This is a genomic window from Acinetobacter sp. ANC_7654, from assembly GCF_056779855.1.
Window position 1 is genome coordinate 57,672 of the sequence record NZ_JBWYIR010000009.1, and the last position, 100,013, is coordinate 157,684.

General features: G+C 38.9%; 85 protein-coding genes, 1 tRNA gene and 1 riboswitch (1 of these 87 only partly in view). Of the genes, 39 read left to right on the top strand and 47 right to left on the bottom strand.

All coding sequences use genetic code 11. The features are described from left to right. A protein-coding gene (locus AC1M86_RS10635; protein WP_481587197.1) for an NADH:flavin oxidoreductase/NADH oxidase crosses the window boundary here: on the bottom strand, positions 1–1,063 show its 5' portion. It extends 56 nt beyond the left edge of the window; the window shows 1,063 of its 1,119 coding nt (coding positions 1–1,063); its start codon is at positions 1,061–1,063; its stop codon lies beyond the left edge, outside the window. A gap of 247 nt (positions 1,064–1,310) precedes the next feature. Here AC1M86_RS10635 and mutM point away from each other — a divergent pair, with 247 nt between their 5' ends. Both mutM and AC1M86_RS10645 read left to right on the top strand, forming a co-directional pair. Then, on the top strand, positions 1,311–2,165 hold the full coding sequence (gene mutM / locus AC1M86_RS10640) for a bifunctional DNA-formamidopyrimidine glycosylase/DNA-(apurinic or apyrimidinic site) lyase (RefSeq protein WP_481587196.1): 855 nt from the start codon (positions 1,311–1,313) through the stop codon (positions 2,163–2,165). Then, positions 2,162–2,446, top strand: a complete 285-nt coding sequence (locus AC1M86_RS10645; protein ID WP_481587195.1) for a peptidylprolyl isomerase — start codon at positions 2,162–2,164, stop codon at positions 2,444–2,446. Before mutM ends, AC1M86_RS10645 begins: the two co-directional genes overlap by 4 nt. A gap of 162 nt (positions 2,447–2,608) precedes the next feature. Here AC1M86_RS10645 and mscL read toward each other — a convergent pair whose 3' ends face one another. Both mscL and typA read right to left on the bottom strand, forming a co-directional pair. Beyond that, a complete protein-coding gene (mscL, locus tag AC1M86_RS10650) occupies positions 2,609–3,043 on the bottom strand; it encodes a large conductance mechanosensitive channel protein MscL (RefSeq protein WP_035270698.1) in 435 nt (144 codons plus the stop codon). Positions 3,044–3,276: 233 nt separating this feature from the next. Then, positions 3,277–5,109 (bottom strand): translational GTPase TypA, encoded by a 1,833-nt coding sequence (gene typA / locus AC1M86_RS10655; RefSeq protein ID WP_035270590.1) that lies wholly within the window; start codon positions 5,107–5,109, stop codon positions 3,277–3,279. A gap of 178 nt (positions 5,110–5,287) precedes the next feature. On the opposite strand from typA, the gene AC1M86_RS10660 reads away from it, so the two are divergent. The 3 genes from AC1M86_RS10660 (at position 5,288) to AC1M86_RS10670 (ending at position 9,204) form a co-directional block, all read left to right on the top strand. Beyond that, positions 5,288–6,652, top strand: a complete 1,365-nt coding sequence (locus tag AC1M86_RS10660) for a uracil-xanthine permease family protein (protein WP_035270592.1) — start codon at positions 5,288–5,290, stop codon at positions 6,650–6,652. Between the two features lie 61 nt (positions 6,653–6,713). Beyond that, positions 6,714–7,739, top strand: a complete 1,026-nt coding sequence (locus AC1M86_RS10665) for a methyltransferase (protein ID WP_481607919.1) — start codon at positions 6,714–6,716, stop codon at positions 7,737–7,739. A 10-nt stretch (positions 7,740–7,749) separates the two neighbouring features. Then, the gene (locus tag AC1M86_RS10670) at positions 7,750–9,204 is read left to right on the top strand and encodes an amino acid permease (protein WP_092767523.1); all 1,455 of its coding nucleotides are present in this window, start codon (positions 7,750–7,752) and stop codon (positions 9,202–9,204) included. 54 nt (positions 9,205–9,258) lie between these two features. On the opposite strand, the gene AC1M86_RS10675 is transcribed toward AC1M86_RS10670, so the two are convergent. Together AC1M86_RS10675 and omp38 are read right to left on the bottom strand one after the other, a co-directional pair. Next, the gene (locus tag AC1M86_RS10675; protein WP_481607920.1) at positions 9,259–9,717 is read right to left on the bottom strand and encodes an OmpA family protein; all 459 of its coding nucleotides are present in this window, start codon (positions 9,715–9,717) and stop codon (positions 9,259–9,261) included. Positions 9,718–9,826: 109 nt separating this feature from the next. Further along, complete coding sequence (gene omp38, locus AC1M86_RS10680; RefSeq protein ID WP_481596050.1) at positions 9,827–10,876, bottom strand: outer membrane protein Omp38; 1,050 nt, start codon at positions 10,874–10,876, stop codon at positions 9,827–9,829. A 372-nt stretch (positions 10,877–11,248) separates the two neighbouring features. On the opposite strand from omp38, the gene AC1M86_RS10685 reads away from it, so the two are divergent. Next, complete coding sequence (locus AC1M86_RS10685) at positions 11,249–11,779, top strand: GspH/FimT family pseudopilin (protein ID WP_481607921.1); 531 nt, start codon at positions 11,249–11,251, stop codon at positions 11,777–11,779. A gap of 101 nt (positions 11,780–11,880) precedes the next feature. Next, positions 11,881–13,056: a thiolase family protein gene (locus AC1M86_RS10690; RefSeq protein ID WP_481596048.1), complete on the top strand. Its 1,176-nt coding sequence runs from the start codon at positions 11,881–11,883 to the stop codon at positions 13,054–13,056. 164 nt (positions 13,057–13,220) lie between these two features. On the opposite strand, the gene AC1M86_RS10695 is transcribed toward AC1M86_RS10690, so the two are convergent. From AC1M86_RS10695 to AC1M86_RS10720, 6 genes are all read right to left on the bottom strand, one after another. Beyond that, the gene (locus AC1M86_RS10695) at positions 13,221–14,207 is read right to left on the bottom strand and encodes a diaminopimelate dehydrogenase (RefSeq protein ID WP_481607922.1); all 987 of its coding nucleotides are present in this window, start codon (positions 14,205–14,207) and stop codon (positions 13,221–13,223) included. Positions 14,208–14,608: 401 nt separating this feature from the next. Continuing rightward, positions 14,609–15,094 carry a DUF934 domain-containing protein gene (locus tag AC1M86_RS10700; RefSeq protein ID WP_481607923.1) on the bottom strand — a complete coding sequence of 162 codons (486 nt, stop codon included), beginning with the start codon at positions 15,092–15,094 and terminating at the stop codon, positions 14,609–14,611. Then, positions 15,087–16,730, bottom strand: a complete 1,644-nt coding sequence (locus AC1M86_RS10705) for a nitrite/sulfite reductase (RefSeq protein ID WP_481607924.1) — start codon at positions 16,728–16,730, stop codon at positions 15,087–15,089. Before AC1M86_RS10705 ends, AC1M86_RS10700 begins: the two co-directional genes overlap by 8 nt. 230 nt (positions 16,731–16,960) lie before the next feature. Beyond that, entirely contained in the window at positions 16,961–17,473 is a 513-nt protein-coding gene (locus AC1M86_RS10710; protein ID WP_481607925.1) for a DUF1543 domain-containing protein, read from the bottom strand. Positions 17,474–18,024: 551 nt separating this feature from the next. After that, a complete protein-coding gene (trpB, locus tag AC1M86_RS10715; protein WP_092767544.1) occupies positions 18,025–19,269 on the bottom strand; it encodes a tryptophan synthase subunit beta in 1,245 nt (414 codons plus the stop codon). Then, positions 19,250–19,894 (bottom strand): phosphoribosylanthranilate isomerase, encoded by a 645-nt coding sequence (locus AC1M86_RS10720; protein WP_035265546.1) that lies wholly within the window; start codon positions 19,892–19,894, stop codon positions 19,250–19,252. The genes trpB and AC1M86_RS10720 overlap by 20 nt, the downstream gene beginning before the upstream one ends. A gap of 142 nt (positions 19,895–20,036) precedes the next feature. Continuing rightward, positions 20,037–20,252: riboswitch (cobalamin riboswitch) on the top strand. A 37-nt stretch (positions 20,253–20,289) separates the two neighbouring features. Here AC1M86_RS10720 and AC1M86_RS10725 point away from each other — a divergent pair. The 8 genes from AC1M86_RS10725 to AC1M86_RS10760 all read left to right on the top strand — a co-directional run bounded on the left by AC1M86_RS10725 (position 20,290) and on the right by AC1M86_RS10760 (position 27,906). Beyond that, positions 20,290–22,137, top strand: coding sequence for a TonB-dependent receptor plug domain-containing protein (locus AC1M86_RS10725; RefSeq protein ID WP_481596045.1), 1,848 nt, complete (start codon positions 20,290–20,292; stop codon positions 22,135–22,137). Between the two features lie 96 nt (positions 22,138–22,233). Further along, positions 22,234–22,818, top strand: a complete 585-nt coding sequence (locus AC1M86_RS10730; protein WP_035265549.1) for a cob(I)yrinic acid a,c-diamide adenosyltransferase — start codon at positions 22,234–22,236, stop codon at positions 22,816–22,818. A 138-nt stretch (positions 22,819–22,956) separates the two neighbouring features. Continuing rightward, positions 22,957–23,670: a glycerophosphodiester phosphodiesterase gene (locus tag AC1M86_RS10735; RefSeq protein WP_180028285.1), complete on the top strand. Its 714-nt coding sequence runs from the start codon at positions 22,957–22,959 to the stop codon at positions 23,668–23,670. A gap of 230 nt (positions 23,671–23,900) precedes the next feature. Beyond that, positions 23,901–25,067: an acyl-CoA desaturase gene (locus tag AC1M86_RS10740; RefSeq protein ID WP_035265557.1), complete on the top strand. Its 1,167-nt coding sequence runs from the start codon at positions 23,901–23,903 to the stop codon at positions 25,065–25,067. Positions 25,068–25,215: 148 nt separating this feature from the next. Then, complete coding sequence (locus AC1M86_RS10745) at positions 25,216–26,661, top strand: protein adenylyltransferase SelO (protein WP_481607926.1); 1,446 nt, start codon at positions 25,216–25,218, stop codon at positions 26,659–26,661. 69 nt (positions 26,662–26,730) lie between these two features. Continuing rightward, complete coding sequence (locus AC1M86_RS10750) at positions 26,731–27,099, top strand: MmcQ/YjbR family DNA-binding protein (RefSeq protein WP_481587177.1); 369 nt, start codon at positions 26,731–26,733, stop codon at positions 27,097–27,099. A 122-nt stretch (positions 27,100–27,221) separates the two neighbouring features. Then, entirely contained in the window at positions 27,222–27,626 is a 405-nt protein-coding gene (locus AC1M86_RS10755) for a DUF6988 family protein (protein WP_481587176.1), read from the top strand. A 16-nt stretch (positions 27,627–27,642) separates the two neighbouring features. After that, positions 27,643–27,906 carry a hypothetical protein gene (locus AC1M86_RS10760; protein WP_481607927.1) on the top strand — a complete coding sequence of 88 codons (264 nt, stop codon included), beginning with the start codon at positions 27,643–27,645 and terminating at the stop codon, positions 27,904–27,906. Positions 27,907–28,054: 148 nt separating this feature from the next. On the opposite strand, the gene AC1M86_RS10765 is transcribed toward AC1M86_RS10760, so the two are convergent. Together AC1M86_RS10765 and baeS are read right to left on the bottom strand one after the other, a co-directional pair. Continuing rightward, complete coding sequence (locus AC1M86_RS10765; RefSeq protein ID WP_092767563.1) at positions 28,055–28,741, bottom strand: response regulator; 687 nt, start codon at positions 28,739–28,741, stop codon at positions 28,055–28,057. An 18-nt stretch (positions 28,742–28,759) separates the two neighbouring features. Beyond that, positions 28,760–30,421: a sensor histidine kinase efflux regulator BaeS gene (gene baeS / locus AC1M86_RS10770; RefSeq protein WP_035265564.1), complete on the bottom strand. Its 1,662-nt coding sequence runs from the start codon at positions 30,419–30,421 to the stop codon at positions 28,760–28,762. A 133-nt stretch (positions 30,422–30,554) separates the two neighbouring features. Between baeS and AC1M86_RS10775 the strand changes: the two genes are divergently transcribed. From AC1M86_RS10775 to AC1M86_RS10790, 4 genes are all read left to right on the top strand, one after another. Beyond that, positions 30,555–31,181, top strand: coding sequence for a hypothetical protein (locus AC1M86_RS10775; RefSeq protein WP_481607928.1), 627 nt, complete (start codon positions 30,555–30,557; stop codon positions 31,179–31,181). A gap of 310 nt (positions 31,182–31,491) precedes the next feature. Continuing rightward, positions 31,492–33,294 (top strand): acyl-CoA dehydrogenase C-terminal domain-containing protein, encoded by a 1,803-nt coding sequence (locus tag AC1M86_RS10780; protein WP_180028280.1) that lies wholly within the window; start codon positions 31,492–31,494, stop codon positions 33,292–33,294. 170 nt (positions 33,295–33,464) lie between these two features. Further along, positions 33,465–35,246, top strand: coding sequence for an acyl-CoA dehydrogenase C-terminal domain-containing protein (locus tag AC1M86_RS10785; protein WP_092767569.1), 1,782 nt, complete (start codon positions 33,465–33,467; stop codon positions 35,244–35,246). A 160-nt stretch (positions 35,247–35,406) separates the two neighbouring features. Beyond that, positions 35,407–35,904, top strand: coding sequence for a phosphate-starvation-inducible protein PsiE (locus AC1M86_RS10790; protein WP_481607929.1), 498 nt, complete (start codon positions 35,407–35,409; stop codon positions 35,902–35,904). 33 nt (positions 35,905–35,937) lie between these two features. On the opposite strand, the gene AC1M86_RS10795 is transcribed toward AC1M86_RS10790, so the two are convergent. Beyond that, on the bottom strand, positions 35,938–36,405 hold the full coding sequence (locus AC1M86_RS10795; RefSeq protein ID WP_481589245.1) for an RcnB family protein: 468 nt from the start codon (positions 36,403–36,405) through the stop codon (positions 35,938–35,940). Positions 36,406–36,604: 199 nt separating this feature from the next. On the opposite strand from AC1M86_RS10795, the gene AC1M86_RS10800 reads away from it, so the two are divergent. After that, on the top strand, positions 36,605–37,051 hold the full coding sequence (locus AC1M86_RS10800; RefSeq protein WP_092767573.1) for a hypothetical protein: 447 nt from the start codon (positions 36,605–36,607) through the stop codon (positions 37,049–37,051). Between the two features lie 30 nt (positions 37,052–37,081). Here AC1M86_RS10800 and AC1M86_RS10805 read toward each other — a convergent pair whose 3' ends face one another. Both AC1M86_RS10805 and znuD read right to left on the bottom strand, forming a co-directional pair. Beyond that, entirely contained in the window at positions 37,082–38,545 is a 1,464-nt protein-coding gene (locus AC1M86_RS10805) for a phospholipase D family protein (RefSeq protein ID WP_481607930.1), read from the bottom strand. Positions 38,546–38,632: 87 nt separating this feature from the next. Continuing rightward, positions 38,633–40,780: a zinc piracy TonB-dependent receptor ZnuD gene (gene znuD / locus AC1M86_RS10810; protein ID WP_481607931.1), complete on the bottom strand. Its 2,148-nt coding sequence runs from the start codon at positions 40,778–40,780 to the stop codon at positions 38,633–38,635. A 180-nt stretch (positions 40,781–40,960) separates the two neighbouring features. On the opposite strand from znuD, the gene AC1M86_RS10815 reads away from it, so the two are divergent. From AC1M86_RS10815 to AC1M86_RS10825, 3 genes are all read left to right on the top strand, one after another. Next, complete coding sequence (locus tag AC1M86_RS10815; RefSeq protein WP_481607932.1) at positions 40,961–41,731, top strand: DUF4184 family protein; 771 nt, start codon at positions 40,961–40,963, stop codon at positions 41,729–41,731. Between the two features lie 147 nt (positions 41,732–41,878). Beyond that, a complete protein-coding gene (aspS, locus tag AC1M86_RS10820; RefSeq protein ID WP_035265578.1) occupies positions 41,879–43,663 on the top strand; it encodes an aspartate--tRNA ligase in 1,785 nt (594 codons plus the stop codon). A gap of 107 nt (positions 43,664–43,770) precedes the next feature. After that, positions 43,771–43,986 (top strand): hypothetical protein, encoded by a 216-nt coding sequence (locus tag AC1M86_RS10825; RefSeq protein ID WP_035265580.1) that lies wholly within the window; start codon positions 43,771–43,773, stop codon positions 43,984–43,986. A gap of 114 nt (positions 43,987–44,100) precedes the next feature. Here AC1M86_RS10825 and AC1M86_RS10830 read toward each other — a convergent pair whose 3' ends face one another. From AC1M86_RS10830 to AC1M86_RS10855, 6 genes are all read right to left on the bottom strand, one after another. After that, positions 44,101–45,012, bottom strand: a complete 912-nt coding sequence (locus AC1M86_RS10830) for a hypothetical protein (RefSeq protein WP_481607933.1) — start codon at positions 45,010–45,012, stop codon at positions 44,101–44,103. An 11-nt stretch (positions 45,013–45,023) separates the two neighbouring features. Then, complete coding sequence (locus tag AC1M86_RS10835; RefSeq protein ID WP_481607934.1) at positions 45,024–45,815, bottom strand: glycosyltransferase family 25 protein; 792 nt, start codon at positions 45,813–45,815, stop codon at positions 45,024–45,026. 7 nt (positions 45,816–45,822) lie between these two features. Next, entirely contained in the window at positions 45,823–46,587 is a 765-nt protein-coding gene (locus AC1M86_RS10840; RefSeq protein WP_481607935.1) for a glycosyltransferase family 25 protein, read from the bottom strand. 235 nt (positions 46,588–46,822) lie between these two features. Further along, positions 46,823–47,797: a glycosyltransferase gene (locus tag AC1M86_RS10845; RefSeq protein WP_481587165.1), complete on the bottom strand. Its 975-nt coding sequence runs from the start codon at positions 47,795–47,797 to the stop codon at positions 46,823–46,825. Beyond that, the gene (locus AC1M86_RS10850; RefSeq protein WP_481607952.1) at positions 47,794–49,404 is read right to left on the bottom strand and encodes a glycosyltransferase family 2 protein; all 1,611 of its coding nucleotides are present in this window, start codon (positions 49,402–49,404) and stop codon (positions 47,794–47,796) included. Before AC1M86_RS10850 ends, AC1M86_RS10845 begins: the two co-directional genes overlap by 4 nt. A gap of 11 nt (positions 49,405–49,415) precedes the next feature. Beyond that, the gene (locus AC1M86_RS10855) at positions 49,416–50,186 is read right to left on the bottom strand and encodes a glycosyltransferase (protein ID WP_481607936.1); all 771 of its coding nucleotides are present in this window, start codon (positions 50,184–50,186) and stop codon (positions 49,416–49,418) included. Positions 50,187–50,354: 168 nt separating this feature from the next. On the opposite strand from AC1M86_RS10855, the gene AC1M86_RS10860 reads away from it, so the two are divergent. Then, positions 50,355–51,524 (top strand): nucleotide sugar dehydrogenase, encoded by a 1,170-nt coding sequence (locus tag AC1M86_RS10860; RefSeq protein WP_035265588.1) that lies wholly within the window; start codon positions 50,355–50,357, stop codon positions 51,522–51,524. A 37-nt stretch (positions 51,525–51,561) separates the two neighbouring features. Here the strand turns inward: AC1M86_RS10860 and AC1M86_RS10865 are convergent, their stop codons facing one another. The 4 genes from AC1M86_RS10865 to AC1M86_RS10880 all read right to left on the bottom strand — a co-directional run bounded on the left by AC1M86_RS10865 (position 51,562) and on the right by AC1M86_RS10880 (position 57,055). Beyond that, a complete protein-coding gene (locus AC1M86_RS10865; protein WP_035265589.1) occupies positions 51,562–52,488 on the bottom strand; it encodes a branched-chain amino acid transaminase in 927 nt (308 codons plus the stop codon). A gap of 34 nt (positions 52,489–52,522) precedes the next feature. Further along, positions 52,523–55,264: a bifunctional [glutamate--ammonia ligase]-adenylyl-L-tyrosine phosphorylase/[glutamate--ammonia-ligase] adenylyltransferase gene (glnE, locus tag AC1M86_RS10870; RefSeq protein ID WP_481607937.1), complete on the bottom strand. Its 2,742-nt coding sequence runs from the start codon at positions 55,262–55,264 to the stop codon at positions 52,523–52,525. A 65-nt stretch (positions 55,265–55,329) separates the two neighbouring features. After that, complete coding sequence (locus AC1M86_RS10875) at positions 55,330–56,610, bottom strand: sensor histidine kinase (RefSeq protein ID WP_180028869.1); 1,281 nt, start codon at positions 56,608–56,610, stop codon at positions 55,330–55,332. 358 nt (positions 56,611–56,968) lie between these two features. Further along, a tRNA-Leu gene (locus AC1M86_RS10880) sits at positions 56,969–57,055 on the bottom strand. Positions 57,056–57,237: 182 nt separating this feature from the next. Between AC1M86_RS10880 and queA the strand changes: the two genes are divergently transcribed. The 7 genes from queA to secF all read left to right on the top strand — a co-directional run bounded on the left by queA (position 57,238) and on the right by secF (position 64,697). Continuing rightward, positions 57,238–58,275, top strand: a complete 1,038-nt coding sequence (gene queA, locus AC1M86_RS10885) for a tRNA preQ1(34) S-adenosylmethionine ribosyltransferase-isomerase QueA (protein WP_180028870.1) — start codon at positions 57,238–57,240, stop codon at positions 58,273–58,275. 10 nt (positions 58,276–58,285) lie between these two features. After that, positions 58,286–59,320 carry a hypothetical protein gene (locus AC1M86_RS10890; RefSeq protein WP_481607938.1) on the top strand — a complete coding sequence of 345 codons (1,035 nt, stop codon included), beginning with the start codon at positions 58,286–58,288 and terminating at the stop codon, positions 59,318–59,320. 24 nt (positions 59,321–59,344) lie between these two features. After that, positions 59,345–59,914 carry a LemA family protein gene (locus AC1M86_RS10895; RefSeq protein WP_481607939.1) on the top strand — a complete coding sequence of 190 codons (570 nt, stop codon included), beginning with the start codon at positions 59,345–59,347 and terminating at the stop codon, positions 59,912–59,914. A 285-nt stretch (positions 59,915–60,199) separates the two neighbouring features. Then, on the top strand, positions 60,200–61,330 hold the full coding sequence (gene tgt / locus AC1M86_RS10900) for a tRNA guanosine(34) transglycosylase Tgt (protein ID WP_035265598.1): 1,131 nt from the start codon (positions 60,200–60,202) through the stop codon (positions 61,328–61,330). Between the two features lie 97 nt (positions 61,331–61,427). Then, a complete protein-coding gene (yajC, locus tag AC1M86_RS10905) occupies positions 61,428–61,757 on the top strand; it encodes a preprotein translocase subunit YajC (protein ID WP_035265599.1) in 330 nt (109 codons plus the stop codon). A 53-nt stretch (positions 61,758–61,810) separates the two neighbouring features. After that, the gene (secD, locus tag AC1M86_RS10910) at positions 61,811–63,712 is read left to right on the top strand and encodes a protein translocase subunit SecD (protein ID WP_035265600.1); all 1,902 of its coding nucleotides are present in this window, start codon (positions 61,811–61,813) and stop codon (positions 63,710–63,712) included. A gap of 7 nt (positions 63,713–63,719) precedes the next feature. Further along, positions 63,720–64,697 carry a protein translocase subunit SecF gene (gene secF, locus AC1M86_RS10915; RefSeq protein WP_481607953.1) on the top strand — a complete coding sequence of 326 codons (978 nt, stop codon included), beginning with the start codon at positions 63,720–63,722 and terminating at the stop codon, positions 64,695–64,697. A 38-nt stretch (positions 64,698–64,735) separates the two neighbouring features. On the opposite strand, the gene AC1M86_RS10920 is transcribed toward secF, so the two are convergent. The 19 genes from AC1M86_RS10920 to AC1M86_RS11010 form a co-directional block, all read right to left on the bottom strand. Further along, on the bottom strand, positions 64,736–65,380 hold the full coding sequence (locus tag AC1M86_RS10920) for a 4'-phosphopantetheinyl transferase family protein (RefSeq protein ID WP_481607940.1): 645 nt from the start codon (positions 65,378–65,380) through the stop codon (positions 64,736–64,738). 99 nt (positions 65,381–65,479) lie between these two features. Continuing rightward, the gene (gene der / locus AC1M86_RS10925) at positions 65,480–66,892 is read right to left on the bottom strand and encodes a ribosome biogenesis GTPase Der (protein ID WP_035265604.1); all 1,413 of its coding nucleotides are present in this window, start codon (positions 66,890–66,892) and stop codon (positions 65,480–65,482) included. 170 nt (positions 66,893–67,062) lie between these two features. Then, a complete protein-coding gene (gene bamB, locus AC1M86_RS10930; protein ID WP_481589256.1) occupies positions 67,063–68,211 on the bottom strand; it encodes an outer membrane protein assembly factor BamB in 1,149 nt (382 codons plus the stop codon). After that, positions 68,211–68,912: a YfgM family protein gene (locus AC1M86_RS10935; protein ID WP_481607941.1), complete on the bottom strand. Its 702-nt coding sequence runs from the start codon at positions 68,910–68,912 to the stop codon at positions 68,211–68,213. The genes bamB and AC1M86_RS10935 overlap by 1 nt, the downstream gene beginning before the upstream one ends. Before the next feature lie 29 nt (positions 68,913–68,941). Continuing rightward, entirely contained in the window at positions 68,942–70,237 is a 1,296-nt protein-coding gene (hisS, locus tag AC1M86_RS10940; protein ID WP_481607942.1) for a histidine--tRNA ligase, read from the bottom strand. A gap of 3 nt (positions 70,238–70,240) precedes the next feature. Then, complete coding sequence (gene ispG / locus AC1M86_RS10945; RefSeq protein ID WP_092767631.1) at positions 70,241–71,362, bottom strand: flavodoxin-dependent (E)-4-hydroxy-3-methylbut-2-enyl-diphosphate synthase; 1,122 nt, start codon at positions 71,360–71,362, stop codon at positions 70,241–70,243. Positions 71,363–71,380: 18 nt separating this feature from the next. Next, a complete protein-coding gene (locus tag AC1M86_RS10950; RefSeq protein WP_035265612.1) occupies positions 71,381–72,181 on the bottom strand; it encodes a helix-turn-helix domain-containing protein in 801 nt (266 codons plus the stop codon). Next, on the bottom strand, positions 72,172–72,972 hold the full coding sequence (pilW, locus tag AC1M86_RS10955; RefSeq protein ID WP_179998933.1) for a type IV pilus biogenesis/stability protein PilW: 801 nt from the start codon (positions 72,970–72,972) through the stop codon (positions 72,172–72,174). The genes AC1M86_RS10950 and pilW overlap by 10 nt, the downstream gene beginning before the upstream one ends. A 56-nt stretch (positions 72,973–73,028) precedes the next feature. Continuing rightward, complete coding sequence (gene rlmN / locus AC1M86_RS10960) at positions 73,029–74,264, bottom strand: dual-specificity RNA methyltransferase RlmN (RefSeq protein ID WP_481607943.1); 1,236 nt, start codon at positions 74,262–74,264, stop codon at positions 73,029–73,031. Positions 74,265–74,386: 122 nt separating this feature from the next. Next, a complete protein-coding gene (gene ndk, locus AC1M86_RS10965) occupies positions 74,387–74,818 on the bottom strand; it encodes a nucleoside-diphosphate kinase (RefSeq protein ID WP_035265623.1) in 432 nt (143 codons plus the stop codon). A 109-nt stretch (positions 74,819–74,927) separates the two neighbouring features. Next, on the bottom strand, positions 74,928–75,128 hold the full coding sequence (iscX, locus tag AC1M86_RS10970; protein WP_035265625.1) for a Fe-S cluster assembly protein IscX: 201 nt from the start codon (positions 75,126–75,128) through the stop codon (positions 74,928–74,930). A 111-nt stretch (positions 75,129–75,239) separates the two neighbouring features. Next, positions 75,240–75,791 carry a phosphatase PAP2 family protein gene (locus AC1M86_RS10975; RefSeq protein ID WP_481607944.1) on the bottom strand — a complete coding sequence of 184 codons (552 nt, stop codon included), beginning with the start codon at positions 75,789–75,791 and terminating at the stop codon, positions 75,240–75,242. Positions 75,792–75,810: 19 nt separating this feature from the next. Further along, entirely contained in the window at positions 75,811–77,082 is a 1,272-nt protein-coding gene (locus AC1M86_RS10980) for a glycosyltransferase family 4 protein (protein WP_481587149.1), read from the bottom strand. A 156-nt stretch (positions 77,083–77,238) separates the two neighbouring features. Further along, entirely contained in the window at positions 77,239–78,516 is a 1,278-nt protein-coding gene (locus AC1M86_RS10985; protein ID WP_481607945.1) for a glycosyltransferase family 4 protein, read from the bottom strand. 109 nt (positions 78,517–78,625) lie between these two features. Then, positions 78,626–79,582 carry an XAC2610-related protein gene (locus AC1M86_RS10990; RefSeq protein WP_481607946.1) on the bottom strand — a complete coding sequence of 319 codons (957 nt, stop codon included), beginning with the start codon at positions 79,580–79,582 and terminating at the stop codon, positions 78,626–78,628. A 381-nt stretch (positions 79,583–79,963) separates the two neighbouring features. Next, on the bottom strand, positions 79,964–81,319 hold the full coding sequence (locus AC1M86_RS10995; protein WP_481607947.1) for a putative phage abortive infection protein: 1,356 nt from the start codon (positions 81,317–81,319) through the stop codon (positions 79,964–79,966). Positions 81,320–81,376: 57 nt separating this feature from the next. After that, complete coding sequence (ilvC, locus tag AC1M86_RS11000; protein WP_035265630.1) at positions 81,377–82,393, bottom strand: ketol-acid reductoisomerase; 1,017 nt, start codon at positions 82,391–82,393, stop codon at positions 81,377–81,379. A 104-nt stretch (positions 82,394–82,497) separates the two neighbouring features. Next, positions 82,498–82,989: an acetolactate synthase small subunit gene (gene ilvN, locus AC1M86_RS11005; RefSeq protein ID WP_035265631.1), complete on the bottom strand. Its 492-nt coding sequence runs from the start codon at positions 82,987–82,989 to the stop codon at positions 82,498–82,500. Beyond that, positions 82,986–84,713 (bottom strand): acetolactate synthase 3 large subunit, encoded by a 1,728-nt coding sequence (locus AC1M86_RS11010; RefSeq protein WP_035265632.1) that lies wholly within the window; start codon positions 84,711–84,713, stop codon positions 82,986–82,988. Before AC1M86_RS11010 ends, ilvN begins: the two co-directional genes overlap by 4 nt. A 554-nt stretch (positions 84,714–85,267) precedes the next feature. Between AC1M86_RS11010 and AC1M86_RS11015 the strand changes: the two genes are divergently transcribed. From AC1M86_RS11015 to AC1M86_RS11050, 8 genes are all read left to right on the top strand, one after another. Then, on the top strand, positions 85,268–85,627 hold the full coding sequence (locus AC1M86_RS11015) for a DUF4124 domain-containing protein (RefSeq protein ID WP_481597929.1): 360 nt from the start codon (positions 85,268–85,270) through the stop codon (positions 85,625–85,627). A gap of 122 nt (positions 85,628–85,749) precedes the next feature. Next, a complete protein-coding gene (gene leuS / locus AC1M86_RS11020; protein ID WP_481607948.1) occupies positions 85,750–88,371 on the top strand; it encodes a leucine--tRNA ligase in 2,622 nt (873 codons plus the stop codon). A gap of 243 nt (positions 88,372–88,614) precedes the next feature. After that, positions 88,615–89,178: an LPS-assembly lipoprotein LptE gene (locus AC1M86_RS11025; RefSeq protein ID WP_035270158.1), complete on the top strand. Its 564-nt coding sequence runs from the start codon at positions 88,615–88,617 to the stop codon at positions 89,176–89,178. Positions 89,179–89,184: 6 nt separating this feature from the next. After that, positions 89,185–90,171 (top strand): DNA polymerase III subunit delta, encoded by a 987-nt coding sequence (gene holA, locus AC1M86_RS11030; RefSeq protein ID WP_035270157.1) that lies wholly within the window; start codon positions 89,185–89,187, stop codon positions 90,169–90,171. A gap of 123 nt (positions 90,172–90,294) precedes the next feature. Next, positions 90,295–91,647 carry a MacA family efflux pump subunit gene (locus AC1M86_RS11035; protein WP_035270155.1) on the top strand — a complete coding sequence of 451 codons (1,353 nt, stop codon included), beginning with the start codon at positions 90,295–90,297 and terminating at the stop codon, positions 91,645–91,647. Positions 91,648–91,649: 2 nt separating this feature from the next. Further along, entirely contained in the window at positions 91,650–93,626 is a 1,977-nt protein-coding gene (locus AC1M86_RS11040) for a MacB family efflux pump subunit (protein ID WP_035270153.1), read from the top strand. Positions 93,627–93,638: 12 nt separating this feature from the next. Next, positions 93,639–95,054, top strand: a complete 1,416-nt coding sequence (locus tag AC1M86_RS11045) for an efflux transporter outer membrane subunit (RefSeq protein ID WP_481587143.1) — start codon at positions 93,639–93,641, stop codon at positions 95,052–95,054. A 175-nt stretch (positions 95,055–95,229) separates the two neighbouring features. Next, entirely contained in the window at positions 95,230–96,261 is a 1,032-nt protein-coding gene (locus AC1M86_RS11050; protein ID WP_481587142.1) for a formylglycine-generating enzyme family protein, read from the top strand. A gap of 50 nt (positions 96,262–96,311) precedes the next feature. On the opposite strand, the gene AC1M86_RS11055 is transcribed toward AC1M86_RS11050, so the two are convergent. Next, positions 96,312–99,278 carry a hypothetical protein gene (locus tag AC1M86_RS11055; RefSeq protein WP_481587141.1) on the bottom strand — a complete coding sequence of 989 codons (2,967 nt, stop codon included), beginning with the start codon at positions 99,276–99,278 and terminating at the stop codon, positions 96,312–96,314. Beyond that, on the bottom strand, positions 99,271–100,013 hold a 743-nt coding region (locus tag AC1M86_RS11060), incomplete at its 5' end, for a DUF2345 domain-containing protein (protein ID WP_481607949.1). The genes AC1M86_RS11060 and AC1M86_RS11055, both read right to left, overlap by 8 nt.

Below are 100,013 nucleotides of genomic sequence, written 5' to 3' on the forward strand. Positions count from 1 at the left end.
AATATTGCGGACTAATTTCAACCTCTGCTTTTAATTGAGCAGCAGCATGCCATGGCCACCTTGGATTAAATAGTATTGCCCTTGCGAGCCCGATTGCATCAGCTTTGCCTTGTTGTAAAACATCTTCCGCCTGTTGAGGTTCAGTGATCAGCCCAACAGCAATCACTGGAATGTCTACGTGTTTCTTGATTGCTTCCGCAAATGGAACTTGGTAATTAGGACCAATCTGAATATTTTGATCGACATGTAATCCACCAGATGATGCATGGATATAAACTGCACCAAGTTTTTCTAATGCCTTTGATAACCCAATTGAGTCATCAATATCCCATCCCTTTTCTTGCTCCATCCAGTCTGTTGCAGACAAACGAACACCGATTGGATAGTTGTCTGGAACAGCATTTTTGATCGCCTGAAAAACCTCTAAAGTTAGACGAATGCGATTCTCAAAACTTCCACCATATTCATCTGTTCTTCGATTAGATAAAGGGGACATAAATTGATGTAATAGATAACCATGAGCCGCGTGGACTTCGATGAGATCAAAACCTGCATCTACAGATCTGACTGCTGCAGTTGCAAAGTTATCGATAATTTTTTTGATTTCCTCGATACTTAATTCATGAGGAGCCTGATCATCTGGATTAAATGGTAAATCACTTGCAGATACCGTTTGCCAGCCATGTTCATGATTCGATGAGAATTGACCACGTCCCAACCATGGTTTATCAGTTGAAGCTTTACGTCCCGCGTGCGCTAACTGAATGGCGATTGGCGTTGGAGCAATCGCTTTTACCTTATCAATCAATGCTTTTAATTGTGCACGTTGTAAATCATTCCACAACCCTAAATCTGCAAAGCTGATACGACCTACAGCTTGTACCGCAGTTGCTTCAATAATATATAATCCAGCACCCGACAATGCATAACTCGCCCATTGTTGTTCGTGCCAAAAACTATGCTCCCCTGCTTCATTCGCAGAATACTGACACATGGGAGCAATAATAATTCTATTTTTGAGTGATAAATTTCCGAATTGAATTGGCTCAAATAATTTTGCCACACTGAATCTCCCTGATTTTAAATTGATTTATTTGTAACAGTGTACAACGCATTTACGTGATAAATCATCTAAGTTCATTTCATCATTGAATGCTTTAAAAAACATTTTAAAACTTAACCATGAAGGCACTAGATGGATTGTGTATCATATTCTGTTCAAGCGTAATATCTTGTAGTTCACTCGATGCTGCTTGCAATATCCTCATATAACCCAATATTTTTCTACTCGCCCATTTAACAGAGTTTCCATGCCTGAATTACCTGAAGTTGAAACCACTAAAACCAGCTTGCTCCCTTTGCTGAATCAAAAAGTACTTTCTGTTCAAGTCAATAATTCAAGTCTGAGATGGCCTATACCAAATGATGTAAATCAATTGGTCGGTCAACGACTGATAGGGCTAACACGTCGATCCAAATATATTTTGGCACAATTTGAAAATGCGACCATGTTATGGCACTTGGGAATGTCAGGAAGCTTTCGTTTAAGCGATTCACGTGATGCGCTGAGAAAACATGATCATTTCATCATACAATTCGATGATATCCAATTACGCTACCACGATCCTCGTCGTTTTGGTTGCATTTTATGGCTAGATGATCATGCTCAAACCAAACTTTTAGATACGCTTGGACCTGAACCTTTAAGTGAATCTTTCAATGCTGACTATCTAGAGCAGAAATTTAAAAATAAGAGCGTTGCAGTCAAAGTTGCAATTATGGATAACCACATTGTTGTGGGTGTTGGAAATATTTACGCAACTGAAAGTCTGTTTAATTTGGGCATTCATCCTGCACAACCCGCCTCTAGTCTTACACGGCCACAAATTGAAAAATTTGTCATTGAAATCAAACGAATCCTTAAGCAAGCAATTGATTTAGGCGGATCTACTTTACGTGATTACACCAATGCCATGGGCGAAAATGGCTACTTTCAACAAACGCTATTGGCTTATGGGCGCGCTGGTGAAATGTGCATCAACTGTGAAACAACTTTAGAAAATATTAAACTCGGGCAACGTGCTTCTGTTTTTTGCCCTGAGTGTCAACCGCTTAAGCGACCTCAAGCCTCAAAGAATCCTGTATCAAAGGTAAAATCCAAATGAAATCAGCAATTGTTCGGCATATTTTAGTCAAAGATAAAGACCTGTGTATCCAACTTAAACAAAAGCTTAAAGAAGGTGCTGATTTTACTAAAATTGCTAAGCAACACTCAACTTGTCCCTCAGGAAAAAAAGGAGGGGAATTAGGTGAGGTTAAGAAAGGACAATTGGTTGGTCCTATCGATAAGGCAGTTTTTAGTTTGGCTGAACGTGAATTACATGGACCAATTAAGAGTCAATTCGGCTGGCATTTACTCGAAATTAAATTTCGTATGGATTTTTAAACTTCTTGGATTTCCCTCTCCTTTTAGGAGATGAGAAGCATCGCTTCGCAAGGGAGAGCTAAGAATCAATACCTCCCAGCCTCCCTTTGACAAAGGGGGATTTAAAAAAAATGATGAGATATAAAAAACGGCGCATTTAGCGCCGTTTTCATTGTAAAAGCATTAACCTTTACGTTTTAATTCGTCACGAATTTCACGAAGTAATTCAATATCTTCTGGAGTAGCTTCAGGTGCTGGAGCTTCCTCCTCTTGCTTACGACGCATTTTATTCATCAATTTCACTAACCAGAATACCACCCATGCAAGCAGGATAAAGTTGATGAGAATCGTCAAGAAATTACCGTAAGCCAAAACATTTAAACCCGCTTCTTGAGCGGCAGCAAGCGTTGTAAGGTTATTTGGATTATCGCCTAATACAACAAACCAGTTTGAATAATCAACATCACCGCCTAAGATCCAACTGATAATTGGCATGATGACATCTTTCACCATTGAATCGATGATTTTACCAAACGCCCCACCAATGATCACACCGACCGCCAGATCCATTACATTGCCTTTCACGGCAAATTCTTTAAACTCTTTAATAATGCTCATTTTTTCTCCAAAATTTTTCTATGCATTAATGTGACATAATATACATTATTCTTAATGATATTTCCGTCCAAACTCGTTGGTTTTCCACCAAAATCATAAGTATCTCTGTTTAAATAAACAAGATCTTGACCGAATCAACTACAACAATTCAACAACTTTTATTTCATCTATTGAATGATGGAGTCAAGATATAAAAAAACCGCTCAAAAGAGCGGTTTTTTTATTTAAATCAATTAAGATTTATTACGTTTACGTTCGTTTTCAGTCAACCAACGCTTACGAATACGAATTGATTTAGGTGTAACTTCAACAAGCTCATCATCTTGAATAAATTCAAGTGCTTGTTCTAACGTATATTCAATCGCAGGAACAAGTGTTAATGCATCATCAGTACCTGATGCACGAACGTTTGTTAATTGTTTCGCTTTAGTTGGGTTTACAACCATATCGTCTGAACGAGAGTTGATACCAATGATCATACCTTCGTAAACTTCTAACTGAGGTTTAGCGAATAGACGACCACGGTCTTGTAAACTGAACAATGCATAGCCCAAGCATGTACCTTGAACCATAGAAATCAACACACCGTTTTGACGTTTTGCAACAGAACCTTGTTTCATTGGTCCATAGTGCGAGAAACTTGAGGTCATGATCCCAGTACCTGAAGTCATGGTCATGAATTCTGAACGGAAACCAATCAAGCCACGTGAAGGTACAGTTGCTTCAATACGAATACGACCTTTACCGTCGACTTCCATATTGGTCATTTCACCTTTACGGTTACCCATTTGTTCCATTACAGCACCTTGATGCTGTTCTTCTACGTCAAATGTTACGTTTTCGTATGGCTCTTGCATTTCGCCGTCAATCTCTTTCAAGATTACTTGCGGACGAGATACACCCATCTCGAAGCCTTCACGACGCATGTTTTCGATCAATACCGAAAGGTGAAGTTCACCACGGCCCGACACTTTAAAACGGTCAGGACTGTCAGTATCTTCTACACGAAGTGCTACGTTGTGAATTAATTCGCGATCAAGACGTTCACGGATGTTACGTGAGGTCACAAACTTACCTTCTTTACCGGCGAATGGTGAGTTGTTAACTTGGAATGTCATCGATACTGTAGGCTCATCTACAGAAAGCGGTGGCAATGCTTCAACATGTTTAGGATCACAAATCGTGTCAGAGATATGAAGTTCGTCCATACCTGTTACACATACGATGTCACCTGCAGAAGCAGATTCAACGTCAATACGCTCCAAACCATGGTAACCCATGATTTTTAAGATACGACCGTTACGTGTTTTACCATCTTTGTCGATTACCGTTACAGGTGTGTTCAATTTCACTGAACCACGTTGGATACGACCCACACCAATAACACCAACGAAGCTGTTATAGTCAAGTGAAGACACTTGCATTTGGAATGGACCATCAACATCCACTGCTGGCGGCTCAACGATGTCTACGATTGTTTGGAACAACGGAGTCATGTCTTCAGCCAATTCTTCTGGTGAAGGACCTGCTACACCACGAAGACCAGAAGCATAAACCACAGGGAAGTCTAACTGTTCGTCAGTACCACCAAGGTTATCAAATAAATCGAATACTTGATCGATTACCCAGTCAGGACGCGCATTAGGCTTGTCAACTTTGTTGATAATTACGATTGGTTTCAAACCACGTGCGAACGCTTTTTGCGTTACGAAACGAGTTTGTGGCATTGGACCTTCTTGTGAGTCTACCAAAAGAAGTACACAGTCAACCATCGACATTACACGTTCAACTTCACCACCGAAGTCGGCGTGTCCCGGGGTATCCACGATATTGATACGGTATTCAGTATCAGTACGTTTATCTAACCATTTGATTGCAGTGTTTTTTGCAAGAATGGTAATACCACGTTCACTTTCAATAGCGCCTGAATCCATGACACGCTCGATCTCACCCGCGCGTTCACCCAAAGCACCTGATTGTTGTAAAAGTTTGTCGACAAGAGTCGTTTTACCATGGTCGACGTGTGCGATGATGGCAATATTACGGAGAGTTTTAATATCTGACATGTAAATTCGATACGCTTTAAATTTGAGGGCAAATTATACAGAAAAATCCTAAACTTTTATAGTGACTGTTTCTTTACAATTTCATTTTTTTTTGACGAATGGTTATGTTTCGGTTTTGTAAACGCATGTAACTCGATTAGAATGTCGGCACTTTCGCTTAATCTAGATGGTATAGACCATGTCTGCTCCCGACCAATCTCAAGAACCGAAACTCGATCTTGTTTATGGTTTAGACGATAAACCAAAACCGTTCATCGCTTTTCTCGCTGCCATTCAGCATTTACTTGCCATTATTGTTCCGATTGTTACTCCTGGTCTATTGATCTGTTTGGCTTTAGGTGTTTCTAAAGAAGATACAAACATGATCCTCTCCATGTCATTGGTGATTTCAGGTATTGCGACATTCTTACAAAGTAAAAAGGTTGGTCCTTTCGGTGCAGGCTTACTAATTGTTCAAGGTACAAGTTTTAACTTTATCGGTCCTATTATTGGGATTGGCTCAGCAATGGTTGCCGCGGGAACTCCAGTTGAAACTGTTATGGGTTCAATTTTTGGTGTCGTGATTGCAGGCTCATTCATTGAAATGGGAGTTTCACGCATATTACCATGGGTGAAAAAACTCATTACTCCACTTGTGACTGGTATTGTTGTACTTCTCATTGGCTTAACGTTGATTAAAGAAGGTTTAATCTCAATGGGTGGTGGTTACCAAGCGATGGGGAATAACACTTTTGCCAATACAGACAATCTCATTATGTCTTGTACTGTTTTGGCATTAATCATTCTCTTAAACCGCTTAAATGTTACATGGGTTAAGAGTAGTGCGATATTAATTGCACTGATCGTAGGTTATGCGCTAGCAGGCTTCATGGGCCATTTAGATTTTTCTGGCTTAGAAAATGCACCTTTGGTTCAAATCCCTACACCAATGCACTTTGGCTTAGACTTCTCTTGGAGTTTATTTATACCAATGGCATTTATTTATCTGGTTACTTCATTAGAGGCGATTGGTGATATCACCGCGACCTCTAAGTTGTCTAATCAGCCTGTTGATGGTCCGAAATGGATGGAGCGCATTAAAGGTGGTGTACTCGTCAACGGTGCAAACTCCTTACTCGCAGGCTTATTTAATACTTTCCCGAGTTCTGTTTTTGCTCAAAACAACGGAGTAATCCAATTAACTGGTGTCGCTAGTCGCCACGTGGGTATATGGATCGCTGCTCTATTAGTTATTTTGGGTTTACTACCAGCAGTGGCTGCCATCATCCAAGCTGTTCCTCAAGCTGTACTGGGGGGCGCTGTCATGGTGATGTTTGGGGCTGTTGCAGCATCAGGGATTAATATCCTTTCTGGTATTCAGCTTGACCGCCGTGCATTGCTTATTATTGCAATTTCACTTGCTCTTGGTTTAGGTGTTGCTCAAGTTCCACAGATTCTTGAACATATGCCTGAACTCATTCGTAATATATTTAGCTCTGGTGTAGCAACTGGCGGCATTGCAGCCTTGATCTTGAACTTCGTTCTACCTGAAGCAAAGAAATAATTTAGATTGAATCAAAGACTGCCCAGCATTGTCTGGGCTCTTTTATTCTGTGGAGAAATATATGGTTCCTCAAAGTGAAGTTGTTATTCGTCAACATAACTTTCTGAAAGGTCGAATATTATTAGTCAATGCACCAACTGATGACTTAAGCACTCAGCTCGATAAAAATATTCAGGCTTCAGTATGGACATGGAATTATAACGACTTTCTATTTTTCCAAAATCAAAATATTCCTGTTCATTTTGGGACGGATATCCCTGAAGCAGAATATGATCAAGTTATTGTTTTTGTGCCTAAAGCCAAAGAGCTTTTGAATTACTTACTACACAGTGTGGTATTAAAACTCGGTCTTGGTGGATCAATTTTTCTTGTGGGTGAAAAAAAAGGTGGCGTTGAACGAGCAGCAAAACAACTCGCTCCATTTGGCAAATGTGTCAAACTAGACAGCGCTCGTCATTGTCAAATGTGGCAATTAATTATCGATCAGACTCCTACGCCTCGAGCTTTAGAAAATTGGGCTCAACAATATACAATTCAAACACCGAATGGCGAATTACAGATTTATGCTTTACCTGGTGTATTTAGTCAAAATAAACTTGATATTGGTACAGCTGTATTTCTCCCCTACCTCAATCGAGTGAGTTCAGGTAAAATCGCTGACTTCGGTTGTGGTGCTGGCATTATCAGTGCATATTTAGCCAAATTGAATCCCAAAAATCGTATTTTTGCGCTTGATGTGGATGCTTTTGCGCTCGCCTCCACCCGCCTAACATTTGAAAAAAATAATTTGTCACCAGAACAGCTCGAAATCAAAGCTGTGACTGGCATTGAAGATGCGCCACTATTTTTACATGCCATCGTCAGTAACCCTCCTTTCCACCAGGGTATATACACTGATTACAATGCGAGTGAGAATCTTTGTAAGACATCACGTCGCCATCTAAAATCTGGTGGTGAACTTTGGATCGTGGCAAATCGTTTTTTAAACTACCCAACTCTCATTGAGCAAAATTTTGGTCAATGTGAAACTTTGACTGATCAACAAGGCTTTAAAGTACTGTTTGCAAGTACTCAAAAGAAATCATAAGGAACTTTCGATGAGCGAAACCGGTCAACTTAAGCGAAAGCTTGGAGCACGCCATCTTAATATGATCGCCATTGGTGGTTCTATCGGTACAGGACTATTCCTAGCTTCGGGTGCAACAATTGCCAATGCGGGCCCTGGTGGTGCATTACTTGCCTATTGTTTAATTGGCGTAATGATTTACTTCCTCATGACCAGCTTAGGCGAACTCGCAACACACAATCCAACATCAGGTGCTTTCTTCACCTATGGCACCAAATATGTCGAAGGTGGGTTTGGATTCGCACTAGGCTGGAACTATTGGTACAACTGGGCGATAACCGTCGCATTTGAACTTGTTGCAGTTCAATTCATCATGAAATTTTGGTTTCCTGATATCCCAGGTTTCTATTGGAGTGCCATTTTCCTTGCTATCGTTTTTGGTATTAACGCCTTAACAGTCAAAGGTTTTGGTGAGTCTGAGTTCTTTTTCTCACTCATTAAAGTTCTTGCCATCATTGCATTTATCATCATTGGTATTTTCATGATTGCCAAAATCATGATGACACCCAATGTTGCAACTTTCGCAAATTGGTCAAAGGGTGAAGCGCCATTTGTAGGTGGTTTGTCAGCATTAATTGGTGTCGCGATGATCGCAGGATTCTCATTTCAAGGTACTGAAATGGTTGGTGTTGCCGCTGGTGAGTCGAAAGATCCGAAGAAAACCATTCCTATTGCGATTAAACAGATCTTCTGGCGGATTCTCTTATTCTATATCGTTTGTATTTTTATTATCGGTACATTGATTGCGTATGATGATCCTCGTCTAATGCAAGCTGCTTCAGATGAGAATATTGCATTATCACCTTTTACTTTACTCTATGAACAAGCAGGCTTTGCTTTCGCTGCAAGTGTCATGAATGCAGTCATTCTTACGGCTATCCTTTCTGCCGGAAATTCAGGAATGTACTCTTCCACACGAATGCTGTTTGATATGGCAAAAAATGGAAGTGCACCCAAAGTTTTCTCCAAACTTGATGGCCGCGGTGTACCAATGAATGCACTTTATGCTACGACAGCAATCGCAGCACTATGCTTCTTGACGACATTTATTGGTGAAGAGGAAGTATTTAATTGGCTTCTGAATATGTCTGGTATGTGTGGCTTTATCGTATGGCTCGGTATCGCAATCTCTCATTACCGATTCAGGAAAGGCTATTTGGCTCAAGGATATAAGTTAGAAGATTTAGCATATCGTGCAAAATTTTTCCCTTTTGCACCGTGGTTCGCTTTTATTTTGTGTGCAATCGTGGTGTTAGGTCAAAATTATCAAGCCGTACTTGATGGGGAGTGGATCGCAGTAGTCTCCACATATATTGGGATCTTCTTATTCTTAGCAATATGGCTAGTGTATAAGTTCAAGTACAAAACCAAGTTGATTCAATATCAAGATATGGATGTAAAACCAATTCAAGTCGATCAAGACTAATAAAATAAAAAAACAGCTCAAATTGAGCTGTTTTTTTATTGTTAGATTATGATCTTATTGTATTTTTAAGGTTAAATTCACTCGACGATTCAATGCTCGACCCTCTTCTGTCGTGTTATCCGCAATTGGCTGATTTGGGCCATAGCCTTGTGTCGAAATCTGTTTAGGATCAACATTATATTGCATCACCAATTCATTACGCACAGCATTTGCTCGCTCAAGAGATACTTTTTGATTCGCTGATACTGACCCTCGATTATCTGTATGTCCATCCACTTGAAGTATAAAACTTTTATTCTGCGCCAAAACTTTTGAAGCTGCTGTTAAATAAGGTTGATACCGAACATCAATTTGACGGGAATTGTGATTAAAGTAGAGCGGTAAACCTTGTTTTAATTCATTTAATATCTTTTGATCCAAGTCTTGTACACCAGTAGTTGATTGCATCTTTGTCGTTGTGCAAGCCGTCAAAGTTAAAGCAATGCATAAGCTTGCTATTAAACTATATTTCATCTTTATTCTCATTGTGTTGTTCATTATATTTTGTGAAATATATCACATTATTTAAAAAAGAGTTAAAAAAAACAGCTCCGAAGAGCTGTTCTTAATAATCAATTAAAGATTATTGTGCTGCTTGAGGTTGAGCAACTACTGTACGGCTACCAGAAATCGTAGCGAATACACGACGGTTCATCGCACGACCTTCTTTAGTTGCGTTATCAGCAATTGGTTGATCCCAAGCGAAACCTTGAGTCGCTAAACGAGAAGCGTCAATGTTGTATTCGCTTACAAGAGCAGATTTCACAGAGTTAGCACGAGCTAAAGATAAACGTTCGTTCAACGCACGTGGACCAGTATTATCAGTGTGACCTTCAATACGAGCAGTTGCATTTGGATATTCGTTTAATTTTTCAGCTACTTTAGCAATTTCAGGCTTGTACTGATCTTTGATGTTAGACTTGTTCGTATCGAAGAATACGCGAAGTTCCATGTTAAGATCTTCAGTCAACTCTTGTGGAGCTGGTTGAACTGGAGCTGGAGCTGGTTGAACTGGAGCAACTTCTACTACTTCAGCAGCAGGCTTCAAGTGACCGCCTAAAACTACGTTAAGACCAGCAAGTGCTGTGTAGTTCCAGAAATCTTCGTCGATGTTATAAGTTGCACGAGCTTCTGTACGAAGAGATAGAGCATCATTTAAGCGCCAGAAAGCACCTACACCTGCATTACCTAAAGTACCTTCGTCATCTTTAAGATTTACACCATCGTATTCATATTTGTAGTGACCAGCACCCAAAAGAACGTATGGCTTAATTTTGCTGTCATAGTTCTTAGTGATTAAATCAGAAGTAACATAGAAGTTACCATTGATTTGAGTTTGCTTGTACTCGCCAACATCATTACCAGTAATTGTGCCTTCGATATCACCTTTTACTTGGTTATATTCAGCTTCAAAACCCAACCATGGAGTAAGTTCAATACCTAACGCAGCACCAACGAATAAATCGTCTTGTAATTCGATAATGCTGTCAGATAAGTGATCAGCAGCACCGTTGTTGTGTTGAGTGTCTTGGAATGTGTAACCCACTAATAGTGGAGTAACAGTTACACCAGCATTAGCAGCAGCGAATGGAGCAGCAACAAGCATAGCAAGTGCGATACGACTCAATTTCATGGATATCCTCCAGAGATAACAATTGTTTTTCAAGCTCAGCCTAAAATAATTATGGCTTCCTGAGATAGGCTTTTTTATACCCCAGTATTTTTTTTAAGCTACTCATGTTGAATCATACAAACACTTAAAGTGAATTCCAAGTGTTTGATTACTTTAATCAAGTAAATTATTGACAAAATTACTTACAATTTCCGTTGTAATTCGGTAATTTTTTACTCAATTTATCCGCATGAATAACTTATCTTTTCATTTTTGGTATATTAACAGCATTCAAAGGTGATAGTAATCATTTTTTAGCACTTCAGCTTATAATATAACTTCACCAAGATTATCTATAAATTCAAATAATTAACAAATACTAGAAGCTTTAAAATGTATTCCTATTGTAAATCTCTTGCTTTTACCCTTTTAGAACTCATTTTCACGATCGTCATTATTAGTATTCTTGTGATGATAGCACTCCCTCATTATCATGAATTTCGTGAAAATCAAGAAAGGGCGCAAATTCTTAGCACGGTACGGCAAGCCATCAGCCAAGCTAAAGCCAATGCTGTAAGTTACCGAAGCCCTGTGATGATCTGTGCTTCTCAAGATTTAAAATCGTGTAAGAACAGTCAATGGCATAAAGGGTTTATCATCTTTCTAGATCAGAATCACAATCAACAATTCGATCCTCACGAAAAGCTTATTCAAGCAACTTCGACAGATTACCAATATGGTGATTTCAGTTGGAAAGGTGGTGTTACCAGCAAGAATACGATCACCTTCCAACCAGACTCTGGTTTACCACGTGGATCAATGGGACATTTTAAATACTGTGCACATTCAAATAAATCAAATCTAATCGTTAGACTTTCAATGATGGGACAGACTCGTCTTGAAGAAACTAAGACATGTGAATGACAACTTATCAGTCACATTTTACACACTATAGCCAATATTAATTGGCCTGATATTACATATACTCAAGCTGTAAAACAAAGCTAAATAAATTGGAGAGAATAATGACTGATATCGTCATCCTTAATGGTGCACGTACGGCAATGGGCGGCTTTCAGGGAAGTTTATCAAGTGTGACTGCACCAGAACTGGGTGCAGTGACCATTAAAGAGGCTATCTCACGCTCGGGTTTGCAGCCAGCAGACATTGAAGAAGTCATTATGGGTTGCGTTTTGCCTGCAGGTTTAAAACAAGGCCCTGCTCGCCAAGCCATGCGCAAAGCTGGACTACCTGACTCGACAGGTGCAGTGACAATCAATAAATTATGTGGGTCAGGCATGAAAGCTGTGATGCAAGCAGCTGATATGATTAAAGCTGGTTCAGCAAATTTTGTGGTTGCAGGCGGTATGGAGTCTATGACCAACGCTCCTTACGTCTTACCTAAAGCACGTGGTGGTTACCGCATGGGTCACGGTGAAATCAAAGATCATATGTTCTTCGATGGTTTAGAAGATGCTGAAACTGGTCGTTTGATGGGCTCATTTGCTCAAGATATGGCCAACACTAAAGGCTATACCCGTGAGCAAATGGATGACTTTGCAATACGTTCATTAAAGCGTGCTCAAACTGCGATTACTGAAGGCTACTTCAACGATGAAATCGTCCCTGTTACTGTGTCAACTCGTAAAGGAGATGTCGTTGTAGATAAAGATGAGCAACCTTTTAACGCAAACATCGATAAAATACCAACACTTCGCCCAGCTTTTGCTAAAGATGGTACGATCACTGCTGCCAATGCCAGCTCGATCTCTGATGGTGCTTCAGCCTTGGTTATCAGTTCATCTGAACAAGCACATACAAAGGGTTTAAATCCTTTAGCCAAAATTGTGGCATATGCCTCTAATTCACAACATCCCTCTGAGTTTACGATTGCACCAGTCGGTGCAATCCAAAAGGTTCTCGATAAAACAGGTTGGAATGTCGCAGAAGTCGACCTTTGGGAAATCAACGAAGCTTTTGCAATGGTCACAATGTGTCCTATTGATGAGTTCAAACTCGACCCTGAAAAAGTAAATATCAACGGCGGAGCATGTGCTTTAGGACATCCAGTAGGATCTACAGGTTCACGGATTATTTTAACGTTAATCCATGCACTTAAACGCACAGGTGGTCAACGTGGTATTGCTGCGCTTTGTATCGGTGGTGGCGAAGCAACTGCAGTGGCGATTGAGTTAATCTAAAGCGTCTAAAGCCCCTATTTTTCAAAGAGGGGCTTGAGGGAGATTTAAATGATCAATCCTCCCCTAAACCCTTCTTGACTAAAGGAGGGTAAATAAAAAAGCCTCTACTTAGCTAGAGGCTTTTTTATAATCTCAATTCAAAGCATAGCTTTGAATTATTAGACTTAAAGAATTTCTTTACGTAGTTGCTCTGGAGATTTCATTGACAATAAGCCTGGTGCAACGTCAAATGCAGTTTTCGCGCCATATTGACCCATTTGATTCATGCGGTAGCATGCACGTGCATAAGCCACAAGTACACTTGCAGTAAACTCAGGATTGCTATCTAATTTCAACGAAAACTCCATTACTTGAGTCTGCTCTGCACTACTATTACCACTGCGAATGACAAATCCACCGTGGGGCATACGATTATGCTCGTTACGAAGCGTTTCTTCATCAATGAAGTTCACAGTCGTGTTGTACTCTGCAAAATAGTCTGGCATGGTCACAATCGCCTGCTTTACAGCTTCAGCGTCAGCACCATTTTCAAGCACAACATAACATTCACGAGTATGTTTTTCTTTAGTGGTTAATATAGGACGTGAACCACTACGAACTTTATCAATCGCATCTTGTGATGGAATAGTATATTGAACACCTGCTTTAACACCCGCCACACGGCGAATCGCATCTGAGTGACCTTGACTCAAACCCTTACCCCAGAAAGTATAGGTTTCACCATCTGGTAATAATGCCTCACCAAATAAACGATTAATTGAGAACATGCCTGGATCCCATCCAATCGAAATCATTGCCGTTTTTTTGTTAGCAAGTGCAGGCTCATTCACTGCTTCAAAAAACTCAGGAATACGTGCATGCGTATCAAAACTATCTACTGTGTTGAATTTACTTGCCAATTCTGGTGTTTGTTTTGGAAGATCATCTTTAGATCCACCACATAAGATCAACACATCAATTTTGTCTTGAAGGTCATTTAAGTCATCCATATGAAAAACTTTCGTGTCACTAAAGCAAGGAGACACTGATTCAGGTACACGGCGTGTAAAAATTCCCACAAGCTCTAAATCTGGGTTCTTTTGAATTGACGTTTCAACGCCACGACCGAGGTTGCCATAACCGACAATACCAATACGAATCAAATTTTGCATAACAACTGCTTCACTATTTAAATGATGGTAAGATCACTAGACTGAGTACTAAACATATACAGCAAAACAGTCTGATTGAATGGAGAAAAACCCGCACCAAAAATGATCAAATGAATACTAACATACTACAATAAACTGCACTTTTTTGGAGCAAATTTATCATTTAAATCAGTGTTAATCGATCAATTGAATCATATAAAAAACCGCTGCACTAAAGGCTTTGTCGCTATATATTTCTGAATGAATTAAAAAATTCTGCTCTAAATAGACTTAGGATTAAACTTTGACCTTCTATGTGTCATTTTGAATAGCGCTTAGGCTGAACTATGAATACCTAAATCCTGTTTCCATAAAATAAAAAAGCTGAACCCAAGTTCAGCTTTTTTTATCACTTAATAAAATTAAGCACCCGTTTGATAATTTGGTTTTGGTACAGCAGTCGACGCTTGGTAAGGTTGAGTAAAGTCGTTTAAACCTGCCGCTGCTTCTGCAATGTCTTTACCTTCTTTAATCACGAAAGTATCGAAACCAGCACGCTTCATGTAGTTCAACACGTCTTTGAATACATCACCTGTTGCACGAAGTTCGCCTTGGAAGCCTTGGCGACGTAACAATGCGGCAAATGAATACCCACGACCATCATTAAAACCTGCAAACTCAATAAAAATTGCATCAAGCTGATCAAGTGGGAATTCATTGTTTTCAGGTGAGGCATCTACGGTTAGGTAAAGTGCTTTTTTACCTGAAACATTGGCAAGCTGGTCTAACTGCTCCACCGTTAAAACCACATCACCTTGTGGCAATACGCAATCTTCACCAATCAGTTGATAAGTATTGTCTGCAATCGTGCCATCCTTAGAGAGCACTTGTAGTGCGGTATTAAGCATATGCACGCTCCTTAAATGGTTGAATGCCGACACGGCGATAAGTATCAATGAACTCTTCACCTTCTTGACGTAAATCAAGATAAGTGTTCAAAATTTCTTCCACCACATCTGGTACTTTTTCAGCAGCAAATGATGGTCCTAAGATGTCACCGATTGAGGCATCATGGTCTGCATTACCACCCAATGTAATTTGGTAGAATTCTGCGCCTTTCTTATCGACACCTAAAATACCAATATTACCCACATGGTGATGACCACAGGCATTCATACAACCTGAGATGTTCAAGTCTAATTTACCTAAGTTGTAAATCGTATCTAGATCATCAAAACGGCGTGAAATCGCTTCAGAAATCGGAATAGATTTCGCATTTGCCAACGAACAGAAATCACCACCTGGACAGCAGATAATGTCGGTTAAAAAACCAATGTGCGCGCGAGCCAAGTTATTCTTTTCAAGAATCGTCCAAAGCTCAAATAAATCTTTTTGCGGTACATCGACAAGGGCAATGTTTTGCTCATGCGTGGTACGCAATTCACCAAAAGTGTACTTATCTGCAAGATCAGCAATCAAGTTCATTTCTTCAGTGGTCACGTCACCTGGTGCGACGCCTGCACGTTTCAATGAAATTGTTACGATGCGGTAACCTTTCACTTTGTGTGCATTGGTATTGATGTTAAACCACTGTTTGAATTTCGGATGTGCAGCAAACAGTTCTGAGAAATCTTCATCTGCATAATCTTGGTACACAAATGGTGTAAAGTTCTGGTCCATTTTCGCCAGAGTATCTGCATCAACTTTTAAAGTTTTAATTGTATGTGCAAATTCAGCTTCAACTTTTTCAGCAAAAACTTCAGGTGTTAAAGCTTTTACCAAGATTTTGATACGAGCTTTATATTTGTTATCACGACGACCGTGTAAGTTATACACACGAAGTACTGCTTCTAAGTAAGCAATAAGGTCTTCACGTGGTAACCACTCTTTGATCACAGCACCAATGATCGGTGTACGACCTAAACCACCGCCAACCATGATTTTGTAGCCCATTTCTCCCGCTTCATTGCGAACGATATACACTCCGATATCATGAAATGCCGTTGCAGCACGGTCGATTTCAGCAAGTGCAGAAACTGCGATCTTGAACTTACGTGGCAAGAATGCAAATTCTGGATGGAAAGTTGACCACTGACGAATCAACTCACATGTCGGTCTTGGATCTTCAATTTCACCAGCAACGACACCTGCATATTGGTCTGTTGTTGTATTACGAATACAGTTACCAGATGTTTGAATCGCATGCATTTGAACTGATGCCAACTCTTGCAACATGTCTGGCACATTTTCTAATGCTGGCCAGTTAAATTGAAAGTTTTGACGAGTAGAAACGTGTGCATAACCACGGTCATACGCTTTAGCGAGTTCAGCAATTTTACGAAGCTGTTTAGAGTTCATCAAACCATAAGGTACAGCGACGCGAAGCATCGGCGCATAACGCTGAACATATAATCCATTTTGTAAACGTAATGGACGATATTCATCTTCAGTAAGCTTTCCAGCTAAATAACGTTCCGTTTGATCACGGAATTGTGCAACACGTTCATTGATCAGTTGCTGATCGAAATCAGTATATAAATACATGGCGTACAGCTAGTAGTTTAATTTTAACGAAGCACAGCATAGCTTTTATTCATCTATCAATAAAATGCGTTTTTTACATATTTAATAGCGGTTTTATTGATATGTAATCACTCGAATCACTGATATATAGACAAGCTCTGGATTTCAGCACTTATTCCACATAAAGATTTTATTTAGCCATTCTTAGCACATAAATTCATATAGATAGTAAATTTGTTCTTTATTAAAAATTATACGATCGTGATGTATGTATTTTCCCAGTACCCTTCTTTAAATTGACCCTCAATCAATTGCACATAACGACCATGCACATGATCAATGGCAATACAATCATCAACGTCCAAAACCCGATCTGTATGCTGTTTTTGCCAATCTTTTCCAAAGAATGATTTTCCACGCTCTTTAGCCGATGCAGTATTTAAAGCGGGTACTAATACATAACGATGTAGCTCTCCGAACTCATTAACGTGGTACCCACCCAAATTAATCAACCAGAGTTTCATTTCGTTTTCATTAGGAGCTGCATCTGTAAAATGGATTTGGAATTGCTGCTCATTATATTCCACTCCATTTACCTTCGCCCAAGCATCAATATGTAAGCCTTTCTGCTCACCAAACCAAGCATTTTTGAGTTGAGGATAGACTTCTTCTAGTGAATCCCCAACAGCCAAAACCACATCATGCACTTCAGTATTGGCACGTGCATGACGACCACCGAGCATTACAAGAAATAGGCTTGGCATGGTTGATTTCCTTTGGCTTTGACAAGACCATTAATCATACCTGAATTTGGATTTGCCACTACTGAAAAGAATGGATTGGCTGTGTTACTGATTTTTATACAGGGTTTAAAGATTAACCTGACCAATTCAACGATAATGGATACGTGGTGGCGACATGGATGTCCCCCGTTGAGCAGTATTACAAGAATGTAATATCTGCTCAACAGAAAGCCTTCGGTTACTTTGGGCTTTTCCAAAGTAACGTAAAAGTAAGTCCATGAAATAGCTCTTCAAATCTGAATCTCAAATAGATTCACACTCCAAACTGCCTTACTTTTTTCGGTAAAAGTAACAAAATCATTTTGTATTTCTGATGTTACTTGCCTGTATCACAGAAATACAGACGACATCCATGTCACCGATCCAAAAATCAAATTTTAGGAAAATAGTTTAGCTTTTCTAGAGCGCATAAAAAAATCGCATCCAATGGCTTAAATGCGATTTTCTAAATAGCACCTCTCCCCTTACGAAGCAGTGCTTCTCATTCCAAAGGGAGAGGCTTAAAGGGTGAATTACATCTCTACCATTTCCACGCCATCAATGCGTGCAACTGTCATTAAGTCTTTATCACCACGACCTGAAACCGTCGCAATAATAATTTGATCTTTAGACATCGTTGGAGCCAACTTAGTCACATATGCCATCGCATGCGAACTTTCAAGTGCAGGAATAATACCTTCAATCTTAGTTAAGTCACGGAAGCCTTGTAATGCTTCATTGTCATTAATTGGAACATACTCAACACGCTTCATATCTTTTAAGAAGCTATGCTCTGGGCCTACACCAGGATAATCCAAACCTGCTGAAATTGAGTGTGTTTCAATAATCTGACCTTGCGCATCTGACATCAGATAAGTACGGTTACCATGCAGCACACCAACATGACCAGCATTTAATGGAGCAGAGTGTTTGCCAGTTTCAATACCGTAACCAGCAGCTTCAACACCGTACATTTTCACCTCTTGATCATTCAGGAATGGATAGAACAAGCCCATCGCATTTGAACCACCGCCGACACAAGCAACCAATGCATCCGGTAGACGACCTGCTTGCTCTTGAATTTGACGGCGTGCTTCACGACCAATGATCGATTGGAAATCACGTACCAATTGAGGATATGGATGTGGACCTGCAACTGTACCAATCACGTAATAGGTAGAATCGACATTTGTTACCCAATCACGCATGGCTTCATTCATGGCATCTTTTAATGTTTTAGAACCACTTTCGACAGGAACAACAGTCGCGCCCAATAAACGCATACGATATACATTCATCGCTTGGCGTTTCACATCATCTGCACCCATGTATACAACACATTCAAGCCCTAAACGCGCTGCGATGGTCGCTGTTGCCACACCATGTTGACCTGCACCAGTCTCAGCAATAATACGTTTTTTGCCTGATAACTTCGCCAGTAAAGCCTGACCAATCGTGTTATTTACTTTATGGGAGCCAGTATGGTTCAAGTCTTCTCGTTTTAAATAGATTTGTGCACCACCCAACTCCTTTGACCATCGCTCAGCATAATAAAGCGGACTTGGACGACCTACATAAAAAGCGAGGTCACGGTCGAATTCTGCCAAAAACTGTTCGTCATTTTTCATTCGGAAATACAGTTGCTCTAGATCTTCTAGTGCAGCCATTAGAGTTTCTGACACAAAACGTCCGCCATGGATACCGAAATGCCCTTTTGCATCAGGGTATTGGGTATAGTCAATCACTTGATCTTGTTGATTAACGGTTTGCTGATCCACGATGGACTCCTTGCATAAAGCGTTCTACGAGTTGTTGGTCTTTTATACCTTTTGCGGACTCTACACCGCCGCTCACATCCACAGCATATGCTTGTGTTGTAAGAATTGCTTGCTCGATATTGTCAGGGTTTAGTCCTCCTGCCAAGATCAATGGAATATTTAATTTTGGAAATGTTGTCCAATCAAAGCTGTGGCCTGTTCCGCCCTTTAAATCTGGATGCCATGCATCCAACAACACAGCACTCGCACCAAACTTTTGATATTTATTGATTTCTTCAACGATATCTAGTTCTGGTTTTACTTGAATTGCTTTATACCAGCGGCGACCCACTGCTTGAGCAATTTGTTTGCACTGTTCTGGACTTTCATCGCCATGAAACTGCAAAATATCTAAAGGGACTTTTTTAAGTATGTTTTGGATCTCTTCGGCTGAACTATTAACAAATAATCCAACTGATTGCACATAAGCAGGAATCGCTTGAACCAACAGTGATGCTTGCTCAACATCTACGTGTCTTGGACTTGGTGGAAAAAACACAAATCCTATGGCATCCGCACCAGCTTGCACAACAGCTTGGACATCTTCTAATCGGGTAATTCCGCATATTTTTGCACGAGTTCGCATCTATTCTAGCTCTAATCCACCCTCATCATAGCCGATCTATCATTTTTGGGCGCTTCATTGTAAAGCAATTTTTTCATCTTGCGTAAAGTTCACTCAGAATATTCGGTGTGAAGATTGTTTAAATGAGAAGCGCTCTTTATACTGCGCTCAAATTGCAACAAGTCAAAGCAATCGCTTTAGGGAAGTTGGTGAAAATCCAACACTGCCCCCGCAACGGTAAAAAATGAAAAGCATTTCTCAATAGATTTCTGATTTTTAGAGATCTACACCACTGCATGTCATATGTGGGAAGGTGGAAATGTAAGTAATCCAGTTACTACATTTGAGTCCGGATACCTGCTTGTTGTGTTCTTTCACTCAATCATTCACGGGGAAGTGAATGTATGGAGCACGTTATGTCTATTCAATGTCAACCAACAGCTTTGGTTGGTGCAATCGCTATTGCGATGGGTTTTTCAACGTCTGTAACAGCAACGACTGAAGCTCAAACTTCTGCAAAATCTTCTTTAAGTACGATTGTGGTTACAGCTTCTCGTAGTGAACAAAATATTGAAAATGTGCCTGCGCGGATTTCAATTATTGAGCCTAAAGTTTTAGATCAATCCCCTATTGTATCTTTACCTCACTTATTAATTAATGATGCATCAATCAATATGGTTCAGACTGGCGGATATGGACAGCAAGCTTCTATTTTTTTACGTGGAACTGAGTCTGACCATACTTTAGTCATGCGTGATGGTGTTCGTTTAAATACACCCTCTCAGGGTTCAGCATCAATTCAATTTATTGACACAACAGACCTGAAGCAAATTGAAGTTCTTAAAGGACCGGCATCTGTACTTTATGGTACTGATGCTATTGGTGGTGTCATACAACTTGTATCTAAAACACCGGTAAAAACAGGTGCATTTGTTACAGGCGAAATTGGTGAAAACAAAACTTATAAATCAATTGTAGGTGCCGACTTTGCTGAAAATGGTTTGTATGCACAAATTCGCGGTCAACGTTTAGAATCTGATGGCACTGAAGTATTAAGCAACAGTAATCAAAAATATGCATATGATCAAAAAGGATACAGCGCAAAATTTGGTGTCGACAAAGAAGCTTTTTCTGCATCTTTAGATTACACCCAAAATGAAGGAAATGGTGCTTACAACTTAAACGGCAATTTAGTTTCCCAAGATTTTCAAAATGAAATTGTGAACTTAAAGGGTAAGGTTAAAATCACATCAGATCTTGAATTAAATGCCCGTTTATCACAGTTTAAAGATGATTTAGACCAAATGGACAAGCCTGACTTTGTTCACAATACCTCTAAAGAAGCTGAAGTTTATGGAAAATGGCAATTCACACCTTCTCAAAATATTCTAATGGGGGTAACTCATAAAAATATTGAAGCAGATATTTTATCTAAAAGTGATTGGGATCCTATGTACGATGTTGAATATAGTCGTAAAAACAACAGCACAGGCTATTTTGCTCAACATCAATACCAAGCAAATAATATCGATGCGCAATTTGGCATTCGCTTAGAAGATGATGAACGTTTCGGCTCACATACCGTTGGTCAAGGGGCTGTAAGATATCACTTTAGCCCATCTATAAGTATCTATACCAATATTGGTAGCTCATTTAGAGCACCAAGTATGAATGATTTATATGCAAAAAATTGGGGTGGCAACCCAAACCTAAAACCTGAAGAAGGCTTTTCATATGAAGTTGGTTTAGATCATAAAGTTACAGAAAACTCCTTAATTTCTTTATCTGTATATCGTAATGAAGTAGACAATCTGATTACTTCAAAAAATAGCACCCTCATAAATGTAAATAAGTCTAAATTTACAGGTGGTGAAGTTTCTTATAAATGGAATACAGATGATTTATTCTTAAATGCTTCATACGCTTATGTGCAAGCAAAAAATGTAGAAACAGATGAAGATTTGCAAAAGCGCCCTCGTAAAAAAGCAACACTATCAGCAGGCTTACAAAATGAGGTTTACGGAATTAGCACTTCTATAGTTGGTAGCTCTAAGTCTAAAAGTTACAGCACTCAATACAATAATCCTGGTTATGCAACCATCGATGTAAATGCTTACTGGAATATAAACCCCAATATTAAACTATTCACTAATATTGAAAACATTGGTGATGTTCAATATGAAACTGAATACTCTAGTGGGAATGGTATTTATTACATCAATGGTGGTCGCCAAGCTTCCGTTGGTGTTACGTTCAAGTACTAATTTCATCAACCTATAGCTAAATACTTTTTGAGGATAATGTCACAGCTGTAGCATTATCCTTTTTAAATTGCGATATCTGAATATTAAGGAAATAACATGGGTCACCGTTTAAGTAAAATTTATACCCGCACGGGAGATACGGGCACTACCGGACTAGGCGATGGTTCACGTGTACCTAAAGATGATTTACGTATCGATGCGTTAGGTGATGTCGATGAACTCAATGCGACCATTGGTGTATTACGTTCGCACATTGCTTTAAGTAGCATTGAAGACAAAGCTCAATGGGATAAATCACTCAGTCTGATTCAACATTGGTTATTTGATTTAGGCGGCGAAGTCTGCATTCCTGGATTTAACTTGGTTCAACCAGTATGTATTGAATTTTTAGAAAATGATATTGATCGTATGAACGAAGCATTACCCATGCTAAAAGACTTTATTTTGCCAGCCGGTACATTAGTCTGCAGTTTTGCTCATCAAGCACGTGCTGTCTGCCGTAGAGCTGAACGTAGCGTGATGTCTGTTCATCAACGTGATCAAAATATCCAAGCCACATCATTGCAACTTTTGAACCGCTTATCTGATTGGTTATTCGTCGCATCTCGTACCTTACAACGTGCTGAAGGTGGCTCAGAAGTGCTTTGGCAAAAGAATATCAATGAGACGATTGAGGCCTGACCTTAAAAGTGTAAAAAGGTCTGCATGTTGATTGCCCCATCCACTTAAAATGCTTTTTTAATCAAAATTTTGATTAAAAATCGTCATATTTCATTCATGATTTAGCACTAAAATCACCCTGAAATTTCAGGGTATTTTATGAAAATAATTGGTCATCGTGGTGCGCGTGGGGAAGCACCTGAAAACACCCTCGGTGGATTTCAATATATTCAAGATATTGGTATCCGCGCTGTAGAATTTGACGTTCGTCAACTCAAAGATAATGCTCTGATCGTGATGCATGATGATGACTTTATTCGTACTACAGGCCAAGCTAAACATTTATACGAATGTGATGAGCAAGATTTAGCGCAGTATAATCATGCCGTAACGTGGTCTGAATGGAATAAAGTCGAAGCTACGCCTCTACTCGATCAAACCCTCAAAATTATTCATAATTTTAATCATATTGAAGTTGAGGTCAAAGCTGTTGAATCGATGAAGGCCGCAGAAAAGATTGTCGAAGCCTTAGATCAACAATTAATAGGCTTTGAAGATTCCGCCATTATCACCAGTTTCGATCCTAAAATTCATCAAGCCCTTCAACAGCAAAAATCAAGGTTTAAGCGTGGATTACTGGTTGAAACCGATATAAAGCATGCAGCCATTGATCAAGCTTTGAAATTTGAATGTTGTCAAATTGGTTGGATGAACGAACTTGCTACAAATGAGATCATTGCCTCCACACTTTCCGCAAATTTAAATATTAGTATTTGGACAGTCAATCATATAGATCGTGCTAAACAGCTTAAGGATTTAGGAGTTCAAGGCTTAATTACTGATTATCCCAAGTTAATGATGTCTCACCTATAATATTTTCAAATTCAAAAACTTATTTGATTATTTTTTCTAATTTATTTTTTGGAATTCGTCCAAAGTCGAATTTATACAATGATGTATTCTGTTACGGTTTAAACAATACAACTGTACAATAATGCTAGTGAACACATGTTCGCCCATGTTAGTATTAACGAGTCTAACCTCACAAATTTGTGAGTGGATTTAGTTTTAACCTATTAAAGGTTCTAGGAGTGCTGTTGGAGATGAATGCTCCCCTACCCAAAGCCCCAATCAACTGGATTGCAGTATTTGCATTGGTGTTTTTACCTATTGTCGCCGTTATTGCGATTCCACTTTATGCTTATCATCATGATTTCTCGCTTGCTGCGTGGATCAGTATGTTTGCGCTGTTGGGTCTGAGCAGTCTTGGCATTACCGCAGGTTATCACCGCTTATGGGCACATCGTGCTTATGAAGCGACTGTACCACTCAAAATCATTTTAATGATTATGGGAACCTTTGCTGTACAAAACAGCATTTTGTATTGGGCCTCAGGTCACCGTACCCATCATCGTCATGTTGATGATGTAGAAAAAGATCCCTACTCAATTAACAATGGCTTCTGGTACGCGCACATCGGTTGGATGCTACGCAACTATCCAGCAGCTGAAGCAAATTACAAAAACGCCCCTGATTTATTGGCTGACAAAATTGTCATGTTCCAAGATAAATATTACATCCCTCTCGTGATTGTCGTTCATGCCGCTATTCTTCTTCCTATTGGATGGGCAGTTGGTGATGTCTGGGGAGTATTATTGTTGGGTGGTTTAATGCGCTTAATTTTAAGCCATCATGTGACTTTCTTTATCAACTCGCTATGCCATATGTGGGGCAAACGTCCGTACACAGATGAAAATACTGCACGTGACAACTTTGTTCTTGCTATTGCGACTTGGGGTGAGGGTTATCATAACTACCATCATATCTTCCAATACGACTATCGCAATGGCGTAAAATGGTGGCAGTACGACCCAACTAAATGGTTGATCTGGACGTGTTCAAAACTAGGGCTCGCAAAAAACTTACGACGTATTCCAAGTTTTAATATTAAAAAAGCTGAGCTTGCAATGAAGTTTAAATATGCCCAACAAGATCTCGCTGTTTACGGCCATAACGTGAATGATGATATCGTGACAGTTAAAACAAAAATTGCTCAAGAATATGAAGCATTTACGCAAACTTTAAATGATTGGGCGAAGCTTAAAGAGCAAGAAATTAATGCCAAAAAAGCAGCTGTTGCTGAAAAAATTCACCTAATGGATAGTAAACTGAAAGTTGAATTCCAATTGGTTGAACAACGTTTATCTCATCATAGAGAGACATTGAACTTATTGGTTCGTAATTTAAAGAAATCACCAGTATCTGAATAACTCATTCAAGAGACTCTTCAGTTACTCCAAAGCTCCGTTGATCGGGGCTTTTTTTATTTTTTCGATACCATTTCCAATGTAGCAGTCACAGTTTTATGTATCGAATTTTGCTATAGTCAAAGTTGTTCATCACATTTTGAAAAATTATATGCAGTTCAATTCTCGCTATAACACACTACCCGCTCGACTGTATCATCATCAACAACCTCTTCCGCTAAAAGGGGCTAAACCTGGTCATTTTAATGAAGCACTTGCAGATGAGTTACTGTGGACTCAAGAAGATAAGATGAACTGGGTAGAAATCTGTAGCGGGCAAAAAACTTTTGCTGAGTTTGAACCTTTGGCGATGGTATACGCGGGTCACCAATTTGGACAATGGGCTGGACAGCTTGGTGACGGTCGCGGTTTACTCATTGCTCAAATCCTGGATCAAAATAACAACACGGTCGATTTACATCTTAAAGGTGCTGGCTCTACCCCCTATTCTCGGAGAGGCGATGGTCGTGCAGTGTTACGTTCCGTTATTCGTGAATATTTGGCTGGACACGCCCTCAATGCCCTAGGTGTTCAATCCAGTAATGCGATTGGTTTTGTATCATCAGATCAAGGTGTACAACGAGAAAAACTTGAACGTGGCGCGATGATGTTGCGTACGTGTGATACACATATTCGCTTAGGTCACTTTGAGTGGATTAATCAATTTCAGCCAGATCTACTGCAAGAATTTACACAAAAGTGCATTGAATGGCACTACCCTGAATGTTTGGAGACAGAACAACCTGTTCTTTCTTTTGCAACTCAAGTCATTCAACGTACTGCGATCATGATCGCCAAGTGGCAACTGATTGGTTTTGCGCACGGGGTCATGAATACTGACAACCTGAATATTACCGGCTCAACTTTAGATTTCGGACCTTATGGTTTTATGGAGCTTTTCCGTCCTAATTGGATCAACAATCATTCTGATTACCAAGGACGCTATACGTATCAGAACCAACCGAGTATCGGGCACTGGAATTTATGGACTTGGTTAAATAGTCTCATTCATCTTTGTCCAGAAAATTATGATCGAGAGCAATGGAAACAAGACTTGTCTTACTGTTTAGAACACTATGAACCAACGTTCCTGGAACACTATAAACTTGGTTTAAGTCAAAAAATGGGATTACCAAGTTTTCATAAAGATAGCTTTGATTGTGGTATGGCTTTTCTACATATTTTACAAACAGAACAACTTGATTACACCCAAAGTTTTATTCGTTTACAGAATAAAGCGTATGAACAAATCAAAGATGATTGCCTTGATCGTATCGCATTTGAGCGGTTTCTTCACCAATATCTCTCAATACGAGAAAATCAAGACACTGACGATCTCGATCAAGCGATGTTAACAGCCAATCCACACTACGTTCTACGAAACCATATGGCACAGAAAGCAATTGAACTTGCTGAACGTGATGATTTCTCTGAAGTTGATCGCTTGTTCAAACTTCTTCAAACACCATACACCAAACAAGAACGTCTTGAACAACCAGAAGACTTAGGCCCTTTAGCTAGTGATGTCCCTGAAATTCAAGTCAGTTGTTCATCATAAGTTATTCACAAACCTCTCTCATTCTGTGGATAATTTAATCATTATCCACAATAACCATTCGTTTTGACTATGCATTTACATCAATTGGCAGCATCACAAGCTTTAAAATTTCCTGAAGTCACTGTCAGTCAACCGTTTGGTGAGGGATGTGATGTTTATAAAATTATGGATAAAGTCTTTTTGCTCGCATTTCATTTAAAAGGCAAAGCTGCGATTAATTTAAAAGTCGAACCAGATCATGGACATATGTTAAAAGATATTTATCCTTATATTCGATCTGGATGGCACATGAATAAACGACACTGGGTTTCCATCTATGATGAATCTGAATTGGATGAAGAGCTTATCAAAGATTTGATCTCCAATTCCTATAATCTTGTGGTATCGAAGCTTAAAAAAGCCGAACAAAAGCATATCGCTTTACTCAGAGTCATTTGAATAAAGTTAAAAATTGCTTTTCTATAACAATAATTACGCTAAATTAATAAATAGTAGTAATACGAAAAACTCATTCTATATTTGGGTTATATCATTACAACTCTATGAGTACGATATTCATTATGGATATAGAACAACTTTTTGGATTATCAACTCAGATGATCTTAGAGCTAAAACAAGAAATTATTAATAGTGACATTATCGATTGTGGGCCGCGTTTGGACTTAGTTGAACAATGTATTTACATCTCATTTGAGCATGGGCTTGGAGTAAGTGGTTTATTATCTTCAAATCTACCAACACAAGCTATGATTTTACTTAGATCACAATTTGAAGCTGTAGTCAGAGCATATTGGTTATTATTTCTTGCAAGTAATCATCAAATATCAAAATTGCAATTTAGTTACACATTTGAAGAGCAATTTGAATCCGACACATGTCCAATGATTTCTGAAATGCTTGATAAGCTTGGTGCTGCAAACTTACCTGCTCAGCCAATAATTTTGGTGGCTATTCACCCTTTGTGATTTCAAAAAATATCATTTGAAGCAACTTAACTCCATAGTACATACTGTAAAACAGTCATTTACTAGAGATGTTATGGGATATGAAGATGAGATGCTGATCACCTTGACACGCCAATCAAATAACTTAATAACCGTAGCTGCACAGATAATCTTAAAGCACACAGTTCCTGATAAACAAAAATATATTAGTGTTTTGATCGAAAAATATAGATATTGTTTTTATATGGTTGATGATGTTGATCCTATAGTAAAAGCTAGAGTCGAAGCTTACTTTAAATAAAAATACGATAGCCACCTTTAATAAGCTTATATCCTAACAAAGTTACATGAAAGTTGCATATGAAATGGCCAATTGTAGAGACCCTAACCAAAACCAACGCACCAAAAAAAAGCGAACTTCTAGATTCGCTTTTTTTTATCACAAAGAATCAATCTTCAGGATATTCGAAACGATATCCCACCCCATAAACAGCTTGAACCCATTCATGGCGATTACCTGTTTCCGCGGCATCCGAGATTTTACGGCGCAAGTTTTTGATATGGCTATCAATCACACGATCTGCCACTTCAAAACTGTCTGGGTTGATATGATCCAATAATTGCGCACGAGAGTACACCTGACCTACGTGTTCTAAAAATAATTCAAGAAGTCGAAATTCTGTAGGTGTCAAATTTAAAGATTTGTTTTGATACCAAATTCGTTGTTGACCTTTGTCCATACGGAATAAATTATTTTCTTCAGGTTCTGCTTTACGATCTAAACGTCGCAACACTGCTTGAACACGAGCAACTAACTCTTTAGGGCTAAATGGTTTACAAACATAATCATCCGCCCCCATATTCAAACCAAGTACACGATCAATCTCTTCCGTTCGTGCTGTCACCATGATAATAGGCAAATCAGACTGCTCACGGACTTTACGGGTGATCGTGAGACCATCCATACGAGGTACCATCAAATCTAAAACCATTAGACTTGGTTTACGTTGTAAAAAGCTATCATAAGCCTCTTGACCATCGTGAAACATACTGACTTCAAAGCCAGCTGCTTCAAGATAATCTCGCACCAATTGAGCAAGTTCTACTTCATCTTCAACCAGCATCACATGTTTCATATGTCACCCTTCTTCAATTTAAAACGATTTCTTTGGAAATGTGAGGATGCAGCGCAATCCACCCAATGGTGAGTGGTCAAACTTCAAGGAGCCCTTCATGCCTTGTGCAATTTTGCACGATAATGCTAGACCTAATCCAGTTCCGCCAGTACTACGTGTTCTAGAATCATCCGCTCGATAGAAACGCTCACCTAAATGAGCCAATTGCTCATCAGTAAGACCTAATGGGCTATCGTCAACAATCACCGACCAAGTCTTATCGTTTTCGATCGTATGCACATGAATTCTTCCACCGGCTTCCGTATAGCGAATAGTATTACCGAGTAAGTTGACCATAATTTGTTTAAAACGATCTACATCTAATTGTAATTTCGTTCCATGCCCCTCTGCGCTAATCGTGAGATCGGCTTGTTCAAATTTAGGTTTGAAATTTTCAATCTCATTTAACACGACACTCCAAGGGTCAATTTCATTGAAATCAAAATTGAGTTGTTGTGCTTCAGCTTGTGCTAACGCAGCCAAATCTTGTGTTAATTTTTTCAGACTCGAAACTTGTGCCAACATTGAAGCAAAATGTTCAGGCGTTGGTTTACGTATTCCATCTTGCATTGCTTCAATTTGTGCTTGCAAAACAGCCAGCGGCGTTTTTAACTCATGCGAAGTGTCTGCAACCCACTGCTTTCTAGAGTTTTCATGCTGATCTAGAATCACAGCTAACTGATTAATTTCAGTCGAAAGATCGCCAAGCTCATCGTTACGATTTACTTTCACCTGATGCTGAAAATTTCCTTTGGTTAATTCTCGTGTTGCATTTAATAAGCGTTGAATTGGCTTTCTAAAATAAGTTGCTAATAATAAGGCAGCAACCAAACTCGAAATAAATGTCAGAATATATATTAAAAATAAATAACGCTTTTGATTGCTAAAGAAATTAATACTTAAAGCATCATCTTGATCTAAAACAGGTCTTAGCCCGAGATACCCCACAATATTGCCATCAACTGTGATCGGTCGATACGACACCATATTCTCTGATGGTTCCCCCAAGATAAACTGTTGTTTTGCATCATATAAGGAAAGTCTAGAACTTAAACCCAAGTGATCAGACATAGATATAAATAGTTTCTTGCCCTGCTGGTATTCAGAAGTTCTCAAACTAGAAAGCTTATTTTCATGTGATTTATCAGAACTGTTCGTCGTTCTTGTCTGATTCTGATTTGAACTTAATGGGAAACGCAATCCTTCAAATGGCTGAAATGCAGAAGGTAAATTTTCTTCTAAGACTTTCAGCTCTTCAGGGCTAATAGTTTGCGTTCTTTGTGACTCAATTTCGCTAATTAATGTATGCTCTTTGAAATAACGCTGTTGCAATGCAATATCATATTGGCGACGTAACCACCAACGTGATAGTCGATCATAATCATCGGGTGCAGCTTCACCTTCAATTTGTAAAATCTGAGCTTGAACGGCATTTCCCCAATCCTGATAAACAGAGAATACGCCCGCTAAATTATCGATCAGATGATCAAGCTTTTGCATTTCTACATCAGCTACATATTTGGTGAAGTTTTTTTGCATCGTCCAATGCAGCACACTTAAGCTAACCGTCGTAATGAGCAATGTCGTTAACAGTACTGTAAAAAATAAGCGTAGTGCGATTGGTACGCGACGTATATTCAAATTTAACTCACATTATTTCTTCGTTTTTCAGTATTGTATCTAACACTGATTCAAAAAACTCTCCATTGTTTCTTCATCTTTATTATTTAATCTTTACCTATACCGAATCCAAACAACTTTGGGGATAAACATAATGAAAGCGATGAACAAAATTGTATTGGTGACCACTGGTTTAATCAGTATGGGCGCACTTACTGCATGTCAAACAACAACTCAAGCACCTCAAGAAGTTAAAAAGGGTCACTTTGATAAAAAACATCATCATAAAGAACGTTTAACACCTGAACAACGCGAGCAATTCAAACAAGCGCGTGCTGACCGTAAAGCGATGATGCAGCAAATTCGTCAAGCATGCGACGGCAAAGTTGTAGGTCAAACTGTTCAACTCAAAACTGATAAACAAAATATTGATGGTACTTGTCATATCCGTTTCATAGCGGATCGTGCTGATATGAAAAAAATGCATGAGCAAGCACGTGCCCAATTTAAAGCTGGAAAGCCAACTTCGGCCCAAGCTAACCGTTCACAAAAAGGTGAACCGCTCACAGATGCCAAACGTGCTGAGCTTGTTCAAAAATTTGATCAACGTTTGATGCAACAGCAAGTTAGTCAAAATGCAAAACTTCAAGCATGCAATGGACAAACTGACGGTAAAAAAGTTCAAATCAAAGTGGGTGAACAGACTATCAACGGTGTATGTAAAGTTTATTTCAAACCAAATCAACCACTCGTTAAACCAGACTTAAAAAAATCCGCATAATTCAATTCAACTCACTACTAAGTGATTGAATATTAAAAAGGCGCATGTTGCGCCTTTTTTTATGTCATAACTTATTACGTTTTTGACTATTCTGTTCACATATAATTCACGAAAAAACTTTATACTCTAAACACTTAGCCAAAATTAATATTTTTTCTTTGACTTTACAGTCACACAGAATATGGCTATAAAACTTGTACCAAGCAATAACTTATTGCACGATGTAATAGAACAAAATAGGTGTCGTAGATGACACGACATTTTTTATTAGGATTATAAATCTGGTTTAACCAGTATTGAGGAACCCGATATGCCACAATACAAAGCGCCCTTACGTGATATGCAATTCGTTTTGCATGAATTATTAAATGCTGAAGAACACTTTTCAAAACTCCCTGCATTCCAAGAAAACGTAAGCCGTGAGTTGGTTGATCAATATTTAGAAGCTGCTGCAGATTTCTGTGAAAACGAATTATCTCCACTCAACCAAGTAGGTGACCGCGAAGGTTGTACTTGGAATGATGGTGTAGTTACTACTCCAACAGGCTTCAAAGAAGCATATAAAAAATATGTAGAATTAGGATTCCCATCTTTAGCTGCTGAAGAACAATATGGTGGTCAAGGTTTACCAAACTCTTTAGGCATTATCATTTCTGAAATGATCGGCTCTTCGAACTGGGCATGGGGTATGTACCCAGGTCTATCTCATGGTGCAGTTCGTACAATTGAGCACCATGGTACGGAAGAGCAAAAAAATACTTACTTACCAAAACTAATTTCAGGTGAGTGGACAGGTACCATGTGTTTAACAGAATCTCATGCGGGTTCTGACCTTGGTATTATCCGCACAAAAGCTGAACCTAATGCAGATGGTAGTTTTGCGATTTCAGGTGAGAAAATCTTTATTTCCGCTGGTGAGCATGACATGGCGGACAACATTGTTCACATCGTTCTTGCGCGTTTACCAGGTGCTCCTAAAGGAACGAAAGGGATCTCATTATTCATCGTACCTAAGTTTAACTTAACTGCTGATGGTGAAGTTGGCGAGCGCAACGCTGTTCGTTGTGGTTCGATTGAACATAAAATGGGTATCCATGGTAACGCAACATGTGTGATCAATTTTGATCGTGCAACAGGTTACTTGATTGGCCCTGAAAACCGCGGTCTGAATGCAATGTTCACCTTCATGAACACTGCACGTATTGGTACAGCTGTACAAGGTTTGTCTGCTGCTGAATCATCTTTCCAAGGTGCTTTGGCATATGCGAAAGATCGTTTAGCAATGCGTTCACTTTCTGGTCCTAAAGCACCTGAAAAAGAAGCAGATCCAATTATTGTGCATCCAGCAGTTCGCAACTTAATCTTAACGCAAAAAGCATTTGCTGAAGGTGGTCGAGCTCTAGTGTACTACCTTGCTCACTATGCTGATATCGTTGAGAAAGGCGCGACTGAAGAAGAACGTAAATTTGCAGATAATATTCTGTCATTATTAACGCCAATTGCTAAAGCATTCTTAACTGAAGTTGGTTATGAAGCTGCAAACAAAGGCGTACAAGTATTTGGTGGTCACGGCTTCATTTCAGAGCATGGTATGGAGCAAATTGTTCGTGATACACGTATTGCTTGCTTATATGAAGGTACCACTGAAATTCAGGCACTTGATTTGTTAGGTCGTAAAGTACTGCAAACTCAAGGTGCGATGTTGAAAGATTTCACCAAAATCATTCACAAATTCGCTGAAGCAAACAAAGATAATGCAGACTTGAAAGAGTTTGTTGAACCTTTGGCTGCACTCAACAAAGAATGGGGCGATTTAACCATGCAGATCGGTATGCGCGCGATGCAAAACCCTGATGAAGTCGGTGCTGCTGCAGTAGATTACCTATACTTCTCTGGTTATGTAACGCTAGCATTCTTATGGGCTCGCATGGCTCAAGTTGCTCAACAACAACTTGCAGCAGGTTCAACTGAAGTTGACTTCTACAATGCGAAAATCACAACAGCTCGCTTCTACTTCAAGAAGATCCTTCCACGCGTTCGCTCACATGTTGACGTAATTGCAGGTGGATTAGAACCATTAATGACTTTGGATGCTGAACATTTTGCATTCTAATGATCCATATTAAATATGTGTAAAAGAAAAAGGACAGTCATAGATTTGGCCGTCCTTTTTCTTTATAAATAAATTCGAGATATTAACCTTTAGTCGTCTAACAAGTCCTAATATGCTTCGATAGACTGCTAAGAACTAAAGATATTTAAACAAAAAAAAGGTGAACGAAAATGCCAATCTATAATGCGCCTCTTACAGATATGAAGTTCATTTTGAATGATGTATTTCAAGCTGAACAATTTTGGCAATCAAATGAGAATTTAGCTCATATTGATGCTGCGACAGCTGAAGCTATTTTAGAAGAGATGGCTAAATTCGCTCAAAACGTAACCCTTCCCCTAAATCGCACAGGTGATGAAGAAGGCGCAACTTATAATAATGGATCTGTTACCACACCAGCGGGCTTTAAAGAAGCGTTCCAACAATATGCAGAAGGTGGTTGGATTGGCTTAGGTGCTGACGAAGAATGGGGCGGTCAAGGCATGCCAAAAATGCTGACTGTGCTTGCAGATGAAATGCTTTTTGCAACCAACCCATCATTTATGCTTTACCCACTTCTTTCTGTGGGTGCGGGTATGGCATTAAATAGCTATGCTTCTCAAGAACAAAAAGAAACCTATCTTCCTAAAATCTATTCAGGTGAATGGTCAGGTACGATGTGTCTCACAGAGCCTCACGCAGGTACTGATTTAGGCATTATTAAAACTAAGGCTGAACGTAATGAAGATGGTACTTACAACATCACAGGTACTAAAATTTTTATTACCGGTGGTGACCATGATTTAGCTGAAAATATTATTCACCTTGTATTAGCAAAAACGCCTGATGCTCCTGCTGGTTCACGCGGTATTTCTCTGTTCATTGTACCTAAATTCTTAGTGAATGAAGATGGTACCTTGGGTGATCGTAACCCTGTAGGCCCTGGTTCTATTGAACACAAAATGGGGATCAAAGCCTCTGCAACATGTGTGATGAACTTTGACGGTGCAAAAGGCTATTTAGTCGGTAAAGAAAACGAAGGTCTTGCTGCAATGTTCGTGATGATGAACTATGAACGTTTGTCCATGGGTATCCAAGGTTTAGGCGCTTCAGAATTTGCTTATCAAAATGCTGCTCAATACGCCACTGATCGTTTACAAGGTCGTAGTGCAACAGGTGTGAAATCTCCGAATAAACCTGCTGATAGTATTCTTGTACACGGTGATGTACGTCGTATGCTCTTAAATGCGCGTGCGAACAATGAAGCATCACGTGCATTTGCAGTATATGTAGGTCAACAACTGGATATTACAAAGTTCTCGACGGATCCAGAAGCAGTTGCAAAAGCAAATAATCGTGTTGCTTTGCTCACACCAATCGCAAAAGCATATTTAACAGACACTGCTTTCAATGCGACACTAGATGCCCAAATGGTCTTTGGTGGTCACGGCTATATTCGTGAATGGGGTATGGAACAATGTATCCGTGATCTTCGTATCTCACAAATTTATGAAGGCACGAACGGCGTTCAATCACAAGATTTGATTGGTCGTAAAACGATTAAATGTAATGGTCAATTCATCGCAGAATATATCGAAGAAATTCGTGACTTTGCAAATGCATTAGATGCGGACTTAAATTACATCAAAGATGCCACTCTTGATGCTGCAACTGAACTTGAATCGATTACACAAGTTGTTCTTGAACGTGCTGCTGAAAATCCTGATTATGCGAATGCTGCTGCGGTGGATTATTTACATGCGGTAGGCTTACTCAGCTTTACCTATATGTTTGCTAAAATTGCTAAAGCTGCGAGTGAAAAATCAGGTGAGTTCTATGAGAACAAATTATCTTTGGTGAACTACTACATCCAACGCGTTTTACCTGAATTAAATACACGTTTAGCTCGCATCAAAGCTAGCTCTGAAATCGTGATGGGATTTAGCGAAGATTACTTCACAAATCAATCATAAGTTTTATCTTAAAAAAGCCTGATTCTTCAGGCTTTTTTTATCTGAAATTTGCTTATTTTCAAATCACCTCATAATAGTCTTCCCTGCTTAGGCATAAGATGAGCATGAATTTTGCATCACTCCAATGAAACCATCAGGTTTTTTCAAAGGAGGAGATGTCATGAGTAAAAAAGATATTAGCGTAGCAAAATTCGAATCCTTATTAGATCGTTTTGGAAATCTAGCAGTTGAGAGCTTCCACTATATTGCGCTCTTTATTATTGGCTGCATGGTAATTTGGTCTGCAGGACATACCGTGATTGATATTCTTACGGTAAAACAATATGCAACGATTGATGACATTCTGTTGTTATTTATCTATTTAGAGCTAGGCGCGATGGTAGGTATTTATTTTAAGACCAATCATATGCCCGTCAGATTTCTGATCTATATCGCCATCACTGCCCTGACACGTCTGTTAATTTCAGATATTCAACATGACCATAAAGCTGATATTGATTTAGTCATTATTACAGGATCAATTTTAATCCTAGCATTCGCTATATTGGTCGTGCGTTTTGCTTCTTGGAATTTTCCATCAGTGATCCGAGATAAACACCAAGATAAACCTTTACCATTTGGAAAAACACCACGCCCTGAAGATGATGAGTTGGCTTAGATAGAGATGGTTTAGGCAAGTTTGAACAAGCATCTAACGATCATTTGGCATCTGGATATATCGACCATTTTGGTATATCCAATGCATTCCAACTTGTGGTGCAGGAAGACCATAACGACGCCAATCTGAAATCAGCATATACTGACTCATTTCAATAGTACCACCCTGCCCATTTACGAAACTTGACTGCTTGCTAGAATATGTCGTCGTGGTCGGTAAAGACTGTTGATAGATCACTGTAATCCCATTCTGCTGCGGATACGCTGGATAAGGAGGATATGGTCGCTGTAATTGAGGTCTATTCTGAGCAAAACGTGGTTGTTGCAATGGGACTGGCTTACTTAGACGATCTGCATTACCAGTATATATTGGAGTCTGTGTTGGTTTTACAGGTCGAACCTTAGAACCTTGGTAATTACCCCAACTATCTGCAAAAGTATGACTCGTTATTAAAAGAATCACTGAACCCAATAGAGTCTTAACCAATAATGTATTGTTCATCTCTATTACCTCATTCCAAATTTAAGATTACTTTTATTTTCAAAATTCATTCTAAAGCTTAAATATGGATCAATCATGTAGAAATCTTGAACATTATTTAAAATTTTAAATTTAATACTTTAGACCTTTTATTTATCTGCATGAGTCTGTTTGTAAATCTGCTAGACTAACCATTTTTAACTTTGCGAGATTATCCACCGTGCCTGAAATGAGTTTTGATCGCCTGCACCAATTTTTTTGTAAAGTTCCGAGTGTCCAAGAAAACTATATCGATTCTTATGGCACTGATGGTGAACATGCATGGTGGTTTAAATTTCAAATCAATATCGACCATGCCTTAGCTTGGCAAACGGTTCAAGAACTTGGTCATGTATTAAATTACATTTCTAAAAATGAACGCCTACCCACTCAGTTTTTACCAGTGTCTCCTCCACCCTATATGAATGGTGAGGCGAAACAATTCTTATCTTGGGTGATTCAGTGTAATCATCCTGATTTTACGCCAGATGTGGTTTGTGATTGGTTAGAAGCACGTTTACCTCAACCTGTTGAGGATGAGTCTAAGTGGAAAATTAAAACCGATATTAAAGAGCTCGATCAGATTGATGATAAGGAACTCGATAAATTAGTTCCACCGAATCCATAAATGAAAAAATCCCTCTTTCGAGGGATTTTTTTAGAAGGTTGAGAGACCACTCCATTCCATGAATCGATAAATGGCATATTTCATTATTGAATCTTCTGCATATTCTGAGTAATCAACACTCATTTGCTTACCCTCTAAATTCATCCAAGCAGTATCAAAATACTGTACTGCATCTTTAAAAACTTGCTGATTTGAAGAGCCAATAACACGTAAATCAGTTTCTAAATTATAATTTTTCAAATTACGAGCAGTAAAATTAGCCGACCCCAAAATCAGTTCAACCTGATTTGAACTACGCTTAATAATCATTTTTGAATGGCACTGCTCACCTTGTGTATTACACCAGCGTACGTCTATTCCAGCTTTATAGAGCTCTGTCGCGACAGGACGATTTGGAATACCATTTTTAGTACGTCCAAATGCATCTTTGTTCGGGTCTAGTAATACACGAACTTCAACACCGCGTTGGTGAGCTTTAATTAAGGCTTCAATAATTTCTCGCTCTGATAAATAGAACATTGCCAAATCTATTTTTGCATCAGCACCTTGAGCAGATTCAATCAGTTTCAGCAGTTCATCATATATTGCTTTTTCTGTCAGTACTTGCACTTGCGGCAACAGTTTATCTTCTGGCACATCTCCCACAATAACCATTGGAATATTTGCTTTAGAAAATAAAGCCACTGATTGTTCAGTTTTTAAAATATCGACAGCTGTATGCCCTTCGACCACAAGTGCTACATTGGAATGGCGTGAGCTTCCATCATGTGGGTTCATCGAAGTCACTAGTGTTTTCCATCCCTCGGATGTATCCACTACGATGGTTTTACGATGGTTCGCTTTAAAATTAAAAAGATTTAAATAACTTCGAATGGTAATTTTTTCTTCCCCGAAAGGATTATTTAACCAACCTTTCTCAGCATTATTACCTAAACTCTGACAACAAAAATACCAAATGCCCGACCACAGTGGATTCGATGCGCGTAATGGTGATAAATCTGTTTCTATGACATCAATTCCTGCTTGTCTGAGTTGTCGATAGTGCTCTGGGATTATTCCACCATAAACTGAATTTATAGGATCAGTGATTAATTTAATTTCAATATTCGGTGTTAGACGCTTTTTTTGAATGAGTGCTTGGGTCAGTTCTTGTGTTAAGGCGCGATGTTGATTTTGAGACTGACCAGTTTCAGGATTGAACAGAAACATATCTAACACAATTGTGGTTTGCGCTTGCTCAATAAGATTGAGAATTTCATCAAAAATCTGATGCTGCTGTCGCTGACCCGCCGTATCTATATAAGTTTGGTCTGCTAGGAATTTCACATTTGCATGCCGTAATTTACCGGAATAATTAAGCCCTTCTGGTAATGGTTTATAAATATGATATAGCGCTGAGGCTAAATAGCCGATGGTCAGCATACCGAGAATCAGACCAACATAACGTCGGTTTGACCAATTTAATTTTTGGTGAATTCGTTTAAATAGACGCATAACAAAAAACCTAGTCCGATACTTTCAGACTAGGTTTTAATTTACGTTTTTTCAAGCATTAAACTGTTTTTAACACGTTGAATTAAATTAGAACCCGTATTCAACGCCGACGGTAAAATTACGTCCAATTTGTGGAATATTCGATAAAAATGAATTGTGCGAATAAACCTGATCATCCAACAAGTTATTTGCTTTTAAATAAACCCGATAATCGTTGCGATTGTTTAACTGCCCAGCATAAGACACACCAACATTGACCATGTTATAACCTTGGGTTTCTTTTTCAAAGTCAGCAAATTTATCTTGCGTGAATACATGATAATACTCAGCTAAACCAGACCAACCATCAGCAAAATTGGTTTCCACCTTTGTACCAAGTCGTCCAGCAGGAACACGTGGAGCATTTTCCCCCTCTATCTTGCCTCTTACATAATCACCAAACACACTCACCTTGTAAGTATCATTAATTTGATAGCCTAGCTGAGCCTCAGTTCCATAAAAACGTGCCTTATCCTGCGTATATTTAAGTCCACGTAAATTGCCTTGTTGAGCTACAGTTGCACCATAAATATAGTCTTCAAACCAATTGTGATAAACATGAACATGATAATCGAGCTGATCACCTTCATAATGGAGACCCAACTCTAGATTATTTGATGTTTCCTTATCAATATCTGGATTACCTAGCTCATATGTGTTTGTTGCAAAATGAAGACCATCTGCATATAACTCTTGAGCTAGCGGTAAACGTTGTTGATGAGACCCCACTAGAGACAACTTATAATTTGGCGCGAACTCCCAATTAGCTGCAGCTGATCCTGAAACAGCAGTCCCTGAGTAGTTCTTTTGATTGGAATCGACATCAATTTTTTGATGGTCTACACGAGCGCCCAATTCGACATGCACAGGACCAAGCTGTTTATGTTCTAGTGCAAATAAACTGTACTTATTGGTTTTTGTATCCGCCATCAGAACATCATGACTATGACCATGATGTTCATGATCGTGATCACTATGATCATGGTCACCATGATCAACTTCATCATGGTCATGTCCCTCAGGCGCATTAAGTTTTATTTTTTGCTGAGATGCTTGTACACCTACAACACCCTCCCAACCTAACAACGGTATATGAACCAACTCTAAACGACCATCATAACCCTTACTTTTAAAGTTACTAATAACTTCATTTTCTTCTAGTTCATCATGCTCGTAATCTGTAAAACTTAAATGAGCTCGCAGCTTTTCAAATCCTTTTAATGGATCATTTAATTCAGTTCGCAAATCATAGCGTTCAGATTTTAAGTCAACCCATGGACCTGCAGCATTTTCGTGTTCATGGTCGTGCGCTGAATTAGGTGGTGGACAATGGAAATGATCTCCATGCAATTCACATCCATGATATTCATGACTATGACCAGGTAATCCATATTTATCTTGTCGATTACTATATGACAGCCCCACAAAACCTCGATCATGGATCCATGAGCCGCCGACATTAACTGTTTGACCTTCTGAGAAGGTATTTTCTACACGTTTAGCACTTTCACGATGAGGCTCTGTCTCACCCTCATGATGATGTTCAGTGAAGTAACCTTTGAAAGGGATATAATCACTGGCTTTATGCTTCGTGCCTTCAACACGAAGTGCAAAATTTTCACCTATAGCTGCTGTTACACCTGCACTCGCAAGTTTTTCATCACTCCCAGAGTTGTAGCGGACGCCCACTTGCCCCTCTAGACCATTAGCTGGCATTTGTGTCGGTATTTTTTGATCAGTCACGTTGACTAAACCACCCACAGTTCCAGCTGCGTACAGTAATGTTGAAGGTCCTCGGATAACTTCCACTTGCTTCGCCAAAATAGGATCAACCGTTACGGCATGGTCAGGAGAAAGTGTTGATACATCTGCAGTTTCAGAAGCATGCTGTAAAACTTTTACACGCGGTCCATCTTGGCCACGAATCACAGGACGACTTGCACCTGTTCCATACTGATTAGAATAAACACCCAACTCATCGGCTAACGCATCACCTATGGTTGTTGGTCTTTCAGATAATTTTTTTTGATCAATTACATGATCCGCTACAGCGAAGTCAGCAGCTGTTTGAACCAATGGATGTGCGGTAGAAGAAATTGTATCTAATTGAACATTTTTTTGTTTTTGATCAGCATGTGCTGCGGATGCTATCACTGCCAAGACGGAGGCAGTAATGATATTTTTATGAAAGTTCATACGACAAGCTCAAAATTCGAGAATTTAAAATTGTTGTTATAATATAACATTTCAACCAAACTTCAATCATATTTCATTCATTTACTCCAAATTAATTACCTTCATATAATTAAACCAATGGGTTACATATCAATGTTAATCTATAAAATTCGGATAGCATTTTTTTGATATATTTCAGCAATGCCCTTTACAATTTCACATGCTGTACTCGCACCAATTTTGCATAAAGCATCGAAAGGAGCACTTCCTATTTCTGCTCTAGCAATTGGTTGCATGGTCCCTGACTTATTTCGTCTTTTTACAGACGAACATATCCAAATCTCACATCAATGGAGCGCATTGCTATATCCCAATTTATTGGTGGGAATGGCATTCTGTCTATTATGGTATGCACTATTACGACCTACTTTTTTTAGATGGGTTGGTATTTACAATCCCTTAAAACTCTCGAACTTTAGATCTGTCTTTCAATTCTTGGTGCTGATCAATATTTCATTAATCTTGGGTATCAGCAGTCATATCCTTTGGGATGGTTTAACTCATGTTGATTACAGAACCTTTGCTTTTCATGACCTATTAGCTAAACAAATCAATCTTTTCGGACAACACTACCCCCTCCATCGAATTTTACAGGTCGGTACCTCTATTATTGTTTTGCCCTTTATTTTATGGTTTGCAAAACAGTATTTTTGTACTTACCGTCAATCATTCAGAGTAACCCGTTCTATCACTATTTTTGCTGTGGTATCCGTGCTAATTTCAATATTAGGTGGATTATTGGGATTTATTCATTTCCACTCTAATTACAATACAGCCATTTTAAATGATCTATATGGTTACATTGGCTTCTCAATTAATTATTTCTTTAGAGGCTTTCTATTGACGTTTGCGATTTGTACGCTTGTTTTTCAAATCTTAGATCAATTGGAATTATTCGAAGGATCGTCTTAATTTTAAATTTGCATTAAATAATAGTGCTTTCATAATCTTCTCCTTGTGACTGTAGTCTCAAAGAGGCATAATTCACCCTTTGTATAAAGGCGTTACGCTGTTTACGTATACGCTTTCATTAACCCATATAGTTGGATTTTTAACGCTATGATGCGAACTCATTACTGCGGTTCATTAACCGAAGCTCAAATTGATCAAACCGTTACACTTTGCGGATGGGTACACCGTCGCCGTGACCATGGTGGTGTAATTTTCCTTGATATGCGTGACCGTGATGGTCTAGTTCAAGTGGTTATTGATCCTGATACACCAGAAGCTTTCGAAACAGCTGATAAAGCTCGTTCTGAATTTGTATTAAAAATTACTGGTCGTGTTCGCCGTCGTTATGCTGGTACTGAAAATGCCAACATGGTGAGTGGTCAAATCGAAGTATTAGGTAAAGAAATTGAAGTTCTAGCAGCGTCTGAAACTCCACCATTTCCATTAAATGATGATAATACTAATATTTCAGAAGAAATTCGTTTGAAGTATCGTTTCTTGGACATTCGTCGTCCAGAAATGTTAGAGCGTTTACGTTTCCGCTCTAAATTAACAAACCTTATTCGTAACTATTTCGAAGAAAATGGATTTTTAGACGTTGAAACACCTATTTTGACACGTGCGACTCCTGAGGGTGCGCGTGACTATTTAGTTCCAAGCCGTGTATCAAATGGTAGTTTCTACGCTCTTCCGCAATCACCACAGTTATTTAAACAATTGTTAATGGTGGGTGGTATTGATCGTTATTACCAAATTGCTAAATGTTTCCGTGACGAAGACTTACGTGCTGACCGTCAGCCTGAATTCACACAAATCGACGTTGAAACATCGTTCATGAGTGACGATGACATTATGGATTTAATGGAACGTTTAACAGTTAAGATGTTTAAAGAACTTCTTAATGTTCAATTTGATAAGTTCCCACGTATGACCTATGCAGATGCAATGCGCGACTATGCGTCTGACAAGCCTGACTTACGTATTCCACTTAAACTCGTTGACGTTGCAGATTTAATGCAAGACGTAGAGTTCAAAGTATTCGCTGGCCCTGCTAAAGATCCTAAAGGTCGTATTGTTGCATTACGTGTTCCAGGTGCAGGCTCTCTTCCACGTAGCCAAATCGACGAGTACACTAAATTTGTTGGCATCTACGGTGCAAAAGGTTTGGCGTATATCAAAGTTAACGAACTTGAAAAAGGTATCGAAGGCTTACAATCTCCTATCGTGAAATTCATCGAGCCAATCGTGCTTGATCTATTAAAACGTGTGGGTGCTGAAAATGGCGATATCGTATTCTTCGGTGCAGATAAAGCGAAAGTTGTAAACGATGCAATGGGTGCTTTACGTATCAAAGTCGGTCATGACATGAAGATGGCAACTTGCGAGTGGGCACCACTTTGGGTTGTTGATTTCCCAATGTTTGAAGAAACTGATGATGGTAAATGGACCTCTGTTCACCACCCATTCACATTACCAAAATCTAGCGTTGAAGAAGTGAAGAATAACCCAGGTGCTGCATTGTCTGTTGCTTACGATATGGTACTTAACGGTACTGAAATCGGTGGTGGTTCGCTTCGTATTCATAACCTAGAAATGCAAAAAGCAATTTTTGAAGCTTTAGGTATTGGTGAAGAAGAAGCAGAAGAGAAATTCAGCTTCTTATTGAACGCTTTACGTTATGGTGCACCTCCACACGGTGGTTTAGCATTCGGTTTAGACCGTCTTGTGATGTTAATGACAGGTGGTTCTTCTATACGTGATGTGATTGCATTCCCGAAAACGAAAACTGCGGAATGTCCTTTAACACAAGCTCCTGCACCAGTTGAATCAACTCAACTTCGTGATCTTGGTATTCGCTTACGTGAAAAACCAAAAGCTGAATCACAAGAATAACGTTTTGTTGATCTAAATAAAAACCCTGCAACTGCAGGGTTTTTATTTCATTGAGATAAACGCTCAAAAATGGCATAATCTCAGAAAATATTTAAGAGTTCATTCATATGGCTATGCGTCCTGATGTTCGTCGTCATACAATCATTATTATTGTATTTTGCATCGTGCAATGGGCATTTATGCGTTATATCTTGAATGAACAATTATTTAACCTCACCACTTATCAGCGTATCGTGTTCTTTAGTACGAGTAGTTTTATTGCAGCTTTTGGTTCAATCGCCGCACTTATTTATATGGTGATTAAAGGAAATGCGGATAAATAAGCATTGAGCTTACTTCCCTCTTCATTCTTCTCTTGCTTAAATTAAGTCAGTATTCATCTGACAAGATTCACCTATTATCAATAAATTATTAATTTTTAAATATAAATTAAATACTTAAGGGTTTAAAATTTTTAATAAAAACTTATGTCGATCATATTGGTGCACTATAGGAATCACAGATTGATCTTTATTGACTATTTTGCCATCTAACAAAGATATCTCTTCTTGCGAAAATAACCCTAAAGTTATTATATTGGAATCATTGGGTTGGCAGAATTGAATATTGGGTATACGACCATCGAATATCAACTTATTATGCATGGCTTGATCATAAATTCGATTCGACATGATTTTATATGGAATATTACAAAACTCACTTATCATTAACTGAATATAAGCCAGCATTGACTCTCGATCACCATAGCTTACTCCTGAACATGAAATCTGCTGCATTCCCATTTGCTCTAAGACTTCTACACCGTATGCATCTTTAATCCAGTCAGCGTTATAAGCCTCATCCTTTAATTTAACCTTTTGTTTTTCCATCCCGACATACAATCCATGTACGATGCCATCAAGTGGTGGAGCTTGGAAAATTACATCCCGAATATCAGATAAAAGAATTTTTTGAGCATTTGGACGAAGTCGAATCGCTTTTTGATACTCAAAGAAACGAGCTACATGAGGATAACTCGCATAGTTCAAAGCGATTTCTTTCCAACCTTGCCTTGGAATTTTAGCTACAAATTGAAAAAACAGAGTGGCGCAACGTCGTGCCAACTTATGTTTGAGTAATCCAACATAATCATTACGATAGTGTAGCTTACCCATAGAACTAAATTGGTAATTAATAGTGTAGTGTTGAATATGCTTTAAGTGTTTTCTATATTCTTCTAATTGTTTACGATAAATGATTAAAACAAGTTCACCATCAAATCCAGTATGATCTAAAGAGTTTATGAACGCTAAAATTTGAGAAACACTGTAACCTGTAGCAGCAGCTAGAATAACCTTCTCATTACCCATCGATATTTTTCCTATTTAAACTTAATTGTTCGGTGCTGATATACATCCAACAGTTGCTGAATGAGTCTAAACCACTCCCGTACAACCTTTTGTTTAAACGTCAATTTCTGCTTGATATGCTGTACTTGAATATCAAAACGCTTACGACGATTCTGCTCTAAACTACTTTCAAAAATTTCTTTTTGTGTAGGCTTTAATATATCGCTTTGAATACACAACCCAGGACTTAATTGATATGGAGTATACTGAGTTGACTGATCAAATAATTCAAAAACTATATGATCAACAGCCACCATTTCATCAAGACTTCGAGCATATTGCAATAATTGTTCACAAGCCTTTCTAGATAAAATATAGCCAGCACAACCTAAGTGTATACCATTCAGCTGATACAACGCTCGTTTACCAGGTACTATAGCTTGCTTTTGATAAGCCATTTTTATTTTTTTTGAGAAAACTTCAAGTTTGATTATATGTGTATCTTTTGGTATCCAATTATAATTCTCTAAAAGTAGATGACTCTCTTGACCCAGGTAAACATCATCTTCAAATATAGTAATAAAATCAAATTGCTCATCAACTGCTTTTTTCCACAAAGTGAGGTGACTCAATAAGCAAGCTATTTCACCTTCTGTAAGCTGTGTCTTTTGAAAATTTAGATCTAATAAATTAATCGATTTCTGACTAGAATCAGGTGTAATCGCATTAAAAAACTCAAAATCAACATTTTGACGATTGAATTCAATGCTTATGTGTTCACGTCGGCTCTTAGCAGTCTCTAAGCTAATAACAAAATTTCTCATAATTCAGCTACTTAAACTCTACTTTTCTAGCAAACAAACATAGCCTCAACTTATGAATCAAACGAAGAAATTCTCGTTTGATTTTTTGATCAATGCTCAACATTTGTTTTGGTACTTTAAAATTGTTGCGGTAAGCATCTAGCGAACTAACGAGCGTAATTTCTTGCTTGAGAACTTTCTCTTGTATACAAATGGCAGGTTCCAACTGATAAACAATATAATCATTGTGTTTAAGCAAATCAGAGAATAGTATGTGATCCAATGGTTTCAACGTTGTTTGATGCTGAATATAGTTTAGAATATTCTTTATGGCTTTTTTCGAAAGTATATATCCCGCAGCCCCAAAGTGATCTGTTTTTAGCTCACTTATTACATGTTTTTCTTTACTTAATTTTGATTTTTTTAAAATTACTCTCTCGAAGAAAGTTTCAATCTTTAAAATATCTATATTTTGTTCTAACCAACTACTATCCTTTAAAAATAATGATGCATCTTCAGTTAAAAAAATGTCATCTTCAAAGATCGCAACATAATCCAAACCATCATTCAGCGCTTTCTTCCAAACAGTAATATGGCTCAATGCACACGCCAATTCACCTTCACTAATTTTAGTCAGGTCAAAAAAATCAAAATCGGATTTTATAATTTCGTAGGCTAAATCGGGAGTTAGAGCATCAAAAAACTCAAAATCAATTTTTTTTGCGTGAAATTCCTCAGTGATATGACTCCTTCGCTCATGAGCAGAAGGTAAACTTATAACAAAACTCTTCATATAAAATTGGGGATCTACTTTTTACTAAGCTTATAAAATAAAAAAAGTTAATACATTATGGTTGTTAATAAATTTCACATTCAACAGTTCTAGTATGAAAAAAACATATACATTATACTTTAATTTAGATTAATTAAAAAAATATCTATCCATAAAAGTTAGTTTTTCTAGTTTGTCTAATTACACATTAGAACATTTGCAATACATTTAAAAACTACATGAGAGTTTAGCATTTTTAATGCCAATCTAAATGAGTGCTATCTTTCAATAATGATGGAGCTTGATAATTAAATGCTTTACCCTCAACAGCCATTTGATATTTTTCTAAATATCCATACATCATTTTTTCAGCATTAAAATATTCTTTAACATGTTCGTGGCACTGTAAAGGATCATATTTCTGATTCAAAATAGCATCGACTAACTCATCGGTTTGAGGTGAAAGTTTTCCACAAAAATGAGGAACTAATTCTGGAATAGCCCCATAAGGCGTTGAAAAAACTGGACACCCGAAATACATACTTTCGATAATCGCTAAACCAAATGGTTCATGCCAACGCACTGGAAAAATCAAACCTTTTGAACCATTTAATAGTGCGAGTTTTTCTTGACCGCCCACCATACCATGAAAACGAATATTTGGAGAAAATGTTAAGCGTATGCCTCGTTTAAAATTAAAGCGGTCACCACCCAATACATCTAATTTTTGCTTCGCTTTTAAAGCAACATTGATCGCACCTTTGACATTCTTTAAACGCCAAGCCGCTTTACCTAAGAAATGATAATAATCACGCTTGGCTTTCCAATTCACATTACCATAATTTGACCAATCGAGGCCGTTATAAACAAAACTGTTCGACTGATGTCTCTCTGCATGATTTTTTGAAACAAAAATAGTATTTCTATCTAACAAATCACCCACTTGAGCATTACCATGTTCTGTCACAACATAAGGTATATCAATTTCAAGGTTTTTAGGTTGGAATTGAAAATGAACGATATCTGTATTTTCAGGAATTAATTGATTCCAAGATTTAAAAGGATCAATTTCAATAACTTCTGCAAAATCACAAGTTGAGCCCTTCGGGACGATAAATGTGACTTTATGACCGAACTCGACTAATTTTTTTGCTAAATCCCAAATAACTCGCTCCGTTCCACCGTAAGCAAAAACTGGAATCGTCGACATATTTGCGATTACAATATTCATTTATTCTTCTCTTGATTCATTTGCCAAAGCATCACATATTTATTAAAGGTGTATCCCATCGAAGCGATTGCCAAAAATAATCCATATGCTCCACCAATAAAATCACCTCGGATAATATATTCTCGAATAAATGAAAATATTGATCGAAATATTAAGGCAATTAAACTGACTTTTTTTCCATTTTTAAACTTATCTTTTGCCCAATCATGACTATATCGAACATTTTTGAGCAAGAAATGGTGTAAATCATCGTTGGTCAAATGAGCCAAATAACCTGGCAAACATTGTGCTGAAACCCCTTTTTGGTCTAAAGATTCATGCACTTCTAAATCTGAATACTTAAAATGCTCACGTGAATAAAGTCTTGCAAGCTTGTCGGTGTACCAGCCTCGTTTTTGAACTTCAACACCACAGAATAAATTCACTCGCGCCAAACTAAACACTCGATCATACTGTACTGGCTGCTTTAGAATTTCTGCAATCGAGTCACGTAAAGGTTGATCTAATCGCTCATCTGGATCCAGAACCAACACATAATCTTGAGTGGCATAACTTTGAGCCAATTGACGTTGCTTACCAAAACCTTTCCAATCAGTATTTACAAACCATTTTGCACCGTAACGATCAGCAATTTCTCGAGTATTGTCCGTGCTTCCTGAATCTAGAATGACGATTTCATCCACGAGATCAACCACACTATCTAAGCAATCTGCCAAATGTCTTGACTCATTTTTTAAAATAATCACCAATGATAAAGTGGATCTTTTTTCTGTCCCAAGCTCGATTGAAGTTAGATTCTGCAATGCTTGATGTTCAGCAACAAACTTTCCTTCGGCATTGTTATGATGTAGATCATACAAAATTGCATATTTATTAAAAGTATATTGCGCAAATATTAACGAGTATAAAAAACCATAGCGGCCTTTCAAAAAACGACCATCTACAATATATTGTTTTATAAATGCCCAGAATGCATGCAGTAAAATTGCAAATGATGAAGTTGATTTTCCACGATTAAAACGATCAACTGCCCACGCTTTCGCGTATTGGAGTCTTTTGCTGAGTAAAAATTCTGGTGTAGGTGCAGTATGATGCAACATGAATCCATTCAATGTTTCTGTTCTAGCTTGATTCAAAACAATAGATTCATGCACTAAATTATCGTTATATTGAAATGATTTAGGATATAAACGCCAATGCGCTTTTATTGACCAATAACGATTGTCAATCTCATGTCCAAAAACACAATCAACGCGTTTAATTCCATAAACGATATTTGCAGGTTGGTTTTGGATAACTTTTAAAATGCTTTGCTTTAATTCTTCAGTAATTTCTTCATCAGCATCCAACGCTAGAATCCAATCACCAGTCGCATAGCTTTGCGCCAATTGACGCTGTTTACCAAAACCAGGCCAATCTGTATTCACAAACCATTGACCGCCAGCAGCTTCGACCAGTTCACGTCCGTGATCAGTACTTCCAGAATCAAGCACAATGATTTCATCTACCCAACCACGCAATGCAGGTAAACTAACTGCTAAATTTTCAGCCTCATTTTTTACCATCATCACAACAGATAAACGGTATGCTCTTTCTTGTCTATTCAACATTTCCATGTTTAGCGCCAAGCATCCTTAATCCATTGACTTGGCAACACATAGCGGTACCATTTACCACCGCCACCATTCACAGCATCAGGTGGATTAATCTCACCATGGAAAATAATAATTTTAGCACCTTCAGGTTTTACTGGTGGCTTAAAAAACGCCATTGGGATTTTTTGTAAACAGTGATATTTATAACTTTTACACCAGCTATCTGGCCAATAGGTTTGCTTCGCATGTTTATCTACATACCATGACAAATAGGCTTGTTCATTACGGAATTTTTTTCGGATCTCATCAAAGTTCTCACGAAAATATGGTAATAATCCAGGGAAAGCGCCCAATTTAAAACGATATACTGAGCTATTACCTGTGATTCGCCATGGTCGTTTCCAGTCGTGAATAATTAAAAAATCACCTGGATAAGTGAAAAAATCATCCATGTTATCAACGATAACAACATCCAAATCTAAAAATAGCGCGTTACCCTTTAAGCCATATAAGTCAGGCTCAAAAGTTGAAAGTTTGTTCCAACCACGCTCAGGCGCGCCTTCAGGCAATGCTAAGGGTGGAATAGGAAAGCATTTAACATTTGAATCAATTCCTTCTGTACGGTCAGTGAGACAAACCATCTGGAAATCAACAGTCGTGTGTCGTTTCACCATATTGTAAAGACGATTCACATACTCAGAACCATATTTGGTTCCCCACTTCATACACAAAACAATGTTCTGTTCTTGTGCAATCTCTTCTTCTAATAAGACATTGTTTTCATGTATTGACATGCCGTTTTATTCCACCTAATCAATAGCTGCATCATACCACAGAGTTAAAATATTCTTGAACGATAAGAATTCAAACTCGTCAAAATTGAAATCAAATCTTCATTAAATTGTCACGTCTTAGAAACCCTATTTTGTCAAATTAAATTTAATCTGGCTTGAACTAAAATAATGAAAATTACTATTGTCGGCACTGGGTACGTCGGTCTCTCAAATGCGATGATTTTAGCGCAACATCATGAAGTCACCGCCTTAGACATTGATCAAAATAAAGTAAATTTATTGAACAAGAAAATCTCACCTATACAAGACACAGAAATCTCTGATTTTCTAAGTAATAAACCATTAAACTTTAAAGCAACAACTAATGCTGTGGATGCATATTTTCAGGCAGACTATATTCTTATTGCGACACCAACTGATTATGACCCTACAACCAATTATTTTGACACTTCAAGTGTTGAATCTGTGATCACTGAGATTTTAAGTATTAATCCATTAGCGACGATCATTATCAAGTCGACAGTTCCTGTAGGTTACACCCAACAACTAAAAAGTAAATTTGAAACACAGAATATTATATTTTCACCTGAGTTTCTCAGAGAAGGAAAAGCATTGCTGGATAACTTATATCCTTCAAGAATTATAATGGGTGAAAATTCTGAACGAGCACATCAATTTGCAAACATGCTCATAGAGGGTGCTTATAAAAAAGATTGTCCAGTCTTGTTCACTGACTCCACCGAGGCAGAAGCAATCAAACTTTTTGCAAACACCTATTTAGCTATGCGCGTTGCATTCTTCAATGAACTAGATACTTACGCTCAAATATACCGATTGGACACTCGCCAAATGATCGAGGGTGTTTGTTTAGATCCTCGAATTGGTAAATTTTATAACAATCCATCATTCGGTTACGGCGGATATTGTCTTCCTAAAGATACTAAACAATTACTCGCCAACTACGACCAAGTTCCAAGCAATTTAATTCAAGCCATTGTAGATGCGAATATTACTCGCAAAGATTTTATTGCACAGTCTATTTTGGAGAGATGCCCTAGCGTTGTTGGGATATATCGTTTGGTCATGAAAAGTGGTTCAGACAATTTTCGATCGTCAGCAATACAAGGTGTTATGCGTCGTCTCAAAGCACAAGGAATCAAGATCATTATTTACGAACCCACACTTTCAGAGAAAAAATTTCAAAACTCAAAAATCATCAAAACACTGGAAGAATTTAAAAAAAGAGCAGATTTAATTATTAGTAATCGTCATTGCGATAAACTAAATGATGTTGCAGATAAAGTGTATACCAGAGATATTTTTGGTAAAGATGATTAAAAAAGGACTCAATTGAGTCCTTTTTTCAAAGCATTAATTACTTCACATATGTTAACCAGTGAGCATATTTAGGGTCTTTACCTTGTACGGCATCGAAGTATGCTTTTTGGATTTGTGTTGTGATTGGACCACGAACACCTTCACCGATTTGACGATCATCATATTCACGGATTGGCGTTACTTCTGCCGCTGTACCTGTAAAAAATGCCTCATCAGCGATATAGAATTCATCACGTGTGATACGGCGCTCTACAACGTCATATCCAAGGTCTTTCGCAATCGTAATAATGGTTTGACGAGTAATACCATCAAGAGCACCACCAGCGATATCAGGGGTATGAATCACGCCATCACGCACTAAGAATACGTTTTCACCTGAACCTTGACACACATAACCTTGTGGATCAAGTAACATTGCTTCGTCATAACCTGAGTGCGCAACTTCTTGGTGTGCCAAAATAGACAGCGTATAGTTTCCTGATGCTTTCGCCTTACACATCGTCACGTTAGGGTGATGGTGTGTAAAAGAAGAAGTTTTTACACGAATACCCTTCGCCATTGCTTCTTCACCAAGGTAAGCGCCCCAGCTCCACGCAGCAACCACTGCATGAATTGTATTATCCGTCGCTGCAATACCTAGCTTTTCCGAACCAATAAAGATAATTGGACGTAAATAGCAAGAAGCTAATTTATTTTCACGCACCACATCAATTTGAGCTTGTTCTAATGCCGCCTGATCAAACGGAACTTTCATTTGATAAATTTTGGCAGAGTTTAAAAGACGTTTAGTGTGTTCTTTTAAACGGAAAATTGCCGTTCCATTCGGAGTTTCGTAGGCACGGACACCCTCAAATACACCCATACTGTAGTGTAAAGTGTGTGTTAAGACGTGAGTTTTTGCTTCACGCCAATCAACTAATTGTCCATCTTGCCAAATAAAACCATCACGATCAGCCAAATTCATGACCTAAACTCCAAATTTTTATACACAGTCATTTCTATCCAACTACTGATGCAGTTGGATCTATTAATCTTTGCCATAGCTTGCAAACGACCTTACGGGTATCGAGCCAATTCGCAGCACTCACTTGCATGGATTGATTTGCAAGGGCTAAACGATGACTCTCGGCACGTTCACGGAGATAAGCTTGAATCAATGCTGTCGCATCGGCGCTGGATAAGCAGCCAGTTTTTGCGGCATCCTCAAGGATTCGTACATTGTCGGAGTAATGGGCGAGATCAGGATTCGTCCCACTCCATGCTAATACTGCATACTGTGCCATAAATTCGATATCAACGATACCACCTGCATCCTGTTTTAAATGAAAAATTCCATCTTTTTTTTGCTCATTTGATGAGCCTAAATGGTCTTTCATTTTTTGACGCATTTTTAGCACTTCTGCTCTCACCGTTTCTTCATTTCGAGGCAAAGTTAAAATACGACAGCGTAATTCCTCAAACTTTTCTCTTAAGCTTTGCTCACCCGCTATACTACGCGCACGAACAATGGCTTGATGCTCCCAAAGCCATGCATTTTTAAGTTGGTATTGCTCAAAAGCCTTAAGGCTTGTGACGAGAAGCCCAGCTTCTCCTGAAGGACGCAATCGTGTATCAATCTCATACACACGACCATCTAAAGTTTGGGTTGTCATCAGCGACATGAGCTTTTGCCCAACACGCATCGCAAATTCAAAACCACTAATTGGTTTCAAGCCATCTGTATCTGCCTGCTCATCCATATAGTGGATAAAGACTAAATCAAGGTCTGAACCATACCCAAGTTCAATACCGCCTAATTTCCCATACCCAATGACACTGAATGCCATATGATTTTTTGAACAACGTTGACCATCTGCATCTACTGGGTAACCATGTTTTTTTGCTGTAATTTGATATGCTAAATTCAAAGTTGCTTGAACTGAAACCTCAGCAATATCGGTGAGCGCATCAGACACACGCATCAGTGGACTTTCAGCCAATACATCACTTGCTGCTACAGTCAAAACATTCGATTTTTTAAATAAGCGCAATACGCGCATTTGATCTTCCACTTGATCAATTTCAATACGCAGCAGCTGCTGTCTGAGTGAATCCTCCAAATCTTGGCGTTTAGGTAACTCAAAATCCATCGATAAAAACTCATCGAGTAAAACTGGATAATGAGTTAACTCTTCACAAATCCATGGGCTTACAGTCGCCATTTTAACGAGTCGCTGTAATGCTCCTTTACTTTCAATTAACATCACCAAATAGACTGTTCGCCGCATCACAGATTCAACCAGTGGCATCAGCCTTACCAAAGCGACTTGTGGATTATCCGATTCAAGAACAGCTTGAATCAGATGAGGCCAAAACTCTTTTAAACGATTAACTGCTTTAGCGGGTAATTTTTTTATGGCATGTCCATACCAAAATTCACGAACCAAATTTTTAGCAGACTCATCTAAAACTTCATTCAATTGCTGCTCTATTTGGCTAAAGCTTTCAACCAATGGATCTACTTCTTTTTCTTTAATCAAATGCTCAAACTGATAAGTTACTATAGCGCGCTTCTCATTGAGAACATCTAAGAATGCATCCCAACTCTCAAAACCAAGTGTCTCTACGATGCGATTTCTTTGGTCAACCTCAGTAGGCAGTGATTGTGTTTGTTGGTCATTTAAGGCTTGAATAGCATGTTCCACACGACGCAAGAATAAATAAGCATTTTCAAGCTCATCTACCACTTCAGGTTCAAGTAGTCCAACAACCCCCAAATGATGTAGACTCACTAAACATTGACGGTCTTGTAGCTCAAGTTTTGAACCACCATAAATCAACTGGAAAACTTGAACGATAAACTCGACTTCACGAATACCACCTGCACCAAGTTTAATATCATCTTCAATATTTCTACGTTGAACTTCACGCTCAATCATCGCTTTCATTTCACGCATCGCTGCAAAAGCGGTGTAATCCACATAACGGCGGAATACAAAAGGTCGAGTCATTTCCAGAAGCTCACCCCCTTCCTTTCCTCCTGTAACAATACGCGCCTTTATCCATGCATAACGCTCCCACTCACGTCCATGTTGACTGAGATACTTTTCGAGTGCCGCATGACTGATTGCAAGTGCTGAACCATCACCCCATGGTCGTAATCGCATATCCACTCGGAATACAAATCCATCTGCGGTGATATGTTCCAACAAATAAATAATTTTTTGCCCCCAAAGGATGCAAAATTGCTGAACATCAATACATTTACGACCATTGGTTTCACCTTGCTCATCGAAGGCAAATATAAGATCAATATCACTGGATAAATTAAGTTCCTGAGCCCCCAATTTACCCATTGCAATCACGATAAGGTCTTGAAGCTTACCGTTATAGCCGATCGGCTCTCCATGTTTGGCTTGCAATGGACGATAAGCGAAGCTTTTGGCTGCATCAATACTGGCATCGGCAAAGTCTGAAAGCTCACGAGTCAATGTAATAACTGAAATGAGGCGGTTCGCATCCTGCCAAATCCACCGAAACATTAACCGTGCTCGCAAAATTCGAATTTTTTGCATCCATTCTTTTTCATCCTGAATGTCAGCAAGTTCTTTTTGTACAATGTGATAGATTTGTTCAGTACTTAAAAATTTATTAAATTGATCAGATGAATAATCTTGTTCTAATAATGTTTGATGTAAATTATAAACTTGTTCCGCGTATTGACTGGCTCTAAGAGTTTTTTGCAACTGATCAGCATTCATTTGAAAAAAAGCCTGAATAAATCTAAAACTCTTTTATATCAGTCCTTACGCAATTTGTGGACTATTTAGTTCACTTTTTCCAAAGATGTTTGATTACTCGTATTTGGGGTGGCAGGTAACGCTGCATGAGTGTCTGCTTCAGGTAATATGACTTTAAAAGTCGTACCTTGACCTTGTTGAGAACTGACACAAATTTCACCATGATTCAAATCAACAAATCTTTTACATAACACCAAACCTAAACCAGCACCTTTTTCACCAGATGTACCACGAATAGATACCTTCAAATCCGGTTGAAAAAGCTTCTCAATTTGCTGTGATGTCATACCTAAACCTGTATCGCGAATGGCAATTTCGACACCTTGATCGCATTTTGATGCTTCGATATAAACTTTTCCAGTTCCATCCACATGAGTAAACTTCAAAGCATTGGATACCAAGTTTTGAATCACTGATGTGATCATATTAATGTCGGCAAAGACTTTTAACTCTTGCGGCACACTTTCAATTAATTGAATATTTTTTTTCACAGCCAACGTGTTTAAAACATCAAAAACGATTTTTGTCACCTGTTTAAGCTCAAACTGAATAGGGTGATAGACAAATCTCCCGCCTTCAGCCATTGCCCAATTTAATAGGCTTTCCAATAAGTTATAAGTCGATTGAGCGGTATCATGTAGATACTCAGCGATATTCTGTACACTGTCCTCATCCAAACTTTCACGTTCATTGGCCAATACATCAGAAAAACCTAATAAGCCATGAAATGGTGCGCGTAAATCGTGTGCAATGATTTGAAAGAATTTTGTTTTACTGAAATTAAGCGCCGATTGTTGTTCATATAATTCTTTGAGTTCCGCATAATCCGAATGAAGCTCTAATATACGAATTAAGCTCATTGAAAAATCATAAACCAGTTCTAAATTTTGATCATCAAAAGGTTGGTGCTGATTATCAAATAAAATCACTTGACCAATTGAAAAATCATCATTCACTTTTAAATCAATGGCTATAATTCGCTCGTGATCAACTCCGAGTTGATGAATATGTGCTGAAAAAGATGAATAATTAGGATGATCACGACTGATCGAAGTTTGACCCGCGAAATATGGTAATAATTTTGCTTTTTTATTGGCATTAAAAGCTTTAAATCCATTTGGAGAAGAATGCCACACATATGGTTCATCATGAAAAGCTAAGATTGCTGACTCCGCATTTAAAATGCCACGCGCAAATCTTAAAAAACTCTCAAGTTGATTTTTTGGCGTTGATACACCGAGTAAAAGAGACATTTTGCAGGCACTGAGCTGATCAGCTTGATCGACATCTATAAATTCTATTTTCATGTCTACATCCTGCCATGGAGTAAAGGGGAATAATGATCGATTACATTTTATTTTTTCATTTCACAGTAAAGAAATGAAACCTTATTTCATCAAGACTAATACATTCTCAAATATTAAGAAAGTGCATTTTTGAGGACTGAATATCTAGCTAAAGCATGAGTCATACTTTATAAAACGTAAGCGTCTAGTGAAGATCGATTGAATAAACCATAACTATTTATTATTAAAATAAAATTTACTCAATCCTTATCTTATATTATTCATCAAATCTTCATTTGAAATTTTAAAATTCCTTAATTTATTTAAAACAAATAAAAAGGCCCTCAAGTCTGAATATGCTTGAAGGCCTTTAAGTATTTGGTCCCGAGGGTCGGACTCGAACCGACACGTCATCTCTGACAGCGGATTTTGAGTCCGCCGCGTCTACCAATTTCACCACCTCGGGAAAGGTTGTGTTCGGTATGATATCGTTTTTCTTTTCTTTGTCAATGCAAAACCTGACTCAAGCGCCTATTTTTAAATCAATAGCATGCATTATGCTTTTTTAACCACCAAACTCAACTCGAACTGGGCAAAAAAAGCATATACTAATGCCAAAATTTTTGCTGATTCCATTTTTATATTCTTATGCAACTTTCTGATTTTAACTTTGAACTCCCTGACGAACTTATTGCCCGTTACCCTCTTGAAGAGCGAAGCGCTTCTCGCTTACTTCATCTTAAAGCCGATGGTCAATATGACGATCACCAATTTACCGATATTTTAGACCTGTTTAATGAAGGTGATTTATTAGTTCTCAATGATACTAAGGTAATGAAAGCTCGCTTGAAAGGTAAGCGTGCTTCGGGTGGTGCGATTGAGGTTCTGGTTGAAAGAATGCTTGATCAATTTATTGCTCATTGCCATATCAAAGCAAGTAACTCACCAAAACCAGGTGCTGAGCTTTTTGTCGGATCAGACGAGGTTAAAGTTACGGTTCAAGGGCGCCATGAAAATCTCTATGTGGTGGAATTTTCCAAACCAATCTTAGATGTATTGGATCAGTATGGTGCATTGCCTATTCCACCTTACTTCAACCGAGAAGCAGAAGATATTGATACTGTTCGTTATCAAACCGTATTTAATGATCCTACAAAAATTGCTAGCGTTGCTGCTCCAACGGCGTCTCTACATTTTGATGAACAACTATTAAAAAAACTTGAAGATAAAGGTGTAAACAAGACATTTGTCACCTTACATGTGGGTGCAGGTACCTTCTTACCAGTACGCACCACTGATATCGAAAATCACATCATGCACAGTGAATGGTGCCAAGTCAGCGATGAAGCTATGGCGTTGATTAAGGCGACTAAAGATCGAGGCAATAAAGTGATTGCCGTCGGAACGACTGCAACACGGGCAACTGAAAGTGCGGCTCAAGCCAATGATGGCCAACTGAAGGGCTGGACTGGTGATACTCAGATTTTTATTTATCCTGGTTATGAATTTAAAGTAGTAGATCGCTTAATTACTAACTTCCACCTTCCAGAATCAACATTATTAATGCTTGTCTCAGCCCTGTCCAATCGTGATTATATTTTGAATGCGTATCAACATGCTGTAAAAGAACGCTATCGTTTCTTTAGTTATGGTGACGCAATGTTGATTGACCAAGCAAAAGATTAGGATCTGATCTATGCCGATTGATTCTGTTCAGCAACTGCTTCACCTTCGTACCCGAAAGAACAAGCAAATTATGGCCAGTATTGATCGGCTTTGGGCTCTTGGACGTTCTGCTCAACATTCTGATGACATCCTACAAGGATTACATCCATGGGGTTCGAATACCCAACTCTTTTTTCACAATGGCATACCTAAATTTTTAGTTACGCTTGCCATCATATTCATTGTTTTTTCGCTCTTTCCTATTTTTGACACATTAAAATGGATGGCATATAGCTCAGCGGCGATACTTATCCTGATTGCATATATAATTTATGAACCGAATAAACCTATTCATGAAGTGATTTCATTTCTTGAAGAGCGAATGATTGGTTTTAAATTCGGTATAGAAGCTTATTCAACGCCATCACACCTTGGAACAAATAGACATAACACCTTGATCATAAGTCAGCTAAGGCAAAAATTTCCTTTGTTTAACCAAGGCAACCATGCCAATGACATTTTAAAATTTGCCTCTACCACGTGGAAAAACGCTCAAAACCAAGATTTCCCTGTTATGCTTTTTCATTACCGATTTATTGATGAAGTCAATCTGCCTGAGCAAAACAAAACACCACAAAAATTAAAAAAAATTGAACGTCATCGTTGGGGCGTATTTGTATTTGATATATCACCACTAGGATTAGCGACGACCAGTAGAAAGAAAGGGTTCACCACACCATATACAGAGCGCTGGGAGAGCAGTGATTTAGAGCTACGTAAAAAAGTTCAGATTTACGGTACAGATCGTTTACAACTCGCAAAGATCATGACGCCATCAACCACACTCAAACTGATTGAATTTTATCGACTGCACCACGGCGACTTAATTTTCCACCCTCATGACCAAATCATGTGCTATTTGGGAGAGCGCGATTTATTTGAAGTCACGCACAAGCTTGAAATCAAAGACATTAAAAATATATCCGCTTTGCGCGGTTACTTAAGAACATTAACCATGCCAAATTATCAACAACTCAAACAGAGCATGCTAAACTTAGTTGCATAATAACGATCATATTAGGTAATGCGTGTGGGCTTATTCATTTTTCTTTCCATCTTTGTTTTGATTATTGTCTGGGGAATATGGGTTCGAAATAATATCGTTCGATATTTGAATGCTTCTCAGCGTGCTTGGTCAGATGTCGCAAATTTTGAACGTCAGAAAATTAAAACATTAGAGCATCTTGAGCAAAATTTATCTCAATACACTGAGTTTGAAAAATCAACACTAGAAAATATCACAGCCTTACGCCAACAAATCCTAAATCTCAATACACAATCAACTGATGTAGCTCAGCTTCAGCATATTGAAGCGCTAAGTCAGTCGTTAATGAAAAGTTTAAATGTGGTTGTTGAGAATTATCCAGATCTCAAAGCTGATCAGCTTTACAACCAAATGATGCATGACATTCAAGAGCAAAATGAAAATGTCAGCGCTGCAATTTCAATATTCAATCGAAATGTCGAAGAGTTTAATAACTTGATTCAAGTTTTTCCAAATAACTTAATCAACAGTATCAGCCTCGCAAAGAAACCTATTCGCCCATTTACAGATCATAAAGCGCAACAAAATTTTGATTATCGCCCTAATTTCAAATAAGGATTCCACCTTAAAAAGTGGCAATATCTTAGAGAATCACATTGTTTATCTATTACGATTTATTCATATTAAGATACGCTAAAAACTGTACATCTGAGCAAAGAATAAGCAGGTTTCTTCATTGTTTAGCAAGATCATGAATCTCTTGTAATTTTTCATATACAAAAATCCAAGTCGTTAAGAATAATGTAATTTTTCTAGCATAAACTGCGCGAATCTAGGAAAATAGAGCGCTTTATCGCTATCAATCAGCGAACTGTTTTTTCGCCTCGATTTGGACAATTTATGAAGTTTGAAAAATTAGGTCAGTCTGGTCGCGCTCGACGCGGACGCTTAACCTTGGAACATGGTGTCGTTGAAACACCGATGTTTATGCCTGTCGGAACTTACGGCACTGTTAAAGGCATGCTCCCACGTGATATTGAAGAAATTAAATCACAGGTCATTTTAGGGAATACCTTTCATTTATATCTACGCCCCGGCCTAGATGTCATTCGTGAGCACGGTGGTCTACATGGTTTTATGAAATGGAATAAACCAATTTTGACTGACTCTGGTGGCTTCCAAGTATTTAGCTTAGGCGCAATGCGTAGTATCAAAGAAGACGGCGTAACATTCCGCTCTCCAATTGATGGCTCTAAAGTCTTTCTTTCTCCTGAAATTTCGATGGATATTCAACATACATTGAATTCAGATATCGTGATGATTTTTGATGAATGTACACCCTATCCAGCGACTCACGAAGAAGCTCAGAAATCTCTACAACTTTCATTGCGTTGGGCAAAGCGTTGTAAGACTCAACATCATGATGTGTTAAAAAACCGCAATGCTCTGTTTGGTATTATTCAAGGCGGCATGTATGAAGACCTCCGCCAAGAATCACTAAATGGATTAAAAGAAATCGGTTTTGATGGTTACGCGATTGGCGGTCTTTCTGTAGGCGAGCCAAAAGAAGAGATGATCAAAGTCCTTGATTATCTTCCAGAGCAAATGCCTGCGGATAAACCACGTTATTTAATGGGTGTTGGCAAACCAGAAGACATCGTTGAAGCTGTTCGTCGTGGTGTAGACATGTTTGACTGTGTAATGCCAACTCGTAACGCACGTAATGGACATTATTTTGTTACGGACGGTTTAGTGCGTATACGAAATGCGAAATACCGCCATGATCAAAGCCCACTTGATCCGCATTGTGATTGTTACACTTGTACCAACTTTACCCGTTCGTATCTATACCATTTAGAAAAATGTGGTGAGATGCTTGCATCAATGCTTGGCACAATCCATAACCTCCGTTATTACTTGCGTTTAGCAGAAATGATGCGTGATGCATTAGATAACGGAACATTTGATGATTTTGTTCACGATTTTTATGCACGCCGTGGGCTTGAAGTACCACCTTGTCCGCAAGATTAATACATCAGTATTTGCGCTGAGCAAAAAGACAATGTAAATTGCTGAACAAGCCGATTTTTTATCATCTTTTTTGATATTTTTAGTTTAGGAAAATGAAATGAGCCTTTTTATTTCGACTGCACACGCAGCTGGTGAAGCTGCACAACAACCAAGCTTAGTTGCTAACTTATTGATGATTGCAGTATTCATTGCAATTTTCTACTTCTTAATTTGGCGTCCTCAAGCAAAACGTGCGAAAGAACATCGCACTTTGGTTGAGAGCTTAGGCGTTGGCAGCGAAATCGTTTTTGCAGGCGGTTTAATGGGCCGTATTACTAAACTCGAAGGTGATTTCGCTGTGGTTGAATTAAACCGTGGCAACGAAGTTAAAATTCAGCGTGCAAGTGTGATTTCAGTATTACCTGAAGGCACTCTAAATAACCTTTAATTATAAAATAGTCGTGCAGCTGCACGACTTTTTTCATTTTAAGAAGAAAGCGAATGCGTTACCCAGCATGGAAATATTTACTCATTCTAGTTGTACTAGTCGTGAGTACATTATATGCCCTGCCAAGTTTGTATCCTGATGAACCAGCTGTCCAAATTTCTGGTGCAAAAGCTGGTTCTGTCATTGATGACACAGTGATTCAAAAAGCAGAGCAACTATTAAAAAGCAACAATATCCAATCCCACAATAACAGCTTTACTCAAAATGCTGCCCTTCTACGTTTAGACAGTTCTGAAGCCCAATTAAAAGCAAAAGATATCCTACGTGAAGGTCTGGGTGAAAACTATGTTGTTGCATTAAACCTCGCACCAACAACACCTGAATGGTTACAGAAAATCGGTGCACGACCAATGAAACTTGGTCTTGATTTGCGTGGTGGTGTCCACTTCCTCCTTGAGGTGGATATGGACAAAGCGATTGCGCAGCGCATGGAAACATCGGCTGCTGATTTGCGACGCGAATTCCGTGAGAACAAGATCAAATTCAATAGTCTTTCATTAAATAACAATGCGATCACTGTTCAATTTGCTAACAATGAAGATCGTGCAGCAGCGATGGATCAACTTCGTCGTAACGGTAATAAATATACTCAACAAGCACTTGCAACTGAAAATGGTGCCAGTCTTCGTTTAACCTATACAGATACCACAAAGCAAGAAATTCAGTCGTATGCGTTAGATCAAAACTTAACAACACTTCGTAATCGTATTAATGAACTTGGTGTTGCAGAAGCATTGGTTCAAACCCAAGGTAGCAACCGTATTGTGGTTGAATTACCAGGTGTCCAAGACACAGCTGAAGCAAAACGTATCTTAGGTCGTACAGCAAACTTAGAATTCCGTTTGGTGTCTGATCTAAATGATCAATATATTGATCCTTATTCAGGGAAATATAATGGTCAACCCTTACCTCCAGGGACAGAAGTATTCGCCTATGAGTCTTTAGACAGTGGTCGTGAACTTTTACTTAACCGTAATCGTATTCTGACGGGTGAGCGTGTACAAAATGCTTCTTCAGGCTTTGGACAAGATAGTGGTACAGCAGAAGTTAACATTACCCTTGATAATGCAGGTGGTAAGTTAATGTCAGATGCGACTCGTAGCGCTGTTGGTAAGCGTATGGCGGTACTGTTCATTGAGAATAAACAACGTATCAGTTACGTTGAAGATCCTGAAACAGGTGCACAAACTGAAGTACGCACACCATATACTGAATCTGTCGTCATTAATGCAGCAAATATTCAAGCAGTACTGGGTTCACAGTTCCGTATTACTGGTTTAGATTCACCTCAAGAAGCAGCTGAGCTAGCTTTAATGCTTCGTGCAGGTGCGCTCGCTGCGCCAATGTACTTTGTTGAAGAGCGTGTTATCGGTCCAAGCTTAGGTCAAGAAAACATCGATAAGGGTGTACTATCCACTCAAATTGGATTCATCTTGGTCGCAATTTGGATGGTGGTATTCTTCCGCTTATTCGGTGTCATTGCGAACTTCGCTCTAGTATTCAACTTAGCAATGATCTTGACGGTTATGTCTTGGATCGGTGCTTCATTAACGCTGCCAGGTATTGCAGGTATCGTTATTACCATCGGTATGGCGGTGGATGCAAACGTTCTAATTTGCGAGCGAATACGCGAGGAAATCAAATGGGGAGCATCGCCTAAACAGGCGATTGTTGCAGGTTATGATCGAGCTTATAACACCATCTTTGACTCGAACTTAACCACATTCCTTGTTGCATTTATCCTCTTTGCCATTGGTACTGGTCCGATCAAAGGATTTGCCGTGACACTCATGATTGGTATTGTTTGCTCGATGTTTACTGCGATTACAGTAACCCGTGCAATTGTACAGATCATTTACGGTAAAAAACGTAACTTGAAAAAGTTGAGCATTTAGGAGATCTATCATGACTGAAAATACTCAACTCGAATCAAAACAATACGGCCGTCCAGAAAACGAACGCGTAATTCCTTTCATGAAGATTGCAAAGCCAGCAGCTTGGCTTTCAATCATCCTGACTATTGCAAGTATCTTCTTTATCGCGACTAAAGGTCTGAATTTAGGATTAGACTTTACTGGCGGTGTTGCAGCTGAACTGAATTATGCCAATCCTGTAAAACCCTCTGAAGTGACGCAAGCATTAAGTGATGCGGGTTTTAATGATGCGGTTGTTCAAACCTTAGGTTCTGAACGAGATTTAATGGTTCGTATGCCCGTACAAGAAGATATTGAAGCGGAAGATCTAACCAAATCAATTACCACCGCAGTTCAATTAGACAATAATACCGTGACTGTACCTAAGGTAGATGTTGTTGGTGGTCAAGTCGGAAACGAACTTTACATTAAATCAGCAGGTGCTGTGGCTTTGGCTCTGATTATCATGCTGATTTATGTGACGATTCGCTTCGAATTCAAGTTGGCAATGGGTGCAGTTCTATCGCTATTTCACGATATTATCGTGACTCTTGGTATTTTTGCATTGATGCAGTGGCCATTTGACCTAACCGTTTTAGCTGCTCTTCTAGCGATTATTGGTTTCTCATTAAACGATAATATTGTTGTCTCGGATCGTATTCGTGAGAACTTCCGTAAAATTCGTGGGGCAGAACCTCTTGAGATCATCAATATTGCATTGACTGAAACCTTACGTCGTACCATCCACACTTCGATGACGCTATTGCTTGTGGTCGTTGCTATGATGATCATGGGCGGCGATGGTTTGAAATGGTTCTCGATTGCAATGTTTGTCGGTGTTTTTGTCGGAACATATTCTTCGATTTATATCGGTACTGCATTTGCATTGTGGCGTGGTCTGAACCGCCAAGACTTTATTGTTCAAGTAAAACCTGAATTTGAAGAGGAAGAAGAAATTCCTCAATAAACATTCAATACAAAAAGCCCATCAAATGATGGGCTTTTTTAATGTTGAGTGATTTGAATTTGAGGAATTGCAAAACCACGGCAAGAGTATTCACTTCGCCATGCGACTGTCAGCATACAATCCATGATTTCAAAATTCTGATAAGCAAATACCCCTAAGACTGGATGCTCACAAACCCCACCCATGTGTGTGGTATGGGCATTGGTATTCAACTCATTTAAGCTCATACGGATTCCCATCCCATGTGCCTTCAAAATTGCTTCCTTAATGGTCCAGACTTTAAACCAATAGCGAGAATCAAAATCCAATTCTGCCCATACCGCATATTCCAGTGGATGAAATGCATGTTTGGCTAAAGCTTCGAATCGAATTGATCGATTCAGCTCCTCAATATCCACACCCAAATCTCGAATATGATGTGATGTAACTAAAGCATAATAATGTTGACTATGACTATGGTTAAACTCAAAGTTTGAGATTTTTTTCAAAAAAGGTTTTCCATCTTTCGTTTGGTCAATATCCTCATTTTTTATTGTTCTGTTTAATTTACTTCCTAGTAATCTGTTGCGATATTGGTAAATCATTTTTTTTCTAAGACTAATTTCTTCTGTGCGTGTGAGATTTTCAGGAACTTGAAAAAAAGAAGAAATTTTTGAAATATCAATTTGAATATGACGGGTCATAATAACGTTCTCAGTGATTCCATTTATCTTAATTTATTCGCATGATAAAAAAAGCCCAAACTTTCACATTTGGGCTTTCTGGACTAAATTTACAATTGATTAACCGCGTTTGAACTTCTTCTCGGCTTTCTTAAACTTCTGTACATAACGACGTTTACGTGCCGCAGTACGCTCGTCAATTTGAGATTTACGACCTTCAAATGGGTTCTCTGAAGTTTTAAATTCAATTTTTACAGGTGTACCCTCTAGTTTATACACTTTACGGAACACGTTTTCTAAGTAACGACGATAGTCAGCTGGGGTTTTATCAACTTTATTACCGTGAATCACAATCGTAGGCGGGTTTTGACCACCGATATGCGCATAACGCATTTTAATTGCACGGCCTTGAACTTTAGGTGGATGATGCGCGTCTGTTGCATCTTTTAAGATCTCAGTGATTTTCGCTGGAGATACTTTCAAACGTGAAGATTCATATGCACGGTGGATTGAAGGATAAAGCTCACCCACACCTGTACCATGCAAAGCAGAAATTAAATGGATTTTTGCCCATGGAATAAAGTCAAAACGACGCTCAACATCCAATTTACATTGTTTGCGATCATATTCTGACATATTGTCCCATTTATTGATCGCAATCACCATCGCACGACCAGCTTCAATCGCATATCCAATCAAATGCAAGTCTTGCTCAACAATACCTTCACGCGCATCAACAACAACAACGACAACGTTGGCATCTTTCATTGCTTGTAAAGTCTTTACGATTGAGAATTTCTCAATCATTTCATCCACTTTACCTTTACGACGAACACCGGCAGTGTCAATGAGCGTATATTTTCGACCATCACGCTCAAATGGGATGTAAATTGAGTCACGTGTAGTACCAGGCTGGTCAAAAGCAACGACACGTTCTTCACCTAACAGGCGATTAACTAATGTTGACTTACCTACGTTCGGACGACCGATAATCGCTAGACGAAGCCCAGTATCTTCATCACGCTGTTCACTTAGGTCATCTTCTGGCACATCTTCAAGCACTTCTTCGAGCATTTGTTGAACACCACGCCCATGGCTTGCAGCCACTTGCATCGGTTCACCCATACCCAACTTAAAAAACTCAACCAATGCTGCCTCTGCATGGACACCATCGACTTTGTTGGCAACTAAAAATACTTTTTTACCGAGTGTACGTAACTCACGCGCAATCTGTTCATCAGAAGCTAGAAGACCTGCACGCGCATCGACAACAAAGATAATCATATCTGCTTCATGAATCGCAGTTTTAGACTGCTCTGCCATGTAAGAGTCGATCCCACCTTCGTTTTCACCGATACCGCCAGTATCTACAACGATAAATGATTTATTTTGATAAACTGCATCACCATATTTACGGTCACGAGTAAGACCGGCAAAGTCTGCAACAAGCGCGTCACGACTTTTGGTAATCTGGTTAAACAGCGTTGATTTTCCGACGTTCGGACGACCAATGAGCGCAATAACGGGTTTCATAGATTAACCTTTAACAAGATCAGCCAACTCAATTGGCCTGAGCATCAGAAACTGTGGAAGAAGTTAGACGAATCATCTACTTAAAAATAAAAATGTCGGGGTCTGAAAATTCAACACCCCGAACTTAAAATATGTATTCAGCGACTAGTTTACCATAAGCAGAGAAAAAATTAACGATTCTGCCAAATTGTAAGTGCGCCTGTACGTGTCACTGAGTAAAGCTGATTGTTCACTACACGCAACGAACGTACTTCACCACGCGTTTTTTCGCGACCAACAAGTTGACCATTTTTAGGATCTACAAGGTGGAGTACCCCCTCATAATCACCTACCACTAAATACTGACCCAACATTACGGGGTTGCTTAATTGACGGTTAAGCAATTGATCATTAGTCCATAACGGCTGACCCGTCACCAGATCAAACGATACAATTTTACCATCTGTTTGCGTGACGAAGACTTGGCGACCTGCAACTTCAGCACGGTTAATACTGCTTGCATCTTCACTCCAAATCACACGTTGCGAAACTAGATCTAGTACAGTGACTTGGCCTTGATAGCTAGTGGTTACAACCAATTGTCCTGCAACGATTGGATCTGCATCCACATCAACTAAACGCTGTATATCAGAACGACCATCGCTGACTGCCACACGTCTTTGCATACGCAAAGTTCCCGTGAGACTATCAATTGCGTACACGTATGCATTTGACGAGGCCACTAACACTGTTCGTGGGTCTAAGCGCACAGGTGAAGCTTGACCGCGTAAGCTCAATTGTTCGTTTGGCATACGATAGGTCCACACTTGTTGACCTGTTTTTTCATCCAGACCAAACACCGTACCGTCATTTGCAACAACGATCACTCGACCAGTCTGAATAAGCGCCGCACTCAAAATTGCACCACTTAATTGCGCAGTCCAACGGATATCACCCGTTTTTTGATCGAGAGCAAACAGTTGACCTTTCTTGTTGCCGACGATCACTAACCCATTGGCCGCTTCAACACCTGAACTTAAACCAAGCTTGGTAACTTGTTTTTCCCAGACACGCTGCTTACCTTGATATGCAGAAACCTGTCCCTTAGGATCTAAAAAGTATAAAACACCTTGATCATTCGCCATTCTCAAACGCAATGGATCAGCAGTATCCGTCGCTGAAACATTATGTGAAAAAATAGGTGCTAAGCTCACCGATTGCTGAATTTTAGGCAACGGATTAGGTTTCACCTTTTCTTCTTTCACCGTATTGCTTGTACACGCCATTAGTGCACACGACAATGTCGCTAGAACAAAAGAAATTTTATACTTTCTATCCATTAAGACTCATCCGTTTGTATATCTAAAATTGGGCGCTCAATTTCAGGATCATCTACTAATATGCCAACACTTTCGAGTTTAATTTGTAAGATTTGGCGTTCTTGTTTAGTTGCAATTAAGTTATCCCATGCGCTCTGATAAGCTTTTTTCGCATTTTCAATATCATTCTTAGCAATATAAATATCGCCACGTGCTTCATCTACAGTTGTTTTGAAAGCGGGCAAATTTAACCCAGACAGTGTTTTTAAAGCCTCATCATATTTTTTTTGTGCCAGTTGAGCATCTGCTAAACGAAGCTTAATGATGTGTTGTAAACCTTCATCTTTGATTTGAGCATTTTCAATTTTTTTCAATTCACGTTCAGCTTTAGCATAATTCTCTTGCTCATAAGCCAATTTTGCCATTACAAATTGCGTTTGAACCGCATGAATCGAATCAGGATTTTCTTTTACAATTTTTTCAGCAGTTCCATCCAAAGCAGTCGCTACTTTAGGATCAGTTGTTGCAGCTTTCGCTTCATCAACTAAGAGCTGTACTTTAGCAGTCTTTATTTGATCTTCTGCTACGTTTTTCTTCTTCCAATATTCCCATCCGAAAAAGGCGATCAGGGCAAGAAGAATCAGCGTAATCAACGCCGATCCATATTTCTTAAAAAACGACTTTGCTGTATGCAGTTGTTCTTCGTCAGTCATTGCGCTCATATGATCGCCCTTTCCTTATGTTCTTAAATTTATTTTGAAGATAGTTTATCAATGATGAACGGCACAATGTCATTGACCGCTACTTGTGTCTGCTCTGCTGTAGCTAACTCTTTGACTGAAAGTTGTTGCGCCTCAGCTTCACGCTCACCAAAGATTAAGGCATAAATTGCACCAGACTGATCCGCTTTTTTCATTTGACTTTTCATCGAGCCTTGAGAGCCGACTTTCAGACGCACTGAACTGCTTGCAGCTTCAAATTGATCTCGAATTTGCTCAGCCAAAACTAAAGCTTTACCTTGCATCGCAGGATCTGCAAGTAAAAATACTTCACAATCACGTACTGGTGTATTGTCTTCTACTTGTTCTAAAAGAAGCAACAAACGCTCAATACCCATTGCAAAACCAACCGCAGGAACCGATTGATCTGGTTTACCTTTTAACTGACCCACTAAACCATCATAACGACCACCAGCACAAACCGTACCCTGTGAACCGAGATGTGTCGTCGTCCATTCAAATACAGTTTTATTATAGTAATCCAAGCCACGAACCAACTTTTGGTTAATGACAAATGAAATACCTGCATCGGTTAGATATTGCTTTAATTGTTGGAAATGTGCCAGCGTCTCTTCACCCATAAAGTCATGAAGTTTAGGCGCATTTTCTAAAATGCTTTGAGTTTTTGCATCTTTAGAGTCCAAAATACGCAGTGGATTCGTCGTTAAACGACGCTGCGAATCTTCATCTAAATCTGACTTATGTGATTCTAAAAACTCAACCAAGGCTGCGCGATAAGCTGCACGCTCATCTGACTCACCTAAAGTATTGAGCTCTAATTGAACTTTGTCCGCAATACCCATCCGTTTCCACAGACGCGCAGTCATCAAAATCAGTTCAGCATCTTGATCAGGAGTTGCAACACCAAACGTTTCCACACCAAATTGATGGAATTGACGGTAACGACCTTTTTGCGGTTTTTCATAACGGAACATCGGTCCAATATACCAAACACGCGGTGTCGCACCACGAAGCAAATTATGTTCGAGCATAGCACGTACACAACCCGCAGTACCTTCAGGACGTAAAGTCAAAGACTCAGGAGGATTACCTTTATCTAAAAACGTATACATCTCTTTTTCAACGATATCCGTTGCATCACCAATAGAACGCTTGAACAAGTTTGTCTGTTCAACCATCGGCAAACGAATTTGTTGATAGCCATAGGCATCCATCAAACCAGACAGATGCTGTTCAAGACGTCTCCAAGCTGGGGTTTGCGTTGGGAGAATGTCATTAAAACCTTTGATTGCGACGATTGAACTCATGATCTACTCAGAAAAACCTGTGCGAATAATCTCTTTTGATTTAGCTTTTTCAAGCTCGTTAACACGTTGACGAACCATATTTTCGATTTCGTCAACTAATTGATTTGTGTCAATTAAATGACTCTTTTCACCATTACGATACACCAGTGAACGTGGACTTGCACCCACCACACCAATATCAGCTTCTTTAGCTTCACCAGGACCGTTGACTTTACACCCGATGACAGAAACATCCATTGGAGTACGTACATCTTCCAAACGCTCTTCAAGCATTTGCATCACTTTGATGACATTAAATTCTTGACGTGAACAACTTGGGCAAGCAATAAAGTTAATACCATTTGAACGTAAGCCCAAAGATTTAAGAATATCAAAACCAATTTTGATTTCTTCCTCAGGTTCCGCTGCTAATGAAATTCGCATGGTGTCGCCAATGCCTTCCATTAACAATCCGCCCAGTGCAATTGCCGACTTCACCGAACCAGTACGGTAAATTCCAGCTTCAGTCACTCCTAAATGTAAAGGATTGTCAATTTGTTGTGACAACAAACGATAAGCATCCATCGTCAAAAAGACATTCGATGCTTTCACTGACACTTTAAACTCTTGGAAATCCAAACGATCTAAAATATCAATATGACGCATTGCTGACTCAAGCAAAGCTTGACCTGTTGGCTCACCATATTTCTTTTGAATATCTTTTTCGAGAGAGCCTGCATTGACACCAATTCGCATTGAAATATCGTTGTGACGAGCCGCAGCAACCACTTCGCGAATTTTTGCTTCTGAACCGATATTCCCTGGGTTGATACGCAGACAATCTGCACCCAAATCTGCAACAGCCAAAGCAATTTTATAGTCAAAATGGATATCGGCAACGAGTGGAACTTGCACTTGTTTACGGATTTCTCCAAAAGCAGCAGCGGCTTCCATACTCGGTACAGACACACGCATAATATCTGCGCCAGCATCCACACAACGTTGAATTTGTGCAACTGTTGCAGCTACATCACACGTTTCAGTATTGGTCATGCTTTGAATACTGATTGGCGCATCGCCACCCACATACACAGAACCTACGCGAATTTTACGTGTTGGTTTGCGTCGAATCGGATTCTCGATCATCGTTTTACCTTTAACCCATTAACGTGATAAACGGAATTCAGCTTTTCCGTTTACGGTATATGGTGACAATGAAATATTTTCATTATTTAAACTTAATGAAACTGCTTGAGCATCATCTAATCGAATTTGGAATGGAGACTGTCCATTCAAACTAATCGCAGTTGATTGGCGTCCAGTTGCTAAAACTTTACCCGTACTGTCCACAATGTGTACTGATGTAGGGCGGCTAAAACTGAGATTCATCGTATCGCCTGATACTGCTTCAGTCGTGCCTGTACCATTGTTTAAGGTCAGAATTTGGACATTGTTGGATTGATTCGTATCAGTGTTTGACGAATCACCTTTAGCCGCCCATTTTTGGATTGCGGAGATTAATAGCCAAGCCACGCCCAAAATAATTAACGCAATCACGATGCGTTTAATCCACTTGCGATTACGTACGCTTTTCGAGCCAGGAAGTTTCCCCATAATTTTAATTGGAGAATTGTTCAAAGCATGATTTGGCAGTAAACCTGTATCATTTTGATAGATTTCATCAAAACGTTGAATCAAAGCAGAGGCATCAACTTTGAGATACTTCGCATACGAACGATAATATCCCTTAATGAAAGTCGCTTCTGGCAACGATTTGTATTCGTCTTGCTCTAACGCTTCAAGCGTTTTTACTGGCATTTTCAAATCACCAGCAACTTTGACCAGATCACGTTGTTGAGAAATACGGATTTGACGCAAATACTCGCCAGGGCGTTGAATATTTCCTAAAGCATTAGGTGCTACGTTTGAACCAGTAGGTTGCTGTGAATTAGGATTTACTTCCATACGGCCTCAGTATTGAACTGTAATTGCAAATAACGTTGAAATTCTTGACTATTTGGAAATAAAGTACGCAACTGATTCACCAGCACATACATTCCCGTTCTATCACCATTGGCACGTGCGATACGTAAACCAATCCAGAGTGCTCGCGCACCTTGATTTTGCTGGCCAACTTTGAGTACAAATTGCTCATATAGCTGACGCGCGGCAATATTATTCTTTTGCAGATAAAATATCTCTGCTAACTCTATCATTGAAACAGTCGAGTCACGATTGACTTGCAGTGCTTGTTTGAACGTTTTTTCAGCATTCGGTATATCCCCTAGAATGAGATAAATCCGTCCAAGGTTTTCTAACGCACGATGACGTTGGTCATATCCAAGCGTTGCGCCTGCAATTGAAAGCTGTTTAACAGCATCATTATATCGTTTCACTTGATACAAATACGTACCATAGTTGTTACGTGCTTGCGCATTTTTAGGATCAATTGATATCGCACGAGAAAAATAATGATCTGCACGTTGCATGTTGATGTCACTTCCTTCTTGCTGAAGCAACACCCCCATCATCATATTTGCAGTTGAATCGCGCGAATTAACCTCTAATGCCTGATCAAGCACACGTTTGGCAGCATCTAAATTCCCATTCCGAATATATTCAGCCGCCATTTGGGTACGAACTTTCACTGATTTCTCAGGATCCTTTTTGCTCGTATCGCCACTGGTAGTTTGGCATCCAAAGAAAAGCAATCCAGATAAAGCGACTGTCATCGTCATGACTATTTTTTTATACATCGGCTTGCTCAAATGATGCCTCCCTCTTTTTAATCATTCACATCTAAATGATACAACTAGCCTTGTGAACGCATAATTTCATTACGTTCTAGCACTTTTTTCTTCCATTGTTCTGCACGACGAGTACGGTCAGCCACTTGACCTACCAATTGACCACAAGCTGCGTCAATATCATCCCCACGTGTCTGACGAATCGTACACACAAAACCAGCATCAGACAAAGTTTTTTGGAAAGAAATGATGCGATTTCGGCTCGAACGCCCGTATGGTGCATGTGGGAATGGATTAAATGGAATCAAGTTAATTTTACTTGGTAAATTTTTCAACAACTTAATCATCTGCTGTGCATGTTCAGGATGATCGTTGACCCCGTCTAACATGACATATTCAATTGTGACATGCTTACGTGCACTTTCATTACCATCTTTAGTGATGTAACGCTGACACGCTGCAATGAGTTGCTCTAAGGGATATTTTTTATTAATTGGTACTAATTCGTTACGTAACTCATCATTGGTTGCATGCAATGAAATTGCAAGCGCAACATCGATGTCTTGAGCCAATTGATCTATCTTCGGCACAACCCCTGACGTTGACAATGTGACACGGCGTTTAGACATTCCATAGGCGAAATCATCAAGCATGATACGCATTGAATTAAGCACAGCGTCATAGTTCAATAATGGTTCGCCCATACCCATCATTACCACGTTGGTCACAGAGCGCTCACGCTCAGCAACTGGCACATCTTCCATATAGGAATAGTTCGCCATCCACAACTGACCAATAATTTCAGCCTGTGTTAAATCGCGTTGGAAACCTTGTTTTCCTGTTGAACAGAACGAACAGTCCAAAGCACAACCGACTTGTGATGAAATACATAAGGTTTTACGCGAACCCGTTTTATCCTCAGCAGGAATCAATACTGTTTCAACCAAAGAACCCGCACCATCACCTACACGAAATACCCACTTACGTGTTCCATCTTTAGAATAGTTTTTAAGCACGACTTCTGGTGCTTTAATTTCACAAATCTTTTCAAGTTTTTCACGTAATTTCCCTGAAATATTAGTCATTTCAGCAAAATCAGTAACGAAGAACTGATGAATCCATTTCATCACCTGACCCGCACGGAACTTTTTCTCCCCCATTTCCTCAAAGAATTTTTCCATTTGCGGACGTGACAGGCCAAGTAAATTCACTTTCTGTACAGTATCAGCCTGCTGTACTTGAACAGTAGTGGGCTGTTGTTCATCTAAATTGACGGATGAAGCGACAACTTCAGAATTCATGAGTATTACCTAAACCATAATGTGGGATAAAAGAACATGCTCAATTTTCAAGCAATAAAATCTTTCAGAAATAAAAAAACCAGATAAGCAGTATAGCACTTATCTGGTTTGAATACTGCGAATTAACGAGTACGTGGAGCGATCTCAGTTTGAGCGAAGAAGTAGTTAACTTCACGATCAGCAGATGCTACAGAGTCAGAACCGTGAGCAGCGTTTTCGTCGATGCTTACAGCGAAGTCAGCGCGGATTGTACCTGGAGCAGCTTCTTTAGGGTTAGTAGCGCCAAGGATGTCACGGTGAGCAAGAACTGCGTTTTCACCTTCAAGAACTGATACAACAACTGGACCAGAAGTCATGAACGCAACGAGGTCAGCAAAGAAACCACGTTCTTTGTGCTCAGCATAGAAGCCTTCAGCTTCAGCTTGAGTTAAATGTTTCATTTTAGTCGCAACGATTTTAAGACCAGCTTTTTCGAAACGAGCAAAAATGTCACCGATGTGGTTTTTAGCAACTGCATCTGGTTTAACGATAGATAAAGTACGTTCAATAGCCATGATTGGCTCCTTTAGTCAAATTGACATGAAAATTTTGGCGCATTATACCGAATAATGCGCGATTATCTGCTTTTCGCGTGTAAAAAAATGGTTTTTTTCGATCGATGAATTATCGAGCTTCGTCAATCCAAGCCATTTGAATTGCTTCTAACAATCCTTCTGTTGATTTGTTTGGATCATCTTCGAACTCTGGAAGCGCACAAACCCATGCATGAAGATCAGTAAAACGGATCCATTGTGGATCTACATCTGGATGGGCTTCATACAGTTCAATTGCGATATCAAGGGTGTCTGTCCAACGTAAACCCATACTTATTCCTAAATCATCTTTGGTAAATTCATGGCTTAATTTTAGCAAAAAGCAAATCAAGACGTACAATTATATTGCTTTTGTACGCCTTACCATGCAATCAACTTACCCTCACAATATGATATTCAATGCTGGAGCAGCCAAGATAATACCACTCGCAACCGTCGCCCCAATTAAGGCACCAACTAAAACATCAGTTGGGTAATGCAATCCCAATACCATGCGCGACAACGCAACCAAAATGGTAAATGGCATCATCATAATCAGCAAGACAGGCTCTACATAACCCAATACGATTGTTGCCATTACTGCATGCAATGTATGACCAGATGGAAAACTAAAATGATCTAGTGGTCTTTCGCCGATATGAATAACTTGGTGAACTTGGTATGGTCGTGGACGTACTGTTTTTGTTTTTAAAATTTTATAAATCAGCGTACCTAACGAAGCAGCAACAACAATATATAAAATTTGAATAGTGTATTGCGGTCCTTGCAGCAGCCACACCAACGCCACCATCATGTACCAAAAAACTCCATCTCCGAGCCGACTAATAATTTTAAATATGAGTGCAATACTTTGTGTATGCGATAGATTATTGAAATAGAGACATCCTCTTAGATCAAGATCGAGTATTTTTATTTTGGTATTTTTAAAATTCATTTCACTCTACTCCTATCCTTCAAGCCATGAGCGTTTTCTGCTGCACGACACGATAAAATGCATGTTCGAGTTGTTGAACTGGATGTTGCCATCCGACTTGTTGTACTTTTTTCATTGCTTGCATCCCCATTGCATGCAAGCGTTTGTTTTGGGGCAGATTAACAATATATTGAATCAAGGTTGCAGGCTCACCCAAAGGTGCTAACCATGCTGTTTCCGCATCTAAATACTGCTTAGCACAAGCATAATCATAAGCAACGACAGGCAATGCACTCGCCATCGCTTCAAGCACGACATTGCCAAATGTCTCTACTTGACTGGCAAAAACAAATACATCTGCGCTTGCAAAAGATTCAGCAAGATTTGTACCACTTAAGCTTCCAGTAAAGATGATATCGGTATGTTTGCTTTGACGAACCAAACGCGAATAATCGGGCCCATCCCCCACGATGACCAACTTAAATCTGCGCGTTGTTTGTGTTTTAAGTTTTAAATAGGCATCAATTAACACCTGAATTTCTTTTTCAGGTGAAACACGACCAACATAAAGTAGCACAGTTGTATTTTCACAAGCATCCCATTGTCGTCTGAGTTGCACACTTCGAAAAGTAGGTGAAAACTTTTCAACATCCACCCCAGTTTTAATCACTTCAACTTGACATGTAACACCAAAGTTACGTATCGCATCAGCCGAGTCCTGACTTGGCACACAGGTCAATTGCGTATTGTTATGAAACCATTTGAGATAGTGCTGAATCGGCTTGACCATAAAAGCAAGATCATAAAACCGACTAAAGTCATGAAAAGCAGAATGAAAACCACTACTCACAGGAATCTTTTTGTTTTTTGAGAGCTGAAGTACCGCTAAACCTAATGGTCCTTCCGTCACGATATGCACCAAATCTGGTTGAAATTCATCAAATGCTTTAGCCACTTTGCCATACTGTGGCCAGCCAAATTGCATATGGGCATACTTCGGAATGGTTTGACCATTCACCAAACACTCACGGTTCGGTGAAAATTCCGAACATATTTGTTTTTGTGAAGGTCGTACCAATAGAATTTTGTGACCAAGTTTCTGTAGACCTTTGCAAATCTGTAGTAAAGACAATGAAACACCATTCAGTTCTGGCGGCCATGTCTCCGTAACGACAGCTATTTTTAATCTAGATCGCCCCAATTGCTCAAGCACCGATACATCCCGATCGGAGTTTTGATTTTTAATTTTTAGCCTCTGGTGATCATATTGCGTTGTCGATCTAGGCAATACAGTGTCCATGATTCCCATCATCACACCTCTTTTGTATTTTTTTCATACTTTTACTTTAGAGATGGATCATTTCATTATGATGATGATTTCATTAAATACTTGTCATAATTAGAATAGATGACTGATTCACCGACCACCCTCAAAACACCCGACAAGAAACTACGAATTCAGAATAATTTAGTGAAATAAAGTACGATGCGCAGCAAAAAATAATGCTTGCTCAAAATCAATAACAGGTTTCAACCATCCTATTGCAGCAACTGCAAGATGCGCCTTCTCACCCATTATTTTTAAATCGGGTTGATTCAATGTTGCTGTCATTGCTCGTTCGAACATTTCTACATCACCGAGAGCGATCAACCATCCCGTTTCATTGTGCACAACATGCAGTTTGGCACATGCATAATCATAAGCCACCACAGGCAAGCCACTTGCCAATGCTTCAAGCGCGACATTTCCAAAGGTTTCAACTTGACTTGGAAAAATAAACACATCTGCACTGGCATATGCACATGCCAAATCATCACCAGTCAAACTTCCCATAAAAATAATATCAGGGTGATGATTCGCAAGGGCTTCAAGCCTTACTCGATCTGGCCCATCTCCGACAATGACCAATTTAGTATAATGATCAACCTCACCTTTCTTTTTCAAAAAAGTCCGAATAATCTGGTCTACTTCTTTTTCAGGTGACAACCGACCAACGGAAATCAGCACTCGTGTATGCTCATTTGCATTCCATTGCTCTCTGAGCAACTCCGATCTTTTATTCGGATTAAATAATTGGGTATCAACACCTCTCCCCACCACCCTTAACTCACCGCTTACTCCCATTTGTTTTAAAGCATGCTGTGTATCTAAACTTGGCACACAAGTCACGTCTGTCTTATTGTGAAACCATGTTAAATATTTTGAGATAGGTTTAACGAGAAAAGGAAACTCAAAGTATCGACTAAACTCTTGAAAGGCAGAGTGAAAACCACTTGAAACAGGAATATTCTGAGATTTAGCTACCATTAGACTCGCAAATCCCAATGGTCCCTCTGTCACAATATGCACAACATCTGGCTGAAATACCTCAACCGCTTTTGAGATTTTAGAAAACTGTGGCCAACCAAACTGTAAGGTGGGATATTTCGGAATTGCCTGAGCATGCACCCAACACTCTGCATCAGGTTTAAACCGTTTACATTTCACTTTGGGTTGAGGACGTATCAACAAAATTTGATGACCTCGCTTCTGCAAACCCAGACATAAATTCATCAGCGAGTTTGCAACACCATTAATCTCTGGTGACCATGTCTCAGTCACAATGGCAATTTTTAATTGAGGATGTCGTTTAGGCTGATCAGCATCAGGGAGAAGAATAAAATCCTCAAATGACGTATTTTTTTTGATATCCAATAATTCAAAGAGTTTTTTTTGTTTTATTACTTGCATGTTTAGGAGTGCCATCATCACACCTTTTATTAATGTTATTCCTAAAATTTAAAAGAACATAATTTCAATATGATGATGGTTTCATGACAACCTTGTCATAAGGCTCATTCAAATTTTCACATTTTTAAGGCTCTTGCTCTTGACCAGAGTTCACTGGTGGTTCTTCAATCCGTTTTTCCAAGTTTTCTCCTTGAAGTGCTACAGAGGATTCTGATGATGTCCGATCTTCTAATTGTTTAGTTTCTTGTTCAGCGTTAACTGCAACTGGTTTCAAACTGCCTTCAACAATTGTATAAACCTGTCCATTAGAAAAATCGATGTGCTGTTTATCACCATGTAACAGTGGAAATCCAACGATTTGCTCGTACTGCTCTGCACGGTTAAATTTTTGTTGAACAGAATCATAAATCCAGTAAATAAAACGACGATCTTGAAGCGTTTTATCCTCTGACAGATCAGAGAGCACTACATCATAGTAACCATCAAAATTCACATCCATATAACCAATACTATTGGGAAACGCTTGAAAGCCTTCAAGTATTTGCATGCTTTTTTGATTGGCTTTGTCAAACACCTCGATACGTGTCATAAATCGTTTGAAAGGATAGTTAGCTTTAGATATGCCATAGAAATTAAAACTCACATCAGGCATATTTTTTACTTTAAAAGCAGGCTCGAATTTCTTTATTCGAATCACACCCGCATGATTGACCAATGTAGATTTAAATACATTCGTTTTATAGTTAAGCTGTCCTTTCAACTCTTGAATTGCATTTGAATCATCACTCGGTTGTTCTGCTTTAAAAAGAACTTGATCGCCTTTTTGCTCCCCTTTTAATTGGATAGTGACGTTGTCTTTGAAGGAAGTAAGCGTTGCATTTGGATGAAGCACATCCATATAAAGACTCAAAAAATATTCGTTGTCTGTTGACCTCAATAATCGCTGCATTGATATGCGAACATTATCTAAGACAAGCTCAGCATCACTATTTGGCGTTTTTTGCTCAATATCAGTTGTTTGTTGCGCCCATCCACAGATTGGCAAGATCGCCAATAAGTAACATACAAACGTTAATTTCATTCCCAACCTCAATCCTTGAGTTATTAAGTGTTCTTGTTAGATACTGATTATTGTGTTTAGCTAAGCCTCTGTCGACTGCAACTTAATCTACCTGTCATTGAGTTACTTTTTAATGACTATTTTTATCATGCCTGTCGTCTTTTTTTTCAATGCATTACAAAAAGGCAAGTCTCAGAATTCAAAGTTCCTAAAATATTGGTGACTTATTATCAATATCTTGAGATTATTAAAATTAATTTAGCAATATAAGTAAGAAACGAAAAAAGTGTATATAAGAATTATGAAGAAGGGATGCATAAAAACTCAAACTTTTATGTCACACCTTCAGGCTAGAGTAGTTAATTTAAATTGAAATTTACTTTTGAACCTATAGAACCTTTCCTACAATTTAGCGGTATTATAGTTATACAAATTGATAATAGATGAACCATCATTTTTCTCAATATCTACTTGCACAGCATTTGCAATATAATTCATCTTAATTTGTTTTATACCTTCCGGATCGTTAACATCAATCGATTTTAGAAATATCTCTAATATAAAATCCTGTTTAATAGCAGCATTAGCAAGTTCAAAAAAATACTGCCCTCCTTTAAAATAATAATCATCTTGCTTTATTCCTGAATTAACTAGAAGGTTAATCCGATCCGATTCAAACCTGCAAGATTGAAATCTTATATAATTTTCTCCATTATTAATCTGTCTTTGCTTACTTTTCTCAAATATAAATTCAATTAATTTTAAATACGCAGTCTTATATGAAAGTTTATCTATATCTTTTATCTCTGAGGAAAATAATGCCTTCCTTAACATAGTTTCTCTCAAAAGCTTAATGTAGCTACTTTTACCAAAGTAGTCGATTGACTCTTTAACCAACTCAATTTCATTTACATAAAACTTTATAGTTAACAGTAGCTTAAAATTATAAGAAGACTTTTTTAAATCAAAAAAACTCATATGCTCAAAGAACTCAGCATCTTTCAGATATTTTTTGTATTCGGAGAAATCTTTATAACAATTGATAAACAACAACTGAAGTATTTTAATATCCTGCTGACTTCGCATAAGGTTCGTATAGAATTTTTTATCAATTTCTTTTTCTTCTTTCCAAGCATTACTATTTGGATCATACCGACTTGGGAAACTATCTATTTTTTGATTTATCATTTTTAGTATCTGATACAGCAACATAAAATAACGACTAATCAATCTATCTCTTAATATAGTCGCCCTAGCACCCTCTAAACTGTTTGCATTTTTTAGAATAGTTAGAATTTCTCGCTCTCTCTCAATAAGCAATTGATCTTGTAGCTTATTCAACTGTGAAAATAACTCATAAAAGCTACTATCAAATTGCTGCCTCAATTGTGTACTTAACTGTCCATCCATCACTTTTCTAGTCTCAGTAAGTTCTTCTCGGCTCATTTTCAAAGTCCAAAGAACACCCATAAAACTTAAGAAAGCAAATACAGGATTAAGCAGACCTCCAAAGTAATCACCAAGTGCACCTAATGCTGAGCGTTTTGTCTCATCTTGCCCCAAATCAGAAAAGTCGAAAGGATTTGGAATATTTTGAAAAAACCAAAAAATTACTAATGCTGTAAAACTAATAGCCAATAGAGCTAAAAGAAAATCTAAATATTTAGATTGCCCTTTTTTTATAATTTTTAAATAATCATTCAAAAAATAAAGTGCAATTATAAAAACCCCGAATGCTAAAAGGTAAAAATATCTCATAAAAAAACCCCGCTTTCGCAGGGTTTTTTATAGCATAAAATCAGCTAGATAAGAAAATTAGTTTTTCTCTTTATCAACGATTTTGTTTGCTTGAATCCAAGGCATCATCGCACGCAATTTAGCACCAGTTACTTCGATACCGTGAGCCGCGTTTTGACGACGACGAGCAGTCATAGATGGGTAGTTCAACGCACCTTCTTGGATGAACATCTTCGCATATTCACCAGATTGAATACGTTTAAGCGCATTACGCATCGCTTCACGAGACTGTTCGTTGATTACTTCAACGCCAGTTACATATTCACCGTACTCAGCATTGTTAGATACAGAGTAGTTCATGTCCGCGATACCGCCTTCGAACATTAAGTCAACGATCAATTTAAGTTCGTGTAGACATTCGAAGTAAGCCATTTCTGGCGCATAACCAGCTTCAACAAGAGTTTCGAAGCCCATTTTAACCAATTCAACAGCACCACCACAAAGAACTGCTTGCTCACCGAAAAGGTCAGTTTCAGTTTCTTCACGGAATGAAGTTTCGATAATACCTGTACGACCGCCACCAACACCTGAAGCGTAAGAAAGCGCAAGGTTACGTGCATTACCAGAAGCATCTTGGTGAATCGCGATAAGATCAGGAACACCTGAACCACGTTGATATTCAGAACGTACAGTGTGACCAGGTGCTTTTGGAGCAACCATGATTACGTCTAAGTCAGCACGTGGAACAACTTGGTTATAAAGAACAGAGAAACCATGAGCAAATGCAAGAGTAGCACCTTGCTTGATGTTTGGCTCAATTACGTCACGGTAAAGTTGAGCTTGGAATTCATCTGGAGTCAAGATCATTACTACGTCAGCTTGAGCTACAGCAGCAGGAACTTCAGCAACTTTAAGACCAGAATTTTCAGCTTTTTTCCAAGAAGCAGAACCAGCACGTAAACCAACAGTTACGTCAACGCCTGAATCTTTAAGGTTAAGCGCGTGAGCGTGACCTTGTGAACCGTAACCAATGATTGCTACTTTCTTAGATTGGATGATAGATAAGTCGCAGTCTTTATCATAAAAAATTTGCATTGCTGTCTCCGCTAAAATGCTTTGGCTTCCGTTTGATTAGCGAATGTTAATGTGGTTCGCCAACCCCCTCCTCTCGGAGGAGGGAAGAATTTGTTAATAAAAAATTAGATTGTTAAAACTTTTTCGCCACGTGCGATACCAGACACACCTGAACGTACAACTTCAAGAATGGTATTTTCTGCCAACGCATCAATAAAACCATCAATTTTCTCAGTTGTACCCGCGATTTGAATCGTGTAAGTCGTTGGTGTCACATCCACGATTTGTCCGCGGAAGATATCTGCTGTGCGTTTAATTTCAGCACGCGCAGAACCCAAAGCTTTTACTTTAATTAACATCAATTCACGTTCAATGTGTGAACCTTCAGAAAGGTCAACCACCTTAACCACTTCAACAAGTTTGTTGAGTTGTTTTGTGATTTGCTCAATCTTGTGATCATCACCATAAGTCGTCAATGTCAAACGAGACATTGTTGGGTCTTCTGTCGGCGCAACGTTCAAAGTTTCAATGTTATAGCCACGTTGTGAAAACAAACCCACTAAACGTGAAAGCGCGCCAGATTCGTTCTCAATGAGAACAGAGATGATATGTCTCATGCTGTGCGCTCCCCTTTAGATAACCACATATCTGTCATAGATTGACCCGCGATTAACATCGGATAAACATGCTCAGTACGGTCAACCATCACGTTGATGAATACACATTTATCATTAATCGCCATTGCTTCTGCAAGCTTCGATTCAAGCTCATCGGCATGATCAATTTGAATACCTACATGTCCGTAAGCTTCCATCAACTTCGCAAAGTCAGGCAATGACTCAACATATGAACTTGAGTGACGACCTTCATAATTCATATCTTGCCATTGTTTCACCATACCTAAAGCGCGGTTGTTTAAGCACAAGATTTTAACATTTAGGCCATATTGCTTACATGTTGAAAGCTCTTGGATACACATCTGAATGGATGCTTCACCTGTAATACAAACAACTTGTTGGTCAGGGAATGCAAGCTTAGCCGCCATCGCATATGGAAGACCAACACCCATCGTGCCTAAGCCACCTGAGTTAATCCATTGACGTGGACGTGTGTATTTGTAATACAACGCACCAAACATCTGATGTTGACCAACGTCAGAAGTGATGATTGCTTGGCTGTTCGTTACTTTATCTAAAGCTTGAACAACTTGTTGAGGTTTCATCGTACCGTCAGTTGGTTTTTCATATTTCAAACCATGAACCTGACGCCACTCATTGATTTGTTTCCACCAATCCGCAATCGCTTCAGGATTTGGCTTAGAAATATTCAGCTGTTTTAATTGCGCTAACATTTCTTGAAGAACTGGCTCTACCGCACCCACGATTGGGATATGCGCCATGATTGTTTTTGAAATCGTCGCAGGATCGATATCAATGTGAATCACTTTCGCATTTGGACAGAATTTTGCAGGATTATTGGTTACACGGTCATCGAAACGCGCACCAACACATAGAATCACATCAGCGTGACCCATGGTCATGTTCGCTTCATATGTCCCATGCATACCCAACATACCAATAAATTGAGGATCATTACCAGGGAATGCACCTAGCCCCATCAATGTATTGGTTACTGGATAACCCAATAGATGCGCTAATTCAGTCAATAAATGTGATGCATTGCCTTGAACAACACCACCGCCCGTATAAATAATAGGACGTTTAGCATTGATCAATTCATCAATAGCTTTGCGGATCTGTCCAGTATGACCACGATGTGGCGGCTGGTAAGAGCGCATTTTTACTTTTTCAGGATATTCGTATGCAAATTTTTCAGCAGGGTTTGTTGCATCTTTTGGAATATCAACAACCACAGGACCTGGACGACCTGATGACGCGATATAGAAAGCTTTTTTAATAACCGCTGGAATTTCACTCGCATGACGCACTTGGAAACTGTGTTTCACGATTGGACGAGAAATACCAACCATATCCGTTTCTTGGAATGCATCTTCACCAATCAAATGGCTTGCAACCTGACCAGACAAAATCACCATTGGGATTGAGTCCATGTAAGCTGTCGCAATTGGTGTCACAGTGTTAGTCGCACCTGGACCCGAAGTCACCAGTACAACACCTGTCTTACCTGTTACGCGCGAGTATGCATCTGCCATATGACCAGCAGCTTGCTCATGACGCACGAGGTAATGATTAATTTTGTCTTGTTTGAATAGCGCGTCGTAAATGTGTAAAACTGCGCCGCCTGGATATCCAAAAACATGTTCAACGCCTTCGTCCGCCAATGCGCGAACAAGCATTTCACCACCAGATAAAAGTTCCAACGTATTCACCCTAATCTTATTTCCACGACGGTTATGGGAGACATAAGTCGTGTTTCATTCATTCGTTTGTATGCACTGTTATAGCACACATATTTCATCGTTTTTGCTGCAATAATAAAATTTTTCGATCACAACCGTTTGAGTTGCGACTGCATATTCAACATGTTGGGATAAACATATTTCTGCTATTTCATTGTCTCGGCTTAGAGACAACGTTATTGCAAGCTATGATATTTATTCGAAGGGTGATCGAACAAAACATATAAAACTAGAGCAGCATTTTTAGTTTTTTCACGACCAAAGTCAAGGTTTGCCGAAACCTTTTTATTGTTTATTTACCAACCGATTATTTTTCAAACGATAACTTTTGGTTGGATGATTTATAAAAAAAATTTCAAACACTTATTTTTAATATTTATATAAAACAATTTATACGCAAAATGATTTTTTTGATTAAAATAAAACCAATTAATCTTCATCAGTATCCAGCAAAATGCTGCGATATAAACGTGTAAAAGAACTCACTCCCCTCATATTTCTTTATAGGTGAAGTCATGAATTCACTAGCATCATCTTTAAAACTTTCTTGTTTAGCATCAACGGTTGTTTTCGTTTCTATTTATTCATCTATGGTGCAGGCAAAAGAATATTACAAATGGGTCGATCAAAATGGTTCAACCCACTACACCACTACCCCGCCACCAAAATCAGCAAAAAAGAAAGGTAAAGTTGAAACATATGGTTGGAAAGCACCAACAACCTCAGTCAATACCAATACAAACCCGAGCGAAGCTCCTCAAACCTCACAGACTCAAACGATACCAACGCAACAGCACACAAACGGTGCTTCAAATACTGAGTCACAAAACACAAATGCTGCTCCATTAAGCGAAACTCAAGTTTCAAATGAGTGAAATTGTCTTTTTGATCTTAATTTAAGTTTTGCATCCATTTTCAGTCTGTAAAATTCACTTTTAGGTGCGTTTTGCGCTATGCTGTGCGCTAAATTTTTTAACCGTTCTCTTGTATTACGTATATGACTACTCACATTGACTCTGAATACCAAGCCAGTGCGATTGAGCCCCAAGTTCAACAGAACTGGGAATCTCGCAAAGCCTTTAAAGTTGCCGACACTGTAGAAGGTCCACGTCGATATATCCTCTCGATGTTCCCTTACCCAAGTGGCAAACTGCATATGGGTCATGTACGTAACTACACGATTGGTGACGTGATCAGCCGCTTCCACCGTTTAAAAGGTGAAACTGTATTACAACCAATGGGTTGGGATGCGTTTGGTTTACCTGCTGAAAATGCTGCGATTGCACACCAAGTTGCACCGGCAAAATGGACCTTTGAAAATATCGATTACATGCGTAATCAGCTTAAAAAATTAGGTCTTGCGGTTGATTGGGATCGTGAATTTGCAACGTGTACACCAGAATATTATCGTTGGGAACAATGGTTATTCGTTCAGCTTTATAAAAAAGGCTTAATTTATCGTAAGCTTTCAACAGTGAACTGGGACCCTGTAGACCAAACTGTACTTGCAAATGAACAAGTAGAAAATGGTCGTGGTTGGCGTTCAGGTGCCTTGGTTGAAAAACGTGATATTCCAATGTACTACTTCCGCATCACTGACTATGCGCAAGAATTACTTGACGATTTAGACACACTCAAAGACGGTTGGCCACAACAAGTCCTTACGATGCAACGTAACTGGATTGGTCGCTCACAAGGGATGGAAATCACCTTCCCTTCAGCGAACCCAGACGTTTATGCAGATGGTTTAACAGTCTTTACCACACGTGCCGATACATTAATGGGTGTGACTTATGTTGCAGTTGCAGCAGAACATCCAATGGCATTAAAAGCTGCGGAAAATAACCCTGAACTTGCTGCATTTATCGAAGAATGCCGTATGGGTTCAGTGGCAGAAGCTGACCTTGCAACTGCTGAGAAAAAAGGCATGGCAACAGGTCTTTCTGTGAAGCACCCTGTAACAGGCGAAGAAGTTCCTGTTTGGATCGCAAACTATGTATTGATGTCATACGGTTCAGGTGCGGTGATGGCGGTTCCATCACACGATGAACGTGACTTCGAATTTGCCAATAAGTATGGCTTAATTATTAAGCAAGTCATTGATGCCAAAGGCGTTGATGATAATGATTTTGATGCGAAAGAATGGCAAGAATGGTACGGTTCAAAAGAAGGTAAATTGGTCAATTCAGGCGAATTTGACGGTTTAGACTTCCAAGGTGCATTTGATGCTTTCCTTGCAAAATTAGAACCACAAGGTCTTGCGAATGTAAAAGTTCAATTCCGTTTACGTGACTGGGGTGTATCTCGTCAGCGTTATTGGGGTTGTCCGATTCCAATGATTAACTGCCCAACCTGTGGTCAAGTGCCAGTTCCTGAAGATCAACTTCCTGTTGTACTTCCAACTGACGTTGTACCTGATGGTTCAGGTAACCCTCTCAACAAGATGCCTGAGTTCTATGAAACGAAATGTCCAAGCTGTAACGGTGATGCACGTCGTGAAACAGATACGCTGGATACATTTGTAGAATCATCTTGGTACTATGCACGTTATGCATCTCCAGACTTTACTGGCGGCATGGTAAAACCTGAAGCAGGTCAAACGTGGTTGCCTGTAAACCAATACATCGGTGGCGTTGAACACGCGATTCTGCATTTGTTATATGCACGCTTCTTCCACAAATTGATGCGTGATGAAGGCGTGGTACAAGGTAACGAACCATTCACCAACTTGTTAACGCAAGGTATGGTACTTGCTGATACCTATTACCGCGAATCTGAATCAGGTAAAAAAACGTGGTTCAACCCTGCTGACATCGAACTTGAGCGTGATGAAAAAGGTCGTATCACATCTGCAAAATACAAAGGTGATGGTCAAGACGTTATCGTTGGCGGTCAAGAAAAAATGTCGAAATCGAAAAATAACGGTATCGACCCACAAGCGATTATTGACCAATACGGCGCAGATACTGCACGTGTATTTATGATGTTCGCTGCACCACCTGATCAATCACTTGAATGGTCAGATGCAGGTGTGGAAGGTGCAAACCGCTTCTTAAAACGTGTATGGCGCTTGGCAACTGGTTTCCTTGAACAAGGTAATACTGCATCAGCGATTGATAAAGCTGCGCTTTCAACTGCGGCTCAAGACTTACGTCGTAAGACTCACGAAACCATCCAAAAAGTGGGTGATGACATCGAACGTCGTCATGCATTTAACACTGCGATTGCAGCGATGATGGAACTTCTGAATGCGAACAATAAGTTTGAAGCGAAAGATGACAACGATGTTGCTGTTGCACGTGAATCTATTACAACGCTTTTAACTTTGCTTGCACCATTTGCACCGCATTTAAGTGAAACGTTATTGGCGCAGTTTGGTATCGAGTTAAATGCAACATTATTCCCTCAAGTGGATGAATCTGCATTAACACGTAATACACAAACCATCGTGGTTCAAGTGAACGGTAAGCTTCGTGGCAAACTTGAAGTGCCTGTCGATGCATCGAAAGATGACATTCTGGCGCAAGCAAAAGCATTGCCTGAAGTACAACAATTCTTAACAGGTCCAACCAAGAAAGAAATCGTTGTTCCGAATAAATTAGTGAATTTGGTGGTTTAAGAACCTTAAAGCCTCACTGAGTAAGATATAAAGCACAGCTTTAGATCAAAGCGCAAGAAAGGGAGGTTTGGAGGGATTTAATCTCCCTTGCGAAGCATTGCTTCTCACCTCTTTTAAAAGGAGGGGAATATAAGGATTTCACAATTCCCAAACAAAGCCCGTTGCCAGTCAACGGGCTTTGCACATACAATCAGAATATTCAAAATTTATCCTGCGTCTCAGGAAATACACAGAGGATCTACAATGCATTTGAGCAAACGTTTAGCTATTGCTGTTCTAACTTTAGGCTTAAGCGCAACTATGGTCGGCTGTGGATTTCATCTAAAAGGGACCAATCCAACTTCAACGCCACTGGCTTATACAAAGCTTGAATTGGCACTCCCTGCCAATACTTCAGATTTAGAGCGTAAACTCAGTGTTTATCTCACTGCTGCAGGTGTGCAACTGAGTAATTCCAACGATGCATATGTATTACGTATCATCGACTATAAGCCAATTCGCCATGAGCTCAACGGCAAACTCATTGAAGTTCTACTCAGACTTTCTGTGACTTTCCAAATCGAAGATCGTCAAGGTAACTTGGTGACAAAACCTCGAACTTTAACTGCGACACGTACATATCAATATAATGTTGCAACCGTGAACACAGATGATCAACAAAATAAATATCTCAGTGAAATCTTAATTGACGATGTTGCTCAACAGATCTCTCGTCAAATTGCTGCAAACCGTCTGCCAAAAGCAGAAGCAAATGTACTGTTACCTGTGCAACAAACTTTTGAACCTACTGCCTCTGAAAATCCGTAACTCAGAATGAAGTTAGATTATCTACAAGCATTAAAACGTGTAAACGAAGCACGTGGTGCATGGGTATTACATGGTCAAGAACCTTTACTTGAGCAAAATCTTTTAGATGCTTTCCGTCAAAGTTGGATCATCAATCACGTGGAAAGAGAACGCTATGACATCCAAAGCGTTGCTGATTGGAAAAATGTATTTAATGCACTCAACAGCCTTTCTCTTTTTTCACAAAATCTCGCAGTAGAGGTCCATGGCAACATTAAGCCAGATGCCAATGCGTTAAAGTTACTCAAGCATTATATCCAGCATAATGAACACAACTTGTTGTTGATCATTATGCCTAAGCAAGATAGCAGTAGCTTAAAGTCGGCGTTTTTTCAAACGATTGAAGCCAATGGCGTCTTGGTTCCTCTTACAGCAACTTATGCGCAAGATCGTCAGCGTATACTCAGCATAGAAGCTGATAAAATTGGGATTCAACTGAGCCAAGATGCATGGCAATGGCTCGAAGTCCACCACGAACATAATTTATTGGCTGCTAAAAACAGCTTAATGCGTCTGGCAGACACGTTCCCCGATGTACAGCATCTTGAAATGCAACATTTGCTCGAATGCTTACAAGATCAATCACGCTATACCACTTTTGACTTAAGCGATGCATTAATTTCAGGCAACCTAAGTCAAGCGATCAAAATATACCAATATTTAGTCGAAGCTGGCGAACCACACAGTTTAGTATTATGGACGGTAAGCAAAGAAATGCGCTTACTGATGCAACTTTTTGAGCAACCACAAAATGCATTACAACTCGGCATCTGGAAAACCAAAGTCAGTCTTTATCAACAAGCCTTGAGACGTCTTAATCCCAAGCAATTTCTCACATGGCCACAATTGCTATTAAGAATCGATGCTGCCATCAAAGGCAAAAATAATGAAAATCCAGAACACCTCATGCAACAAGCCATTGCTGAATTATGTGGAAAAACCTTGTTTGCTTAGTTAACGAGCAAGGTCTATTTATAACTATAAAAATGATTATTGATTTTATTTAAGAAAAATACACTTTTTATCCTTATTTCATCATTATAATTCGCTTAATTTCCGTCATTTTTCAATATCGCCATGCAAAAAATAAAACCAACGAAATTGATTATCATCGCGATCATTACGATTGCAGCTATCGCTTTAGCTTGGTATTTCTTTAAACCTAAAGATGAGCAACCTCAGTTTATTACCGCTGAAGTGACACGTGGTGATATTGAAAACTCTGTCCTTGCAACAGGTGTATTAGAAGCGACCAAAATGGTTAGCGTTGGTGCACAGGTTTCAGGTCAGGTGAAAAAAATGTATGTGCAATTGGGCGACCAAGTCAAACAAGGTCAACTGATTGCTCAAATCGACTCCGTTCGTCAGGAAAATGATCTAAAAACAGCTGAAGCCAGCATTAAAAATCAGTTGGCTCAATTGGCAGTCAAACAAGCAAATCTGACTAAAGTTGAGGCGGAATATAATCGCCAAAAAGCCATGTATGCCCAAGATGCAACTTCTCGTGCCGAATATGAGTCCGCATTAGCAAGTTATAAAACTGCTCAAGCCGATATCGTCGCGATGAATGCTCAAATCGAGCAATCTCGATTGTCACTGGCGACGACCAAAGAAGATTTAGGCTATACCCGTATCGTTGCTCCGATGGATGGCACAATTGTGGCAATTGTGACTGAAGAAGGTCAAACAGTGAACGCGAATCAAAGCGCGCCAACCATCGTGAAATTAGCAAAACTTGACACCATGACGGTTAAGGCTGAAATTTCTGAAGCAGATGTTATGCGTGTTGAGGAAGGTCAAACTGTTTATTTCACTACTTTAGGTAATAGCGAGAAAAAGCATTACGCAACACTGCGTCAAGTTGAACCTGCACCTAACTCAATCAATACAGAAACCAACAACTCAAATTCATCTTCATCAAGCACAGCTGTGTATTACAACGCTCTATTCGATGTTCCTAATGAAGATGGAAAATTGCGTATTGATATGACTGCTCAAGTTTATATCGTGTTAGATGAAGTAAAGAATGCACTGACTATTCCATCTTCTGCTGTTCAAAGCTCTAATCGTCCTGCTCGCCAGCGTGGTGCAAATGCGGGTTCCAATGCTCAAGAACGTAATGAACAAGCTCGTGGTGAAGGGCGTGCCGAACGTTCATCAGCTGATCGTCCTAAGCGTTTAGAATTAACCGCTGAGGAAAAGAAATTAGTCGATCAAGGTAAAGCTTCCATGGCTATGGTACGCGTACTTCAAGCAGATGGCACAGCCAAACCGACCCCTGTTCTTATCGGTCTAAATAACCGTGCAACAGCACAAGTTTTACGCGGTTTAAAATTAGGCGATAAAGTTGTAATTGCGGATGGCTCTGATTCATCAAATGACTCAGCTAAACGTGGCGCACGTGGTGGCGCTGGTCCAATGAGAATGTAATTATGAGTCAGACGAGAACACCTCTACTCGAGGTCAAAAACCTGACCCGTGAATTCCCTGCTGGTGAATCTACTGTGCAAATTCTAAAAGGGGTAAATCTTGAGATTTATCCTGGAGAATTGGTTGCCATTGTAGGTCAATCAGGCTCAGGAAAATCAACACTGATGAACATCTTAGGATGTTTAGATAAACCGACCAATGGTAGCTACAAGGTTAAGGGCCGCGAAACACGTGAGCTAGAACCTGATGAACTTGCTCAATTACGCCGTGAATATTTCGGATTCATCTTCCAGCGCTACCATTTACTTGGTGACTTAAATGCAGCTGGTAATGTCGAAGTCCCTGCGATCTATGCCGGCGCTGAGGCTTCTGAACGCCATGATCGTGCAGTTCAGCTTTTGTCCGATTTAGGTCTAGGTGAAAAAACCCAAAACCGCCCGAGCCAACTTTCGGGCGGTCAGCAACAGCGTGTCTCAATTGCTCGCGCGTTGATGAATGGCGGTGATGTTATTCTCGCCGATGAGCCTACTGGGGCATTAGATAAAAACAGCGGTATTGAAGTGATGCGTATTTTACGCGAACTGAATGCCAAAGGTCATACCATCATTCTCGTTACTCATGATCACAATGTTGCCAAAAATGCGACTCGTATTATTGAGATTTCAGACGGTAATATTATTTCAGATGAACCCAATGTTCCTGAGATTGATGATGGCTTTGAACGTGAAGAATTGATTCGTGCTGAGCAAAAGAAAACATCGTCTTGGCGGTCAGCTTTAGACCGTTTAGGTGAAGCTTTCCGCATGGCGCTTCTGGCCATGAATGCTCATCGAATGCGTACTTTTTTGACCATGCTCGGAATCATTATCGGGATCGCATCTGTCGTTTCGGTTGTCGCACTTGGTAATGGATCACAAAAACAAATTTTAGAAAATATTAGTAGTTTGGGCACCAATACCATTACGGTCTACCAAGGACGTGGTTTTGGTGATAACTCCCGATCTTCTCAGGCTAAGACCTTAATCCCTGCTGATGCTGATGCGTTAGCGGAACAGCCTTACGTAGATGGTGTAAGTCCTTCAGTCAATAGTTCTGTCACGGGAAGATATAAAGATGTAGAGGCATCCACGACAGTCAATGGCGTGAGTGAAGACTTTTTCTATGTGCGTGGTTTAACATTTAAATCAGGTCAACCATTTGACAAACATAGTGTTACTGAACAAGCCCAAGATGTTGTGATTGATACCAATACCCAAAAGACATTCTTTAGCGATGGTACGGATCCTATTGGTCAAGTAATTCTATTGGGCAGTGTACCTAGTCGTATTATTGGTATTGTAGATGCTCAACAAGGTGCAATGGGTAATTCAGATAGTCTCAATGTCTATCTCCCTTACTCAACCGTCATGAGTCGAATGCTTGGACAATCGAATGTGAGAAGCATCATCGTTCGTGTAAAAGATGAATATTCAAGCACAGCTGCTGAAAATGCAATCTTGAATTTACTCGTTCAACGTCATGGTGCTCAAGATGTCTTCACACAAAATGCGGACAGTATTCGTGAAACCATCCAGCAAACTACCGCTACAATGACTTTACTTATTTCTGCGATTGCTGTGATTTCTTTGGTCGTTGGTGGTATCGGTGTCATGAACATTATGTTGGTGTCTGTCACTGAACGAACGCAAGAAATTGGTGTACGAATGGCCGTGGGTGCTCGACAAAGCGATATTTTGCAACAATTCCTGATTGAAGCCGTATTGGTCTGTATTTTAGGCGGTATCCTTGGGGTGTTGTTGTCACTGGGAATTGGTCAACTGATTACACACTTTGCTGGTGGCACGTTCCAAATGGCGTATTCAACCACATCAATAATAGCTGCATTCGTTTGTTCAAGTTTAATCGGGATCGTATTCGGTTTTATCCCAGCACGAAATGCTGCTCGTTTAAATCCTGTCGATGCACTGTCAAGAGAATAATAAGGTATAACTATGCGTAATCAACTTCATAAACTGTTCATGACCTTAGCATTAACAGGCTCTTTAGTCGGCTGTGCGGCTGTAGTGAAAACGCCTTATCAAGCTCCTGCAGTCAATATTCCACAGGGCTTTCAAAACAGCCAGCAACTCAGCCAAAATATCCACCAACAGGCTTTTCATGATCAATGGTGGACATTATTTGGTGATGCACAGCTCAACCAATTGGTTGAACAAGTAATTGCCCGTAATACTGATTTAGCTGTTGCTGGGATTAATTTGCAACAAGCACGCATTCAAGCCAAGCAATCTGAAAGTCAGCAAGGTGTGCGTATTGGCAATGCAGGTGCATCGGTCGGTCATCGCTTTAGTTTAGATGGTGATGGCGATTCTTCAAATGGTATTTCACTGAACTATCCTGGCTTAAGCTATGAGCTAGACTTGTTCGGTAAATTGGCCAATCAAACTGAAGCCTCTCGATGGGAAGCGCTTGCGACTGAGCAAGATTTACAAGCCACTGCACAAAGCCTGATTGCGACAACTGCACAATTGTATTGGCAATTGGGATATCTCAACGAACGCCTATCTGTGGCTCAACAAAATTTGGCGAGTACGCAGAAAACTTATGAATTAGTGCAAACCCAGTATCGAGCTGGGGCGGTATCAGGTCTTGATTTAACATCAGCTGAACAAGCTGTTCAAAGTCAAAAAGCTACGTTAAGTCAGATCGAACAGCAAAAAGTTGAAACTCGAACTGCTCTTGCGGTATTGCTCAATCAACCTGTGCAACAGTTGAATATCTCGGAGCCACAGCGTTTACCACACTCTGCCCTACCGCAAATTCAATCGGGCTTACCAGCTGAGCTTTTATCGCGCCGTCCTGATTTGCAAGCAGCCGAGTTACGTTTACGCAAAGCACTTGCCAATAAAGATGCGAATAAAGCCAGTTATTACCCTTCGATTAATTTAACGGGTAGTATAGCTACTGGAGGCTCAAGCACTTCGCTCAGCAATGTTCTGTCGAATCCTGCGGCAATATTGGGTGCGGGTCTTACACTACCCTTCTTGCAATGGAATGACATGAAACGTGATTTACGTGTGAACGAATTGGATTATGAAAAGTCAATTATTCAATACCGTCAGACCTTATACAAAGCTTTTGCCGATGTTGAAAATGCGTTATCTGCACGCAATGAAATAGACAAACAAGTCGCTTTACAAGAACGTAATGTTCAACTCGCTGAGAAAACGGAACAACTCACGCAAGTGCGTTATAAGAATGGTGCGATTGCGCTGAAGAACTTGATCGATGCCCAGCGCACTACTCGTGAAGCACGTTTGAGTTTGGTTCAAGCCAAACAGACTCAGTACAATGCTTATGTGATGTTACTGCAAGCATTGGGTGGCAGTCCGATTCAGCAGTTACCGTGATTTCAAGTAAAAAAGCCCGCAAGGGCTTTTTTTAAACTGATCTATTTTCAAGTTGTCTTTCAAACTACAAATACCAAAAATTTGATCATCACAATATTACAAAACCGAACTTTCTCTATTTTTATACTTTTATTATGATATCTAATATAATTTCTTTAATTTGCTGAATAATAAGATGATCAAACAAAATTTAGTTGCTCTTTTATGTTCTACAATTGCTCTGACTGCTTGTGCAAAATCTAAGACTGAATCAGCAATTTCAGAGCCAACATCAAAACATTCTGTAAGTTCTAAACAAGACCCTGTTTTACAAAAGAGAATTGATCAGCTAGTTGAAAAAACTAAAAAGAATATGATTTTTGTTGAAGGTGGCGAATATCTCATGGGAGACTTCGGACTTGTTACTCCTGAACTTGAAAAAACTGTTCCAAATAGTGCAGCTTTAAAAAATCCAAAAGGAAATACTTTAGATCCTCACGAACAAAAACTACCTTTTACTCCTGATGATGATAATAAGCCTCCTCACAAGGTAATACTTGATTCATTTGAAATGACTAATAATAAAATTACATTAGCTGATTTTTTAATTTATCTAGATGCAAATAACATTACTCATCCAGAATATTTAGACGATTATCCTAAAGCAGTATTCGATAAATTGCCAGCTGGTGCCAATTGGCAACAAAGTCAAAATTATTGTATATGGTTAGGTAAACAAATAGGGAAAAAAATGAATTTGCCAACTGAAGCACAATGGGAATATGCAGCTCGTAATAAAGGGCAATATGTTGCCTATGCAACCAACAATGGCAATATAGAAAATGGCGTTAATGTTTTCAGCTTTTCTCAATATAGAGAAATTGGTGAGAAATATGGATATCATAACTTTAGTCACCTGCCTGTATTAGGAGAAACTCCACCTAATCCTTTAGGTTTCTATGATATGGTCACTAATAATAAAGAATGGGTCCTCGATTGGTATGATGAAGATTATTATAAAACATCCGAGATAAATAACCCTAAAGGACCTAAATTTGGACAATTTAAATCTGTAAGAAGTTCAGCGGCTCAAGGAGGTGATAATGCAAAACATGGAGAGGGTATCAACATAGTTAGGAAAAAAGCTGATCCTAAAGCTGTAAGTGAAGGCACTGATGGTAAAATCCGCGATGCAAGTAAATCTTTTTCATTTAGATGCACAGCTTAAATTTTTAATGAGATTCTAATTTCCTAATTTAAATTTAGAATCTCATGAAATTAAGCGTTATAAGATTGATGAGGATTATCATTTTCTAAATCATCAAACATTTCTATATCTGAAGCTATTAGTAAATCATTGTCACTACCAGAATTATCACTTTCAAAAGCAATTAAGTTATATTCTGGGCTATCTAGAGTTACAATTGCTGCACCTAATGGATATTTTTCTATTAACGAGCATCTGAGTCGAATATACTCATCTAAGAGTGAATTGCCTGTTTTTGGTGGGGATATACATGATCGACCTTCACTAATTGCATCATTTACCTCATACTGGTTGGCTAACATTCTACCATTATTGAGAAAGAAGATAACTCGAGACTCCATCCAAGCAATTGACTCTTTAGACTTCGCACCATTAGGAGTCATATGTTGCAATGTATTATCCCAAGCTGATTTAGTCACAATAGATTTAAAAATTGTTATAATCGCTTTTTTCCGCTCAGGCATGAAATGCAGTTCTATATTATTTACGTCTATTTTTGGCCGATCGAATAGATTTGAAAAAGTCTCGTCATTCATTAATGCAAATAACAAAATACCTTTTGCTTCAGGTGTCGCATAAAGTAAAAAGTTAGAACTATTATTAATTCTTATAGCAAGTTCTTTTATCTCTCTCGATTTTTTGAACTTATTAGATAAAGTGATATACATTTCTTCAATTTGTTCAACTGTATGGTACGCAAGTTTTATACCCTCAATAATTGTTACCAGCTGAATTTCCTTCCAATAAGTAAATGCATCTTCAGCAATATAAGGTAATAATTTAGTCCCATTTTGAATTAGTTGATAATTTAAACATTTATTGAATTGAACTAACGTATTTGCACCGACAGTTAGTTCAATTTCCCCTTTAGCTCCAACGCCTGCACAAAGTGAGGCTTTAGCTTTAACTCGAAATTGCCCATCTCTAAAATAAATTTCAAAATTATATCCTGCGCCACCACCAATCTGACCAGTTAATTTTGGTGTTACAGACGCAATATTTTCAAATTTTTTGGATTCTGGTGACAGCCATTCTAGGCCTACTCCAACTTTTATCCCTCCCTCTGCACCAGCAAATACATCTATTCCTGCTTTAGCATTAGCATTCACACCTTTCTGTGATTTAACTTCTTCCCCTTCTTTAGCAACAACAAAAGTCGGGCGTTTATTCCTATTATCATAGTTTTCTGATAATGAACTTGAATTATGCTCTATGTTCCCATCTGCAGAAAGCTCAGGTTCACCTGCTAAACTGAAACCTAAATTAAGACCAATTCCCAAAGCAGCCTTAGCACCTACAAAGGCACTTACTTCACCACTAATTATAGATCTCATCGCTCCCAAATAAATATCTCTATATTTAAGACTAAATCCTGCTCGACTGGGAATACATAAATTAGCTTTGAAGGCTTTTTCAACTAGTACAAGCTTTCCTTGTGCAGTTGCATTAACTTTAACTCCAATCTCTCCTTTTAGAGGATTCCAATTAGCACTACCTGATGCAGATGCGCCACCTACTGCTCTTAACCATTGCGCATCCCTAGTTGTATCAAACGAATCGGAATGTTGAATATTCTCATAGAAAGCGCCACCTACACCATTTGGCCAATCTGCATACCCATCTTTTTTAAACCATTCATATTTAACCAGATCTAAATTCACTTTCTTAAGTTCTTCAAATCCAGCCTTTTGTAATTCTGGCGTGATTTTCTTATTCTTAACAGAATCTTGAAGTCCTTGGGTCAATTTATCTATTTTAAAATTAGCTTTGTTAAGACGTTCAAGCTTGTATTTTTGGTAACGAGACATTCTCAGATATTTGCGTTTAAAGCCCGATTGAACTCGATTAGAATCTTTAACGGAATGCGACGTAGCAACAAATAATTCCACCAAATCATTTTTGGCTTTATAATTTGTATTTAAATGAGTTTGTATTTTTTTATCTACTTCATCTATCTCTTTATCTAATTTCGCAATCTCTGCTTGATTTGCTTCACGGTTCTCTAGCAATAAAGCTCTTCTTTCTTTAAGCTCGACTGAATTATATATAACAGTCTCCAATTCCGAACTTTCTTTCTCAAACTTTGCAAAATTTTGAGGATCTAAAACACATACTTCACAGTTTAACAAATCAAATAGAAACGGTAATTTTGTAGATTGTTGCAAATTTGCTTTTGTATCAGCAGGTTTTTCAGTTTGAGCTTTAACAGCAGGCCATTTTATAGTTTGATAATTATTTGTTGAAAATGAAAAATATGGCGTAATCGAATCTAATTCCACTTGTTTTTCAATCTCCCCCTTTTTAAATTTTACAAAAATCACCTCACCTTTAATGGTATAAATAACAGGAGTTAACCCCTTAATATTTGTCTTTTTAATTTTTATATCACTTCTAGAAATTTTTTTAGGTTTGTTATTTTCCAATGTATATAAATCAAATTCTACATTTGATAATGGTTTTTGAGTATTTGCATCGATAAGCTTATAGCAATAGTACTGCTTCACTTGAATATCTAAACTTATTAATGAATTAACATTTTTAGTGATTTCAAAACCATGCAATAAAATATCAGAGTTTTGTTTAATCCGTGAAATCTTATTAGTTTGACCATTTCGTGATAACCATATTGCATACTTACCTATGGGTAAATCAATAATTTCTGTATAGCCATCATTATTTGTCTTTGAAGATCTACTTTTATAATGAGAAATAATCTCTTTTCTATCAGGAAATATATTTTTTGGGTTACCTAATTTTATTTTTTGATCTAATATATATTTATTAAACTCTTTAACATTATGTTCAGCTTTCTCAATATTAGCTAGTGTAGGTATACCAAAAATAGAATTTTGTTTTTCTTTTTCAAAATCATTTATACTCTGATCATATTTAGTAATTATATAATTTGTATTTGAAATATTTGTAACCTTACCAGTCGGTAACTCTTTAATAAATAATTTTAATCTTATTTTACTCATTTGTATTTTCTCTTAAGATTTGATAGCTATTATTTTCTTCTGGTAAATCCTCAAGTGTAATAGACACTTGCTGTGGTCCTTTTGTAACAATTTTTTTCGTTCTACCCTGATCATTAGTTTTACCTGCTATTTCCTCACCACTTGGCAAAGTAATTACATACTTACGATTTTTTATAGGTTTACCTACGGCATTTTTTGCAATATAGGTTAGATAATAATCAGGTAGTAAAGCTAATTCAGGCTGTCGTGTATTGACTTTCTCACCTCCAATAAACTTATGTTGCCCCGCCTTCGCTTCAAACTTCCCGCCCGTGGTTGGTAATATCCCAGAACTATTTAGTTTCACTTGAGAGCCGCCTGCAGTTAGATTAATTTCATTCGGACTGGTGATATAAATCGTATCTTCCGTGGAAATAATCTGCACACCCTTTCTGGCAATCAGATCAGCACCATCCCCTTGAGCTTGAATCTCGATCTTGCCTTTCCCTGCATACAGTCGTGCTCCTTCTTGAGCGGCAAATAAGCTGATCTTTTTACTGGCATGACTGAGGATGCTGTCTTGGGTGCTGGTGTTAACGCTTCCTTGTGCAATCTGGTTGATCTGCCCATCTGCACTGAGGTGGATGTCTTCGTTACTTTCTATTGCAATTGAACTTGGTGAAGCCAAGAGCATGATCGCTTGTTTGAAAGCTGCGGCTTTGCTTTGGTCTTCGCTCTCTAAGTTCTTGAGATAGC

What these genes read in the sequence shown, in the direction of transcription:
- mutM (WP_481587196.1), top strand. Translation starts at nt 1,311, where the DNA reads ATGCCTGAATTACCTGAAGTTGAAACCACTAAAACCAGCTTGCTCCCT.
- AC1M86_RS10645 (WP_481587195.1), top strand. Translation starts at nt 2,162, where the DNA reads ATGAAATCAGCAATTGTTCGGCATATTTTAGTCAAAGATAAAGACCTG.
- mscL (WP_035270698.1), bottom strand. Translation starts at nt 3,043, where the DNA reads ATGAGCATTATTAAAGAGTTTAAAGAATTTGCCGTGAAAGGCAATGTA.
- typA (WP_035270590.1), bottom strand. Translation starts at nt 5,109, where the DNA reads ATGTCAGATATTAAAACTCTCCGTAATATTGCCATCATCGCACACGTC.
- AC1M86_RS10660 (WP_035270592.1), top strand. Translation starts at nt 5,288, where the DNA reads ATGTCTGCTCCCGACCAATCTCAAGAACCGAAACTCGATCTTGTTTAT.
- AC1M86_RS10665 (WP_481607919.1), top strand. Translation starts at nt 6,714, where the DNA reads ATGGTTCCTCAAAGTGAAGTTGTTATTCGTCAACATAACTTTCTGAAA.
- AC1M86_RS10670 (WP_092767523.1), top strand. Translation starts at nt 7,750, where the DNA reads ATGAGCGAAACCGGTCAACTTAAGCGAAAGCTTGGAGCACGCCATCTT.
- AC1M86_RS10675 (WP_481607920.1), bottom strand. Translation starts at nt 9,717, where the DNA reads ATGAAATATAGTTTAATAGCAAGCTTATGCATTGCTTTAACTTTGACG.
- omp38 (WP_481596050.1), bottom strand. Translation starts at nt 10,876, where the DNA reads ATGAAATTGAGTCGTATCGCACTTGCTATGCTTGTTGCTGCTCCATTC.
- AC1M86_RS10685 (WP_481607921.1), top strand. Translation starts at nt 11,249, where the DNA reads ATGTATTCCTATTGTAAATCTCTTGCTTTTACCCTTTTAGAACTCATT.
- AC1M86_RS10690 (WP_481596048.1), top strand. Translation starts at nt 11,881, where the DNA reads ATGACTGATATCGTCATCCTTAATGGTGCACGTACGGCAATGGGCGGC.
- AC1M86_RS10695 (WP_481607922.1), bottom strand. Translation starts at nt 14,207, where the DNA reads ATGCAAAATTTGATTCGTATTGGTATTGTCGGTTATGGCAACCTCGGT.
- AC1M86_RS10700 (WP_481607923.1), bottom strand. Translation starts at nt 15,094, where the DNA reads ATGCTTAATACCGCACTACAAGTGCTCTCTAAGGATGGCACGATTGCA.
- AC1M86_RS10705 (WP_481607924.1), bottom strand. Translation starts at nt 16,730, where the DNA reads ATGTATTTATATACTGATTTCGATCAGCAACTGATCAATGAACGTGTT.
- AC1M86_RS10710 (WP_481607925.1), bottom strand. Translation starts at nt 17,473, where the DNA reads ATGCCAAGCCTATTTCTTGTAATGCTCGGTGGTCGTCATGCACGTGCC.
- AC1M86_RS10720 (WP_035265546.1), bottom strand. Translation starts at nt 19,894, where the DNA reads ATGCGAACTCGTGCAAAAATATGCGGAATTACCCGATTAGAAGATGTC.
- AC1M86_RS10725 (WP_481596045.1), top strand. Translation starts at nt 20,290, where the DNA reads ATGTCTATTCAATGTCAACCAACAGCTTTGGTTGGTGCAATCGCTATT.
- AC1M86_RS10730 (WP_035265549.1), top strand. Translation starts at nt 22,234, where the DNA reads ATGGGTCACCGTTTAAGTAAAATTTATACCCGCACGGGAGATACGGGC.
- AC1M86_RS10735 (WP_180028285.1), top strand. Translation starts at nt 22,957, where the DNA reads ATGAAAATAATTGGTCATCGTGGTGCGCGTGGGGAAGCACCTGAAAAC.
- AC1M86_RS10740 (WP_035265557.1), top strand. Translation starts at nt 23,901, where the DNA reads ATGAATGCTCCCCTACCCAAAGCCCCAATCAACTGGATTGCAGTATTT.
- AC1M86_RS10745 (WP_481607926.1), top strand. Translation starts at nt 25,216, where the DNA reads ATGCAGTTCAATTCTCGCTATAACACACTACCCGCTCGACTGTATCAT.
- AC1M86_RS10750 (WP_481587177.1), top strand. Translation starts at nt 26,731, where the DNA reads ATGCATTTACATCAATTGGCAGCATCACAAGCTTTAAAATTTCCTGAA.
- AC1M86_RS10755 (WP_481587176.1), top strand. Translation starts at nt 27,222, where the DNA reads ATGGATATAGAACAACTTTTTGGATTATCAACTCAGATGATCTTAGAG.
- AC1M86_RS10765 (WP_092767563.1), bottom strand. Translation starts at nt 28,741, where the DNA reads ATGAAACATGTGATGCTGGTTGAAGATGAAGTAGAACTTGCTCAATTG.
- AC1M86_RS10775 (WP_481607928.1), top strand. Translation starts at nt 30,555, where the DNA reads ATGAAAGCGATGAACAAAATTGTATTGGTGACCACTGGTTTAATCAGT.
- AC1M86_RS10780 (WP_180028280.1), top strand. Translation starts at nt 31,492, where the DNA reads ATGCCACAATACAAAGCGCCCTTACGTGATATGCAATTCGTTTTGCAT.
- AC1M86_RS10785 (WP_092767569.1), top strand. Translation starts at nt 33,465, where the DNA reads ATGCCAATCTATAATGCGCCTCTTACAGATATGAAGTTCATTTTGAAT.
- AC1M86_RS10790 (WP_481607929.1), top strand. Translation starts at nt 35,407, where the DNA reads ATGAGTAAAAAAGATATTAGCGTAGCAAAATTCGAATCCTTATTAGAT.
- AC1M86_RS10795 (WP_481589245.1), bottom strand. Translation starts at nt 36,405, where the DNA reads ATGAACAATACATTATTGGTTAAGACTCTATTGGGTTCAGTGATTCTT.
- AC1M86_RS10805 (WP_481607930.1), bottom strand. Translation starts at nt 38,545, where the DNA reads ATGCGTCTATTTAAACGAATTCACCAAAAATTAAATTGGTCAAACCGA.
- znuD (WP_481607931.1), bottom strand. Translation starts at nt 40,780, where the DNA reads ATGAACTTTCATAAAAATATCATTACTGCCTCCGTCTTGGCAGTGATA.
- AC1M86_RS10815 (WP_481607932.1), top strand. Translation starts at nt 40,961, where the DNA reads ATGCCCTTTACAATTTCACATGCTGTACTCGCACCAATTTTGCATAAA.
- aspS (WP_035265578.1), top strand. Translation starts at nt 41,879, where the DNA reads ATGATGCGAACTCATTACTGCGGTTCATTAACCGAAGCTCAAATTGAT.
- AC1M86_RS10825 (WP_035265580.1), top strand. Translation starts at nt 43,771, where the DNA reads ATGGCTATGCGTCCTGATGTTCGTCGTCATACAATCATTATTATTGTA.
- AC1M86_RS10830 (WP_481607933.1), bottom strand. Translation starts at nt 45,012, where the DNA reads ATGGGTAATGAGAAGGTTATTCTAGCTGCTGCTACAGGTTACAGTGTT.
- AC1M86_RS10835 (WP_481607934.1), bottom strand. Translation starts at nt 45,815, where the DNA reads ATGAGAAATTTTGTTATTAGCTTAGAGACTGCTAAGAGCCGACGTGAA.
- AC1M86_RS10840 (WP_481607935.1), bottom strand. Translation starts at nt 46,587, where the DNA reads ATGAAGAGTTTTGTTATAAGTTTACCTTCTGCTCATGAGCGAAGGAGT.
- AC1M86_RS10845 (WP_481587165.1), bottom strand. Translation starts at nt 47,797, where the DNA reads ATGAATATTGTAATCGCAAATATGTCGACGATTCCAGTTTTTGCTTAC.
- AC1M86_RS10855 (WP_481607936.1), bottom strand. Translation starts at nt 50,186, where the DNA reads ATGTCAATACATGAAAACAATGTCTTATTAGAAGAAGAGATTGCACAA.
- AC1M86_RS10860 (WP_035265588.1), top strand. Translation starts at nt 50,355, where the DNA reads ATGAAAATTACTATTGTCGGCACTGGGTACGTCGGTCTCTCAAATGCG.
- AC1M86_RS10865 (WP_035265589.1), bottom strand. Translation starts at nt 52,488, where the DNA reads ATGAATTTGGCTGATCGTGATGGTTTTATTTGGCAAGATGGACAATTA.
- glnE (WP_481607937.1), bottom strand. Translation starts at nt 55,264, where the DNA reads ATGAATGCTGATCAGTTGCAAAAAACTCTTAGAGCCAGTCAATACGCG.
- AC1M86_RS10875 (WP_180028869.1), bottom strand. Translation starts at nt 56,610, where the DNA reads ATGAAAATAGAATTTATAGATGTCGATCAAGCTGATCAGCTCAGTGCC.
- queA (WP_180028870.1), top strand. Translation starts at nt 57,238, where the DNA reads ATGCAACTTTCTGATTTTAACTTTGAACTCCCTGACGAACTTATTGCC.
- AC1M86_RS10890 (WP_481607938.1), top strand. Translation starts at nt 58,286, where the DNA reads ATGCCGATTGATTCTGTTCAGCAACTGCTTCACCTTCGTACCCGAAAG.
- tgt (WP_035265598.1), top strand. Translation starts at nt 60,200, where the DNA reads ATGAAGTTTGAAAAATTAGGTCAGTCTGGTCGCGCTCGACGCGGACGC.
- yajC (WP_035265599.1), top strand. Translation starts at nt 61,428, where the DNA reads ATGAGCCTTTTTATTTCGACTGCACACGCAGCTGGTGAAGCTGCACAA.
- secD (WP_035265600.1), top strand. Translation starts at nt 61,811, where the DNA reads ATGCGTTACCCAGCATGGAAATATTTACTCATTCTAGTTGTACTAGTC.
- AC1M86_RS10920 (WP_481607940.1), bottom strand. Translation starts at nt 65,380, where the DNA reads ATGACCCGTCATATTCAAATTGATATTTCAAAAATTTCTTCTTTTTTT.
- der (WP_035265604.1), bottom strand. Translation starts at nt 66,892, where the DNA reads ATGAAACCCGTTATTGCGCTCATTGGTCGTCCGAACGTCGGAAAATCA.
- bamB (WP_481589256.1), bottom strand. Translation starts at nt 68,211, where the DNA reads ATGGATAGAAAGTATAAAATTTCTTTTGTTCTAGCGACATTGTCGTGT.
- AC1M86_RS10935 (WP_481607941.1), bottom strand. Translation starts at nt 68,912, where the DNA reads ATGAGCGCAATGACTGACGAAGAACAACTGCATACAGCAAAGTCGTTT.
- hisS (WP_481607942.1), bottom strand. Translation starts at nt 70,237, where the DNA reads ATGAGTTCAATCGTCGCAATCAAAGGTTTTAATGACATTCTCCCAACG.
- ispG (WP_092767631.1), bottom strand. Translation starts at nt 71,362, where the DNA reads ATGATCGAGAATCCGATTCGACGCAAACCAACACGTAAAATTCGCGTA.
- AC1M86_RS10950 (WP_035265612.1), bottom strand. Translation starts at nt 72,181, where the DNA reads ATGGAAGTAAATCCTAATTCACAGCAACCTACTGGTTCAAACGTAGCA.
- pilW (WP_179998933.1), bottom strand. Translation starts at nt 72,972, where the DNA reads ATGTATAAAAAAATAGTCATGACGATGACAGTCGCTTTATCTGGATTG.
- rlmN (WP_481607943.1), bottom strand. Translation starts at nt 74,264, where the DNA reads ATGAATTCTGAAGTTGTCGCTTCATCCGTCAATTTAGATGAACAACAG.
- ndk (WP_035265623.1), bottom strand. Translation starts at nt 74,818, where the DNA reads ATGGCTATTGAACGTACTTTATCTATCGTTAAACCAGATGCAGTTGCT.
- iscX (WP_035265625.1), bottom strand. Translation starts at nt 75,128, where the DNA reads ATGGGTTTACGTTGGACAGACACCCTTGATATCGCAATTGAACTGTAT.
- AC1M86_RS10975 (WP_481607944.1), bottom strand. Translation starts at nt 75,791, where the DNA reads ATGAATTTTAAAAATACCAAAATAAAAATACTCGATCTTGATCTAAGA.
- AC1M86_RS10980 (WP_481587149.1), bottom strand. Translation starts at nt 77,082, where the DNA reads ATGATGGGAATCATGGACACTGTATTGCCTAGATCGACAACGCAATAT.
- AC1M86_RS10985 (WP_481607945.1), bottom strand. Translation starts at nt 78,516, where the DNA reads ATGGCACTCCTAAACATGCAAGTAATAAAACAAAAAAAACTCTTTGAA.
- AC1M86_RS10990 (WP_481607946.1), bottom strand. Translation starts at nt 79,582, where the DNA reads ATGAAATTAACGTTTGTATGTTACTTATTGGCGATCTTGCCAATCTGT.
- AC1M86_RS10995 (WP_481607947.1), bottom strand. Translation starts at nt 81,319, where the DNA reads ATGAGATATTTTTACCTTTTAGCATTCGGGGTTTTTATAATTGCACTT.
- ilvC (WP_035265630.1), bottom strand. Translation starts at nt 82,393, where the DNA reads ATGCAAATTTTTTATGATAAAGACTGCGACTTATCTATCATCCAATCT.
- ilvN (WP_035265631.1), bottom strand. Translation starts at nt 82,989, where the DNA reads ATGAGACATATCATCTCTGTTCTCATTGAGAACGAATCTGGCGCGCTT.
- AC1M86_RS11015 (WP_481597929.1), top strand. Translation starts at nt 85,268, where the DNA reads ATGAATTCACTAGCATCATCTTTAAAACTTTCTTGTTTAGCATCAACG.
- leuS (WP_481607948.1), top strand. Translation starts at nt 85,750, where the DNA reads ATGACTACTCACATTGACTCTGAATACCAAGCCAGTGCGATTGAGCCC.
- AC1M86_RS11025 (WP_035270158.1), top strand. Translation starts at nt 88,615, where the DNA reads ATGCATTTGAGCAAACGTTTAGCTATTGCTGTTCTAACTTTAGGCTTA.
- holA (WP_035270157.1), top strand. Translation starts at nt 89,185, where the DNA reads ATGAAGTTAGATTATCTACAAGCATTAAAACGTGTAAACGAAGCACGT.
- AC1M86_RS11035 (WP_035270155.1), top strand. Translation starts at nt 90,295, where the DNA reads ATGCAAAAAATAAAACCAACGAAATTGATTATCATCGCGATCATTACG.
- AC1M86_RS11040 (WP_035270153.1), top strand. Translation starts at nt 91,650, where the DNA reads ATGAGTCAGACGAGAACACCTCTACTCGAGGTCAAAAACCTGACCCGT.
- AC1M86_RS11045 (WP_481587143.1), top strand. Translation starts at nt 93,639, where the DNA reads ATGCGTAATCAACTTCATAAACTGTTCATGACCTTAGCATTAACAGGC.
- AC1M86_RS11050 (WP_481587142.1), top strand. Translation starts at nt 95,230, where the DNA reads ATGATCAAACAAAATTTAGTTGCTCTTTTATGTTCTACAATTGCTCTG.
- AC1M86_RS11055 (WP_481587141.1), bottom strand. Translation starts at nt 99,278, where the DNA reads ATGAGTAAAATAAGATTAAAATTATTTATTAAAGAGTTACCGACTGGT.